The organism is Chitinophaga filiformis (assembly GCF_023100805.1).
Classification (GTDB): domain Bacteria; phylum Bacteroidota; class Bacteroidia; order Chitinophagales; family Chitinophagaceae; genus Chitinophaga; species Chitinophaga filiformis_B.
In genome coordinates, this window is the sequence record NZ_CP095855.1 from 4,194,873 (window position 1) to 4,310,215 (window position 115,343).

Annotated in this window: 62 protein-coding genes (2 of these 62 cut by a window edge); 40 read left to right on the forward strand and 22 right to left on the reverse strand. The window is 48.7% G+C overall.

Going from position 1 to position 115,343, the window contains the following annotated elements; all coding sequences use genetic code 11:
• The 11 genes from MYF79_RS16780 to MYF79_RS16825 form a co-directional block, all read left to right on the forward strand.
• Positions 1-458 carry the end of a glycoside hydrolase family 35 protein gene (locus MYF79_RS16780; RefSeq protein ID WP_247808807.1) on the forward strand. 1,369 nt of this gene lie to the left of the window's left edge, so only the last 458 of its 1,827 coding nucleotides appear in the window; the start codon falls outside the window, past its left edge; its stop codon occupies positions 456-458.
• A 301-nt stretch (positions 459-759) separates the two neighbouring features.
• The gene (locus tag MYF79_RS16785) at positions 760-969 is read left to right on the forward strand and encodes a hypothetical protein (protein WP_247808808.1); all 210 of its coding nucleotides are present in this window, start codon (positions 760-762) and stop codon (positions 967-969) included.
• 116 nt (positions 970-1,085) lie between these two features.
• The gene (locus MYF79_RS16790) at positions 1,086-1,484 is read left to right on the forward strand and encodes an HYC_CC_PP family protein (protein ID WP_247808809.1); all 399 of its coding nucleotides are present in this window, start codon (positions 1,086-1,088) and stop codon (positions 1,482-1,484) included.
• 190 nt (positions 1,485-1,674) lie between these two features.
• Positions 1,675-2,964: an efflux RND transporter permease subunit gene (locus MYF79_RS32430; RefSeq protein ID WP_262922333.1), complete on the forward strand. Its 1,290-nt coding sequence runs from the start codon at positions 1,675-1,677 to the stop codon at positions 2,962-2,964.
• 1 nt (position 2,965) lies between these two features.
• The gene (locus MYF79_RS32435; protein ID WP_262922334.1) at positions 2,966-4,900 is read left to right on the forward strand and encodes an efflux RND transporter permease subunit; all 1,935 of its coding nucleotides are present in this window, start codon (positions 2,966-2,968) and stop codon (positions 4,898-4,900) included.
• A complete protein-coding gene (locus MYF79_RS16800; protein ID WP_247808810.1) occupies positions 4,884-6,137 on the forward strand; it encodes a TolC family protein in 1,254 nt (417 codons plus the stop codon). The genes MYF79_RS32435 and MYF79_RS16800 overlap by 17 nt, the downstream gene beginning before the upstream one ends.
• Entirely contained in the window at positions 6,115-7,428 is a 1,314-nt protein-coding gene (locus MYF79_RS16805) for an efflux RND transporter periplasmic adaptor subunit (protein ID WP_247808811.1), read from the forward strand. The genes MYF79_RS16800 and MYF79_RS16805 overlap by 23 nt, the downstream gene beginning before the upstream one ends.
• Positions 7,429-7,438: 10 nt before the next feature.
• Positions 7,439-8,647 carry an efflux RND transporter periplasmic adaptor subunit gene (locus tag MYF79_RS16810; RefSeq protein WP_247808812.1) on the forward strand — a complete coding sequence of 403 codons (1,209 nt, stop codon included), beginning with the start codon at positions 7,439-7,441 and terminating at the stop codon, positions 8,645-8,647.
• 94 nt (positions 8,648-8,741) lie between these two features.
• Positions 8,742-9,302, forward strand: coding sequence for a DUF3347 domain-containing protein (locus tag MYF79_RS16815; RefSeq protein WP_247808813.1), 561 nt, complete (start codon positions 8,742-8,744; stop codon positions 9,300-9,302).
• A gap of 44 nt (positions 9,303-9,346) precedes the next feature.
• Positions 9,347-11,440 (forward strand): copper-translocating P-type ATPase, encoded by a 2,094-nt coding sequence (locus MYF79_RS16820; protein ID WP_247808814.1) that lies wholly within the window; start codon positions 9,347-9,349, stop codon positions 11,438-11,440.
• Positions 11,441-12,006: 566 nt separating this feature from the next.
• The gene (locus MYF79_RS16825) at positions 12,007-12,555 is read left to right on the forward strand and encodes a hypothetical protein (RefSeq protein WP_247808815.1); all 549 of its coding nucleotides are present in this window, start codon (positions 12,007-12,009) and stop codon (positions 12,553-12,555) included.
• A 254-nt stretch (positions 12,556-12,809) separates the two neighbouring features.
• Here MYF79_RS16825 and MYF79_RS16830 read toward each other — a convergent pair whose 3' ends face one another.
• Positions 12,810-13,979, reverse strand: coding sequence for a hypothetical protein (locus MYF79_RS16830; RefSeq protein ID WP_247808816.1), 1,170 nt, complete (start codon positions 13,977-13,979; stop codon positions 12,810-12,812).
• A gap of 718 nt (positions 13,980-14,697) precedes the next feature.
• Between MYF79_RS16830 and MYF79_RS32510 the strand changes: the two genes are divergently transcribed.
• Entirely contained in the window at positions 14,698-15,165 is a 468-nt protein-coding gene (locus tag MYF79_RS32510; protein WP_410688242.1) for an SH3 domain-containing protein, read from the forward strand.
• A gap of 346 nt (positions 15,166-15,511) precedes the next feature.
• Here the strand turns inward: MYF79_RS32510 and MYF79_RS16835 are convergent, their stop codons facing one another.
• Positions 15,512-16,273, reverse strand: coding sequence for a hypothetical protein (locus MYF79_RS16835; RefSeq protein WP_247808817.1), 762 nt, complete (start codon positions 16,271-16,273; stop codon positions 15,512-15,514).
• Between the two features lie 213 nt (positions 16,274-16,486).
• Positions 16,487-17,137, reverse strand: coding sequence for a response regulator transcription factor (locus MYF79_RS16840; protein WP_247808818.1), 651 nt, complete (start codon positions 17,135-17,137; stop codon positions 16,487-16,489).
• Positions 17,138-17,795: 658 nt separating this feature from the next.
• Here MYF79_RS16840 and MYF79_RS16845 point away from each other — a divergent pair.
• The 12 genes from MYF79_RS16845 to MYF79_RS16900 are packed head-to-tail and all read left to right on the forward strand — an operon-like array spanning position 17,796 to position 55,563.
• Positions 17,796-18,695, forward strand: coding sequence for a prohibitin family protein (locus MYF79_RS16845; protein ID WP_247808819.1), 900 nt, complete (start codon positions 17,796-17,798; stop codon positions 18,693-18,695).
• Positions 18,696-18,724: 29 nt separating this feature from the next.
• The gene (locus MYF79_RS16850; RefSeq protein ID WP_247808820.1) at positions 18,725-19,276 is read left to right on the forward strand and encodes a YcjF family protein; all 552 of its coding nucleotides are present in this window, start codon (positions 18,725-18,727) and stop codon (positions 19,274-19,276) included.
• A 7-nt stretch (positions 19,277-19,283) separates the two neighbouring features.
• The gene (locus MYF79_RS16855; RefSeq protein ID WP_247808821.1) at positions 19,284-19,466 is read left to right on the forward strand and encodes a hypothetical protein; all 183 of its coding nucleotides are present in this window, start codon (positions 19,284-19,286) and stop codon (positions 19,464-19,466) included.
• Between the two features lie 30 nt (positions 19,467-19,496).
• A complete protein-coding gene (locus MYF79_RS16860; protein ID WP_247808822.1) occupies positions 19,497-20,243 on the forward strand; it encodes a thioesterase II family protein in 747 nt (248 codons plus the stop codon).
• A gap of 25 nt (positions 20,244-20,268) precedes the next feature.
• Positions 20,269-23,487, forward strand: coding sequence for a type I polyketide synthase (locus tag MYF79_RS16865; protein WP_247808823.1), 3,219 nt, complete (start codon positions 20,269-20,271; stop codon positions 23,485-23,487).
• Positions 23,488-23,493: 6 nt separating this feature from the next.
• Positions 23,494-28,374: an aminotransferase class III-fold pyridoxal phosphate-dependent enzyme gene (locus tag MYF79_RS16870; RefSeq protein ID WP_247808824.1), complete on the forward strand. Its 4,881-nt coding sequence runs from the start codon at positions 23,494-23,496 to the stop codon at positions 28,372-28,374.
• A gap of 7 nt (positions 28,375-28,381) precedes the next feature.
• Entirely contained in the window at positions 28,382-29,383 is a 1,002-nt protein-coding gene (locus tag MYF79_RS16875; RefSeq protein WP_247808825.1) for a TauD/TfdA family dioxygenase, read from the forward strand.
• Positions 29,383-36,723 carry a non-ribosomal peptide synthetase gene (locus MYF79_RS16880; protein ID WP_247808826.1) on the forward strand — a complete coding sequence of 2,447 codons (7,341 nt, stop codon included), beginning with the start codon at positions 29,383-29,385 and terminating at the stop codon, positions 36,721-36,723. Before MYF79_RS16875 ends, MYF79_RS16880 begins: the two co-directional genes overlap by 1 nt.
• A gap of 9 nt (positions 36,724-36,732) precedes the next feature.
• Positions 36,733-40,992, forward strand: coding sequence for an amino acid adenylation domain-containing protein (locus tag MYF79_RS16885; RefSeq protein WP_247808827.1), 4,260 nt, complete (start codon positions 36,733-36,735; stop codon positions 40,990-40,992).
• Positions 40,993-40,995: 3 nt separating this feature from the next.
• Entirely contained in the window at positions 40,996-47,094 is a 6,099-nt protein-coding gene (locus MYF79_RS16890) for a non-ribosomal peptide synthetase (RefSeq protein WP_247808828.1), read from the forward strand.
• A gap of 2 nt (positions 47,095-47,096) precedes the next feature.
• A complete protein-coding gene (locus MYF79_RS16895) occupies positions 47,097-48,914 on the forward strand; it encodes a TauD/TfdA family dioxygenase (RefSeq protein WP_247808829.1) in 1,818 nt (605 codons plus the stop codon).
• Between the two features lie 16 nt (positions 48,915-48,930).
• A complete protein-coding gene (locus MYF79_RS16900) occupies positions 48,931-55,563 on the forward strand; it encodes a non-ribosomal peptide synthetase (RefSeq protein WP_247808830.1) in 6,633 nt (2,210 codons plus the stop codon).
• Here the strand turns inward: MYF79_RS16900 and MYF79_RS16905 are convergent.
• The 3 genes from MYF79_RS16905 to MYF79_RS16915 are packed head-to-tail and all read right to left on the reverse strand — an operon-like array spanning position 55,560 to position 65,221.
• A complete protein-coding gene (locus MYF79_RS16905) occupies positions 55,560-57,305 on the reverse strand; it encodes a carbamoyltransferase (RefSeq protein WP_247808831.1) in 1,746 nt (581 codons plus the stop codon). The genes MYF79_RS16900 and MYF79_RS16905 overlap by 4 nt on opposite strands.
• Positions 57,305-63,553, reverse strand: coding sequence for a type I polyketide synthase (locus MYF79_RS16910; protein WP_247808832.1), 6,249 nt, complete (start codon positions 63,551-63,553; stop codon positions 57,305-57,307). The genes MYF79_RS16905 and MYF79_RS16910 overlap by 1 nt, the downstream gene beginning before the upstream one ends.
• A 9-nt stretch (positions 63,554-63,562) precedes the next feature.
• Positions 63,563-65,221 (reverse strand): cyclic peptide export ABC transporter, encoded by a 1,659-nt coding sequence (locus tag MYF79_RS16915; RefSeq protein WP_247808833.1) that lies wholly within the window; start codon positions 65,219-65,221, stop codon positions 63,563-63,565.
• Positions 65,222-65,386: 165 nt separating this feature from the next.
• On the opposite strand from MYF79_RS16915, the gene MYF79_RS16920 reads away from it, so the two are divergent.
• Entirely contained in the window at positions 65,387-66,460 is a 1,074-nt protein-coding gene (locus MYF79_RS16920) for a class I fructose-bisphosphate aldolase (RefSeq protein ID WP_247808834.1), read from the forward strand.
• 738 nt (positions 66,461-67,198) lie between these two features.
• On the opposite strand, the gene MYF79_RS16925 is transcribed toward MYF79_RS16920, so the two are convergent.
• The gene (locus MYF79_RS16925; RefSeq protein WP_247808835.1) at positions 67,199-67,564 is read right to left on the reverse strand and encodes a DUF4242 domain-containing protein; all 366 of its coding nucleotides are present in this window, start codon (positions 67,562-67,564) and stop codon (positions 67,199-67,201) included.
• 86 nt (positions 67,565-67,650) lie between these two features.
• Between MYF79_RS16925 and MYF79_RS16930 the strand changes: the two genes are divergently transcribed.
• From MYF79_RS16930 to MYF79_RS16960, 7 genes are all read left to right on the forward strand, one after another.
• Positions 67,651-68,952: a glycoside hydrolase family 2 TIM barrel-domain containing protein gene (locus tag MYF79_RS16930; protein ID WP_247808836.1), complete on the forward strand. Its 1,302-nt coding sequence runs from the start codon at positions 67,651-67,653 to the stop codon at positions 68,950-68,952.
• A gap of 61 nt (positions 68,953-69,013) precedes the next feature.
• Entirely contained in the window at positions 69,014-72,730 is a 3,717-nt protein-coding gene (locus tag MYF79_RS16935) for a glycosyltransferase (protein WP_247808837.1), read from the forward strand.
• 165 nt (positions 72,731-72,895) lie between these two features.
• Positions 72,896-75,937 carry an AsmA-like C-terminal region-containing protein gene (locus MYF79_RS16940; protein WP_247808838.1) on the forward strand — a complete coding sequence of 1,014 codons (3,042 nt, stop codon included), beginning with the start codon at positions 72,896-72,898 and terminating at the stop codon, positions 75,935-75,937.
• Between the two features lie 163 nt (positions 75,938-76,100).
• A complete protein-coding gene (locus MYF79_RS16945) occupies positions 76,101-76,526 on the forward strand; it encodes a hypothetical protein (RefSeq protein WP_247808839.1) in 426 nt (141 codons plus the stop codon).
• Complete coding sequence (locus tag MYF79_RS16950; RefSeq protein ID WP_247808840.1) at positions 76,527-77,246, forward strand: ATP-grasp domain-containing protein; 720 nt, start codon at positions 76,527-76,529, stop codon at positions 77,244-77,246. It begins immediately after the preceding gene.
• A 514-nt stretch (positions 77,247-77,760) separates the two neighbouring features.
• Complete coding sequence (locus tag MYF79_RS16955; RefSeq protein ID WP_247808841.1) at positions 77,761-78,342, forward strand: TetR/AcrR family transcriptional regulator; 582 nt, start codon at positions 77,761-77,763, stop codon at positions 78,340-78,342.
• An 86-nt stretch (positions 78,343-78,428) separates the two neighbouring features.
• Positions 78,429-79,223, forward strand: a complete 795-nt coding sequence (locus MYF79_RS16960) for an SDR family NAD(P)-dependent oxidoreductase (RefSeq protein WP_247808842.1) — start codon at positions 78,429-78,431, stop codon at positions 79,221-79,223.
• Positions 79,224-79,289: 66 nt separating this feature from the next.
• Here MYF79_RS16960 and MYF79_RS16965 read toward each other — a convergent pair whose 3' ends face one another.
• From MYF79_RS16965 to MYF79_RS17015, 11 genes are all read right to left on the reverse strand, one after another.
• Positions 79,290-80,120, reverse strand: a complete 831-nt coding sequence (locus tag MYF79_RS16965; protein ID WP_247808843.1) for an NAD-dependent epimerase/dehydratase family protein — start codon at positions 80,118-80,120, stop codon at positions 79,290-79,292.
• A gap of 67 nt (positions 80,121-80,187) precedes the next feature.
• Positions 80,188-81,048, reverse strand: a complete 861-nt coding sequence (locus MYF79_RS16970; RefSeq protein ID WP_247808844.1) for an AraC family transcriptional regulator — start codon at positions 81,046-81,048, stop codon at positions 80,188-80,190.
• A 7-nt stretch (positions 81,049-81,055) separates the two neighbouring features.
• A complete protein-coding gene (locus MYF79_RS16975) occupies positions 81,056-81,964 on the reverse strand; it encodes a helix-turn-helix domain-containing protein (RefSeq protein ID WP_247808845.1) in 909 nt (302 codons plus the stop codon).
• Between the two features lie 408 nt (positions 81,965-82,372).
• Positions 82,373-83,161 carry an SDR family NAD(P)-dependent oxidoreductase gene (locus tag MYF79_RS16980; protein ID WP_247808846.1) on the reverse strand — a complete coding sequence of 263 codons (789 nt, stop codon included), beginning with the start codon at positions 83,159-83,161 and terminating at the stop codon, positions 82,373-82,375.
• A gap of 245 nt (positions 83,162-83,406) precedes the next feature.
• Positions 83,407-85,053 carry a sodium:solute symporter gene (locus MYF79_RS16985; protein ID WP_247808847.1) on the reverse strand — a complete coding sequence of 549 codons (1,647 nt, stop codon included), beginning with the start codon at positions 85,051-85,053 and terminating at the stop codon, positions 83,407-83,409.
• An 11-nt stretch (positions 85,054-85,064) separates the two neighbouring features.
• A complete protein-coding gene (locus MYF79_RS16990) occupies positions 85,065-86,288 on the reverse strand; it encodes an enolase C-terminal domain-like protein (protein ID WP_247808848.1) in 1,224 nt (407 codons plus the stop codon).
• 5 nt (positions 86,289-86,293) lie between these two features.
• Positions 86,294-88,615, reverse strand: coding sequence for a glycosyl hydrolase family 95 catalytic domain-containing protein (locus MYF79_RS16995; protein WP_410688250.1), 2,322 nt, complete (start codon positions 88,613-88,615; stop codon positions 86,294-86,296).
• 30 nt (positions 88,616-88,645) lie between these two features.
• Positions 88,646-89,866 carry a DUF4998 domain-containing protein gene (locus tag MYF79_RS17000; RefSeq protein WP_247808849.1) on the reverse strand — a complete coding sequence of 407 codons (1,221 nt, stop codon included), beginning with the start codon at positions 89,864-89,866 and terminating at the stop codon, positions 88,646-88,648.
• A gap of 22 nt (positions 89,867-89,888) precedes the next feature.
• Positions 89,889-91,148 (reverse strand): DUF4959 domain-containing protein, encoded by a 1,260-nt coding sequence (locus MYF79_RS17005; RefSeq protein WP_247808850.1) that lies wholly within the window; start codon positions 91,146-91,148, stop codon positions 89,889-89,891.
• Positions 91,149-91,183: 35 nt separating this feature from the next.
• Positions 91,184-93,106, reverse strand: coding sequence for a RagB/SusD family nutrient uptake outer membrane protein (locus MYF79_RS17010; protein ID WP_247808851.1), 1,923 nt, complete (start codon positions 93,104-93,106; stop codon positions 91,184-91,186).
• Between the two features lie 24 nt (positions 93,107-93,130).
• Complete coding sequence (locus MYF79_RS17015) at positions 93,131-96,373, reverse strand: SusC/RagA family TonB-linked outer membrane protein (protein ID WP_247808852.1); 3,243 nt, start codon at positions 96,371-96,373, stop codon at positions 93,131-93,133.
• Between the two features lie 288 nt (positions 96,374-96,661).
• Here MYF79_RS17015 and MYF79_RS17020 point away from each other — a divergent pair, with 288 nt between their 5' ends.
• From MYF79_RS17020 to MYF79_RS17035, 4 genes are all read left to right on the forward strand, one after another.
• A complete protein-coding gene (locus MYF79_RS17020; protein ID WP_247808853.1) occupies positions 96,662-97,564 on the forward strand; it encodes an AraC family transcriptional regulator in 903 nt (300 codons plus the stop codon).
• Between the two features lie 510 nt (positions 97,565-98,074).
• Complete coding sequence (locus tag MYF79_RS17025; protein ID WP_247808854.1) at positions 98,075-98,398, forward strand: S24 family peptidase; 324 nt, start codon at positions 98,075-98,077, stop codon at positions 98,396-98,398.
• Between the two features lie 282 nt (positions 98,399-98,680).
• Positions 98,681-99,124, forward strand: a complete 444-nt coding sequence (locus MYF79_RS17030) for a MauE/DoxX family redox-associated membrane protein (RefSeq protein ID WP_247808855.1) — start codon at positions 98,681-98,683, stop codon at positions 99,122-99,124.
• Positions 99,125-100,296: 1,172 nt separating this feature from the next.
• Positions 100,297-100,545, forward strand: coding sequence for a hypothetical protein (locus MYF79_RS17035; RefSeq protein ID WP_199656489.1), 249 nt, complete (start codon positions 100,297-100,299; stop codon positions 100,543-100,545).
• Positions 100,546-100,621: 76 nt separating this feature from the next.
• On the opposite strand, the gene MYF79_RS17040 is transcribed toward MYF79_RS17035, so the two are convergent.
• Both MYF79_RS17040 and MYF79_RS17045 read right to left on the reverse strand, forming a co-directional pair.
• Positions 100,622-102,001, reverse strand: coding sequence for a RagB/SusD family nutrient uptake outer membrane protein (locus MYF79_RS17040; RefSeq protein WP_247808856.1), 1,380 nt, complete (start codon positions 101,999-102,001; stop codon positions 100,622-100,624).
• 48 nt (positions 102,002-102,049) lie between these two features.
• Positions 102,050-105,391 (reverse strand): SusC/RagA family TonB-linked outer membrane protein, encoded by a 3,342-nt coding sequence (locus MYF79_RS17045; protein WP_247808857.1) that lies wholly within the window; start codon positions 105,389-105,391, stop codon positions 102,050-102,052.
• Between the two features lie 387 nt (positions 105,392-105,778).
• Between MYF79_RS17045 and MYF79_RS17050 the strand changes: the two genes are divergently transcribed.
• Together MYF79_RS17050 and MYF79_RS17055 are read left to right on the forward strand one after the other, a co-directional pair.
• Positions 105,779-106,390, forward strand: coding sequence for an RNA polymerase sigma factor (locus MYF79_RS17050; RefSeq protein WP_247808858.1), 612 nt, complete (start codon positions 105,779-105,781; stop codon positions 106,388-106,390).
• A gap of 10 nt (positions 106,391-106,400) precedes the next feature.
• Positions 106,401-107,531: a FecR family protein gene (locus MYF79_RS17055; RefSeq protein ID WP_247808859.1), complete on the forward strand. Its 1,131-nt coding sequence runs from the start codon at positions 106,401-106,403 to the stop codon at positions 107,529-107,531.
• 870 nt (positions 107,532-108,401) lie between these two features.
• On the opposite strand, the gene MYF79_RS17060 is transcribed toward MYF79_RS17055, so the two are convergent.
• Entirely contained in the window at positions 108,402-109,187 is a 786-nt protein-coding gene (locus tag MYF79_RS17060; protein WP_247808860.1) for an alpha/beta fold hydrolase, read from the reverse strand.
• A gap of 333 nt (positions 109,188-109,520) precedes the next feature.
• Here MYF79_RS17060 and MYF79_RS17065 point away from each other — a divergent pair, with 333 nt between their 5' ends.
• Entirely contained in the window at positions 109,521-110,423 is a 903-nt protein-coding gene (locus tag MYF79_RS17065; protein WP_247808861.1) for an SDR family oxidoreductase, read from the forward strand.
• Between the two features lie 248 nt (positions 110,424-110,671).
• Here MYF79_RS17065 and MYF79_RS17070 read toward each other — a convergent pair whose 3' ends face one another.
• Positions 110,672-112,150, reverse strand: a complete 1,479-nt coding sequence (locus MYF79_RS17070; RefSeq protein ID WP_247808862.1) for a carboxylesterase/lipase family protein — start codon at positions 112,148-112,150, stop codon at positions 110,672-110,674.
• 815 nt (positions 112,151-112,965) lie between these two features.
• Here MYF79_RS17070 and MYF79_RS17075 point away from each other — a divergent pair.
• Positions 112,966-115,343, forward strand: partial view of a SusC/RagA family TonB-linked outer membrane protein gene (locus tag MYF79_RS17075; RefSeq protein WP_247808863.1) — the 5' portion only. 775 nt of this gene lie beyond the right edge of the window; only the first 2,378 of its 3,153 coding nucleotides appear in the window; the start codon lies at positions 112,966-112,968; the stop codon falls past the right edge of the window.

The following is a 115,343-nucleotide window of genomic DNA, read 5'->3' on the forward strand; positions in this document are numbered from 1 at the left end:
GAAAAGTGAAACTGGACCTGCTGGTAGAGAACCTGGGGCGTATCAACTTTGGTCCTTATCTGCTGACAAATAAAAAAGGAATTACAGAAGAGGTGCTGTGGGCCGGTAAAGCAGTCCGGAACTGGAAGATTTACAAATTGCCATTTGACAGGCTGCCGGCAGTAAAGGCACAAAAGCAACTTGCAGGTACAAATGCACCGGTATTGAAAGAGGGTACATTTGTATTGGACAAGCCCGGAGATACATACCTGGACATGAGCAACTGGGGTAAAGGCGCTGTATGGATCAATGGACATCATCTCGGCAGATACTGGGAAGTAGGTCCGCAGCAGACGATATATGTTCCGGCGGAATGGCTCCGTAAAGGCACAAACAATATTGCTGTGATGGAATTGATCAAGCCGGAAATGAACAAATTATCGGGAATTACACATCCGGTACTGGATGTGCTGAAATAAAATTAAAACAAGAAGAAGATTGTCACGTGAAGGGACTTAATAACAGGGGGGAATATAGAACAGTGGACTGGTTTTTTTTATGTGTATCAGCAGACTTTTAATAGCGATAGCTATTTAATTTATTGGATTTTACGTGGAAACGACCGGGGCTTCATTTTTGAAGCCCTTCGTGTTTTATAAAGGCAGCAGGAACAGCGGCGTTGCCCCGTCGTTTTGGGGCATTAGGGCTAAGAATAGGTTTTTGCCCGTATTTACAGTATCTTGTACCACATTCCACACTATAACTCCCAAAAACAGCGATATGTCAAAATACAAAGACGTTGAAGTAACCGTTACTAAAAAGCATCCGGAAACCGGCGAACCCGCTTCCTCAGGTCATTCTTTCATTGTCGGAGTACTGGGGAAAAAGAAAGGTTTTTACGAAATAGAGACCGAGCAATTGAACAGGCTGAAAAATGAAGACCTGCAGATAGCATTATTTAAGCTGATACATCCCCAGACACATCACTAGATGGGGGGCCTCTTAATTAAGACCTGACCATAATATCTCGTTTTTTAATAATAATATAAACCCCGGCGAAAATTATATAACAAATTCTCGGGGATTACGGCTATTTTTGCCCTTGGATGAAGAAGCTATTTACACTCATACTGGCCATTCTTTACATGGGGTCGTCTACCGGCGCTACCTTCCACATGCATTATTGCATGGGAAAACTGGTAGAAGTGAAACTGTGGCATAAAGAAGGGCAGAAGTGCAGTAAATGCGGTGCTGAACCTACATCCGCATGTGCTAAGAAGTGCTGTAAGGACGAGCATAAAACAGTAAAACTGGAAAAAGACCAGAAAGCTGTTGAAAACATCTTCTCTGTTATCCAGGCGCCTGCTATTGCCAGCCCGCTTACCTATGCAGAGCAGCCGGAAACGCATGTAGTTTCCCTGCTGGAAGAATTCCCGGTCAGCAACGCGCCGCCGCGAAGCAACAAAGTACATACACATATATTGAACTGCACATTCCGCATCTGATACCCCATCGGGCGTACAATTCTTATCTCCTTATTCGTACGCCATCATCTCCACTATTAATTATCTGATCATCAGGCGTATTGCCAGGCTGTTATCATGCCTTGCATTAACATCTGTCAGATAAACGTTCTTATTAATTGATTGTCAGCGTATGCCCTTATCCTGCGCATATGCTTCGAAAAGCACCTGTATGGTACATAGAATAATCGAATGGTCTTTACGCAACCGTTTCATCGTGTTATTGATGGCAGCGGGCATATTTGCCTGGGGGATCTTTGCTGTTAAAAAGAACCCGATAGATGCCATCCCCGATCTCTCGGAAAACCAGGTGATTGTATTTACGGAATGGATGGGTCGTGGCCCTCAGCTCATAGAAGACCAGGTTACTTATCCGCTGGTTACAAACCTGCAGGGATTGCCGCGTATCAAATACGTTCGCGGTACTTCCATGTTTGGTATGAGCTTTATCTACGTGATATTCAACGATGATGTCGATATCTACTGGGCGAGGGAAAGAGTGCTGGAAAGACTAAGTACCGTTACCCGCACCCTGCCCAATGGTGTAACGCCACAGCTGGGTCCCGACGGTACCGGCGTCGGGCATATACTATGGTATACACTTGACGCGCCTGATATGGACCTCGGAGAACAGCGCGCGTTGCAGGACTGGTATGTGAAATTCGCTTTGCAGAACGTTGAGGGCGTTAGTGAGATCGCTTCTTTCGGTGGATTCCAGAAACAATACCAGATCACGGTAGATCCTAATAAACTGTTATACTACCGCTTGTCGGTAGCAGATGTGATCAACGCCGTGCGCACGAACAACAATGAATCGGGCGGTCGTAAGTTTGAACTAAGTGATATTGGCTACATCATCAAAACATCCGGCTATTTAAAATCGGTAGCTGAAATAGAGAATATTCCTGTCAAAACCCAGAACAGCATTCCCATCAGGGTAGCAGACGTAGCGGCAGTACAGATGACAGGCGAAACACGCCTGGGCATATTCGATCAGGATGGCCAGGGTGAACGTGTTGGTGGTATTGTCGTAATGCGCTACGGGGAGAATGCCGACGCTGTTATCGATAAGGTAAAAGAGAAAATGAAGGAAGTAGCCAAAGGCTTTCCCCAGGGTGTAAAGTTCGACATCGTATACGACAGGGGCGCCCTGATAAAGGAATCAGTAGATTCTATCAAACGAACACTCATCGAAGAAATGATCGTAGTATCGGTAGTGGTGATCATCTTCCTTTTCCACTGGCGCAGCGCACTAAGCATCATCATACAGATTCCCATTACACTGGCAGCCAGTTTCATCCTGCTGAATGCCTTCGGTATTTCTTCCAATATCATGTCACTGACAGGCATAGCCCTGGCTATCGGGGTGATAGTGGACAATGGGATCATTATGAGTGAGAACGCTTACAAACACCTGGCTGAGAGATACGCAGGGTGGCAGGAACAACAAAAAAGTAAATAACATGAACTGGCTCAAAAATAAATTGAAAAGACCACCGGAATGGATCACGGAGGAAGAACGCTTAAAGGTGATCGAACAGTCGAGCAAACAGGTGTCGCGCGGGGTGTTCTTTGCCACTATCATCATTATCACTTCCTTCTTACCTGTCTTTATGCTGAGAGGACAGGAAGGTAAACTCTTCCATCCGCTGGCATATACAAAGACATTTATCATGATCGTGGATGCACTGCTGGTGATCACACTGGCGCCGGTACTCATCTCTTTTTTCATGAAGGGGAAATTCCGGCCGGACCATGATAACCCGGTGAACAGGGTATTGGAGCGCGTATATGAGCCCATCATCAATGGGGTATTGAAATGGCGTAAAACGACGATCGCTGTCAATGTGATCGCGCTCGTGATCACCATCCCCTTATTGAAAAGCCTGGGCAGCGAATTTATGCCTCCGCTGGACGAGCAAAGCATTCTCTTTATGCCGGTTACACTGCCTGATATTTCTAATGCCGAAGCGAAACGCATCCTGCAGGTGCAGGATCGGATCATCAGATCCGTACCGGAAGTTGACAAGGTATTGGGCAAGGCAGGCCGTGCCAGTACGGCTACCGACAATTCTCCCATCAGTATGATAGAAACCATCATCATGCTGAAGCCGAAATCGCAATGGCGAAAAGGGAAGACGAAGAAAGACATCATCAATGAACTGGACGCTAAACTGCAGATACCCGGTGTTGTGAACGGATGGACTCAACCCATCATTAACCGTATCAATATGCTGGCAACCGGTATCAGGACGGACGTAGGTGTGAAGATATACGGACAGCAGCTGGATTCTATTGCACAGGTATCAGAACGTGTGAAGAGGGCGCTGGAAGGAACACCGGGTATTATGGACCTGTATGTAGAACCTGTTACCGGTGGAAAATACCTCAGTATTGATGTGAGAAGAGCCGATCTGGCCCGTTATGGCCTTAGTGTGGACGATGTAAATCAGACAGTAGAAACAGCCCTGGGAGGTGCTCCTGTGGGCAACACAATAGAAGGCCGGCAGCGGTTTTCGATCAGTGTACGCCTGGCACAGGATTACCGTAACAGTGTGGAACGCATAAAACGTATTCCCCTGATGTCTCCCGCTATGGGAGAAGTGCCTTTATCGTCTGTAGCAGATATAAAGTTCACCGATGGTCCTCCGATGATCACTTCTGAAAATGCCATGCTGCGCGGTGCCGTATTGTTCAATGTACGTGGCCGTGACCTGGGTAGTACAGTAAAGGAAGCCATTCATAAAATGAGCCAGGCCAAAGGGATATTGCCTGCCGGTTATTACCTGGAATGGAGCGGACAATACGAGAACCTCATCCGCGGGCAACAGACGCTGATGTGGATCGCACCGATTGTGCTGCTGATCATATTCTTCTCCCTCTATTTCGCTTTCAAGTCACTCAGGGAAGCTTTCCTGAGCCTGATCACCGTGCCCTTTGCGTTGATCGGCGGCGCCTATATGATCTATTTCTGGGGCGTGAACCTTTCTGTGGCGGTAGCGGTGGGTTTTATCGCCCTGTTTGGTATAGCAGTGGAAACCGGTATCGTGATGGTGATCTACCTCAATGATGCCATGCAGCAACTGGTGAAGGCGAAAGGTAATTCTTCGCAGACCATCACGAAGGAAGATCTCCGGCAACATGTGATATACGGCGCTGCCAAGCGCCTGCGCCCTAAGCTGATGACAGTATGTGTATCGCTGTTTGGCCTGGTACCTGTATTGTGGGCTACAGGCGTAGGCACAGATGTGATGAAACCGATCGTGCTGCCGATGATCGGCGGGGTGTTGACCTCTTCCACACATATACTGCTGGTAACACCGCTGATCTTCTTAATGTCGAAAGAATATGAATTACGCAAGTACGGAAAATTAGAGATCCATGAAGTACATCACTAAATATATTGTATGGATGCTGCTATGCTTCCCTGTCGGTATATCTGCACAGGTGGCGCCGGTATTAACGCTGGATAGTATCATACAAAGGGTTGACAGGAACAATGTATTGCTGCAATCTTACGGACTAAAGGCCGAAAGCTATAAATACAGCGCAGACGCTGCCACCGCCTGGATGGCGCCAATGGTAGGATTGGGTACGTTCATGACGCCGTATCCCGGTCAGCAGGTGATGGATGAAAGAGACAAAGGAAATATTATGCTGCAATTGGAGCAGGATATTCCCAATCCGGCGAAACTGAACGCAAAGAAGCGCTACATCGCTTCGCAGGGCAATATTGAACTGGCAACAAGAGATATCACCCTGAACGACTTTAAAGCCCGCGCCAAGCTGCTTTATTACAGCTGGCTGATAGCACGGCAGCGTATTGCAGTGCTGCAGGAAACTGAGAAGATCATGCTGATGATGAAGAAGATTGAAGAGGTCAGGTATCCTTACAATCAGTCCCAGCTAAGCGGTGTATATCGCGCAACTGCCAAAATTGAAGACAACCGGAACATGATCCGTATGCAGGAAGGTACTATTGCCAAAGCAAGATCCTGGCTCAATAGTCTCATGAATGCACCAGGCAACGCGGCTTTTGAAATAGATACGACCTATGAACCCCGCTTTGCACCGGCCGCCTCCTACGACACCAGTAGTCTTTCTGCCGTGCGAAAAGACATCGTCAGGATGGACGCCAGCATTCATTCCATGCAACTGAATATTGAAAGCATGAAACGGGAGAAGAAGCCTGACTTCAGGATACGTTTTGATCATATGTCCCCCCTCGGAGATATGATGCCGAAAGCTTACAGTGCGATGGGCATGGTGAGCATTCCTATTGCTCCCTGGACTTCAAAGATGTATAGATCCGGTATAAAGGCTATGCAATACAATGTCCAGGCAATGGAAAAGGAAAGGTCTGCAATGCTGCAGGAAACGCAGGGCATGTTGTACGGTATGCAGTACGAGATACAGACGATGCAGCAACGTATTGCCACCATGGAACAGAAGGTGATACCTGCTTTGCAGCAAACACTGGATGCCAATTTCCTGAACTACCAGGAAAACAAACTGGCGCTGAGCAATGTGATCGATTCCTGGGAAGCGCTCACCATGATGCAGTCCGGCGTACTCGACGAAAAATTAAAACTCTACGAAATGATAGTGGATTATGAGAAACAGCTATATCGTTAGTATCATATTGGGCATATCTTTTATCCTGTCAGGTATGGCAGCCTGTAAAAATAAGACAGGTAAAGAAACGCATGCCGGTCACAGGCAGCACCAGCTGTACACTTGTCCTATGCACCCGCAGATAGTGAAAGATCAACCCGGACAATGCCCCATATGTGGTATGGACCTGGTGCTGAAAGATGCCAACAAAGAACTGGTTGTCGACAGTAGCATTGCGCGCATGACGAAGCCGGTAAATAAACACATAATTGCCAGTATTCCTGCCATCGTGGCTGAAAGCGGTACGCGGATCTATTCTTCTGAAGTGAATGGTGTTATCACTTACGATACCCGGCATCAGACCAGTATTGCCAGTAGGGTAAGCGGGCGCGTGGAAAGGTTATTGATCAAATATAATTATCAGCCGGTAAGGAAAGGACAATTGATCATGGAGATCTATTCGCCTGATCTCGCCGCTGCACAAAGGGAACTATTATATGTAGCCCGGACTGGTCAGGAGATGTTACCCGCTGCCAAACAACGCCTGCAGCTATTGGGCATGCAACCTGCACAGATCGCACAGGTATTGCGATCAGGCAACATACTATATCGTGTGCCGGTATATAGTAACAGCGACGGATATATCCTGGAAAGATCTGCTCAGCCACAGGTAGCTGCTCCGGCAGCTACAACGAATGCCATTGCCCCGGCTGGTGATGGTATGGGTGCTATGCAGAGCGGTGGGGCTACACAGGCTGTAGCATCTCCTGTTCCGGCAACTTCACCGGTATTGCTTCGGGAGGGCCAGTATGTAAATGCCGGTCAGTCTTTGTTCACCATCTATCAGTCTTCCGGGCTGGTGGCAGAGTTTGCTTTTCCGCCGCAGCTGGCCGCCCGGATAAAGAAGGGACAGAAACTCCTGTTTTACCCCGGTAACGACCTGAAGGCTATGCAGACGGGTAATATTGGCCTTGTAGAGCCGGTGTTCCGTAATGGGCAGAGCTTCACACAGGCCAGGGTGTACCTGCAGGACAATCATTTGCAGGTGGGGACCTTGCTCACTGCCAATATTCCGCTGATGTATACAGATGGCTGGTGGCTGCCGAAGAAAGCAGTATGGCGATTGGGCAACAGGGCTGTTGTATTTAAAAAGCAACAGGATGTATATGTACCTGTTGAAATAACAATAGCTGCGGAAACAAAAGACATGATACAGGTAACGACGAATATCGGTGACTGGAAAGTGGCAGCCAACGCAGCTTACCTGGTGGACAGTGAAAGCTTCATAGAAATAAACAAGAACATCCAATAGCGAGCGATATATGGAAAGAAAAAGATTCATTAAAACAGTTACAGTCCTTGCACTCATGTCAGCCCTGTTCCTGACGGCCTGTAAGGAAGCCGCTCAGCAGAAGAAGGCCCAGGTGCAGCAGCAGACGTATACCTGTCCCATGCATCCGCAGATAGTACAGAACAAACCCGGTACCTGCCCTATTTGTGGTATGGACCTGGTGCTTTTCGATAAAAGTAATAAAGAGGCATCCCTCACACTGGGAGAAAGCCAGATACAGCTCGCCAATATCACCATGATGACCGTTGGCAGTGCTGCTTTATCTGACTATAAACAATTGAACGGGCGACTGGCAACTGATCCTGAACAAACAGCCGTGATCTCCAGCAGGGTGCAGGGACGTATAGAGAGCCTGTTCATAAAAGAAACCGGTGTGAAAGTTACTAAAGGGCAGCCCTTATACCGGATCTACTCCGAACAACTGGCATCGCTCCAACAGGAATACCTGCTGGCAGCCGCACAGGCAAAACATTTCCCGGACGATGCCCGCTTTCAGCAGATAGAAAAGGCGGCAAGACAAAAGCTGGTGCTATATGATCAGTCAGACCGCCAGATCAATCAGTTGCTGCAGGCTGGTAAAGCAGATCCTTATGTAACCTATCCTGCCAGTGTAAGCGGAGTGGTGGCGGAACTATCTGTGTCGGAAGGGCAGTATGTATCGGAAGGCAGCGCTGTAATGCGGCTGGAAGGATACAATCAGTTATGGGTAGAGGCAGATGTTTATCCCGCAGAAGCAGCGGCTGTTCGTGTGGGGCAATCGGTAAAGGTAGTTGTAGCCGGTTGGGAAAACGAGCCTCAAACCATGACTATCGCGTTCATCAACCCCGTGTTACAGAGTGGTAGTCAGCTGATGCAGATCAGGGGAACGGTAGCTAATCCCGACAGCCGCTGGCAACCCGGGTTACAGGCGAATATCGTCCTTCCGGTAAAAAGCAGTGACGCGGCATTAAGCCTGCCTGTAAATGCCGTGATCAGGGATGGTAAAGGCGCACATGTCTGGATTGAAACCGCGAGGGGAAAGTTTGAGCCCCGTAAGGTGGAAACAGGCATGGAGAACTTTGATGTGGTAGAGATCACCGGCGGACTGGAAGACGGAGATAAAGTAGTAGTCTCGGGCGCTTATCTCCTGTATTCAGAGTTTGTGCTGAAGAAAGGAGCAAACCCGCTGGCGGGTTTGTAGCACCTGTGTTCAGTACCCGGCGGAATATGTCCGGAGATCTGTAAAAAAACAATATTAAACAACAACATTAATCCATTCAATTAAATCAACACTAATGAAACAGTTAGTCAGAGCGGCAGTACCTGTATTGACAGTTATTTTATTCGCAGCATGTAATGATCAGGGAGCAAAGAGTGAAAATGCAACAGACACAGCGGCGCTTGAAGTGCACGACCACAGCAGTATGGCCGACAGTAATGCAGCAGCTGCTATACAACTCAAAGATGATAAGCTGAATGCCGTATACCAGCATTATGTACACCTGACCACGGCCCTCATCAATGGCGATGAAGCGGAAGCCAAGATTGCCGGCAACGCTATTGAAACAGGCGCTGCTGCAGTAGCTGAGGGTAAAGCCCTGGGTGCAGCAGCCGCTAAGATCACTGCTGCAGGAGATATTGAAGCGCAAAGAACGGCTTACGCAGATCTCAGCAACAACTTCATTTCGCTGGTGAAGAAGTCAGGTCTGAACAGCGGCGCCCTGTATGTTGATTTTTGCCCGATGGCCATGAACGATAAAGGCGCTTACTGGTTAAGTGCCAATAAAGAAGTAAAGAACCCTTATTTCGGAGAAAAGATGATGACCTGCGGAGAAGTAAAGGAAACGATCGAATAAGTAGCGGCTATCATTGAATTCCTGTCACTTTAAAAACCCATAGTATGGAACACAAGCATGAACATCACGAACACCGGCATGAGCCGCATCACCAGGAAGCGGCCCATCAACACGATCATAACAGTAATGAACATATGCATATGTCAGGCCAGGGGCATGAACATCATAAGGAACATGACAGCAGTGGAGGACATGATGAGCATGCGGGGCACCATACTATGGACTTTCTCAAACGTTTCTGGCTATGTATTGCAATAACGGTCCCGGTGCTGCTGTTGTCGCATATGGTCCAGATGTGGCTGGGGATAGCCATCTCCTTCCCGGGCGATAACTATCTGCTCCTGGCTTTGAGCAGCTTTATTTATTGCTACGGTGGATGGCCTTTCCTGGTAGGTATGGTACGGGAACTGAAATGGAAGAATCCTGGGATGATGACCCTGGTGGCCGTGGCTATCAGTACTGCTTACATTTACAGTGTAGCGGTGGTATTCGGTCTCCGTGGTATGGATTTCTTCTGGGAACTGGCCACACTGATTGATATCATGCTGTTGGGGCATTGGCTGGAAATGAAATCGCAGATGGCTGCTTCCAGGGCCCTGGAGTCGCTGGTGGAACTCTTACCCGCTATTGTGCATGTAGAACGTAATGGGCAGGTAACAGATATTCCGCTGAAAGACCTGCAGCAAAACGATATCATTCTCGTTAAACCCGGCGAGAAAATACCTGCAGACGGCGTGATCCTGGATGGTAGCTCTAATGTGAACGAGAGTATGCTGACAGGCGAAAGTGTGCCCGTTAGAAAGGGGGAAGACGCCAAAGTGATCGGCGGCGCGGTGAACGGAGATGGCGCCTTAAAGGTGCAGGTAACAGGTACGGGTGGCGACAGCTACCTGAATAAGGTGATCAACCTGGTACAGTCGGCACAGGGGGCTAAATCCAATACGCAGAACCTGGCAAATAAAGTAGCGAAGTGGCTGACTATCATCTCCATCAGCGTAGGTATTATCACCTTTATTGTATGGCTGGCCAAAGGCAATGAACTCTCCTTTGCGCTGGAACGGATGGTGACCGTCATGGTGACCTCCTGCCCGCATGCGCTGGGCGTAGCTATCCCCCTGGTCGTAGCCATCTCCACTTCATTATCAGCTACACATGGGCTGCTGATCCGTAACCGGACAGCCTTTGAGAATGCCCGGAAACTGACCACCATTATCTTCGATAAAACGGGCACACTCACCAGGGGAGCGCACGAAGTGCAGCAGGTCATTCCCCTGAGCGACAAGTTTTCTGCAGATGATATTCTCCGGTACGCCGCAGCGGTGCAGCAGAATTCTGAGCACCATATTGCGCATGGCGTTATGAAAAAGCTGAAAGAGCGTCATCTGGAATTGTGGGCATCCACCGGATTCACATATATGCAGGGAATGGGCGTTAGCGGTACCGTAAATGGCCGAAAGGTGATCGCGGCTGGTCCTAACTACTTCCGGCAGGAAAACAGGCAAATTCCCGCCATTCCTGCTGAAATTGATCAATCGACTGATACGGTGAACTTTTTATTGATTGACGATACCCCTGCAGGTATCATTACCCTGGCCGATAGCATCCGTGAAACCGCGGCAGAAGCCATTGCCGACCTGAAAACCATGAATATCCGCTCCTTCCTGCTAACGGGCGACAATGAACAGGTAGCCGCCGCCGTAGCCGGAAAACTGAAAATGGACGGCTATCTCGCTAATGTGCTGCCGCATGAAAAGCAAAGCAAGGTGAAAGAGTTCCAGGACAAAGGGGAGATCGTGGCCATGACGGGGGATGGCGTCAACGATGCTCCCGCACTTGCCCAGGCCGACGTGGGTATCGCCATCGGTTCAGGTACCGATGTAGCGGCTGAAACAGCAGACATTATCCTGGTCAACTCCGATCCTAAGGACGTGGTGCAGATGATCGCCTTCGGCCGGGCTACCTACCGGAAAATGGTCCAGAACCTGCTATGGGCTGTTGGTTACAACGTTATTGCCATTCCGCTGGCGGCGGGGATACTCTATCCGGCGTTTATGCTTAGCCCTGCAATGGGTGCTGTGCTGATGAGCCTGAGCACGATTGTCGTTGCTATCAACGCCAAATTGCTGAGGGTGAAATGATCCGCTTATTTCGGGATGTAAAAACCAATATGTCAAAGAACTTTGGTTGCAATGCAATGTTAGGAAAGATTTCAACCGGGGTTTAAGGAATGTGCACAAGGCGCAAAATCATGTGCATGAGACGCAAAAATGAGGGGACGAACTGCAGGAATGTGGGTTTCAGGATGGCGGAAGAGGTGTAGTTACACTTTGCGAAATTCAGGTATAATTTCCGCTTCGGGGGGACCTGAGGTATAGCGGAGGTTCGGTGGAGGATAAGGCTAGGTCGGCGAACCTTTAGCGAATCAAGGCGCTGGTTTCGGCGTTTTTCTGTGCATTATTTGCTATTAGCGCTAAGTAGCCCGGTTTCAGTATGGGATCGCTGGCTGTAGTTCTTCGAAGCTGCGTGCTATCAGGCCTTAGGAATCGTGCGGGCTGTTGAATATCTATGAAACCCCTGTCAATCGTGCGAACATGCTTCGAACAACTAAGGCCAGCGATTCCCATCTGAAACCGTTGCTACTTAACAGCGACTATTGGAATTCTCGGATATACGTTATCTTTAACGTCAAGAAAAAAGTATATCTATGTCTGTTAAGAAAGTTTTCATGCTGGCGCTTTTTACCTGCCAGATACTTACATCCTGTAATCTGACAAGCCCTGAAAGGTATTTTGACGTAACCGTATTAAACTGTAATTCGATCACCGGCATTTCGGGTGACGGCCTGATGAACGAGCTGGAATCTCCGTCTGTAAAGCTCAAAGAAGGCAGCAAGAGCGATGTCGTGCCTATGACCAGAAAGGAGACTATTGATCTGAAAATATCTGTCATAGAAGACAATCTGAAAAAACTGAGGGGACTGACAGAGACGGCGGAGACAAAAGAAATGATTCAAACCTCGACGTCTTTACATGAATATGTACTGGCTATCTATAAAAATGAATACAGTGAACTTGCGAAGATGTATGATGAGGGTGCTCCTCAGGAGCAGATACAGGCAAAAGGAAAGGCTATTCATGATAAGTACAATACCAGGTTTGAAGAATTATTTGGCAAACTCACGATGCTTGGTAAGTCTTATGCAGAAAAGCATAATATATCTGTGAGATGGGGCTTTGGTTCTTCTGCTAACTAAAAGCATTTTGTAGGTGGAGCGCTGTGCCGGTTAATTTTATTTATTGTCATTGAACAGCATATTGGTAACGACAATAAAAGGACGAGCTGCTTTAAACAAATGAAAACCGCAAGCGCCATGCGTTTGCGGTTTTTTTATGTCGATTCATTAATTGTTGCTGAGGAGATCTCATTTAATATTTGAAAAGCTTCTTCATCGTCGGGCGGCGGCAAATCAACTGACTGGTTCCAGTTTTGCCAATATCGTTGCTAAAATTAGAATTTTAAAGGTATCTGTGCGGAAAGTAGTATTCTAAAATTGTTGACAGCGTAATTTTCATCACCCATATTTTGGATGTTCTTCCAGCTGCAGATCAGCCCGACAGAAAAGTCTTCAACTAGCTTTTTCCGGCTTACAATATGGCAGTTTTTAATGTTATTGTCGTTGCATATAAGGACGGGGTTTTCATCTACATTAGTATCCCAATGACGTTTTGAAAAATAGATGCCTGCCGTTCCATGCAACATATGTTTGCTGGAAAAGGCACCGGCTGAATTTGCGGTTATTCCTAACGATACATTTGTCAAACTGAAAGGGCTTAACAAGGGGACAAAGACCGCTCCACGAAATACTGGTCCGACAAAGCTTTTGAAATTGCCTTTCCGCCCCTCTACCTTATCGTCTATGTGGGCAAATGCACCGGTGTGGGAATAGTAGGTTCCCGGTTCCAGGGTAATTTCATCCAAAGTTTGATAATTATTTAGTTTTCCTATTCCTGCACCTATAGACCAAAGCATTCTTTCCCTGATGTATTTGGGTACGTATAATGAATTAAAAACCCCATTCCAACTCAATAAGAGCTCAAAAGCTGTTTCATGCTTCTTCTCATATGTGGAGTCTGATGAGAAAAGAGGTAAGGAAGACTGTGATAAGCTGCCCGTAACATTGAACCAGCTTTGCCGGGTTGAAGAGACTTTATCAGAGACAGTTCCGTCGTTATTTAATAGAAACCATTTTGATCCCAACTGTCCGAAAGTATATTTTAGTTCACCGGAGTAAACATAGGCAGCCTGTCCGGGTTTGAATATGGTGAAGGAGCCGTTCGGCGCATCCGCATTGATTTTTAGACCAAAATTGTTTCCGATTCCTTTTGTGAAATTGAATTTATCGTCACCAAAAGTAAATCCAATATTGTCGAAGTTTGCGGTAGCCATCCCTGTATTGGCAATGATTGATGGAATATATTGCTTTGAGAGTTCCATTAATGCATCGTTTGTAAGTCTTGCTTTAGCATTCTTTCCGGATTCTGTTAGTGCTGTTGGAGCAGCATGGCCAACGCCACCGCTATTAAATTGATCTCTGACGTCTTTTTCTTCACTTGTTTGCGCAATAGCGTTTCCGTAGATGAAGCATAATATGCTCATCATCAAGGGGAGCTTTTTCATATGGGGTGTGTTTTATTTCGTTGTTATTTATCAAATCCACTATACATCTCGTCAAACAAACAATCGATAAGCAAATATGCTGTAATTATGGGCGTTACTCAATACCAACTGGTTTGTATTTTGAGAACAACTGTTCTGACTCGAACAATTTAGCTTGAATGTATAGGGATTTTTCCCCTTTTTTCATCGTTCGAATCTATAAGCCGGTATTTAAACTTATTTTAGCACTGAGATATCCCCTTCGCATGGAATATTAATAAAACTAAGAGAACCTCATGAAGAAAATTTTACTCCTTATTATCAGTTGCTATTTCTGCAATAGCGCCGCATATGGTTAAACCGGGACAAAAACAGAGTAAAAGCCAGGCAGATTGGACGTGTTCACCAACAAATCAGGCAGACTTATAAAGAAATAAATACCAGCGTCAGCTTATTCAAATTTTGTCAGGTGCGGATGCTGTATTGAATGCAGCGCCCGGGACCAACACGCAAACTGTCTACAAAAGCAGCGACGGATTTCTGGCCGGTTGTTACAGAAACAAGAAGGAATGGTGTCTGTTTTTAAAACGACCAATGTCGTGATGACAGCTCCTTCCCTGGTGTAGATCTGACGACTTAAGCAAACTGATATCTATGTTATCTGATGTTAGGACGAAACTCTAGGTCCCCAGGAGAACGGAATAACTGTAGCTTTTTTTTATGTTAATCAAAGCAATTTATGACTATCCGGATATTGTTTTTTTTTGCCTTGTTTCTGCTCAGGGATGCTGATTCAACCCGAGAGAATTCCTTCGCTGGCCGATGCGTAGGTGCAACAAATTGTACCGCATGTACTTCCTGCCGCTATTGTAAGCATTGTAACAGTGGGGGCCGTTGCGGTGTTTGCGGCGGTGGTGAAAGCAGGGAAACGGTCCGTTCTTATCCCAATGTGCCCGCAACGAGATCCAGCGCGGGCAAGCATGGTAGTAACGTACTGCAATACTTTGTCAATACAAGATGGATCAATGTACGGTCGGGGCCAGGTACGGACTTTATTATTATTGACAGGATCGATAATCTCACTCCTGTAGCTGTTGGATTGACACATAATGGCTGGTGTCAAATTTTTTACTTCAAGGAGAGTTACAGGAATGGCTACATTCTTCGGAAGTATCTTTCTCCCCGGGTATCTATAGAACACAAATGATTTAACAACGGCACCCGGGATTGTTGAACCTTAATTGAAGGATAATTAACTAGAAAATGACAAAGGCTGAATTTCTGCTTAAGGTGCCAGATATAATCAATCACACGGCGCATGGATATGGGGAGTTAGAGATCGTGAGTGATAAGATGGGAGAAAAATGCGTATGTTATCGGCATAAAGATAGTACCGCTAGTGGTGGCAACTTTGCCCCTACATGGAATGAGCTATATGGTAAAGTTATGAGATACCTGAGAGATGGAGGCTATATTGAGCCATAGCCTTTCCCTCCAATCGCCATTGTTCCAATTCAGAATTAGGTCGACAACAAGGGCTAGGTTAAATCTATTCATCTCTCCAACACATACCCATCCTCAAATTGTAAATCCTCCCCGTAATCCTTCAATTTTCCAACTGTCTTTTTAGTGGAGACAATAAAAAGTTTACCGTCCCGTATCACACCTTTGGTTATCCGATAGACCATTTCAGTTTTAGGCCTTTCAATGAACACAACATTGATGTTGTTTGGAATGTCACGTTTCCTGATGTTGACGGCGTTGTTTGTTGTCAGATATTCACGTCGTTTTGTGGAGTCATTCAATTGGTAGTCTATTTGGATAGAGGCGAGTTTATCATAGTTTGGGATATTCCTGAATGGGATTTCCAATGTATTTCCTGCACTGAATGTAAAATCTCCCGGGACATCCTTTAATTTAGCATCGTAGTCGTATATATAAGTGATCCGTATCTGTTTGTTGTGCAGGCGGTGGCCTTCATCTGTGCGGAAATCCAGACGGAAGGACCGCCGCTTATTTTGGGCATAGGTGGCTGTTACATCATCCTGGGAAATCTCGTACTCGTCCGAGAAATAGAACGTATCCTTATCTTTTTTCCAGGTGCCCTTGAATTCACGCCATAAAAAGCAACTTGTACCTGGTCTGCTCCAGAATTCAAATGTTGCATCTGGTGATAATTTGATATCATGGATCTTGTTGGAGTAAAAAGTCCCGACTTCCAGCTTTATCGCCTCACCATGATTCGTGTAGAATAACGCTTTATCTTGCGCTAAAGCATTTAATGCGAAAAGTAGGGATACGATCAGCAGTCTCATCGTGTGATCTTTAACTAAGTTTTGAAACCAGATGAACGAGATATTCTTTCTCGTCTATATAAACAGGTAAATTTACTATTTCTTTGTATATATCCGTTCTCGATAGATGTCGGCTGATAACCAGGTACTTTTTGTGACAACACCCCGACCATGCAATTAATTTCGGGAATGCAGATGCAGGGGATGCAGCTCGTTGCACCCCCTGCGTCCGCATCAATGATAATAAATCTTAAACAACTCCGTCTTCGTCTTAATATCCAGCTTAAGAAAAATATTCTTCATATGATATTGAATTGTATTTAAACTCAGATGTAACCCCGCAGCGATCTCTTTATAAGACATACCTTCCAGCACCATATCTATGATCTCCTGTTCCTTCCTGGTCAGTTTCTCGCGCGACGCTGGTTTGTCGCTCCTGTTACGGAAAAGCATATACCTGAATATCTGCTGGCTCATGGCAGGCTGTCCGTACTCAAGCATATAGATCATTTTATGTTCCATACTGTTGAAGTTATCGGTCTTCATGAGATAGCCATCAGCTCCCTGGTCAAATGCCTGCTGGATGATATGTTTATTCTCTTCTTTGGTAAGTAATACTACCAGCATTTCAGGTTTGAGTTCCTTAAACTCTTTTATTTCATCCAGTCCTTCCGCATCTGCAGCCTGTGTGCTGAGCAGGAGAAGATCGGGGCTGAGGGTAGGATGATTGTACAGGATCCTGAATGCATTCGAGGAGCTGTTGGTGTTGAAGCAAGTGGAAAAATGGCTGTTTTGAGAGATGTGGAAAATAAGGTCGTCACTGAATTGAACATCTTCTTCAATGATACCGATCTGGTACTTGCGGTTCAGGTGAATTGATAACATTGGTTTTTTGGATTTTGGTTCGTTGGGAGTTAAATAAAACTGTATTTAATTGGGCGAAGAGATTAGAAACAACAGAAACATTCACACAATTGATTCCTGGAAAAATAGGGAGCGAGGTTAGCTAGTCTGACCTTTCTCAAAATGAATGAGCATGAAATTAACAACTTTTAAACGAAATGTGGTGTCTTTAACCCGAATACCTATAAAAGTAAGTATTGCCGTAATAAGATATTCATAGACTACACTTTTATGTGGTAAATAATAGCAATAATAGCACGAATTTTATTTAAACGAATATCAGTAAAATTTAGATAAAACAAAGCAATGAAATATCACCACTCATCTGCAAGCCACAATTTACCTGTTGAGTATGATAGATCCTTATTTCCTTAAAGAGTAGCCGCTTGGCTGCGTTCATTGTTTTGGGAACATTAAAAGATAACATCCGGAGCATCGCGGTATGTGCTGTGGTGGCCATTTCACTATACATGTGTGTGTGCATGTGTCGGGAAACAGAATCATAAAGCGTATTGATAATATGATAAAACCCATTAATGACTAGAAATGAAAACATCTATTTGTTCCCTTCACTTTCCGTCAGTCATTTACATGTATTTCATTGGCTAACCAGTTTAAATAGTCTTGCAGAGGGCAGGTTATGAAAAGATTTTTTACCCCCGCAGAACGGAATGAAATTTTAAGAAGAGCGGCTATCGTAGTACTGGTGCTCCTTTTTTTTATTGTGTTTTTTCATAAACGGATCTTCATAGTGATCAAGTCAGGTGAGGCCGGTGTTTTATACACGGTGACGAACGGTACCGATATTAAGCACACATATGGAGAGGGGCTGCATGTCATTAGTCCGTTCAATACAATGACCATTTACGATGTCAGGACACAAAAGCTCACGTTCAGTCAGTCAATCATAAGCAAGAATGGCCTTAAGATCGATGTACACTACGCTGTTTTATTCAAGCCGGACCGTAATTTCCTTCCCCTGTTGCATCAGCAGGTAGGGGTGGATTATAAGAACACGCTGATTGCGCCTTGTATACAATCCAAGATCAGGAAGGATATAGGTTCACTGACGCCGGAAGATATCTATATGACGGAAAGGAGTGTGATGGAGAAAAATGAAATAGACAGTCTTCGGAAGATCCTGGTCAACAATAAAATTCAGATAGAAGGATATTTCATTTCAAGCGTTGTGCTGCCGGACTCAGTGAATAAGGCTATCACGGCTGTGTACAGCAGGCAGCAACAGAGCGAGGAGTATAATTACAAGCTGGCGGTGGAAAGGAAGGAGCGTCAGCGTAAGATCATAGAAGCCCAGGGTATAAGAGATTTCAGTACGATCCTGAATGTGTCGCCTGCACAGTGGAGAGCGCTGGACGTGACGCAGAAACTGGCCATGTCGCCAAACTCGAAGATGATCATCATGGGTAACAATGCAAGCGGGCTTCCGATCATCATGGGCGACCAGTTTACAACGGTACCCGGCAGTACAGCCGCGAAACCGAACCAGAACCCGCCAGACAGAAGGGGGTTACAACGATAATCTATTTTTCATTAGTAAATAAAATTAACATGGCAGAAAATCAACAAGTTGAAGTTGCCACCGCTGAGAAAGCAGATGCGCGGGCAATTATCAAAAAACATGTACTTATTTCTATGGGTGTGGGCGCAGTTCCTATCCCAATGGTGGATGTAGCCGCTGTTACCGGTGTGCAGCTCTCCATGATCAGCAAGCTGGCCAAGGCACATGGTGTACAGTTTGCCGAAGATCTGGGTAAATCCCTGCTCGCATCACTGGCTGGTGGTGTAGGCAGCAAAGCATTGGTAACAGGTTTCCTCGGAAGCGCGATCAAGGCTATTCCCGTTGTAGGATCTGCCATTGGCGCAGTTACATTCCCTGCATTTGCCGGTGCTACCACCTACGCTGTAGGAAAGGTGTTTGACAGGCATTTTGCTGAAGGTGGTACTATGCTTGATTTCAAACCCAACGACGTAAAAGACTATTTTTCAGAAGAGCTGGATAAAGGAAAAGAGGTTGTAACCAACATCACCAAAACAGTCAGAAAGCCTTTTACAAGAGGCAGAAAAGACGCTGATCCGGATACCGAAACAGATATTAACTGATCCGATTATGTTCAGCATCTTATTTAGTCCCTTATTTATCGGCTGGATACTTCTTTCAGTGGTCTGCGGAATTGTCGGCGCCCGTTCGCGCACCGGCTTCTGGGGTTCCTTTTGTCTGGCCATCATCCTGACCCCTGTTGTGGTACTCATTGTACTTTACTTATTCCAGCCGGTAAATAAGGGCAAATAATTTTTACATACTACAAACAACATTAAAGCGATGCGTATTAGCGGCGTACAGCTTTTTATTTTCCCCCATGCGGGCGGAAGCGAGATTTCCTATGTTTCTATAGAGAAGGAACTGCTGCCTGAGACGGTGACGTCTACTATCTGTTATACGGGAAGGGGCAGGAGGATACACGAGCCGTTTCAAAAAGACATGGAGGCTATGGCAATGGACTGTATGAAAATAGTACAGCAGAAACGAAAGGAGGAACTGCCATTGGTATTCCTCGGCCATAGCCTCGGGTCTCTCATCGCTTTCGAAACGATGAACTGCATGCGGCGTCATGGTCTTGAGCTGCCCGAACTGGTATTCTTTTCCGGCAGGAAGGGGCCGGCCGCTACCGAAAAGAACAACAGGTCACTATTGTCCGATAAGGAGTTGCTGGACTGCCTGTCCCGCATGGGAGGCATCCCGGACGCTTTCCTGCAGCATCCGGATTTTCTTTCTTTCTATCTGCCGATCATCAGGAACGATCTTCGTCTGAACGACACTTATCGTTATCAGCCTCACGAAGCGTTCGATATCCCCTTCGTTGTGATGAACGGTACGGACGATGAACATGTTGGCCCGGAGCCCGCCCTTTCCTGGAAAGAACATACCAGGGCCGCCTGCTACCAGGAATGGCTGGAAGGTAACCATTTCTATTTTTCGGACGCCACAACTTTCAGCCGGACATTATCCAAATACTTCAGTATGCATTTCCCGCATTTGCAGCTGTCCCGCTTTAAAGCGTGTATTTAACCCTCCATCAATCAAATTAATTATTGTGAAAACAGCAGCCCAGTCAACATCCCAGGATGCGCTTAGCAGTTTGCAGAAGTCGTTTCTCATTATCCGGAACCTTGAAAGAAAACTGCAGGAAGAGAAGAACCGCGATCCTTTATCAGAAGAAATTGCGGTCGTGGGCATGGCCTGTCATCTGCCCGGAGGTATCCGTTCTGCGGCAGACTTCTGGGATGCATTGCTGACAGGCGAGGACCTCATCGCCGACAATGGTTTGACTGCCCGCTGGCAGGGCATGGGGCATCCCGGGGGATCTGTACATCGTGCAATGCCGCATGCGGGCCTGCTGGACGACATCACATTGTTTGATAACGAATATTTTCACATTTCTCCCGCAGAAGCAAGATACATTGATCCGCAGCAACGGCAGTTGCTGATGACGGTCGCCAATGCACTTGCCGACGCAGGTATAACTCCTGAATCGCTCAAAGGGTCCGATACCGGTGTGTTCACCGGCATCAGTGCTTTTGACTACAGCCTGCATATTATGCAGCAGGATGAAAGGTACAGGGTGGACCCTTACCTGGGGAGCGGCAACTCGCTCAGTGGCGCCAGCGGCCGGATCTCTTATTGTTACGGCTTTCATGGTCCCTGCCTGAGCATAGATACTGCCTGCTCTTCTTCACTCGTAGCACTGCACCAGGGTGCGGAAAGCCTGAAGAGAAATGAATGCGGGCTTGCCGTGGTCAGTGGCGTAAACCTGGTATTATCGCCTTATCTCCAGGCCAGCCTTACTGATGCGGGTATGTTGTCGCCCAATGGCCGTTGTAAGGCTTTTGACGATAGTGCAAATGGCTATGTGCGCTCTGAAGGTTGCCTGACCGTTATATTAAAACGCTTGTCTGATGCGGTAAAAGACGGCGACCGTATCTACGCTTGTATCAAAGGTTCTGCCGTGGCACAGGACGGCGCCAGCGGCGGACTTACAGTGCCTGATCCTGCAAGCCAGGCGAAGGTGATCCGCAATGCACTACGTGCTGCGGGGATGCAGCCTGAAGAGATCAGCTTTATTGAAGGCCATGGTACAGGTACCTCACTGGGCGATCCTGTAGAGGCGGAAGGACTAAGGCTGGTATTCGGCAGCAGGAAGGAAGGCGGGAAGTTGTTGCTGGGCTCCGTGAAAAGTAATGTGGGGCACCTGGAGGCCGCCGCCGGACTGGCAGGTTTTATGAAGGCATGCCTGAGCATCTATCACCGGCAATTGCCTCCTCACTTACATTTTCGGCAACCTAACCACCATATCGACTGGGAACATATGCCCTTCCGGATCAATAAGGAAGTATATGGATTTGATAATAATAATGCACGTATAAGCGCCGGTGTTAGCTCATTCGGTTTTACAGGTACTATTGCGCACTGCATAGTGACTGCCTGTGAAACAAGGCCTGCAGAGAGCGGAAAACAATTGCCTGCTCCTCATTTTCAGCTGAAGTCTCACTGGCTGGGAAAACTGCCGGGCAAATCGGCTGCAGGTTGTTTTAATATACAGTGGAAGCCATTGGTGGATCTGGAAGAGAAGCGAACATCACAACAATACGTATACATCGAAACCAGTGCAGGAACAGCTACTGTTATGGAACAGTTCCTGCTAAATAAAAAAAGCAGCGCATTGGCAGTCGGGCGTTTGTCCGGCTTGTATAGCCTTATTCCCCGCCCGCCTCAACACCGCCTTTGCCTGGTATATGATATCAGTGCACTGGAGGAAGCGAATGCGGAGGGCATGAGGCATGCTTATCAACAGCTACTGAACTTTTTGCAAACTGTACAAGAGCTTGACCATATACCGGAAACCATACTTTTCATTACCCGTCAGGCTTTCAATGCACCAGGTACGGAGCATATTGCTGCACTGCAATACAGCCTGACTGCCTTTATAAGATCGATCTCCCTGGAAATGCGTGGCCCTGCCATGCTGGTGCTGGATATCGATAAAGAACTACCGGATCAGGGGCTCATTGACAACTATGTACAACAGTCCTATTACCGCGAAATAGCCTGCAGGAACAAGGAAGTATGGTACCCTGCGCTTGGCGTAACGGGGTTGTCGCCTGCGGCAGAGATTACCTGTGATCCTGCGGGAACTTATCTCATCACCGGCGGGAAAGGCTCTTTGGGTGCACACCTTGCCGAGTGGATGATACACAGGGGCGCTGGTACGGTGATCGTTACCGGAAGGAGCGCCGGCGGCCGCGCAGGCAATGATCGTATCGTATACCGGCAGCTGGATGTAACAGACGAAAAAGCAGTCCGCGACTTTGGCGACCGGCTGCGTATGGAAAAGAAAGTACTGAAAGGCATTATACATGCAGCGGGTACCAACAGCCGTTGCCTGCAACGTAATATGTCTGCGGATGATATCATGTATGTGGCCGGGCCCAAGATCACCGGCCTGCAACACATCACAAATTGTCTCCCTTTGGAGAACCTGGACTTCCTGGTTACTTACTCTTCTATTGCGGCCGTGTGGGGCTCAGGGATGCTGTCTCATTACGCTGCCGCGAACGCCTATATGGACGCATTTGTGCTGCAACTGAGGAAGCGGGGCGTGCCTGCAAAGACGATCAACTGGGGGCCCTGGAAAGACAGCAATATGATGCTGGAGGCAGAGAACAGCGTTGACCTGCTGAAGGAATCAGGTGTGCCGCCTTTTAATGCCGGGGCAGTGCGCAGGGTATATGCTTCGCTGCTGGTAGCAGATGCTCCCCAGCTGGTATATGTATGCCTCGATAACGCCCGCTTTATTGCCATGATGGAAATGCAGGGCGCCATGGCTTTCTGGGAAAACCTGCGGCCTGCAGAGGAGGTAGTGGAAGCGCCGGCCGCAGGCAAGACAGACCTGTCGTTAATAGCAGATGATACAGAAAGAGAAGATATCATAAAACAGGAACTACTCAGGTTGCTAAAACAAGTACTGGCCATCGGGGATGATGAGCCGCTTGACCTTAGCAGGAGTTTCAGCGACATGGGCATGGACTCTATCCTGCTCGTGAAATATGTACAGTGTATCAATGTGCAATTAGGATTGAATGTGAGCACCAATATGCTGTTCAATTATCCGAGTATCGCTGCTTTGTCTGTTTATGTGAACAGTCGGTTTAAAAAGGCAGCGACACCGCCGGCTAAGACGGCGGTGAGTAGCCTCTATGAGATGAGTGACGAGGAAGTATTAAAAATGGTTAGTGAAGAAATGCAAAAATATTAATTGCCTATGGAAAGTATAGAGCTGGTAAAGAAGTTATACGAAAGACTGAAAATAGCGGAAGAACGTATAGAAACGCTGGAAAGAAAGGAGGACATGCCTGTTGCCATTGTTGGTATGTCCTGCCGCTTTCCCGGCGCAGACAATATAGCGGCATTCTGGGATAATCTGTGCAAGGGAAAGGACGCCGTGGCGGAAGTACCGCCAACACGCTGGAATGCGGCACGTTTTTATGATAAACATCCCGACGCCCCTGGCAAATCCTATTGCACGAAAGGCGCCTTCATTGATGATGTAAAAGGTTTTGACGCGGCCTTTTTCCGGATAAATCCTGCCGAAGCAAGACAGATGTCGCCGCAGCAGCGTATACTGCTGGAAACCACCTGGCAGGCGCTGGAGGCAGCCAATATCCCGCCGGGGAGCCTGAACGGTACTGATACTGCCGTCTTCCTGAGCATATCAGACGATCAGTACCGGCATCTGGCTGCGGGTGGGAACGTGAATGGCATCTCGCACTTTTCTGTGACAGGCAATGCTATCTCTACTGCCGGTGGAAGGATCGCTTATCAGCTGGGACTGACCGGCACCAACATGGTGGTAGACACTGCCTGCTCTTCTTCCCTGGTAGCGGTCGATCTGGCGGCGCGGGAACTTCGCTCCGGCAAAACCAGCCTGGCTATTGCCGGAGGCGTGAATCTTTTCCTGACACCTTTCGGGCATATTTCCCTTTCCAAAACAAGGGCCTTGTCAGAAGATGGTCGCTGTAAAGCATTTGACGCTTCCGCAGATGGATATGGCCGCGGCGAAGGATGCGGCATTGTGGTGCTGAAAAGATATGATGATGCCCTGAGGGATGGGGATCATATCATGGCGGTGATCAGGGGAACAGCGGTGAACCAGGACGGCGCCAGCAATGGAATGACGGCGCCGAACGGGCTTGCTCAGGAAAGACTTTTAAAGTCGGTGCTCACCGATGCGAATATAGATCCTCAGGATGTGTTGTATATAGAAACACATGGTACAGGTACTAAACTGGGTGATCCTATTGAGGCAGAGGCCTTACAACAGGCCTATATCACCGGAAATAAACGGAAGCATCCGCTCTATATAGGTAGTGTGAAGACCAATATTGGTCACCTGGAATCTGCTGCCGGCATTGCAGCGCTGATAAAAACTGCCTTATGCCTCTATCATAAAAAGATACCGGCCAGCCTGCATTATCGCAAGCCTAATCCTGTCATCAGCTGGCATGAACAGGTGAAAGTTGCAACGGCCCTTACTGATATGCCGCAAGCCGAAAATCGCCTGGCGGCAGTAAGTTCTTTTGGGTTTAGCGGCACGAATGTACATATGGTGCTGCAATCGGCAGGACAGGCGTATAACAGCTCCCATCCCGATGAATGTACCGTTTTATTGCTTTCTGCCCGTTCCACCGGTGCATTGAAGAAGCTCGCCGCAGCATATGTTACGTATCTCGGGAATACATCCGCCGCATTGCCTGATATTGCCTATACAGCTTTGCATTGCAGGGATCATTTTGAAGAACGCGTGGCGGTGATTGCTGAGAACAAGGCGGCTGCAGCACAATTGCTGGAATCGCTGGTAGCCGGAGGGTCTGAAAGATTATTGGTATCTCCGGGAATGCTGCATAGTCATTGTCCGCTGTTGCAGGAAGATGCACAGCAATTCCTGTTGAGCAAAAAAGAACATGTCTATTCTTTAAGCGGTACCCGCGTTCCTGTTCCTGTCTACCAGTTCGATCATGAGGAATTCTGGGTGGACGATAGCCTGTATCGCGCAGGGGAAGAGGCTTTGGAAGAAGCAATAAAGGCAGCACCTGCAGCAATATTGGAAGATGCCTCAGTGGCCTTGTACGTGGACAGGATCGTTGGGGAGATCACAGAAATGAGCGCGGGCACATTCGGTGATGAGGATGATTTCTTTGGTCTGGGCATGGACTCTATTATGATCATGCACCTGCGGGAACGCATCCTGGAAGACAAGCAGGTGAACATTGAAGTGTCCTTGTTCTACGACAAACTAAATACACCAGGTAAATTAAAAGAGTATCTGCTGGCGGCAGCACCGGGAGCGCTGCCGGTTAAAAAAGCAATAGAAGCCGCCTTTGTGCCCTATAAAGCGCCGGAGATAACGGCAGACCTGACACCAGATGGTAAGGACGCGGCCCTGCAGGCTTTGGTGGATGACGTGGTGAAAAGAAGCAGTAGCTCCAAACAACTGACGCAGCAGTATCGTCAGTACCTGGCGAATAATCGCAACATCGCAGGCTTCAAGCCACGCTGGAAAGAGATGGTATATCAACCTGTGGCGGCAAAAGCGGAAGGCGCTTATATATGGGACACAGCAGGTAACCGGTACCTGGACTTCACGATGGGATTTGGTGTACATCTGTTTGGTTACAATCCGCCTTTTGTCAATCAACCTTTACAACAGGTACTGGCAGATAAATTGTTCCTGGGGGCTTTGAGTCCGCGTGCAGGAGAACTGGCCATGCGTATCTGTAACATCACCGGCAACGAACGTGCCGCCTTTTATAATACGGGTACAGAAGCCGTGATGGTGGCCGTCAGGCTGGCCAGGGCAGTAACGCAGAAGAACAGGATCGTGATCTTCTCCGGCTCCTATCATGGCACCTACGATGGTATACTGGCGCGACAGGGTAAAGATATTTATGGGGAGCCGCTGGCGCCTGGTGTAAGTGCATCTGTCAGCCAGGATGTGCTGGTATTACGGTATGGCAACGAGGAAGACCTGGAAGTGATAGCAGGTATGGCGGGAGAAATTGCCGCTGTACTGGTAGAGCCTGTACAGAGCCGCAGGCCTGATTTCTTCCCGGAACAATTCCTGCAGCAGTTGTCGGGCATCACTACGCAGCATAACATCGCGCTGATATTTGATGAGGTAATATCCGGCTTCAGGTTCGCGATCAATGGCATCCGCGCCTTTACAAAAGTGAGGCCGGACATCTCGGTATATGGTAAGATCATAGGCGGTGGCATACCCATCGGCGTTGTAGCCGGCAACAGGCGTTTCCTCGACGCCGTGGATGGTGGTAGCTGGTCTTACGGCGACCAGTCGCATCCTACCGTGATGAATACTTTTGTAGCCGGCACCTTCTGCCATCATCCACTGGCAATGGAAGCAGGCATTCATGTATTGGACCAGCTGGAAGCGAACCCTGACATCTACCGGCAACTGGAACAAACAACCAGCGGCATCTGCGATGAACTGAACACCTTCTTCAAAAGCAGGCATCTCCCTGTGAGCATGGTACATTTTGGATCGCTGTTCCGCTTTGTGCTGAAAGGCAATTACGAACTGTTGTTCTATAAACTACTGGCCAAAGGTATCTACATCTGGGAAGGCAGGAACTGTTATGTATCCACAGCACATACCGCTGCCGACATCCGCTACCTGGTGGATGCAGTAAAGGAGAGCTGCATGGAGCTCCTGGAGGAAGAGCTGATCACGGCAACGGAAGAACAAGCGTTGCCCGACATAAAACTCTCTGCTGCTCAGCAGAACATCTGGTGGGCATGGCAACTGCAACCGAAATCGGCCTTATTTAATCTGTCAGAAACCATGCTGATCGAAGGCGGCTTTCTGCCGGATAAATTTGAGGCAGCCTGCAACCTGCTCACGCAAAGGCACGAAATATTACGCGCCGTCTTTTACGAAAAGGACGGTATACCCTGGCAGGGAACCGCTCAGGAGCGCCCATTTAAGCTGACCTGGATAACGCTGCCGGAAGATGATAGTGCCGCAGAGCAGTTGTTGCTGCAAAATAACCAGGAGCCGTTCAGTCCCGGCAATGAATGGTTATGGCGGGTAGTGATCAATGAAAGGAAAGAAGGGGCATATCTGGTAGCTATTACCGTACATCATATCGTTTGTGATGGATGGTCCATGGAAATACTTTTTAATGAGCTGATAGACCTGTACAATGCGTTGATGAAGGGCGAGCCGGTTAAAGGCGCTGCGTCTTTGCAATACCGGCACTATGTGCAGGAAGAGCAGGAAAGCGTACAGGATGAATCGCTGCGTGCCTTCTGGCATCAACAGGTGAAAGCGGTGAAGCCGCTGCATATTCCGGGAGCGACCACTAACGGAGAACCGGGAAATGGAGCGTTTTCATTGCTGATCAATGGCCAGCACTATGCCGGTATCAGGCAGCTGGCCACTGATCTTAACGGGAGTGTGTTCACCATCATTACGGCGGTGACCCAGTTACTGCTGCACAGCTATACAGGCGCAACAGATATTACCACCGGTACGCCTGTTACCGGCAGGAGCAAGGCGAAGTGGCATAAACTGATAGGGCATTTCCTCAATATACTGGTACTGCGTATGCAGCTGAAGAAAGAAGAAACCTTCACAGAACTGTTGCAAAGACTGAAGCTGCACCTCATGGAGATGTTCGAAAAACAGGATTACGCTTTCGAAACATTGAAGAACGAATGCTGGGACCGGCGCACTGGTGAAGAGTATCCCTTCTTTGAAATAGAGATATCGTTACAGAATTTCAGGCTCAAACGGCATCATACCTCGAGGGATTTTAGTGGTTTGTCGGTGAACACCTTGAAGGGACTGTCTGTCGACCCCAGGAAATATCCCATGGAGTTCCGCTTTGATGAAGGGCACGATGATATTGATCTGCAGATACACTATGATATGGCGCGCTATCCTGCAGCTTTGGTGAAGGAGATGCTGGACGACTGGCCCATACTATTGGAGCTGGCTTTAGCAGGCAGGGATGAGCCGCTGGCAGTACTGGCAGGCAAGCTGAAAGAATTAAGGTCAGCCAGGTCTAAACAGGCATTGCATAGCCGCCGTAGTGAGAACTTATTGAAATTGACCACAACAAAATAAACTCCTCATGCAGTTTCAGCGACAGCAATTCTCGTTAAAAGATGTAAAGCCAAAACCGGTTGATCTGGCCGGAGACCTGATTGAACGTACACCCGGCTTCCCGGTGAGGTACACACCTGCTATGGATGGCGTCTCCCTGAGATCCTGGCTGGCTGGTCACCAGGATGAGGTGACCGAAGACCTGAAAGTGTATGGCGCTATTTTGTTCAGGGGCTTTGATGTGCCGGACAGGAATGCTTTTCAGGATGTAATGGGTGCGTTTAATGAAGAGTTTCTCTCTTATAAAGATCGTTCTTCTCCACGAACAGAGGTGAAGGAGCATCTGTATACCTCTACAGAACATCCGGCAGATCAGGTCATTAACATGCATAATGAATTGTCCTACTCACATACATGGCCACTGCGGATCGCTTTTTATTGTTCGAAAGAACCGTCGGAAAAAGGTGAGACACCGGTAGCCGACGTACGAAAGGTATTACAACGCCTGCCTGAAGAGCTGGTGAATGTATTCCGCGAAAAAGGAATACTGTATCGGAGGCTGCTGCAGAAGGGCATAGGGTTGTCATGGCAGGAGGTGTTCCAGACTGAAGATCCCGCAGTGGTGGAAGCGCATTGCAAAACATATGGACAGGACTTCAGCTGGACAGGAGATGACCGGCTGGAGATCAGGTGGCACAGGCCGGCAGTCCGGACACATCCCATCACGGGAGAGGAGGTATGGTTCAATCATGGATACTTCTTTAATTTCCTGGCGCTGGCGCCTGAAATAAGGGCGGCCTTTTCCAGTAGTGATGAATTGCCTTTCAATACCTATTACGGCGATGGTGCACCTATTGAAGCCGGGTACCTGGAGCTGATCCATGCAGCTTACCAGGAGGAATGTGTCTATTTCCCATGGAAAAGAAAGGATATCCTGTTGATGGATAATATGCTGGTAGCGCACGGGCGTAATTCCTTTAAAGGTGCGCGGGAAATCAATGTAATCATGATGAAACCTATCAGACAATAATGAGGAGTTTACCCGGTGCTGTCATCCTGCCTGTTACTGAAACGCAGAAAGGATATTTTCAACAATACGTATCGCAACAACCAGTTAGCTTTTCCTGGCAGATCCATTGCGAACTGGCACAGGATGTACAGGCGCTTAAGCTGGCTTTACAGGGACTTTTTAAGGATCAGGATGCCCTCCTGACCCGCTTTGTATATCAGCCGGATATGATATATCCTTTACAGGAGATTGCAACAGCGGCAGCCGAGCATATACATATTTTCCTCGGCAAAGAGCCGGTGGATGCAGGCGCGTTTTCAGCTGATTGTAAACAGTACCTGGAGCAATTAGGTGAGCTGGTGGTTTTTGCGGCCACCCGCGACAAAGGAGCCGCGTATTATCATGCATATCTTCAGTTGTCTTTTGGCATTGCCGACTTTCACAGTATCGCTAAGTTGTGCGGCGCTATACAGGGTATCTTTTCCGGCAGGGAATATCCCGCGCCTGCCATATCCTGGTCGCAATATGTGAGTTGGCAGGCAGAGACATTAAAACAGCAGCCGGAGGAGATCGCCGACTGGTTTAAACAACAGCTGAGCAACCGTGTAAAGACAATACCTTTTTTATTTGAAAAAAAGGTGACTGCACATAAGCCTGTGTACGAAATGACTGCTGTTGTGCGGAAAGGCAAGGCATTGCAGCTGGCCGCCGAAAAGGACGGCTTGTCAGTAAGGGATTGTTGTTACGCGCTTTTCAGTGTTTTATTAAGTCATTTTACCAGCAGGGACATCGTGATGCCTGGCGTATTATTGAACGGAAGAGTGTATGATGAACTGGATAATACGGTGGGGCCCATCGACCAGCTCGTGCCTTTACCGCTGACATGGGAAGACCGATTTAATACACTGATAGACAGGATTTCCGGGTTAATGAGTGAAAGACAATCAGTCGCTGAATATTTCAGCCAGGAGTTTTTGCAGGAAAGCTCGGGTGGTACGCTGCCCTATGCAGTACAGTACATAAAATTGCCTGACGGTGTTATACATTACAGGGACTGGCAGGTGATGCTGCCAGGCGTTGCATTGCAGCTGGATATACTCGATGCGGAGGATGGACTGGCCACACGCTGGAGTTTCGATACTGCAAGGTTCAGCCGCAGTGCGGTAGAACAGGTAGACCGTGTACTACAGCGGCTGTTTGATCTGGCTGCGCATGATCCGGAACAGGTCACAGATACTGATCTGCTGGCGGATGATCTGCCTGCTGAAACAAGGCTGCCGCTAAGTGCAACGCAGGACTTTATCACCCTGTTCGGGACAGGTTGCCGGCAATACCCCGATGCACTCGCCATTGTGGAAGGCGATACAACATATACTTACAGCGAATTGGAGCGGTTTGCCAATAAGCTGGCGGCTGTCCTGATAAAGGAAAAGGGTGTACTACCCGGCGATATTGTAGCTATCAGCGCGCCGAGAAGCGCACAGGTCATCATGGCACTTATTGCCGTTATGAAGACGGGAGCTGCTTTCCTGCCGCTGGACAGGTCGCAGCCGGCTGCCAGGATACAGTCTATCCTGGACGATGCGGCGCCCGTACTGGTATTGACTGAAAGTGAAGATGACAACACCGGTTGTTCTATAACAAGCCTGTTGAAGATGGCGGATACTGTGGCAGAAGAGATAACATATCCGCAGCTGGACGGAGAGGCCCTTTGTTATGTGATCTATACCTCCGGTACAACGGGGAAGCCAAAGGGCTGTATGCTGTCGGTGAATAATCTATCGCATTACCTTCACTGGTGCGCTAAAACCTATACGAAAGATAAGACCTGCGGTAATTACCCCTGGTTTACGCCATTGTCCTTTGATCTTACTATTACCAGCATTTTCCTCCCCCTGGCAACGGGGAAAAAGGTGGTAGTGTTCCCGGAGGAAATGCAGACAGACCTGGTCCTGCAGGAATGTTTTTCCGGGAAGTATGGTGTTGATAGTATTAAGCTGACCCCTTCACATATCAGTTTGTTAAAACACCTCGGGCTGAAGCACACAGCTGTACAGGTGGCGATCGCCGGTGGGGAGCAGCTACTGGCTCCTCAGGCTGCAACGTTGTTCGGGCTGAATAAGGATATCTTATTATTCAATGAATATGGCCCTACGGAAGCTACCGTCGGGTGCATTGTAAAGTGTATCGATCCGGACGACCAGCTGATCACAATTGGCCGTCCGATAGATGGCATGGACGCCTTCATCCTCAATAATGCGGGAAAGCCGGTAATGCCCGGGCTGGCCGGTGAGCTCTTCCTGGCAGGCAGGGGTATTGCCATGGGCTATCTTAACAACCAGGTATTGACAGATGAGAAATTCGTGTTGTCGGATAATGATCGCCTGCTCTACAGAACAGGCGACCTCGCGCGGCAATTGCCCGGGGGAGAGCTGGTGTTCCTGGGAAGGATAGACCAGCAGCTGAAGATCCGCGGTTACCGTATAGAAACAGAAGAGATCATATACCATCTGCAAAATATCCCTGGCGTAAAAGCGGCACAGGTGCTGGCAGAACTGCATGGTGAGGACCCCGCACTGGCCTTGTTCTTCGAGGGGGATGCCGTCATTACAGCGGTGGCAGCATTGCTGAAAGCGCAGCTGCCGCCATATATGGTGCCGCAACATTTTTACAGGGTACGGCAAATACCACTTACCGTAAACGGGAAGGTGGATACCCAGGCGCTGTTATCCCATAGCTTAACCATCAAAGAAGATACAATACCTTATGAAGCTCCCGCCAACGAGACGGAAGCGCAGATAGCCGCTATCTGGAAGGAATTGCTGCAGGCAGACCAGGTAGGAAGGCATGACCATTTTTTTGCTGCCGGCGGACAAAGCATCAAGGCTTCGGCATTGGTAGCTCGCTTAAATAAGCATTTTAAGGCCGGATTTTCGCTGAAAGATATTTTCGACTGTCCGGTGTTGTCCGAACAGGCAACAATGGTTCTAAAGGCTAAAAAAGCCCATTTAAACGATCCTGTTGCACTTCCCTTGCAGGAGTCATATGAATTGTCCGGGCAGCAGCTCCGTATCTGGACAGAACATCATGGCGTCCGTTTCTCTACCGCCTATAACATGCCGGCCGCTTACCGTTTACAGGGTCCCTTTTCTGTACCACGTTTTGCAGGCGCCTTTGAAAAGGTGATTGAACGTTTTGAATCATTACGTACAACCTTTGTTTGCGGAGAGGATGGTATACCCCGGCAGGTGATCCACGGCAATACGAAGTTTGTCTGCCACTATGAGGAAGGTCCTGTTGATATTGAAGCCGTATGCCGGCAGCATGCGCAGCTGCATATCCCGCTGGATACGCTGCCCCTGTACAGGGTGGCGCTGTATAAGCTGGCGGAGGAAGAATGGCTGCTGTTGATCAACCTGCATCATATCATTGCCGATGGTTTGTCGGAAGAGATCCTGCTGGAGCATTTGCTGCAGGAATATGATCAGCCGGAGGGGAATGCCGGTTCTGCCGGTTTGCAGTATAAAGAGTATGCCGCATGGCAGAACAGCCAGCAACGGGATAGGGCAGCCCGTGATTACTGGTTGCAGCAATTTAAAGATCCTTTGCCTGCAGGGGCGCTGACTGTTCCTGTCAATGGCGCAGGACGGCAGCGTGATGTAGCAGGTACTTACAGCATCACATTGGGAAAGGTGTTGTCCGCTAAGATATTAGCCTTCTCAAAGGAAAGAAAGATCACTGTCTTTTCTTTATTGCTGTCGATCGTAGATATGTTGTTATACCGCTACGGTGGAGGTAATGACAGGGTGCTCGCCATACCGGTGGACAATCGCCTGCATGAAGCGTTTCTGCAGCAGGTGGGATTTTTCCTGAATACGCTGTTGTTGAGAAATGAAATGGATCCCAAGGCTTCTTTTTATCAGCTGACAGATAGCTGGAGCCGTCAACTGGTAGACGGTCTCCAACATCAGCAATACCCTTACGAATTACTGGCGAAGGAACTGGCAGGGATACACGGCGTTTCGGGCGATAGCCTCTTCCATGTGCTGGTGAACTTCCAGGAACGGCAGCAGGGCGCTGTCATTGAAACGAATGGGCTGCGACTGGAAAAGCTGCCCTGTGAAGGGTATACACAGGCCAAAGTAGGCCTGGCCTTTAACTTTTCCCAACATAGGGATGAACTGGCCCTTAGCATTGACTATGACAGGAATAGCTATGAAGAGCCTTTCATCCGCCAGTTATTAAGGCATTGTCTTTTCCTGGCAGGGCAGCTGCTGGAGCACCCGGGCAAGGCGCTGGGTACAGTGAGTATGCTTTCCTCCGGTGAAGTGGCGCAATGGGCAAGTTGTGGCACAGGACCTGTTGTACATATTCCTCCTGCGCATACGATCATTTCCCGCTTCCGCGAGGTAGCGCAGCAATACCCGGATGCCACCGCTATTGTTGACCAGGGCGGGGCAGTGACTTATCGGGCATTGTTTAAAAAAGTGCTTACGATGGGCATGGGCGGTATACTGCCCGGGCAGATCGTACCTGTGCTTGCCGCCCGCAATGAACTGACCATCATAGCGATGCTGGCCATCATGCACCGGGGTGCGATATACCTGCCTATAGATGCGAAATTGCCGGAAGAGCGGGTGCTGTCCATCATCAGGGAGTGCGGCGCACAGGTAGTGCTGAATACCTCCGGACAATCGTATGAGCTGGCAGATGTCGCGGTGCTTACGCCGGTGTTTACAACCCGCGATAATCCGGCAACCTGTATTACAGGTGAGGCGCCGGCCTATATGATCTTCACTTCCGGTTCTACCGGTAAGCCCAAAGGCCTCAGCATATCACATACCGGTTTGTTAAATACCATCAGCGCCCAGGTTGAAGGCTTTGGTGTAAGCCCCGATGATCGTTGCCTGTGGTGCTCATCGCCGGGTTTTGATGCGTCCCTGTCGGAAGTATTTCTGGCCTTACTATCCGGGGCCGCTTTATATACCGCTGCTCCTGACCTTATCAATAACCAGTATGTATTCCTTGACTGGCTCGCACAGAACCGGATTTCGGTAGCCACAATTCCGCCTGCTTACCTGTCGGCATTGCCTGCTTACCTGCCGGCAACATTACGTGTGCTCATTGCCGCGGGAGAAGCATTGCCGGAAAGAACAGGACTTGCATTGGCCGGCAGGCATATGTTGTTCAATGCGTATGGTCCTTCGGAAAATGCGATCTGCACCACTTTCACCCGCATCTATCCCACTGATCACCTGATGCCGATCGGGATGCCAATGGCCAATGTAAAGGTCAGAGTACTGGATGCCGATCAGCAGCCGGTGCCTGCCGGTGTAACGGGAGAACTGCACATCACGGGGATCGGGCTGACGAAAGGATACTACAATAACGACGCAGAAACCGCATTACGTTTTTATAAAGCTGGAGAGGAGACATGGTACCGTACGGGGGACTTTGTACGTTGGCTCGACGATGGCAGACTGGCTTTTGCAGGAAGAAAGGACGAGCAGGTAAAGATCAATGGCAACCGGGTAGAGCTGGAAGATATCCGGCACTGCCTCACCGCCCACCACCTGGTGAAAGATGCCGTAGTTGTATACAGGGCATTTGAAGGGACTGCACATCCCGTACTGGTGGCATATGTGGTGACGGAAGACGCTGCCTGCGACAGCGACATGCTGATGGCGTATACCAGGAAGGTATTGCCGGCTTATATGGTGCCAGGGTTCTTTATTCCCCTGCCTTTTATACCACTTACCAGTAACGGAAAAAAAGATACCGCCCACCTGCCATCACCATTTACGCAGGGGCAGCAGGAAACAGCTGCAGCTGTATCTGAAAGTGAGGAGACGATAGCCATGTTATATGCAGGATTGCTGCATATAAACGCCGACCGGCATACGCATTTCTTTGCGGCCGGTGGAAACAGTCTGCGTGCGATCCAGCTTATTTCTGCTATCTACAAGACGGCGGGAAAATCTGTCACGCTGGGAGACCTTTACAGGCATCCGCAGGTGAAGGAACTGGCGCTGCTGCTGGACCAGAAAGCAGGCGAACTTCCTGATGAAATGTATGCAGAGGAGACTGAATGGCACTATGCTACACCTATGCAACAGCGCATATGGGCCGATATGGAAGTAAACGGCGGTGCAAAATACCTGATGAAGGGTGCTTTTGAATTGACTGGCCCGCTGGATGAAGCACGTTTCCGGAATGCGCTTTTTCATGTGCTGGAAATACATGGTATGCTGAGATGCCGTTTCCGTGTGTCAGGCGAGGGGCTACAGTATAAGCTCTTCCCTGTCCATGAAAGCCAGGTACAATATGGAGATGGCTCGGGCGTGGAAATGAACCCGGAGAAAGATCCTGTATGCCTCCTCTTTTTGCAGCAACAGGAACAGCAGCGATATGTGTTCACCTTTGTTTTGCATCATCTCATTGCCGATGCCTGGAGTATTAAGGTGCTGATCACAACCATCCTGGATCGCTACAGGGAAGCATTTGAAATTAAGGAGATCACGCCCTACAGTAAATATGCCCATAGCATCAGCCGGTTGATGCCCGTTAAAACAGACAGGGCTGCACTGGCCCGGCATTGCCTGTTAAAAGAGCGGCAGGCTGACAATACCGGAGAACGGGGCACGGGATATTTCCGGCAGATATTTCATAAATATTCAGGTGATACCATCACGGAATTATCTGCACAATACAAAGTATCTCCCTTTGCACTGATCACTGGTCTGCAGGCGCTGGCTTTTATGGATGATGCGGCACAACCGGTATTGACGGTGTTTGCACCCCTTCATGGCCGTTTTGATCCCGCATGGTATCACACGGTGGGCTTATTCATGAACGTAGTGCCATTCACCATTTACAAGCAGTTATATACGCATATATCCGACCTGATAGAACATGTACAGGCGCAGTGTACCGCTTACCTGGAACAGCCTGAAAGATATGTGGCGCAATGGGTGCCCGCCGCTGCGGAAGAAGTGGCAGGAAGAGGTGTGCTGGAAATTCATATAGATGATTTTGAAGGTCATTACCGGGATGCAGCTATAACGCCGCCCGACATCAATGTTCGTCCACTTCATACCGCTATGAGCAGGAAGTTTAGTATGGAGATACACTTTACATCAGACAGCCAGGGGCTTTCGGCCGAATGCCTGTATGATCAGCATGCCTACAGCGGGAAGTTTGTGCAGCGGGGCATAGCGCGGTTTGAGCAGATGCTGGCTGCACTCAGCACAGCGCCTTCGCAAACAATGATTGCCCTGGAACACCAATTACATAACACAGAGAAAGATACGATGCAGGCCGCACAGCAGGCCAGCATACGTAGCTTCCTGAAAAAGAACTAAGCGTTTAATATGAGTATCCATTGTATATCTCCTGTGCAGAAAAAGTACTTCAGTCTCAAGTGGGAGCAGGCATTGTTACACAGGGCTTTATTCAGGATCACGACACCTGTTATGCACGATATTGCCTGGCGCTGGCAGGAGCTGGTAAGCAGGCATGGCATACTGAGAACGGCCTGTACCTATACCAATAATGTCAGTATACCCTTCCAGGAAGTGAGGGAGGAAGATCAGACAACGATGACAGTCATTGCTGACAGGTATGAAGATGAAGCAGCTGTCATTGCTGCATGGCAGCGTATTTCGTGGCCAGATGATGTTAAAGTCAGGCTGGTGATATTTACGGATGATAAGGGGGCGCCGGTATACCTGGGTATTGCCGCACCTACCGTATGGCTGGATAGCTGGTCCCTGCGTTATCTTGCCCAGCAGCTGATCACAACGAATGCCGACCGGGAAGATCCGCTTCAATTCATTCAGTACGTGGAATGGCTGGAAAGTGTTTCCGGCGAAGATCAGGATCTTCCGCAAGACCTTGGGCAGGAGCCTGTACAAACCAGGAGAACGCTTACCTTACAGGAAGGAGCGGGGCAGGCCGTGTATACGTCCTATATCACTACCGACCTCGAAGCAGATCCCACACTGCTGCACCAGGTGGAGCAGCTGGCGATACAAAAGAATATCACGCCCGCTGATATCTGGTACGGGGCATGGACGAATGTAACTGCCAGCTATCTGAAGCAGGGTACCGGCGCCGCCGCCTATATATCATCCGGTCGTCAGTTTGATGAGTTCAAACAAATACCTGGTCCCTTTGCGAAAGGGATCTACAACAATTTCCGCAAGGAAGACGCAGAGGACCTGCTGCGACTGAAGGAAAGACGGGAGCGTTTTGACCTGTACCGTGAACAGTTTGCCGCTGATGCAGCCCATAGTGGCTGTACCTGTAGTTTTGAATACCTGGAACGGGGGCATTTCCCGGAAGAGGTATTGGCAGAGATGCCGGTATGTGTAGACAGCCTTTCCTGCCATGAGCCGTTTGTGTTGTCCTTTTTTGCAGAAGATACCGCCGGTGCAGCCAGGATCATATTGCAGGCAGACAAGCATGCGATTGCCGAAGCCTCACTGGAATGGATACGGCAGACCTTACTGGAATATGTGAGCCGCCTGGTGTCGGGAGAAGCATCAGCCAAAGGAGATATACCGCCACTGTTTGGTGCGCAGATCCCTTTTGAGTTTGTACCGGTGACAGATACCTTCATCGCCACCGCAGGCCGTTATCCGGACCATATGGCACTGGAATGGGATGGAGGGAGTATGAGCTACCAGGAGTTACTCCGGCAATCCAGGCAATTGGCCGAAGTGCTGATCGTGCAACAGGGCATTCAGCCGGGCGACAGGGTATTGATCAATATGCCCCGCACGGAGCAGTTGTTGCCGGTGATATGGGGCGTCATGTTGAGTGGCGCTACTTATATCCCGGTCGATAAACAGTATCCGGAAGCGAGGATCAGGTATATCATGCAGCAGTCTGCCGCCAGGCTGGCTATTACGGACGAAGCGGGAACAGAGAAAGGCATCTCTCCGGAGAAGTTGTTTAAAGCAGCTGCCCTTATTGACATCAGGAGGCAGCTTCCCCGCTGGCAGGCCGACCAGCCGGTGTATATACTGTATACATCGGGCACAACGGGACAGCCTAAAGGTTGTGTTATTACCATGAGCAACCTGCTGCACTATACCCGTTGGGCAGGTTACTACTATTTCTCCAATCATCCCGCAGGCAAAATGCCCCTGTTCACCCCACTGGCGTTTGACCTGACTGTTACATCCGTTTTTTGTACGCTGTTGAGAGGTGCGGTACTCTATATCTGTGCGGAGGACGCAGATGTGGGCACACATCTGCAGAATGCGTTCAGCACCATGAATGCCATTAAGCTGACACCCTCGCACATCCGCATGCTGCCACACCTGGGCATTACACATACCACGACCGATACCTGCATTGTTGGCGGAGAGGCATTGACAGCAGGCGATATCGCTATTCTGCGGGCATTACATCCTGCTATGAATATCTATAATGAATATGGCCCCACAGAGTGTACTGTTGGATGTATTGTATGGGATGTGCCAGCCTCATTTAACGATATATTGATAGGTAAACCGATCAGCAATACCAGCGCCTGCATCCTGGATGGGCAGATGCAGCCCTGTACGCCCGGCATAGAAGGCGAGATCTGGATTGGCGGAAGTACGGTAGGTGCAGGATATTTCCAGGATGAAGCAAGGACCGCTGCGCGTTTCGTAAACGGCTTGTACAAAACGGGAGATAAGGGTTACTGGCTGCCAGATGGCAATATATGTTATACCGGGCGCAATGACGACATGATCAAGTTAAGGGGCTACCGTATAGAAAGGGGCGAGATAACAACCACGATGCGTAATGTAAGGGGTGTGGAGGATGCTTTTGTTATGATACGGGAGGGTGAACTGGTCGGCTATTATGCCGGCGCTCCGGAACTGGAAGCCCTTATCAGGCTGGAGATGGAACAACAGTTGCCGGCATATATGATACCTGTCAGCCTCATTGCACTGGAACGTTTTCCTGTGAACGTCAACGGTAAACTGGATATTGCCGCATTGCCTTCTCCGGACGAAGTACGCAGCAGGGAGGAGATCGTATTGCCCCGCACACCGCAGGAAAAGATACTGGCGCAGGTGTGGGAAACTGTATTGCAGAAGGCGCCGCTTGGCGTTCATGATCACTTCCTGGGCATCGGCGGCGACTCTATAAAAGCGATACAGGTAGTGGCGAAGATGAGAGAGAAAGGCTGGCTATTGCAGGTGGGCGATATACTCCGGTTTCCTACCATCGCCCAATTGGTGAATTACCTGAAAGAAGCAGATAGCATTCCTGCAGATGAATTATCAGATGGAGGCACCATTCCACTGACGCCTTTACAGATCAAATTTTTCAGAGACAATACAGCAGACCTGCATTATTATAACCAGTCGCTGTTGTTGCAGGCCGCAGGTAAGACAGATGTTGCCGGTATGAAGGCGGCGGTCTTCCGCTTATGGCAATGCCATGCGGCCCTGCGTACTATATTCCCTTTGTCGGGGAATGAGCGCATACAGGAGGTATTGCCGGCATCACCTGCACCAGCTGGCATCTTCACCGAACAGGAAGCTTACGACCTGAAAGGGCAGACACAGTACTGGCAACAGCAGTTTGACCTGGAACGCGGTCCGCTGTTCCGCTGCATATTATTCCATGGCGAAGAGCGTGACTATGTGTTCCTGTTAGCGCATCACCTCATTGTTGATGGTGTATCATGGCGTATCATCCTGGAACAGCTGTCAGGTAAAGGCCTGCAGCAGGAAAGAGCGTCCGGGTCTTACCAGCGCTGGTCGGAGGCCTTACGGAAAAAAACGGATAGTCTTACTGTACAGGAAGTATCGCATTGGCTGAATATGGAAGCAAAGGCGGCGGAGGACTGGCAGGATCGGGCGTCCATGGAAAAGACGTTCCGGCATTTTGATCACCTGCATGAAACGTTGACGCCGGAGAGTACCCGGCAATTGCTGTCGCTGCCTTTACATACACTGAATGTAACGATTCAGGAAGTACAACTGGCTGCACTGAGCAGTGCCATCCATGCATGGAGCGGCCGGTCGGCCATTACCCTGTACCTGGAATCGCATGGCAGGAACAGTACCGGGGATGCGGCTTCCTTTGCTGATACGGTCGGCTGGTTCACAATGAAATACCCGGTAGCATTACCCTGTCTTCCCGCAGAACATACGCGCAACGCCATCCAGCAGACGATTGCCGCACTGGAGAAGGTGCCGGGCAATGGAGAAGGATACCTCTGCCTGCGTTACCTGGGAGAACTGCAGACAGACGGTGACGGCGCAGAACCCTTCATCACGTTCAACTACCTGGGACAACATGATCCGGGTGAAGACGGAGCTTTCACCATTCATCCTTTATCGCCTTTACAACAGAATGTAGGGCCTGATATTCACATGCCTTCGGCGCTTTACTTCACGCTCATCATTACAGGCGGTACGCTGCAGGTAAGTCTTTCTTATCACCGGTTGCTAATTACAACAGACGCCGCTACCGCGTTGCTGCAGAACTATATCGGCTGTCTTGAACAGTTCATTGATGCATTGGGACGAGAAGAGGACATCTTTAAAAAGAGGATAGCCGGTGCGGAATCACTTGGTCTGAATGAACAGGAATTGGAAGAGATCTTTAATTCACTTTAATATATGGGCAATATAAAAAGTATACAGATATTAACTCCGCTACAGGAGGGATTGTTGTTTCATGCCCTTGCTAATACAGACAGGCAGGCTTATTTCGAACAATACAGCTTTACCATGCCCGGCAGGATGGATGCGGACCGTTTCCGCAATAGCCTGGCAACCGTAATGCACCGTCATGACGCTTTACGACTGCGTTTTGTAGCTGATAAAGGCGTAAGGCCGGTACAGGTGATCATGGATGAAGTAAAGCCGGAACTGACATGCCATTCACTGGAAGAGGAAGACGAGGTAAAGACCTTCCTGCTGGCCGACAGGGAACGCGCTTTTGATATACTGGCGGACACTTTGTTCAGAGCGGCCATATTACATGTCGGAGACAGTTCCCGGCTGGTGATCTCTTTCCATCATATCATACTGGACGGCTGGAGTTTTGCGATTGTAATGAATGAATTGATTGCCTTGTACCAGGGAAAGACGCTTGTCAAAGACCCCGTGTCATTTACCGGGGTAACAGACTACCTGTCGCGTCAGCAGCAGGAGCAGGTAACACAATACTGGCTTGACCACCTCAATATAGAGCCGGATTTCCTGCCGGGTACACTGACAGAAGCATTCATGCAACCTTCGCTCAACATGGAGCAGGTATCTTTGCAGACTACCTTCAGCGAAGCGCTGAGCAGCCAGCTGAGGCAGGCGGCAGCTACCTTACAGGTGAGCATTAATACAATGCTGTACGGCATCTGGGGCATATTGTTGTCGCGCTATTGCCGGCGGAAGAAGGTGATAAGCGGCCTTACCGTGTCAGGAAGGGAGATAGACATTAAGCATGCCAGCGATATCGTGGGCATGTGTATCAATACCGTTCCATTTGCATTCGAGACAGCAGATGATACAGTGATAGACGACTATTTCCGCAGCATCTCCAGCCGTTTTATCAGTAGTCTGCCATACCAGTACTGCTCTGTTCCCGACATCAGGCGTAAGGCAGGCGTGGACGGAGAATTGTTTGATCATGTGGTGGCTGTAGAAGATTATCCTTATGATGAAGCGGGGTTGGCGGCCGGAAAGATCTCCGGCTCGGAAGTGTTTGACCGGACCAATTATCCCTTGTCGGTACACATCTCTGCCGGTAAACAACTCTTCTGGCGCATCTCTTTCAATGTGGACAGGTATCCGCAGGCCCTTATTCAACAGGTGCTGCATCACCTGCTTGCTATCGGCGAACAGGTAGCACAGGGTGTCGGCCAGGGTAAGCGGCTGTCCGATGTAAGAATATGGGGAGATGCGCACACTAATGAACTTATCCGCAGTTTCAATGATACAGAAGGATACTTCCCTGCCGATAAAACATTGTTGTCGTTCTACTATGAGTTGCTGGAAAAGCATTCCCCGGTGAGGATTGAAGATGAAGAGCATTGCCTGTCTATCGATGACCTCGAGGCATACAGTAACGCCGTACAACATGCCCTGGCACAGGCAGGCGTGGGAAGGGGCGATACCGTGGCAATATGTTGTAAGCGTTCCGTATGGCTGGAAGTCGCCATCATGTCGATATTGAAACGTGCAGGTACCTATGTGCCGATCGATCTGAGGATGCCCGAAGACCGTATCGCTTTTGTGCTGCAGGATGCCCATGTGAAGATCGTGCTGGGCTGGGGCGAACCTTTGATAAAGACAGATACGCCTTACATAGATATGCAGGCGGTGATACAGCAGCCGGTAAAGGACTACAGCCCGGTGATCATGCCGCTGGTGACCGATCCGGTTTATATTATCTACACTTCCGGTTCTACCGGTATGCCTAAAGGTGTAGTGGTAGAGCACAGCGCCGTGGTGAACAGGATGTACTGGATGCAGCAGGACTTTCCGTTATCAAAGGATGATTGCATCCTGCAGAAGACAAGTATCGGTTTCGATGTATCTGTATGGGAACTGTTTCACTGGTTATTCTCCGGTTGTACAACATTCTTCCTGGCGCCTGGTAAGGAAAGCGAGCCATATGAGATTGTGCGGACCATCAAAGATCATCGTGTAACGGTGACACATTTTGTGCCTTCCATGCTGGCTTTGTTCATGGAGACGGTTATTCATGAAAAACTGGTGGATGACTGTGCGGGCTTACGCCTGGTATTTGCCAGCGGGGAAGCATTGTTATATGCGGCCATGCAACAGTTCAATGAGCATATCTATAAGCATACCGGCACCATACTCGTGAACCTGTATGGGCCTACAGAAGCTACGGTCGACTGTACAGGCTTCACCTGTTCTCCCTGGAAGGAAGCATACAGGTATGTACCTATCGGTAAGCCCTTGCTGAATACAAGGGCCTATATTCTCGATGAGCACCAGGCATTGTTGCCGCCATGGATAAGCGGCGAACTGTGTATTGCCGGAACAGGGGTGGCCAGGGGGTATATCGGCAGGGAACAACTGACTGCAGAAAAGTTCCTCGCAGACCCCTTCGTGGAGCATGCGCGCATGTATAAGACGGGCGACCTCGCCATGTGGAATGATGGTGGTGAACTGATCTACCTGGGCAGGATAGATCAGCAGGTAAAGCTCAACGGCCAGCGCATAGAACCCGGCGATATTGAAGCGAAGCTGTTGCTGGTAACAGGTATCAGGGAAGCTGTGGTATTGCTCATGAAAAGGGACGACGGTGCCTCCTTCCTGTATGCATTCTACACCGGAGACGAAGTACCTGCAGCTACCATCAGGGCAACAATGACCAAACAACTGCCCGCCTATATGATCCCTTCCGGATTCAAACGCATAGATGAGATACCACGCCTGAACAGTGGCAAGATCAACCGCAAACAACTCGCTGCCTTGCTGAAGGACCAGGAGGAACGAGAACCGGTAAGGAGGCGCTTAGAGAATGACGAGACGGCCAAAAAACTACTGGAAGTATGGGCGCAGGTGATCGGCCATGAGGTAGACCCCGAAAGGGATTTCTTTGCCAACGGTGCGCATAGCCTGACAGCTGTCAGGATGATGTCTGCCATCAAACGAAATTTCGGTGTACAGATCTCCCTGCCCGATATTTTACAACATGCCACAGTGGACAAACTGTCGGCTTATATTAAAGCGGCCACTCCTTCGAAGGCTGCCACTATCAGAAGTGTGGCCGCCCCGGATACGTTGCCGCTGATGCCGTCCCAGGAAAGCATCTATGTGCTGGACAGTTTGCCGGATATAGGATTCAGCTATTATGTGCCTGCCCTGGTAAAACTGGAGCAGAAACCGGAAGAACAGGGCCTCTTACTGGCCATGGCGCTGCTGCTGGAAAGATATTCCGTACTACGTACCAGGTTCATTGAAAAAGACGGTCAGGTATTGCAGCAGATATTGCCGGTGAAGCAAGTGTATGATGCTTTTGTACGCACAGGCAGTATCCGGGCCATTGCATTGCCCCGTTTATCGCCTTTGCAGGCGTTCAATGAGCAAAGAGCTGTGATAGACATCAGCCAGGCACCTTTGTTCAGGCTGTACCTCTTACAGCATAACAATGCGTTCTATCTTCTGCTGGATGTACACCATCTTATCACAGATGAACTATCAAACACCATATTTGTGGCTGACCTGATGCGGCTGTATCAGCAGCAACCCTTGCAGGCCCCGGTGCTGCAGTATCACGATGTGACCCTGTGGTATCATCATACTTATCTGAAGGGTGAACTGTACCAGAAGGATAAGGTATGGTGGGCGAAGTACCTGGAACCAATACCTCCGATGCCGTCCCTGCCTGCAGCGAAGGTTCAGGAGGGATCCCCCTTTGAGGGAACGGTGTTCCGCCCCGTGTTGCCACCCGGTGTGGTGCAACGCATCAGGTCTTTGTCTTCAAAACTGGGCGTAACAGATTTCACGCTGATCTTCTCCGCTTTTCATATCGTCCTGTCCGGGTACACGGAAGATAACCGCCTGCTTTGCGGATTGCCTTTCTCGAACAGGATGAGTGATGAGATGCAGGACGTGACGGGCTTTATGGTGAGCACATTGCCCTTCTATGCGAAGATCGATCCTGCATCTTCATTCGGTGAATATGTACATGCTACCGGCATACAGCTGGCACAGATCATGGAGCATGCCTGGTATCCGCCTGCGCATATATTGCGCGACAAGCAATTGTCAAGATATGGCAGCAAACATCCCCTGATCAACATTCTCTTTAGCTACGTGGTAGCTGCGGAAGGTGCCTCCACCCGCGAGGGACTGGATCCTGCGGCTGAATCGGGCGCACGCTTTGACCTGAGCATTGAAATTACAGAGGTAGACAATACATTCACACTCTCCTTTATTCATGCCACTCACCTGGTAGATGCGGCATTGCCTGTACACCTGTACAATGCCTTCTGCACCCTGTTGCAGTCCAGTCCTATGTTGCAGGATCTGAGCATTGCCGGTCTGCAGACACTGACGCCCCCAATGGGAGCAAGGGCAGCAACAGCAGGTCGTACGCCGTTAACAGTCATACAGGTGCCGGCAGATGTAGAAGAAAAGGTAGCGGATATATTCAAAGAGATGTTGCAATTAAAGACGGTGTTGCCGGAAGATGATTTCTTCCTCTCCGGCGGGCAAAGCCTGCTGGCCATTAAACTGGTGAGCAGGATCAGGGAACAATTCAATATACCCATCAGTTTATTTGACGTATTCAAACATCCCCGCCTGTACGACCTGTGCATGTATGTTGCCGGACAACAGCACAGGGCCACATATATGATCCCGCATGTGGGTGAAAAAGTTTTCTACAGTGTATCGCCCTTACAACGGAGATTATGGTTCCTGCAGCAAAGGGAGCCGGATAATATTTCCTACAATATGACAACGGCTTTCAAAGTATCAACGCCGTTGAAAAGAGACATACTGGAAGCTGCATTTGAAACGCTTGTACAAAGGCATGACCAGTTAAGGGCGGCCTTCGTCTTGCAGGAGAATGGTCCGGTGGTACAGTTGACCACATTGCCAGCGCCTTCGGCATACCTTACCTTCCTCAGCGGTGAAAGGACTGTTGAGGAGATCATGGACCTGGCAAAGGTATTTAGTAATACGCCTTTCAAACTGGACCAGGCGCCTTTGTTCCGTGTGCTGATCATGGAGAACGATAGCCGGCATTTCTACATGGTGATCAACCTGCATCATATCATCGCCGATGGCTGGTCTATCGGGGTATTGCTGTCAGACCTGCTGAGCATTTACGAGGCGAAACTGGAAGGAACAGCCGCTGCACTGGCGCCAATGCCGTTACGCTATGTGGACATTGCGGAGTGGATGGCTGGGCAGTCGCAGGCCCTGATGGAAACCACTGCTGCCTACTGGCTGAAGAAGATCGGCGGCGGTGTGGAACATTCCGTATTCCCTTATGTGGCGGCCGATGAGGAGACCGATGGTATCACCCTGCATCATGTACTGCCGGAGCACCTTGTACAGAAGGTGCTACAGCTGGCGAGAAGACGGCAGGTGACCGACTTCCAGCTGTTGCTGTTCAGTTTCTCCCTGCTGCAGGCAAAGTTGTCGGGTACCCGTCATTTTGTAACAGGCACCTCTGTTTCAGGAAGAACAAATACCAGCATGGAGCCGGTGGTGGGCTTTTTTGTAAATATGATGCCGGTGGTGGTGAACCTTGACTGGCAGGCTACAGTGAGGAAAGCATTGCAGGACTTCGCTACAGGCATCAGGCAGGACATGCATCACATGGACATTTCCTTCGATGAGCTGTCAGCATTGGTAAAGAAAGAGAGTGGTATCCAATTGTCCGAATACATCAATACCCGCTTTGTATATAACGACTTCGGCACACCAGTGCATAAGCAGAGGAGCATTGAAGCAGAAGAGATAGAGGTGGTAATGGATGGCAGCAAGTTTGACCTGAGTTTCACCGTGCAGCCCTATAGAAATAGTTTGTCACTCAATGTGGAATACAAAGCAGGGAAGTATACCAAAGCAGTGATCATTTCCTATGTAAAACAATGGGAACAGTTGCTGGAACAGCTCTGTGAACAGGAAGAGGAGCCGGTAGAGGCGCTGCTGGCCCATCAATGGGATGATGCCGCTGTGAAGCTGAAAGCAAAGTCGCATGAACTATTAAAAAGCATGAAAAAGTGAATATGAAAAAACAGGACATCCTACAGTCACTGAAGCGCGTGGTGCCCCGCCCTGTACAGCAGGAAAGGCCGGTACGCCAGGAGATAATACGTGGTAATGAACAGGGTACGCCGTATGTGTTGCTGAGCGCCGGTAGTGAGGCGGCTGAACTGAAAGAATGGGTACGCGCCAATAAGACGCAGCTGGATAAGCTGTACAGGGAATACGGCGCTATTCTTTTCCGTGGATTTAGCATTGGCAATGAAGATGATTTCCAGCAGATCTGCCAGTTATATGCCACCCGTTTGCTCGATTATGCCGAGCCATCCACACCACGTACGAAGGTGGGCGATAAGGTATACACCTCTACAGAATATCCAAAGGAAAGGGCGATCCCTTTTCATAATGAACATTCCTATACAGACAGCTGGCCGGGGAAGATATGGTTTTACTGTAAGGAAAACGCCGCTACAGGCGGAGAGACGCCTATTGCCGATTCCGCCCTGGTGTACAGGTTAATGCCTGCACATATACGGGAGAAATTCGAAAGGTCGGGCGTACGTTATGTACGCACTTTTCATAAGGATATAGACCTCAGCTGGCAGAAGGTGTTTGGTACAAATGATAAAGAAGAAGTAAAGCAATACTGTGAAAAAAGAGGTATGCGCTTTCAGTGGAAAGATAAGGATGTATTGCAGACCAGTTATACGGCACAGGCAACAGCCGTACACCCTGTAACGGGGGAAAAGGTCTGGTTTAACCAGGCGCACCTGTTTAACCTGATGAACCTCGATGAAGATACGCGCTCTTCCCTGGTGAGTTTATTAGGCGAAGAGAATGTGCCCAGGAACAGCTTCCTCGGAGATGGTACAGCATTGAGCAGGGAGGATTTTGACGGTATTATGGCGGCATATGAACAGGCGGCAATTGTGTTCCCCTGGGAAAGCGGGGATGTGCTCCTGCTGGACAATATGCGCTTTGCCCATAGCAGGAAACCCTTTACGGGCAACCGGAAAGTACTGGTGGCCATGTCAGACCCTGTTGAAGGAGCGACGAATGTAGTGGGAAATACCCGGCGTAATACCGCTGCTTTCTTCACTAGGAAAGAACGGCCACAAACGGTACCATGGCTGCGTTACCGGCTGGCGGCATTGTACCGCATACTGGCGATGGAGAAACTGGATGAAGGCATTAGCGGACATATCTCCATGAAAGTACCCGGGAGAGAGGATGCTTTCTGGGTGAACCCATTCGGGCTTTTTTTCGAGGAAGTGACGCCCGATAACCTAATCACCGTAGATGGAAAGGGGAATGTACTGGAAGGGGATCACCCGGTAAATGTAGCCGGCTTCTGCATACATGCAGCCCTGCACAAGGGGCGGCCGGATACGCATTGCATTGTGCATACCCACTCGCCCAATGCCACCTTATATGCCTCCCTTGGCCGGCAGATACACCCTGTGGACCAGACGAGCTGTATGTTCTTTGAAGACCATGCACTATACGACGAATACAATGGCCCGGTGCTCTCGCTCGATGAAGGACAAAAACTGCTGGAAGCTGCCGGCAATAATCATACTTTATTGCTGCGCAACCACGGTACCCTCACCATGGCGGCAGAACTGGAAACAGCCGCCATCCTGATGATCGCGGCAGAACAATCCTGCCAGGCCAACCTGATGGCTATGCATGCAGGTACCGTTAAGCTGGTAGACCCCGACGTAGCGCGGCTTACCCGGCAGTGGATCGCTAATCCGCTGGGCCTGCAGATAGAATTTGATGCCTATATGCGGAAGGCAGAGCGTTTTTACCCCGACCTGATCCAATACAAACCGCTTTAATAAACTGACAGATACAATGAACACCGCGTTTGCTTACAGACTATCGTCCCAGCAACAATCACTGCTTCTTTCGAAGAACGATCTTTTTTATAATAAGCTGGTTTTCTCATTGCCAGGGCGTTTTACGCTGAAAGATGTGGAAGATGCTGTTGTACAGCTGCTGGACTGTTATGAAGCATTCAAACTGTCAGTTTATGAAAGCGAGCAGGGAGAATGGTTACAATCTGCCGGACAGGAGGTGATCATATCCTTCTCCGGGGAAAGGTCCCAGCCCGGAATAATGGAGCGCGTGAGCACCGGCGATCCTGTGGTGCGCGTTTTCCTGCAAGAGGGCGATAACGAAATAAACGTGGCCATACTGGCCAATCCGCTGATAGCGGACATCAGCAGCCTGTATATCGTGCAACAGCAACTCACAGATGTGCTGGACAAAGGGCTTGCACCGGAAGAGGAAATAGGCTACCTGCAATACGCAGAATGGCAACACCAGTTGCAGGAAAGTGAAGACCTGACAGAGGCCTCCGCCTTCTGGAGCGCACAATATAAAGGCGTGCAGCCGGTATTGCGTAATGAGTTGAAGTACGCCGGTCATCAGCAGGATGTTGCAACAAGCACGATGATATTGCCGCCTGACCTGGGCGGGCTTGAAGATGAGGAAAGTATCTTCTTTGCCAGCTTCCTCGATATGTTGCGCATGCTGACGGACAGTGAGTGCATTCTTGTTGGGATAGAATGCCACGGAAGAGAGTTTGACGAACTGAAAGACACGGTCGGTTTACTGAGTAAGGTATTACCCTGTACACATAAGGGTGCGGTGGCTGCTGCAGATATCCTTCATAATATGAAGGCTTTCCAGTTCTACCATGCTGCAGAACAGGTATTTGACTATCAGTTCGGCTACCTGATGCAGAACAGTACAGCTGAGGGCCTGCAATGGCTGCAGGGCCGGAAGCTGAAATGCCAGGTGATCAGCGACGACAGGGGGATAAGTGTCATATTCCTGTATCATCCGGGCTATTTCAGGATAGAGGACATACGGCAGATGCAGGAGCTGTACATCGCGCTCTTAGCTGAGCGTACGGGCAACAAGCAGCAGCTCGTTAATTTCCGCACATCTTTTGCGGAGAAAGTCTGCAGGGCGGCTGTCGAAGTGGAATGCCGCTTTGTACATATCGTGGACGCATGTAAGGCGATTGCATTACAGTTTCCGGGGCATACTGCCGTACGTAGCCTTTCGGGAAGTCTTAGCTACCAGGAACTGGACGAATATTCAGATAAGGCAGCTGCTTTGCTGACCGATCATTATGGCGTTACCGCGGGCGATTTTGTGGGTGTTATGATGCCGGAAGATCATTGGCTGCCAGTGGCTTTCCTGGCTATCATGAAAGCTGGTGCTGCCTACGTGCCCATAGACGCGGGCAACCCGCCTGCCAGGATTCAGCAGATCCTGTCAGACGCTTCGCTACGTTGCCTGCTTGTCAATGAAGAACACCCCGGTTACCCCGTACAGACTATCCGGTTCAGGAAGCTCTGGCAGCAGCAGGATGTCCTGTTTGTGCCGCCGGCATTCACCGGCAACGAAACAGCCTGCATGATCTATACATCCGGTACTACCGGTGCGCCCAAAGGCGTGATGGTGAGTGGTAACAACCTGTTGAACTACACGGACTGGCTGCGGCAGACATTTCAGATCACGGAGCAGGACCAGAGTATTTTACAGGCATCTTATGCCTATGACCTGGGTTATACAAGTCTCTGGGGATGCCTGAGCACCGGTGCTGCTGTCCATATCATCCCTGCAGAGAAAAGACAGGATGCTGACTGGCTGATCGCTTACATCGGGGAGCAAAAGATCAGCTTCCTGAAACTGACGCCTTCTGTCTGTTATTTAATGTTGCAGGCGGAAAATGTCGCTTTGTTAAGCGATTCCTCCTTACGCCTGGTATTTTCCGGTGGCGAGAAAATAGATATAGGCGGTATACAGCGTTTTGCGGCGCTAAAACCGGATATACAGTTTGTGAACCACTATGGTCCAACAGAAACTACTATCGGTACTTTATATCAGCCTGTCAGTCTGCCTGATTTTGCAGCTAAACCAGTAATAGGAAAACCGGTCAGCGGTAATGAAGTGTTTATTGTCAACGAAGCTGGCGCGTTTTGTGTACCGGGCGAAAAAGGGGAGATACTGATAGCCGGTAAAGGTGTGACAAAAGGATATTATGACCGCGATGAACTGAACAGCGAAAAGTTCCGGGAGATAGTACTGAATGGCAGAACCCTGCGTGTGTACCACTCCGGCGACATTGGTTGCTGGATGGGAGATGGCACGGTCTGGCTGGAAGGAAGAAAGGACAACCAGGTGAAGATCCATGGTCATAGGGTAGAGCTGGGAGAGATCAGGAAGGCATTGCAATTCCCCGGAGTGAACGAAGTCTACCTCCACCTGATGCCGTCCCGTTCATTCGGAGAAGAGCTGGTATGTTATTATCTGTCTGATGATGCAATAGACCAGGCGGCCTGGCGTAAAGCGCTGTTGAAAGTGCTGCCTGAATATATGATCCCTGCCTTTTTTATCAGGCTGGATAAACTGCCCCTTACGGCCAACGGCAAAGTGGATGAGAGCCGGTTCCCGGATCCCTATCAGCACCTGGATCAGCAACCTGCAGATGATAGCCGGCTGACGGCAACGGAACGTATCATTGCAGGGATATGGTCGGAAGTGCTGGGGCTTCATATCCATGCAGGCAGCGATTTCTTTGCTTCCGGTGGCGATTCTATCAAGGCGATCCAGATAGTAGCGAAGCTGAACAAAAAAGGGCTGCATTGCCAGTTGCCGGATATATTCAATTACACCACCGTAAGCGCATTGGCGGCCCACTTACGGCCTGGAAAACCCGTGGCTGGCCATTACCGCCTGCTGCCTATGCAGGAAGCTATGTATTATCACTACAAGGTATTTCCCGCATCTGCCGCCAATTACATCATCAGGCATTTCCACATCAGTGGAGCGTTTCAGCCGGAACTGATGAAGCAGGCAATTGACGATGCCATACAGCAATTTGATATCTTACGCCTCCGCTTCTTTACAGGCGAAGACCACTATTTCTATTGTACCGTCAGCGACGATAAAACGTCATATGTAGAGATCACGGAAGGCGATGATGTAGCCGCTACCAAAAAGCAATGGCTGCAGGAAGGATTTGACCTCTCGGCCGGCCCGGTGATGAAAGTGAAAATATTCCTGCAGCCTGGTGGGGCGCAACTGTTGCTGGCATACCATCATATCATCATGGACGGCTGGTGTTTCCAGCTGATCATACAGCAGATAATGGCCTGTTATGAGGCCTTGTGTATGGGGCGCGTGCATACCTGGAGAAAATCTACTTCATTTACGAAATATCTTGAATGGATACAGGGAAAGGACCTGGCGGCTTCCCGCACATTCTGGGGCCATTACCTGCAGGGATATGACACGCTGGCAACAATCCCTGCTACCGGTGCTGCAGATGATGCCTATGATGCAGGAGAGTATGCACTCACCCTGTCTGCCGGACTAACCGCACAGATAGGCGCCCTCTGCGCGAAATTAAAACTGACACCCAGCACCTTCATGCAGGTGGCCTGGGGTATTTTATTAGGCAATTACAACAATACGACAGATGTTGTATTTGGCATCACCGTGTCGGGCAGGCCATATGAAATGGAGGGCTTTGAGGATCTGCTGGGTCTCTTTATCAATACACTTCCTGTCCGCATTCGCTGGGAGGGACATAGCATTGCATCCCTGCTGGAGCTTACAAGGAATTACCTGTTCGATATCCAGCAGCATCAATATCTTTCCCTGGCAGAAATACAGAGTTGCTCTGCACTGAAGAAAGACCTGCTGGACCATGTGCTGATATTTGAAAATTACCCGTTGAGTAACATGGAGAGATCCATGGCCAATACAAATATTTCGGTAGTTTCAGAGAGCGGTGCTGCGCAGGTGGGGTATCCGCTGGCGGTAGTGGTGTACCCCGGTACATCTTCCATTGTCAATTTCATGTACAACAGGAACAGGTATACGGATGAGGCTATTGCAAAAATGGGCGACTGTCTTGTGCAGGTATTGCAGCACATGGTAGATGATCCGGGTAAAAGGATAACTGAGGTGGACATTGTTCCTGAACAGGAAAGACTGGCCCTGCTGAAAGCGGGAGAACCCTATGGCAGTTATGATCCTGCAGTGAACATCGTAACAGCCATTGAAGCGGTGACGCTTGCCTGTCCGCAGAAGATAGCACTGGAAGACGGCCATCAGTCCGTTTCCTATGCCGATATGCATTTGCAGGTGCAGCGGGTAGCCGGATGGCTGATCAACAAACACAACATCCGTAAGGGCGACCATGTGCTGATCTGTCTCCCTCCCTCAGTGGAATTGATTATCGCCATGCTGGCGGTCCTGAAGGCCGGCGCAACTTATGTTCCTGTAGATGTTGAATATCCGGAAGACAGGAAAATATTTATTGCAGTGGATAGTGAGGCGAAAGCGATGATCAGCAACCGTGCATTTTCAAATGCATTGAGCGGAGTGCCGCTTATCCTGATGGAGGACGTACCGCCTGTTGTACTGGCGGTAAAGATGCCGGTCATCAGTGGTGATGACATCGCCTATATGATCTATACTTCAGGTTCGACGGGTAAGCCCAAGGGCTGCCAGGTGAAGCATAGCAATCTGCAACACCTTTTCCTGCAGCAGGAACCCTGGTTGGAATTCTCTTCTGCAGACAAATGGATCATGGCTCATTCCGCCGCATTTGATTTTTCTGTGTGGGAAATGTACGGGGCCCTGGTGAATGGAGGGTCACTCTATATCCCTGACCGTCACCAGGTAAGGGATGCAGGTCTGTTCTGCCGCCTGCTGGAAGAAAAAGGCATCACTATCCTGAACCAGACGCCTTCATCATTCTATGGCCTGCTGGACCTTATACAGCCCGGCGACCTGCGTATGGTGATATTTGGCGGCGATGTGCTGGATTTTACAAAGCTCCGTAAATGGCTGGACATCCCGGGACATGAACAGGTGGCTTTGTATAACCTGTACGGTATAACGGAGACAACGGTACATGTTACCTGGCACCAGGTTACAGAGGAGGAGATATTAAATGCAAAAGGAAGTTCCTACATCGGTGCGCCATTGCCGGGCGCCTCGGTATATATCATGAACAGGCAACTCCAATTATGCCCCGAGGGCGTTTTCGGAGAGATCTGCGTAGGAGGGGACGGTGTATCGGCCGGGTATTACAACAATCGTGCGCTGACAGATCAGAAGTTCATCAGCCATCACCTCAACGATGAAGGGAAACTGTACCGGAGCGGAGATACCGGCCGCTGGCTGCCGGGTGGTGTGCTGGAGTTCGGGGGCAGGATAGACGACCAGGTCAAGGTACGTGGCTACCGTATAGAACCAGGGGAGATCGTCAGCCGTTTACAGGAACATCCTGCCGTCAGGCAGGCCTGCGTGATCCCTGTGAATGTAACAGGCGCCACATCGCTGGCCGCCTACATTGTATTTACAGGAGAGCCGCTGCCAGTAAAGGAGCTTCGTGCATTTCTGGCTTTGACACTTCCCGCTCATTTTATTCCGCAGTATTTTATTCCGGTTGCTGTATTGCCATTGACAGCCAATGGTAAAGTGGACAAGCGTAAGCTGCCTGCACCGACTGTCACTGCTGCAGTTGCGGAGAGTGATGATGAGATAGAACAATACCTCATATGGCTATGGAGCAGGGAACTGGGACAGCCTGTTTCGCCGCAGGATAACTTTTTTGAATGTGGTGGGCACAGCCTGGTGTCTTTCCGCATTATCAGCGCTGTACAGGCGAAATTCAATGTAAAGCTGCCCGTGATACAGTTGTATCATGACCCCGTGTTGAAAGACTTTGCAGCCTGCATCCGGCAATATATGGCGGGTATGGATCAGCAGGTGGAGGCAGACTATGTGGTATTGAAAGAGGGGCCTGCGGATAAGACATTGTTCTTCTTCCCGCCTGCAGTTGGTTATGCCATAGGTTTCGGTAAACTGGCGGAACTGCTGGAAGGCTACCGGGTCATCGGTATCAACTTTATAGAAGAAGATACCATTGCAAAGATGGCGGCCATCGTGCAGCAACTACAGGCTACGGGACCGCTTGTCTTCTGTGGATTCTCTGCCGGGGGAAGCCTGGGTTACCATGTAGCGCAGGCGCTGGAAAAAGCCGGAAGAAGTGTAAAGGCGCTGGTGTTCCTCGATTCAAGACGTTTCCTGGCAGCCGAACCATTGGAAGAAGCGATGATCAGGCAGATCGCTGCAGATTACCTGGACGATCCGAGAGCAAAAGCGGTGATCAGTTCTCCGGAAATGGCAGATGTAATGCGTCGCCGTATTGAGGCTTCTACCAGGTTTATACATCAGCTGGAAGACAGGGGTATGGTAGATGCCGATATCTTTTATATCAGCTCAGAAGAGAACAGCAACAATGCGGATCGCTGGTCTGCATGGGAGGCGGTGACGAAAGGCAGGGTAGTAGTGTATAAAGGGAAAGGTCCCCATGTATCCATGCTTGACCGAGAACACCTGTCGCAAAACTTGCAGGTATACACGGAGATCCTTCATGAAATATTCCCTTAGCTTTGTTTCTCTATCATATAGTCATTCACTACCAGCACGTCCAGGCCTGTAGTGTAGAACATCCCGATGGCGTCTTCCAGTGAATGCAGGATCGGTTTCCCCATTATATTCAAACTGGTATTGAGTACAATGGGGATGCCTGTAATATCGTAGAACGATTTGATCAGTTTATAGTAAGAAGCATTCCATTCCTTTTTTACTGTTTGTAGTCGCCCGGTATGATTGGCATGAACTACCGCGGGCACTTTACTCTTCACTTCCTTCCTGAAAATGAGCGTGCGCTCCATATAGGGTGTCTCCTCATAGTTCTCAAAATAAGTGTCGCCAAACTCATGTAAGATAGACGGCGCAAAGGGGCGGAATTCTTCCCGGAATTTCACCATGGAATTGATCTTGTTCTTCATGTCCTGGGGCCTTGGATCGGCCAGGATGCTGCGGTTGCCCAGCGAGCGCGGACCGAATTCTGCTCTTCCCTGTACCCAGGCCACCAGTTTTCCCTCGGCCAGTTTGGCCGCTGTTTCCTTATGTATGCTGAGTGGCAGGTGGCGGATATTGCTGACCTTTCCCAATTGCAGCATGCGTTTGATGGCTTCTTCCTGGATGGAGGAACCCAGGTATGGCGTGAAGAAGGATCTGCTGCCCAGTTTGAGGGCGGGATTGTCTTCTTTCAGGGCCAGCATGGCAGCGCCGATGGAATTGCCGTCGTCTGCCGGGGCGGAAGGAACGAATAGTTTACTGAAACCAGTGGTGGAGGTCACCGTTCCGTTAAAGGAGGAATTCAATCCACAGCCACCACCAATGACGAGATTAGGAGAGAGCTTCAGCGCTTCCACATCTTTCAGCATAGCCGTGGTGAGTTCCGCAAAACAGGTCTGTCCTGTATAGGCCAGGTCGGCCGCCGTCCAGGGGTCGCTGTCGGGCGTCCTTTTAAATGCTTCCAGCTCCTTCAGTATCGCGATGATCCGTTCTACAGGAGGATAATGCAGTCGCAGGTTTTCATAGCGGCACAACTCCTTAATGAGCTGATATGCCCCGGGGATGATCTTACCATAAGGCGCCAATCCCATTACTTTCCATTCTTCACCTGTGAACCAGTCAAAGCCGCAGAGGGTAGTGATCATTTCATACAGCCAGCCCAGGCTTTGCGGTCCTTTGTGCAGCCGGACTTCCTTCAGTTTGTCATCCGCATAATGGTAAATGGAAATAGAGCCGCCTTCTCCATATCCGTCTATAACAGCACAGGCGGCATTTTCGTAGGGGCTGGTATAACAGGCATAAGCTGCATGGGCCAGGTGGTGGGAATAGCTCCGGAAGCTTACCCGGCTTTCAGGGAAGTGTTGCTGTAAGGCCAGTAAGATGCCGGTGCCTGCATTCTTCTGGTACTGGTGCTGCAGTTTGAGGATGGTGTAAATGGATGCTTTGGAAAAGATATACCGGGAAGGTAACTGCAGCAGGGGATTCGTCAGGCTTTTCTCCGAAAAGAATCCCAGTCTTTCCAGCCTGTCAAGGAACTGCAGGTAATCCTGGCTCCAGGAAGTAGCCACAACAAATGAAGCGCCTTTCTTACAGTACTTTTTCAGTGTCCGGCCAATGTCAAAATTGTCTGCAGGGCAGCTCAGGCCCCGTTTGTATTGCAATTTCCTTTCTGTCGCTTCTGCGAACAGGACCTCTCCCTGACTGTTCATGATGGCAATAGAAGAGTCGTGGAATGTATTTGAAAGACCGATGTAGTATGTTTCCATTACACTTTATATTCATTTAGGATGTTTGCGATTTCGTCGTCAGAGATCAGGCTGATCTCAGCGATCAGCAGTTCTTCCGGATCCGGGGCAGTTTTATGGCTTGCTGAAAAAAGGCAGCGGGACAATGCCGTGATAGTCGGATACTGGAAGAAGTGGGATATGGGAATGGGAATACCGGTGACGGCCACCAGCTTATTTTTGAGTGTGTTGAGCATCATGGAATCAAAGCCTGTTTCAAAATAGGGCCTGTCTGTTACCAGCGTTTCATCGGGCGCCAGTCCCAATACATCTTTGGCAAGTCCTTTCACCAGTTCCAGCATGCTTTCTTCATCTTCGGGCAATACAGCCGTTTTCAGGGTAGCATCTTCTTCTGATGGGGTCTTATACCATCCGGTAGGGAGATAAGGTTGTAACCAGCCTGGAAATGCCTGTCCGGGGGTAATATGTAAAGCGGCATACACCGCGCCGTTTGCATTGAGCAGTGATTCCATCAGCCTGATGCCTTCCCCGCTTTCAAAAGGCCGTACGCCCAACTCTTCAAAGCGGGCGGCCAGGGCTGCCGCCATACCGGAATGCTTCCAGGGCCCCCAGCAAATGCTGATACACGGTAGCTGTTGCGCTTTGCGCAGCTGGGCCAGTGTATTCAGCAGGTAGTTGGCAGCGCCATAATTCGTTTGTCCGGCGTTGCCCGTCAGGGATACGGTGGAGGAGAACAATACAAAGAAGTCCGGCTGCCATTGCTGACTTAACCGATGCAGTTCCCAGGCATGCTGCACTTTGCCTTCAAATATGGAAGCAAAGCTTTCCGCAGTATGCGATACCAGCAGTTTATCGTTGATGGCGCCGGCGGTGTGAATGATGCCTTTGATGCTGGCAATACCAGCAGCGGCCAGGTGTTGTTGTAAAGATCCACCGGTGTTCATCCTGAGATAGGTAATGCGGCAGCCCTGCTGTTCCCATTGGGAGGAGAGCGTCTCTCTTAAAGGCCCTCTGCCGGTGATCACAATATGCCGGGCGCCTTTCTGTATCAGCCATTGCACGACCAGCGTTCCCAGGCTGCCAAAGCCGCCGGTCACGAGGTAGGTACTGTCTGGCCGAATGGACAGGGATTTTGTTTTTTGAATGAGAGGCTGCTCTTCCAGGACAGGCATGAACCACTGGCCATCCCTGATCACAAATTGTAATCCGGAAGAAGGCAGCTGTTGGCTGAGCAGCGCCAGCGCGGGATCATATTCGCTGGCGCTGACATCTGCAATTTGCAATGCTACATGTTCAAGTTCGTGTTTCAGGGAAATAAAGAATCCCCACAGCATACTGCTCTGCAGGTTGGCAACTGCATGATGCTGGTGTACATTGTTGGTGACAATGATAAATCTTTCACAGGAAGCCAGCCGGATCTTCGCGGTCAGCGCCACAATATGTAAGAGCTCCTGCTGGTCAATACTGGAGGTGCCTGCATCAAAAAGGTTAGCGATATAACAGATCGTCATATTCTGACCTAATTCAGGTATTGCGCTGATATGAGCAATGGCTGCGGCTTTGCCGGCGGGGCGCAGTTGTTGCTGCCATCGTTTGGCCACTTCCTGCTGCTGATCATAGACGATCAGGTGTATGTCGGCGGCTGGCGCAGCTGCAGGTTCGATCTTCTTATATACAAGTTCAGGAATAGTATTGTCAATGACAGCTGTATGGGCAATTTGTTTGCCTTGTCCTGCTACAAACAGCGGCATCCAGTATTTCCTTCGCTGGAAGGGATATGGCGCCATTGCCAGGTGCTGCAGCTGATAGCCGCTTTCCCCTTGTTTCCAGTCTACCTGTATGCCATTTCTTTGCAGGATAGCAAGGCTTTCCAGGAACTGCGCAAGGGCAGATCTGCCTCTTCTTAAGGAAGGAATGGCTTCCATGGAGGGCAGCTGCAGATTGCTGACCATGTTGGTCAACACTGGTTGGGGGCCTAATTCCAGGCATATCGTACAGCCTGATTGTTGTAAGGCATGTATAGAATCGTTATACCGCACGGCCTGTAACATATGTTTCGACCAGTAGGCAGGGTCTTGCTGCTGCGCTTCTGTCAGCACAAGCCCGGTAATATTGGAAATGATGGGAATTGCTGCCTGACCTTTCCTGATCTTTGCGCTTGTCTGCATCAACGCTGCCGCTGCGGGTTCCATTAAAGGAGAATGGAATGCATGCGAGACATTCAGCGGTGAAGCGGAAACATCCCCCGGGTTGTTCTTTAATAATTGCAACTGGTCCGCCTTTCCCGATACAACGGTTTGCTGTGGCGCATTCACACAGGCGATATACAGGTCCAGTCCGAGACTTGTTATCAGTTCCCTGGCTTTTGATTCTGAAACATTCAGCGACATCATGCCGGTGCCTGCGGGCAGTTCCTGCATCAGCCTGGCCCTGTCGCTGATCAGCATAATGGCGTCTTCCGGCGTGAGTGACCCCGCTACCACTGCCGCGGTGAACTCTCCTATGCTGTGCCCCATTACGATGGCCGGAGTGACGCCGAAACTCCTGTACAATACAGACAGCGCATAAGACAGGCAGAAGAGGGCTGGCTGGGTAAAGCGTGTCTGATCGATCTTCTTATCAGGGTCTTCTTTGAAAATTATATCTGACAATGAGCTGCCGTTATTATACTTCGCATACAACTGACTGCATTCATCTATGGCCTGGCGGAAGACGGGATAATATTCATAGAGCTCTTTTCCCATGCCGGTGTATTGCGAGCCCTGTCCGGTGAACTGGAAACCGATGGTATGTTTGAGCTGTTTACAGTATACCGCCTGTTCTTCGGTGAACTTAGCCAGGGATGCCACAAGGCTTTCCTTACTGTTTGCTATACAGTGCCAGTGATAAGGCAGCAGGTTATTCCTCCTGTTGATGTTGTACGTAATGTCGCCGATGGCGTCTGTTGTGGCGGATGCATAACGCTGCAGCTCATGTACCATTTCCTTCAGTGCGGGAATGGAATGGGCGGATAGTGTACAGGCATAACAACCTTTATCGGGTGATATATACCTGTTAAATGCAGGCGCTTCGATGATGGCATGTGCATTCGTGCCACTGAAACCAAATGAACTGATACCGGCAAGCCTTCTTTTATCTGCAGGCCAGCTGACTGGTTTGTCTACGACTTTTATTTTAGCTGTTTCCCATGGAACCAGCGGATTGGGATTATGAAAATGGAGATTGGCGGGGATCTGCTGGTGACGGAAAGATAAAAGTATCTTTATTAGTCCGGCGATACCGGCGGCAGATTCGAGATGGCCTATATTGGATTTGAGGCTACCGGTTAATAATGCCTGTTGCCTGTTGGTGGTATGGTAAGCCTGTTGTAGTGCTTCCAGCTCCAGCGGATCGCCGAGGGAGGTGCCGGTGCCATGTGCCTCCACGTAATCTACTTCTTCCGGTGCAATACCTGCCATCTGGATGGCTTTGCCCAGCAACCGCTGTTGGGCCAGTCCGTTAGGCGCCGTGAGGCCGTTGCTTTTTCCATCCTGGTTAATGGCGGAACTGCGTATAACGCCCAGTATAGCATCTCCGTTCTCTATGGCGCTGGCCAATGGTTTCAAAACAATGAGGGCGCAACCTTCTCCGCGGCCATAACCATCTGCGGCAGCGTCAAAGGTCTTACACCTGCCATCGGGCGATAAAGCCTGTATCCTTGTCAGTGCTACCGTTGGTTCAGGGGCCAGCATGAGGTTGACGCCACCGGCAATAGCCATGGAGCAGTCGCCCGACTGCAAACTCTTACATGCATAATGAATAGCTACCAGTGAGGAAGAGCAGGCGGTATTGATCACCATTGCCGGGCCGCCCAGATCAAAGAAATAGGACAGCCTGCCCGCCGCTGTACTGGTGATGGTTCCTGTCAGGGAATAGGGATCAATCGCTTCCATGTCGTCAGAACAGATATGCGCCCGCATATAGTCGCTGTGGCTCAGCCCGAGGAACACACCGGTATCTGTGTGCCGGATGGCCGGAAGCGGATAGCCTGCATCCTGCAGGGCAAGGAAAGCCGTTTCCAGCAGCATGCGTTGCTGCGGGTCCAGGGCAGCTGCTTCTTTTGGTGAAATGCCAAAGAAACCCGCATCAAACAGTTCGGGGTGATCTACAAAACTACCTGCGGCAAATGCCTTGTTGCCATCCGGCATCTGCCACCTTTCTACCGGTACGGCAGTCACCGGGTCGATACCTTTGATCAGCAGTTCCCACAACTTTTCCGGATCATTGGCACCGCCCGGGAACTTGCCAGCCATACCAATAATGGCTACCGGCCCGAATGCCGCCTGCGGGCTTACAACATGTTTTTCCTGTTGTTTTACCGTGGCCAGGTGTTCTGCCAGCCGGTGAATGGTTGGATATTCAAATACGACGGTAGGGCTTAAATTCAATTGTGTGATATGATTGATCCTGTTGATCAGTTCCGTGCCTTTCAGGGAGTCGAATCCCAGATCGGTGAGCGGTACATCTGTCTGTATATCGGCAATGCCAAATAAGGTGGCAATTTCCTGCTGTATCAGTTGTATGTAGGTGCCATATTGTGATATTTTATTTTCAGCGGGCGCTCTCCCGGAAAGATATTCCGCTGCCAGTTTTCTTCTTTGCAGTTTACCACTGGTTGTTTTCGGCATGCGGCTTACCGGCACTACTGCCTTCACTACAAGGCCAAAATGTTTCATGATGGCCTTCCTGACCTGTTCTGCAATAGGGCCGAACTGTTGTTCAGCGCCCCTGTACTGCACGAAGATGATCAGTTCTTCACCATTATCGTTATCAGGGACGGAGGCTGCCGCTGTTTTGGTGAGCGCGAAGAGTTTCCCGTCTTCCGCTTCCAGCACTCGTTCCAGGTCGTAGGGATAATAGTTCAGGCCATTGATGATGATCATCTCTTTCTCACGGCCTGCGATATACAAATTGCCTTCATGAATAAAACCGGTGTCCCCGGTTTTCAGCCAGCCGTCTGCAGTGAAGGTGTCCTTATCATCCAGCTGATAATAACCGGGGGTAATGCTCCGCCCTTTTAACTGGATGTTACCTGTTCTGCCCTCTTCGAGTGGCTGGTCGCGCTTATCCACGATCCTGAGCTCCACATATTGGGATGCCTGCCCGCAGGATACCAGCGTAATAGCCTGTGGCGATCCTTCGGGTACGAATTCAACAGTCCCTTCCTGTTGCAGGCTTAACCTGTTCACGGTAAGGGTTATGACCGGCGTACAGGAGGGATGGAAAGAGGCCATTAAGGTGGCTTCTGCCATACCATAAGCAGGCAGCATCACCTCACTGCTGATATTGTATGGTTTGAGTGCTGTAATGAATTGTGTTATGAGGGGATAGGAGATACTTTCAGCGCCGTTGTAGATGGATCGCAGGCAACTGAGGTCCCACATTACTTCCTGCTTTTTACTTTCAAAGTCCTGCAGGAAATATTTGTAACCAAAGTTCGGGGAATAACCGATATTCCCCCGGTGCTGATCTACTTTGTGCATCCATATCATAGGATGCCTGATGAACAGTGCGGTGGGGATCAGTACAAGGTTGAATCCCACGAGTAGGGACTTCAACAGGCAACCCACCAGACCCATATCGTGCGTAAGCGGTAGCCATGATACACCGGTTTCTCCGGTCTTCATGTCGGCGCTTTTTGCAATGGCAGCTACATTGCTCAGCACATTCATATGGGTGATCATGATGCCCTTGGGTAGCCCCGTAGAACCGGAAGAGAATTGCAAATAGGCAACATCATGAGGTGAGCCGGCATGGCTGATATCAGCGGGCTTAATATCTGCTGTCCACTGTATTATAAAGGGTTGAATATCCTGCCACCATTGTGCGTCGCTGCCAGTAAAGAACTGTTCCAGCCTTGAGCGGCTTTCATTGTCTGCAAAGAGGAAAGGGCGCTTCATGATGCGCCATGCGTTCCGGATCTTCTGTTTATGCTCGTCCTGCGTACCGGTGGCCAGCGGTACGGCAATAATACCTCCCAGTATACACGCGAGAAAAGCAATGACGAATTTCTTATTATCGTCTGTCTGTATCAGTAATTCATCTCCTTTGCTGACGCCATGCTGCGTAAAATGCCCCAGCAGGCCTTTGGCAGCATGGATCAGTTGCTCATGGGTCAGGGTATCTTCTTCAGCGATCCCTTTAACGAAAATGATCTTTCTTTCTGCAAGGTCTGTACGATTGAGAAGGGCGGTATGTATGTCCGGGAATTGAATAAAGGGCTGCTGCATAATAGTGCGTTATTGAGAGATGATCTTACCATATTCCATTTCTATCACCCTGTCGAACTGTTCGGTGTACTTGTCATCGTGAGAAACCATGATGATAGTTTTCCCTTTCAGACGGAAGGAGGGTAGTATTTCAGTATAGAAGAATTTCTTGAAACCGGGGTCCTGGTCGGCCGTCACCTCATCAAGTATCATAATAGGCTTATCTTCCAGCAATGTGCAGATCAGCGCCAGTCTTTTACGCTGGCCGGTAGACAATCTTACATTGCTGAAGTTCGTTCCGTTGAAATGTGTTTTATGAGATAGTCCCATCAGGTTGATGTACTCATTCACCTTATCGGCATTGAGGTTGGGAATGCCGTATATTTTTGGGAACAAATGGAAATCGGTAAAGATGGTGGAGAACCAGAACCTGTAATCCTCCTTGTTGAAGTTCCGGAGCTCTGTTCCGTTCACCAGGATACGGCCGGATGCCGGATGATAGAGATTGGTCAGTACTTTCAGGAAGGTTGACTTTCCACTTCCGTTGCCACCGATGATGCAGTTAAGCGATCCTTTTTTCAATGTGAAGTTGATGGGGCCTAAAGTGAAGGAAGACTGCCTGTCTTCGTCCATATAATCGTATACCACGTTCTCCAGTTTTATCTCTTCAAATGGTGGCAGTGGCGGATAGGACTTAGGCGTCTCGTTTTCAGCGAAAGCGGAGATCTTCCTTTCCAGGTGATCGATGTTCTGTGTAGCCTGGATAGCCTTGGCAAACAGGGGAATGGTGGTAACGATATTTTCAAGGGGCCCTATCACAAACAGGATAGAGGCGGTAAGGCGGGTAAGCGTACCGGTATATAGTGTCTGGAACTGCGGGAGCAGGAAAATGATAGACGCCAGCAGGAGGTAAAAGACCATTTCGGAGAACATATATCCTACGGCGAAACGTAGTCCGCTGCTGGTCTTGACTTCCTTCCCGTAGTCGGCCGTCTTTTTCACGTCGGCAAACAGCTGCTCATTTTTCAGGTGGTTGATCTTTATTTCCTTAAAGCCTTCAATGAGGTTTTCGATATGATCATAAAAGGCAGATTCATTTTTGTTGGCTGCCCTCAGTTCCTGGTTGATCTCATTTTGTCTCCGGAGGAAGTAGGAGATGGCCACTACCAGGATCAGAATGGTGGCAATAAAGGCAGTGAGTGACAGGAAGCCAATATAGATGAGCGCGAAGGTCACCAGTACCAGGGCCTGGAAAGCATTGATGATGACGGCGGCCGATTGTGAAATGAAATTGGTGTCGTTGGATACACGTGTGAAGATCTCATCTTTACCGATGGACTCCATGGGCGACAGTTCACAGTGTCTTAATTTCTCCAGTATACGGAGACGGAGGCTATATACTGCGTTTTCTACGATCGTAACAGATTTCCGGAGGATATATCTTTTGGTAATATAAAACACGGTCAGTGCGATGGCAAAGAGCAGGAGGTATTTCACCTGTACCTCACCTTCGCCGGCCGAATTGGCGGCGGCATTCAGGACGGATAGTAATACAGCGTTGACAATGCCGGATAGTACAGTATAGAAGACAATGGTTCGTTTGGGTATATCTGAATGTTGAAGAACCATTTTGAGGTATAGCTTATATCCAACTGGCCGGGCTGTGTCTTTGTTGTTCTGGTCGGGCATGTGTTTTTTAATAAGCGCTAATTTACAATCGGGGTGATGAACCCTTGCCACATATTCCTGTAGTCTTTAGCGGGTAACAGGTAGCGGGGTGTCAGAATTTTTATTTAGCTTCGTTTTCCTCAACAGCATATACCAGTTACGGTCATTCATATTAAATAAAATACCATGACTTTAGATCAACTGAACAGTATATTAGGTGATGAAGCCAGGGATTTACTGGAACATACATGTACGAAGGTCCCCAAAGCGCAATTGCATCTTCCGTCCCCGGCTTTCCTCGACGATCACTTTACCTTTTCCAACAGAAATCCGCAGACCCTGCGAAGCCTGGCGCAACTGTATAATAAGGGGCGGCTGGCAGGCACCGGTTATGTATCTATCCTGCCCATAGACCAGGGCATTGAACATAGTGCAGGCGCGTCTTTTGCACCTAACCCGATGTACTTCGACCCGGAGAATATAGTCCGGCTTGCTATCGAGGGTGGCTGTAATGCGGTAGCCACCACTTTCGGCGGACTGGCATTAATGTCCCGCCGTTATGCGCATAAAATACCTTTCATTGTCAAGATCAATCATAATGAACTGTTGTCTTACCCCAACACCTATGATCAAACGATGTTTGGTTCTGTAAGAGATGCCTGGAACCTTGGCGCCGTAGCGGTAGGGGCCACGATCTACTTTGGTTCGGCAGAGTCGCGGCGGCAGATCGTGGAAGTGTCGAAAGCCTTTGAAGAAGCGCATGAGCTGGGGATGGCCACCATCCTGTGGTGTTACCTGCGGAATGATGCCTTTAAATCGGGCGGAAAGGACTATCATGTGGCAGCAGATCTTACAGGGCAGGCCAATCACCTCGGCGTAACCCTGCAGGCAGATATTATCAAACAGAAACTGCCGGAGATCAATGGCGGCTATAAAGCGCTGAATTTGGGCAGCAGTTCTTACGGCAAACTGGATGAAAGGATGTATACAGGGCTGACCACCGAACATCCCATTGACTGGTGCAGGTACCAGGTATTGAATTGCTACAGCGGTCGCATCGGGTTGATCAATTCCGGCGGCGCTTCTTCGGGTGCAGGCGACCTGAAAGAAGCGGTACGTACAGCGGTGATCAATAAAAGGGCTGGCGGCATGGGGCTCATCTCCGGAAGAAAAGCCTTTCAACGGCCTTTTGAAGAAGGCGTGCAGCTGTTGCAGGCTATCCAGGACGTGTATCTTTCGCCGGACATTGCTATCGCTTAAAAGGGGGACCGGGTTAAACATATCGACGTAAGCATAATCTTTAAATATTATCGCCGCTTTGTATGTGTGTTGGTGAATGTCGGGATCTGTTCGATACATATTCGTTCCGATAAGCTTTGAGATGGCTTTATCCTACGTTCATCTTACGTTTAAGACGTGGAATCAACGTAGCATAAAGCTTTCTCAAAGCTTATCGGAACGAATCTCATAGCCATGCCTGTTAAGTATGATGGAAAGTTACATTACCCTTACAGGTGGGAAAGAGGGCATCCTGCCCGTAAAAACAGGAAAAAGGATTTTAGCGTCATTTTATAGTGTTTTAAAGACTGCTTTATGAGGCGTTTTCCGGCTCTTATGAGCCAATTTCCGGCTCTCGTATAGTTTTTTTTGAGGTCCTTTGAATTCCTTCCTAATATTGTGTCATGAACCGCAAACAAAGGAGCTGCACCTGCAACAGGAGAGAGCTGCCTCCCGTTACCTCCGGCGTTTGTGATTGTAGTAAAGCTGATCTTTTACCTGAAAAATTTAAATGCGATGAAACAAATAAAACAAAATAAAATGATGGTGGATAAGCAGGGTGATTGTGTTTGTAATTCCTGACATTGCCACACGGACGGAAAAAGATGTACGTTCCGGAAAACACGGCAGGATAACAATACAATGCGGTGAAGCTAATAAATCATCACCTGCAGGACAAAGAATGCCCTGCATGAATATGAATGATATCTGACAGCTCTTTTATTCAGCTGTCGTAGGATCAATGACGGCAGAAACCGCCTTCACGGAGTTGGCAGGAAAACCGCCCTTCCTGGCATGTTCGCGGATCATGTCTTCATTAGGGGCGATGTAAACGCAATAGATCTTATCGCCTGTTACATAACTGTGTACCCATTGTATTTCCGGACCCATATTACGCAATACGTCGCATGAAGTCTGCGATACTCCTTTTAATTGTTCGGCACTTAGCTGCCCTGCCCCCGGGATCTCCCGTTCGATTACATACTTTGGCATGGTGTAGAGATTTAACTGATAACAATCCGGCGCGAACTTTGGTTCTTCTTTCAGGATAATAATACCTGCGCGGTATTGTCCTGCCTGGTACATATAGCTGTGTTACATTGATGGTATATTGACCGAATCGTGTTATATTTATAAGAGTGCTAAACGTTTGAGATAAACTTGCAAACCGAATGACTGCTGGCTGTCTCCGTGTATATGTTTCAACCCTGTGCCTTGTCTTTCTACTTTCCTGCAACTGCAATAAAGCTGTTGCTCCTTCCAGGAAAGTGTGGGTAGCCCGGGAGAATGGTAAATATGTGCTGTACAGGAATGGCGTTCCTTTTGTAGTAAGGGGAGGATCGGGATATACGCATATGGATAAACTGAGGTCCATAGGCGGCAATACCATCCGCACCTGGGATACTACTGATCTGGAAGCTATTCTCGATGAGGCAGCGACTAATAACCTGGCCGTTATTGCCGGTTTCTATGTTCCTGAAAGTAAATACCTGGATTATTTCTATCGCAATCAGCAGAAAGTGGATAGCCAGTATGCTGCTTTTCAGCAGCTGGTACGGCGTTACCGTTCGCATCCTGCACTGCTGATGTGGTGCCTGGGGAATGAAGTGGATTTCCCCTTCAAAGCAAAGTATAATAAATTCTACGATGAATACAACCGCCTGCTGGATATGATACATACAGAAGATCCCGATCATCCTGTTACGACTGCCATGGTCAACTACCAGTTGAGGAATGTGATGAATATCCGTCTCAAGATACCGGGCCTGGATATACTCTCTTTTAATACCTTCGGCGATCTGAAACAGCTGGAGAGTAACCTTAGCACTTTCAGCTGGTTGTGGAATGGTCCCTTCCTGATAACGGAATGGGGTATATTTTCCCCGGAGGAATCAAAACGTACAGCATGGGGTGTTCCCATAGAACTTAACAGTACAAAGAAGGCATGGGTTTACCGTGATTTTCATACAAAATATCTTCCTGTCAATAATCCCCGTTTCCTGGGAGCACTCACCTTTTACTGGGGTTTTAAGGAAGAAGTGACACCTACCTGGTACAGCATTATTGACGAAAATGGTGCTGCTACCGAAATAGTTGGCGATATGCAGTCCCTGTGGATGAATACTGCGCCCCTGCATAAGGCGCCGGCGCTGGAAGAGCTGCTGATGAACGGGAAAAAGGCAGCTGATGATATTTTAGTGCGGCCAGGTACCTTACAAACCGCCGAAATTAAATTGCAGCTGCCTGCAGCGAAGGGTTTGCGGATCGTCTGGAAGATACTGGATGAGGATTTTAATTCCGAAAGTTCAGACCTGCCTATAGAACGCAAGGTGGACATCAGCCCTTGTGATAGTTTCCGGGTTAATTTCCGGGCGCCTGAAAAAGAAGGCCCTTACCGGATCTATTCCTGGATTTATGATGAATATGGAAATGTGGCGACAGCCAATATACCTTTTTACGTAGTAGGGACATAATATGGGAACACGGCAGCGCGTTTCTCCGCCATCGAAAAAAGAATTATTTATTCTCCGGTTTATGATCATTACCGGAGTGATTAGCATGTGCGTGCTGTTGTATTGTCTTTTTAACTTCGCTAATATCGGGAACCGTCCGCTGTACTGGTTGCTGATGATAGCTGTTATTTTCTCCTGCCTGAAGGTACTGCATGAATGGTATCACTATTTCTGCATCACTGTTCCCGAGCGACCTGCGTCCACATCACTACCTACGGTAGATATCCTGACAACATTCTGCGAAGGCGAGCCTTATGAGATGGTCATTAAAACGCTTGAGGCCATGCAGGCGGTCACCTATCCGCATACCAGCTATCTATGTGATGAAGCGAACGATCCTTTCCTCAAAGAAGAATGCCAGCGTTTAGGGGTACGTCATATTACCAGGAACAACCGCATAGATGCCAAGGCCGGTAATATCAATAACGCTTTGCAATATGCCACAGGGGAACTTTGTGTGGTGATGGACCCTGACCATGTGCCGGCGCCTGAATTCCTGGACAGGGTGGTACCCTTCTTTGAAAATCCGCAGATAGGGTTTGTACAGATCGTGCAGGCATACAGCAATATCGGCGATAATATCATTGCCAAAGGGGCTGCGCAACAAACCTTCCAGTTCTATGGCCCCATGATGATGACCATGCATCGTTATGGTACGGTACAGGCTATCGGCGCTAACTGTACCTTCCGCAGAAGTGCGCTGGACAGCATCGGCGGACATGCAGCCGGACTTGCGGAAGACATGCATACGGCTATGCAGCTCCATGCAAAAGGTTGGAGATCGGTATATGTGCCCGAGGTGCTGACCCTGGGACTGGTCCCCTCCACGCTTTCTGCCTACTATAAGCAACAACTTAAATGGTCGAGGGGAAGTCTGGAGCTATTGGTCAGCACCTATCCCAGGCTGTTCAGGAAATTTACCTGGCGGCAGAAACTTCATTATGGCATCCTGCCGTTTCACTATTTCACTGGTATCATCTTCCTGATCAACTTCCTGGTGCCGGTATTGTCGCTATGTCTTGGGGTAATCCCTTTTCAATTTGACCTGCTTTCATTCAGTATGCTCGGTTTTCCCTTTGTCTGCATTATCCTGTTCATCCGGCTTTTTGTACAACGCTGGGTCATGGCGGAAGATGAGAGCGGGTTTCATGTGGTCGGGGGATTGCTGCTGATAGGTACCTGGTGGATCTACCTATTGGGCCTGGTATATACTGTGATCCGTAAAAAAGTGCCTTATATCCCAACCCCTAAAGACGATAAAGATGTCACCAGCTGGAAACTGCTCATTCCCAATGCGGCTGTTTTATTGATTTCGGCGGCAGCCATCGTATATGGTTTATGGAGAGACTGGAACCCCTTTTCGGGGTTCATGGCGGGCATCGCTTTTCTGAACTGCCTGATCATGCTGTTCAATATTGTGGCGGGTTTCTGGAAAGGGCGTATGACGAAGACCTTACCGGTGACTTTTAAAGAGTTCTTCTACCACTACTATTATGTGCTGAAGGTCAGGTTCTGGAAGATACGCCATAGCGGATACGTCATCATAAGAAGGCTGGCGCTTGTGTTGACACTGACCGTGTGTGGAATCACCGTTTTGTTCTTTTACGAGGACAGGAAACCGCCCGCCAGTTATGCAGGCAGACCGGTGACCAGGGAATCCGTTTTTCTGACGGGTATTTTCAGTCCTGCGAATGCCTCCGGCCTGACATCTATAGAAGAAGTGAACCGCTACAACAATATGGCGAATACCCGTTTCGACATTGTATCCTGCTACATTCCATGGGGTGATGCTTCGCGCTGCTACCTGCAGGACACGCTCATGAACGCCATATACCAGACAGACGCGGTGCCGATGATCACCTGGGAGCCATGGGCGGGTTTGTTCAATGTTTCCCGTAAGGACACATCCCTGATGAAGGAACGGAAAATGATGTTGCATATCAGCCAGGGCTATTTTGATGACTACCTGCAAAAATTTGCGGAGCAGGTAAGGGGCCTGCAGCGGCCTGTTTTCATCCGGTTTGGCCATGAACCTGACAATCCTGCCTATCCCTGGTCGGGTAGCGGATTGAATACAGCAGCGGAATATGTGCAGGCATGGCGGTATGTGCATGATTACTTCAGCCGTGCGGGCGCTCACAATGTGATATGGGTATGGAATCCCTGGAAGCCGGCCGCTGTGGAACAATATTATCCGGGTGACGGATATGTGGACTGGCTGGGCCTGACCATATTGAATTACGGCAGTATGCATCCTGACGGGCAATGGTATAGTTTTAACCAGCTTTATTCGCCTTATCATCAAAAACAGCTTTTTCGCAGCGGTTTGCCGGTCATGATAGCAGAACTGGGTTCCCTGAAAAAGGAGGGTGAGCAGGAACGGTGGTTACAGGAAGCATTTGCAGATATGAAGAACCGTTTCCCGGAAATAAAGGCTGCTGTACTTTTTAACAGCAGCTATGATGCGAATACCCTTAGTAAAAAAGATACTTCGGTGCTGGACTGGCAATTATCGGCGCCAGTGCCTTCATTGCAGGCTATGCACAGGTTACAGAAGAATGATAACGATATTGCCTGTCCGCTGCCCGCGCTTGCCGCCGTTCCCGCCAGCCATAGTAATGAGTACCCGATGGCCGGCATCAGGGGTGTTATCTATTCCAAAGCTATTCCCTGGTTCAGGAGCCGGCATACTTTAACACGCAGGGAAGTAGAGAAGGACCTGAAAGATATGCAAGGCCTGGGCATTAACACCATCAGGAGATATGGGCCGGGTGTTTATGATCATAATATCCTTGTTGTGGCAAAAGAAACGGGCATGAAAGTGCAGTATGCTTTCTGGATGCCTGATGAAGATCGTAGCATTCCGCCAGGGCAGCGTCGGCAGGATTTTATGGAATCGGTGATGGCCACGGTGAGGAAAAGAAAAGAGGAGAAATGCATTATTGGATGGCATCTTTCCAATAATGCCTGGCGCAGGCTGCAGCAAATGTATGTAAAGCCTGCATTATTACGCCACCAGGATGAGTACATGCACTGGTTGCGGGAACTGGTGCGGCAGATCAAAGCGGTAGATCCCGGCAGGCCCGTAACGCTGGACGTACCCCTGGATGAGCAGGTGGCGGCTACCCTGCAAACCTTCGCTTCGGCTATACCGGAAATATCCTCTCTGGGACTGGCTGCACCGGACGACACCACGAAAATTGCCCTGCCTGAGACAGACATCCCCTGGTTTGCGAGTGAGATCGGCGCAGAACAATATATCAGCTCGGGTACACCGAAACCCATATTTATCAATTGCTGGCAGGACCTTCAGAACAGGAACGGGGTCACCTTTAACGGTCTGCTGGATCATCAGCGGCATTATAAACCCGCCTACCGGCAGCTGGCAAGCCATTGGCATATAAAAACAGGCGGTCCTCAGCTGCCGGCGGTGAAGATCCTGCGTCCTGCCCGGATAACATATCCGGGAACTGTTTTATCCTATCATGCCCTTGTCTGGGATAAAAGGGAATGGCAGTTGAAGTCTCCCGGCCATGAAAAGCTACACTTTGAATGGTTCCTCTGCAAAACGGATGGCTGGGGTCATGCCATCTATATGCACCCGATTGGTATAGGGCCGGCCATTGATGTGACCATACCTGAGTCGCCCGAGCTTTACAGGCTGTACCTGATGGTCAGCAAAGACGGTTATGCCGTCAATGCCAGCGCCCCGCTTAATACACCCTTCAGAAAAGAGTAGTGATACTGCTTATCCTTCGCATGTTATTTTTTAAACATTTGTAGATTCTCTATCTTTGCGCCGCTGGTGGAATGCAAATAAACGATCCTATACCTTATGCTTAGTGCTACTATGAAGAGAACCGCGTGGCGGACCATGAAAATTGTTTCAATAACCGCAGGGGGAATGTTGCTGATACTTTTTCTGCTGCCGCTCCTGTTTCCTGCGGCTGTGTCGAACAGAATAAAGACCTGGGCTAATCATAACATCACTGGCGAGATCAATTTTTCAAAAGCGAGATTGTCCTTTTTTAATCATTTTCCCACCTTAACCTTAACGCTGTACGATTTCAGCCTGAAGGGATCCGCTCCTTTCGAGCAGGATACACTCATATCTGCAGAAGAGGTGGCGTTGGGCGTAAACCTGGGCAGTATTTTTTCAAAGGCTACCAGCGTAGATAAGATCTACCTTACGAAGGGGAATATACACGTATTGGTGGATACTGAAGGCCGGCCGAATTATAACGTTTACCAGGCGGCCACACCTCCACGCAGGCAGGCCGACAGCGGGAGTGTATCGCTAAAGATAGAACGGATACAGCTGGAACACTGCAGGATCATCTACAATGATAAATCCCTGACCCTGCAGATAAGAGCAAAAGAGGTGAATTATACCGGAAAAGGAGACCTGGACAAATCGCAGTTCGACCTGTACTCACACGTCAGCATTGCCTCGTTTGACCTGGCCTATGGCGGTATACCTTATATACAGTCAAAGAAACTGGACGGTAAGCTGATTACCAGGATCAATACCAGGTCGCTGAACTTCATTTTCGAACGGAATGATCTGAAGATCAACCAGCTGCCAATGAAGCTGAACGGGGCATTCAGTTTCCTGAAGAACGGCTATAAAATGGATTTTAAGCTTAGCTCAGGAGAATCGACCCTGGAAGCGCTTTTCAGTGCATTGCCGGCGAAATACACTGCCTGGATGGAGCATACTGATATCAAAGGCTTTGCAGAAGTAAATGCCTCGTTAACAGGCAAGTATATCGCGAAGACTAACAAGATGCCTGATCTTACCTTCAGTATGAAAGTGAGGAACGGAGAAATTGCCAGTTCCGGAGCGCCCTATGCTATTGAGGGCCTGCGCCTGGATTTCCGTACCCGCTTACCGGAAATGAACCCTGACAAGTTCACTATTAACGTCGATTCCGCCTTTTTTAAACTGGACAAAGGATATTTCAGCTCAGATATCAAAGTAACGGGACTGGCTAAACCGGACATCCATGCAAAGATGAGTGCAGACCTGGATATGGAGAAGTGGGGAAAGGCTATGGGCTGGGATGCTTTCGACCTGAAAGGGCGTTTTCAGGCCGATCTGCAGGCCGATGGCAGGTACATCGGGTATACCGTGAACAATGGACCGGGGCATGAATCGGACCTGGTTATCAGCAGTATACCGGTATTTGATTTCAAGTCTACCCTCAGCGATGGCTACCTGAAATTCAAAGATGTGCGGGAACCTATCCGTCATATCGGGTTTGATGTGCAGGCTGCCTGCCCGGATAATAACTATGCGAATGTGCGGGTGAACATGAGTAAGATCAATGCCGAAGTGCTGGGTAACTATATCAAAGGATATTTTCATCTGACCAATGCGCAGGAGCCGCTGGTGGACGCAAACCTGAAAGGCGTGCTGCATATGGCGGATGTAGAGAAGTTCTATCCGATGGATGGGGTAGACATGAGCGGTGACCTGAACATCAATATTTTAAGTAAAGGCATTTATCAGCCGGCGCGGAGTTTGTTCCCGGTAACCACCGCTTCCCTCAACATGAATAACGGCGTGGTGCACACGAAATATTATAAACACCCGGTTGAAAAGATCAATGTCAACGCGACGCTGACAGATACCGCCGGTAGTTTGCAGGCATTGAAGATCGACATCAAACCCGTGTCTTTCGAGTTTGAGGGGCAGACCTTTACGCTGAAAGCGGCGCTGAATAACTTCGACGATCTGCATTATAACATCCTGGCCAATGGCATCATCGATCTTGGGAAGATCTACCAGGTGCTGGGCCGGGAAGGATATGAGGCCAAAGGTTATATAAAAGCTGATCTGAACCTGCAGGGAACGAAGAGCGATGCAATGAACAGCCAGTACGACAAGCTGTTGAACAAAGGCACACTGACACTGAAGGAGGTATCAGTGAAAGCCGCCAGGTTCCCGCTGCCTTTCTTTATCAGCAATGGCGTGTTCCGTTTCGAGGAAGACAAGATGTGGTTTGACAAATTCGAGGCACGATATGGTAAGTCTGACCTCCGCCTGGATGGTCATCTGTATAACCTGATTGCCTATGCTACGCAGCCGGGCCAGCGCCTGCAGGGCGCATTTAACCTGAAAAGCAATTATATCCTGGCGGACGAGTTAATGTCCTACAACAGCGATCCGCAGATAACTGATGAACCGGGATCTTCCGGTGTAGTGGTAATACCCGACAATCTTTCGCTATCGTTGAATGCCAGTGCAGATAAGGCCAGTTTCCGCGGGATAGATATACAGCGTTTCCATGGCCAGCTGCAGGTTGATAATGGCGGTCTGCAGATGAGTAATACCGGTTTTAATATCATCGGAGCGCCTGTTGTAATGGAGGCACAGTATAACAGCCTGAATAACGAAAGCGCTAGTTTTGATTATCATATCAATGCCCGGGAGTTCGATATCAAACGCGCTTATAACGAGATCCGGCTGTTCCATGATATGGTGTCTTCTGCGTCTTCTGCCAGCGGTGTAGTGGGACTTGACTATCATGTCAGCGGCAGGTTCCGGGAAAATATGCAACTGGTATACCCCTCCCTGAAGGGAGAGGGCGTATTGTCGCTGAAGAAGATCAAACTGAAAGGATTCAAACTGTTCAATGCAGTAAGCAGTACGACAAAGAGAAATATAAAGGACCCGAACCTGTCGGAAGTGGAGATAAAATCCACTATCAGCAATAACATTATTACTATCGAGCGGACGAAGATGCGTATTGCCGGTTTCCGTCCCCGTTTCGAAGGCCAGGTGAGCTTTAACGGAAGGCTGAACCTGAAAGGACGTATAGGCTTACCGCCGCTGGGCATCTGGGGAATACCTTTCAGTGTTACCGGCACACAGACCAATCCGCATGTAAAACTGAAACGGGGCAGTGAGAAGGATTCGCTGGAGCGGGAAGCGGGGGATTGATAGCAAGAAGTTTTTCGGCAATATCTCTTGCCTGCTCAAAGGACAACATGGATTTTTTATTGAAGGCGTGAAGTTAACTTTTCTTTTTGGATAGAGAATGCGACGCAATATGTAACTTAGATAAGTCATCCCATATGTTAATCAATCAGATATCCCGGTTATTATGACACCAAATACAGCAGGAAAATACGTATGTAAGATTACACTGTATGCAGTGATTATCCTGGAGTTATTGTGGTTGTTCATAGAAACAAGGGGAGACTTTGCCAACGGTATACTTTTCTATTTACAAGCCCAGATGAACATTTATGTATGGGGCTTTTTCGCATTGTTGTTCCTTTCATCTTATTTATTGGGAAAGACAATGGGAGCGGAGCTTATTAAAGGACGCAACCCATATATTGCCGCAATTATATACGGAATGCTGGAAAGTGCAATTTTGTTGGTGTATGCGCTTATCATAGTTATCACACATGGCCAGTGGATGAATATGTTGCATACTATACCGGAGCTTGTATTAATGATGGCTATACCTGTGTTGCTTCTCTGGTTGGTGGCAGCAGCTATTCTGAAAAGTAACATGAAATAAATGACTGGAAAAAACTTCCCTATACTTCTAATACCCGAAAAGACTGATATTGAATTTGAGGATGTTTTTGCAACCTGGACCCGCGGTGGCGGCGAGATCAGGCGTCTTGGCAAATATTGGATCAGGGATGAGGAACTGTCAGACAGGAAAATTGCCATATATGGCAATCAGGCTTTCGCATTTGTATTGGCCCAGATATACGGGGTTGAATTACTTTCTCCGGATGATACCCTTATAGCAAGACTTGACGCCAAATGGACAAAAAGAAATGTGCAGTTAAGGCAGATAGGAGACGTTACGGCGACCGATTTCCCTGTCTTTATCAAGCCTGTTATTCCTAAGATATTTGTTGCAGGTGTTTTTGACACCCTGGCTGCATTTAGAGCCGTGGTACAAGGGCTGGCTGCGGATGAGCAAATTCTTGTTTCATCAGTTGTTCATCCTATAGCAGCCGAAGCAAGGGCGTTCATCATGAATGGCGAAGTAAAAGATATCGCTTTGTATGAAGGATCTGCTTCGCTGGATGAGGGACGACGGTTCCTGGCAGGCTTTCTTGGCGAGTATCAGCAGTATTTGCCAGCGGTCGTTGTTGTTGATATCGCCTATAACGAACAAACGGGCTGGTTTGTGTTAGAGTTCAATGCCTGCTGGGGCGCAGGGCTGAACAATTGCAGTGCTGAGAAGGTGATGGATTGTATAATCAATGCAACTATAAATTGAATGTTTTACCCATTCGGGATATTTGGGGCAACCCCGTGTTATCACCTGTACGAATACCCCGGGTTATCACCCGGGGCTACAAACACGTGGCTCCTGACGGAGCCGAATGCAGCGGTTCATGACACGTAATTACCAGTAGGCGGCCGCTGCCCGGGGGGGCCTGGGTTATTACCTGTACGAATACCCCGTGTTATCACCCCGGGCTACAAACACGTGGCTCCTGAGGGAGCCGAATGCAGCGGCTCATGACACGTAAATTACCAGTAGGCAGGCCGCTGCCCGGGGGGCCTGGGTTATTACCTGTACGAATACCCCGTGTTATCACCCGGGGCTACAAACACGTGGCTCCTGAGGGAGCCGAATGCAGCGGTTCATGATACGAAATTACCAGTAGGTAGGCCCCTCCCCGGAGTTGATTGGCGGGAATAAGTAAATAAATCTTCCTGTTTAATAAATTTGTCTATTTTTGTAGTGATTAATACAAAAATACTTTTCCAGAGGGAAAAACTAAGAAATGAGAGGCAGACCAACCATATTCGACAATAAAGAAGTCTTGTCCAAGGCGCAGAAAGTGTTCTGGGCCAAGGGGTTTACCGCTACGTCACTGGAAGATATTCTCCAGGCCACCGGCCTTGGTAGTGGTAGCTTTTATCATGCTTTTAAGGGAGGTAAGAAGGAACTATTCAGAAAGGCCATTCAGCAAAGGAGGGAGGCTTTTAACCAGTTCAGGGAAGAACTGGAGCACAGTAAAGCGCCTGTTGAACTGATCAAAGACTTTTTCCGCAGTATGGCAAAGGACGACAAAGAAACCCATTTATTGGGGTGTATTATCGTCAATACGGTTGTAGAAATGGCCTGCCTGGATCATGAACTGGAAGAAGAGGCTATCACAATACTCAGGGAGGTGGAGGAGTTCTTTACCGCCACCCTTAGAAAGGCGCAAAAGAATGGCACACTGAAGAACCAGACAGACCCGGAGATCCTTGGCCGTTACCTGATCACCCTCTGGAATGGTATGAACGTTACCAGGCGTATGTACCCCGATCAGCAGATCCTCAGCAAACAGATTGAAATGCAGCTGGAGATAATCAGCTGAAATTTTTTTGGCCATTTTTGTAGTGATCAATACAGAAATGATAAGGACACAACATATACCATCTTAAAACTGGAATACAGACATTTATGGATTTACAACTGCAATCAAAGACTGCCTTTGTCAGCGGATCGACACAGGGTATCGGCTTCGCTATTGCCAGCCAATTACTCGCTGAAGGAGCAAAGGTGATCATCAACGGAAGGAGCCGGGAAAAGATTGATCTGGCCCTCAGCAAACTGGAACAGGAAATACCGGGTGCGGATGTATCAGGTATTGCGGCCAACTTTGAAGATCCCCAAGAAGTAGATCAGCTGCTGAATGCATTGCCGGATATCGATATCCTGGTAAATAACGTGGGCATCTTTGAACTTCGCCCTTTTTTTGACACCAAAGACAGTGACTGGACAAAGTTCTTCGAAGTGAATGTTATGAGCGGTGTACGCCTGTCAAGAGCCTTATTACCTAAGATGCTGGAACGTAACTGGGGCCGCGTGATCTTCATCAGCAGTGAATCCGGTATCAACATTCCGGAGAACATGATCCACTACGGGATGACCAAAACGGCGATGCTTTCCATCAGTCGCGGGTTGTCACAGCTGACCAGGAACACAGGGGTTACTGTCAATACAATTATCGGCGGACCAACCTATTCCGAAGGTGTGGCGGGTGCCGTTGAGCAGATAGCCCTGGCGCAGCAAAGTAATGTGGAGGAGGTGAAGGCTGGTCTGATAAAGGCATTAAACCCGACATCCCTGTTACAGCGATTTATACAACCGGAAGAGATCGCGCACCTGGCGGTTTATCTTTCCAGCCCTCTATCCCTCGCTACCAATGGTGCTGCACTTCGTGCCGACGGCGGTGTGCTGAATACCATTCTTTAATGGCAACACATCTGTTTTCCTGGCCCCGGAGCAGCGGCTTCATTTCAGGCGAATATCAGCGCTGTATTAAAGCAGCTTTTCCTGTACTGCCTGGTAAACGGTCCTGACAGACGCCTGAAAACCCAGGCTGCGTGCAAGCGAGCCATCGCTGTGGAGATGCCATGGGTTTACCAGCGGTTCTGATGACGATGCCATGGTTGCTCCTGCAATGCCCAGTAATTCATAGATGGATGTAGGCGCCTCGTCCGAAATATTGACAATGCGGCCGTCCATTATCCCATCCAAAGCCATCATAATGGCTGTATAAATGTCGCGATGATGGACGGTGCTTATCCTCATAGCCGGATGATATTTCGCTGCAATGACGTGTTTTGGCAGGTCTTCCAGATGACCATCGCCGTCTCCGTAAACAAAGGGAAAACGCAGAATGGCCCAGTTCAGCCCACTTTCGCGTAACTCATTCTCCGCGGCAACTTTGCTGGCGGGATAAGCATGTTGCGGGTTAACAACATCATTTTCCCGGCCCGGATGCGGATTGTTGGCGCTATATACATGGCTGGTACTTGCAAACAGGAAGCGGGCGGCAGGCGCGTGGTTTTTTACTGCATCGATGAGGTTTCGCGTGCCTTCCAGGTTACTCTTCCATATCAGGTCAGTGTCCGGTGAGCGGAACACGGCCGCCAGGTGAATGATCGCTGTGACACCTTTAACGGCTTCTTTAAGCGATGCCGGATCAAACAGGTCGCCTTCCACCGCCTTCACTCCTGCAGGAACGCTTTTACCACCGCGAACCAATGCACGGCAGTTTATACCTTCAGTTACCAATCGAGGTAAAAGACGTGCACCTACCAGGCCGTTTCCACCTGTTACTAATACTGTTTCTGAGCTTGTATTCATGGCTGTTTAGCTTTATTATGGAAACAAAGCTCCTGATCGCAGGGCTAAACAGGCCGGACGAATTGATCTAATTCCCTGACAGATCCGCCAGGAACTGTGGGATGGTGTGTCCTGTGACTTTTTTAAACAGGCGGGAAAAGTATTCAGGATCATTAAAGCCCAGCTCGAAAGCCAGTTCTTTGATCGAAACATCCTTCATGTGATATAAGCGCCGCCCCGCTTCCAGGATCAGCCGCTTCGTAATGTATTCCTTGGGAGAAAGGCCGGCATGCTGTTTCACCAGCTTATAGAGTCCATTGGGATTAATGCCCAGTTTCTCCGCGATCAGTCCGACGCCGGGTTGCTCGGTCAGATGCTTTTCTACAAATGCTCTGAAATCACTATAACGGGAAAGCGTGTCCTTTGCAGGAATGGTTGCGGCGGGGAGGTAAGCCGCGTTGATTTCTGTAAGTAAACTGTTCAGGTGTGCCAGAATCAGTTCAGGGGCAGTGTCCCAATGCCTTAGCAGATCGAGAAGTATAGCAAAGATTGCCTTTACCCGCAGCGCGGCAGAAGGACTAAAACCAACTTTCTGATCATTTAGCGAATGGACAAGGAATTCATATTGTCCGGGCAGCAGGGAGAGACAAATTTCGTCAAAACCCAGCTTGACAAATTTGCCGCCCTTGCTCATACCTTCCTGTTCGTGGATTTGCTGAGGCGTAACAAAGATCAATTCATTGTCGTTCACTTCGTATTTGTGCAGATCGATTTGATGACAGCTGCGGCCTTCGAGCATGAACATAAAGAAATAATAGGGCGAGCGATGCGGAGCAACGTAAGTGGCCGCTTCTTCAGCCGTCAGGTGGCCGAATTCCGGTGAGACGATCCGCACAGGCAGCTGGCGATTTTGCCGTAAATACTGAAGAAATGGCGTAATAGTCTGCATATATTAATTAGTTAAATGCCTGCCGGAATTCCAGCGGACTTTGCCTGGTTTTAAGCTTGAAAAGCTTATTGAACGACTGTGAATGTTCGAAGCCAAGTTGGTAGGCGATCTCGCTTACCGACAATTTTGTTGTGGACAGTTTTTCCTTTGCTTTATCGATCAGTTTCTCATGAATGATCTGTTGTGTTGTCTGGCCGACAAGTTGTTTAAGCATGCTGCTTAAATATTTGGAAGACAGGTGTAGCTGATGCGCAATGTATTGCACTGTTGGCGCTCCCGTCGAAAGTAAAGCTTCATTATTTATATAGTCATTCAGGATTTCTTCTACCTGGTGTAAGATCTGATGGTTGGTGATCTTACGGGTGACGAACTGCCGCTGGTAAAAACGTTCGGCATAATTCAGCAATGTTTCCAGGTGCGAGATAATGATATCCTGGCTAAACTTATCGATATTGGAATGATACTCATTTCGTATATTTCTTATAATATCATTGATGACCATTTCTTCCTTATCGGAGAGAAACAAGGCCTCATGGGTGGAATAGCCAAAGTATTCGTATTTCCTGATCTTCCTGGCAAGGGAGGTGTTCCAGAGAAAGTCCGGATGGATAAACAGCATCCAGCCTTCCAGATTTGGGGGGACGCCGTTTTCCTCGCCCCGCAGAATCTGTCCGGGAGACATAAAGGCCATTAACCCTTCATCGAAATCATACTTTTGCTGGCCGTATATGAGATTGTCACAACCTTTTTTCATAGATATGACGTACATGTCAAACACAACGGCATCAATATCGTGATCATTTCTAAAGCCTTTCAGGTCAACAATGCTGATCAGCGGATGATGTGGCTTAGGCAAGCCCATCAGACGGTGAATTTCCGTGATAGATTTTATCCGGTATGGCGTAGCATTTTGCATAAGGCAAGTTAATTTAATTTTTGAACGAATGTCTCAGCCGCATCATTATTACGTTGCGATTTAGAGATGGGTAAGCTGTTTAGATCTTTCGAACTCCCTGTGTCCGGATTTTATGAGTTGGATGAGCATCATCCTGCTCAGGTGCTGTTCTTTTGTCCCTTTCTTTTGATGTTTTGATACAGCAAAAGTCAGCCGATTTCACTAAACGGGTATATCCAAAAGTCGCAGGATTGTAGTAAAAAGTAAGACGTAGCGGGGAGATTGAAGAAGTAGCAACAGCAAGAGGGCGTCTTATTTAAGGGAGACGCCCTCCTTGTTTTATCAGGACATGATGATTGTCGAACGTTTCATCTGCCTGTTGGCGTTCGTATGTACTTTCGGCAGAGGGGGGAGCGCTCAAATGCTTTCCTAGACTGTTTCAGTTGCCTGCAGCAAGGCCCTGTATCCCAGTTCTGCACCTCCGCTGACATGCATCACATGCCCCGTGATGAAACGTGCTTTATCAGAAGCCAGGAAAACACAGGCATCAGCTATCACATCTCCTTCGGGACAGTAACCCAAAGGATGGATGGCATTCATATACTGCTCGATACCCTGTCCATTGTTCTGATGCTGGCCCCATTCCCGCAGCATAGGTGTCCATACGCCGGCAGGTGCTACTGCATTCACACGGATCTGAAAGGGCGCATAATCCAAGGCCATGGACTTTGTTAAAGAATTTACAGCTCCCTTGCTGGCAGTATAGGCAGCATGGTTTTCCTGACCGATCTCTCCCACAAGGCTGCTGGTATTGATGATACATCCTTTGCTCTGTTTCAGGGCTTCAATGCCATATCGTGTGGTCAGGTAAATGCTTTTAAGATTGACGTTCATCACATCGTCCCATTCGGCCTCTGTGGTTTCATGGAGAGGGCTTGAAGGATGTGCAATGCCCGCATTATTGTGGATGACGTCTATTCTGCCATATTTTTCCAATGTTTGCTGAACAGCGCGTTCAACATCTGCTGGTACCGCAACATCGGCCAGGATGGCGGAGTGTGATGATCCCAATGCGGCAATGGCGGTGGCCAGCGAGACGGGATCATTCGACAGGATCACTACTATAGCCCCGGCTTCTGCATATTTTAAGGCACATTCAAATCCAATACCCCTGGATCCTCCAGTCAGCAATATTATTTTACCGGTCAAAAGTTGCATGCTTAGTTATTTTGTTCTTGAGTGATGTGTTTTTGAAATGATGTACAGCAGGATCATTATCAGCAACGCTGCTGAAAGGATTTCCTGCCATTAAATGATCCTTATCGCGATCATATATTGTGAAACCATTATCAGCAATCCTGTTGCTATAAGGGTTTCTGTCTCTGAACGATTTCTATGGAATCATATACCTTATGGTCATTAGCGCTGTAGTAATGTTAGCAGGTCTTTTTCCTGAAAGTTGACTATTTGAAAATGACATATAGTACGATCATCACCAACAGTAACAATGCTGATAAGACCTTATAATTCCCCAATCCATTCCAGCCCTTATCCTGCAATGGTTCCAGCGGCGATTTCCAGTACAGCGCCCCGCTTATTGTGGTATGCTGCATAGGATACAACAGGGAGAAGGAAACCTGGATAATGCAACAGGCCACAAAAAGATAAAAGGCCATCATCAGGAAAGGGATCTCTTTCAGGAAAGTATACGGGTATATCTTGTTGATGGCGTACACCAGTGCGCCCAGGGTCGAGCCGGCCAGTAGTGTGATCTGTGCTGCCCTGGCGGATGCTTTCTTCCAGAAAATACCCAGCAGGAACACACAGGTAATGGGCGGTGCAATATGTGAGATGATATCATTCACACCATTGAAAAGGCTGCTGTAGTTGTTCAGTAAGGGCAGGAGCAGGATAGACAACACAAGGGCGATGCCTGCAGATACGCGTCCCATACGCACCAGTTCCTGCTCACTGGCTGAAGGCTTGAAGCGCTTGTACAGGTCAAAGCTTACCAGTGTTGAAATGGAGTTCAATGCACCCGATACCTGGCTCATTAATCCGGATAGTAAGGCTGCTACTATGATGCCTGCCAGGCCGGTCGGCACCAGCTGGGTGATCATCAGTGTGTAGATACCTTTGCTATTTACAGCCGCATTGCCGGAAGCATCGACATATTGAATGGCGCTGATATCCAGTAATCCCTTTTGCGCCAGGGTGCCTGCCAGTAATCCCGGCAATATAAAGATGAACACCGGCAGTATTTTGATAAAACCGCAGAACAATGTCCCTGTTCTGGCGTGGTTCTCGTCTTTTGCACCCAGTATCCGCTGTACGATGGTCTGATCGGCGCACCAATACCAGATGCCCAGTACCGGATAACCCAGGAATACCGCATACCAGGGCAGCTGACTGCCATCGCCGGAAGGACGCAACATCTTCAGTTTATGTAATTCCTGGTGCTCCTGCAAAGTTGCCGTCATCGCATTCCATCCGCCCATTTTATGGAGGCAGATCACCGTGATGATCACGGCGCCGCTTACGAGCACTACTGTCTGGATACTCTCGGTCACTACCACTGCACGCAGTCCGCCGATAATAGTATACACAGCCGTAATTGCCGCAATAACAGTAACGCTGGTATACATGTCAATACCTAACAGTGTTTCCAGCACAATGCCACCTGTAAGCAAGGAAAATGCAATGTGAACGGTAATGGCAGAGATGATCGAGATGAATGTCAGCCAGTCCCTGCATGCCCGGTTGTAGCGCCTCTCCAGGAAATCGGGTAAGGTGCTGACGCCGCTACGGATATAGAAAGGCGCAAAGAATAAGGCCAGCAGGATGAGTGTAAAGGCGGCCATCCATTCAAAATTGCCACTGAGCAGTCCTTCGTCAAATCCGCTTTGCGCCAGGCTAACCAGGTGCAGGCAGGAGATATTGGTGGCAAATAAGGCCATGCCGATCATCGGCCAGCGTAAGGATTTGCCGGCCAGGAAATAATCATTGGAGGCGCTGCCCGCTTTCATCTTTTTCAGACCTGCCCAGAGCCCTATACTTACAATGATCAGTATGTACACGATGCTGATGATGATGTCCGGCGTTTTTATCATAGGAACTTTTATTAGATGATAAGATCACAGCTGCTGCCTGCCTCCTGGGGTGTTTGATAAACGCCTTCCCGGATCCTGACGGGATGCCTGAAATGTTGCTGCAGATGTGGTATATGCTCGAGGAACAGCGCTTCATGTCCTAAGGCAATATGATTGAAGAGCACAAGATGCTGATGGAGCTGTCCCATATCGCCCACATGCGGCACTACGGGAACACCGAATTTGCGGCACAGGAGACTGATGGTGATAAATTCACTCACTCCGCCCACGCGAACCGCGTCTACCTGGATAAAACCTGCGCATTTCGTCTGCAGGTAGTTTTTGAAGATGATACGGTTCGGCACATGCTCTCCCAGTGCCAGTTTCAGGGGGGCAATTGCGGTGGCGAGTTTTTGGTGGGCCAGTACATCGTCAGGATGGGTAGGCTCTTCTATCCAGTATGGGTTCATCTGCTGCAGTTTACTGCAGATCTGTAATGCCTGTGGTAATGTCCACTGCTGATTGGCATCCAGCATGATCCTGGCTGCGTCTCCCGCCGCCTCCCTGACAAGGTTCGCCCGGCGGATGTCCCGCTCAGGATCGGCAGATCCTACTTTCAGTTTCATGGCGGTAAAACCTTCCGCCATGGCTTTTTTTACATTCTCTTTTACTTTATCGTCTGAGTAATTGAACCAGCCGATAGAGGTATCGTAACCCGGATAGCCCTTTGCCGTGATCTGCTGGCGGAGCTCTTTGTCTGCGCTGCCGGCTTTGATCAATGCCAGTGCCTCTTCTCTTGTTAGCTCGTCTTCCAGGTAGGAGAGATCGAGGGTGTTCAGCAAGGCTTCGGGCGACAGATCGATCAGCAGTTTCCAGAGGGGCACGCCTCTTTTCCTGGCCCAGAGGTCGTAACAGGCATTTGTCACAGATGCCAGTCCCAGGTGTACCACACCTTTGTGTGGTCCCAGCCAGCGGAATTGCTGTTCGTTGGAGAACTGATAAAAGAGGGCCCCGAAGCTGGCCATCACTTCTTCTATGTCTTTCCCTTTCAGCTGCGCGGCGTAGAAATCAGCCGCTTTGCAAACCAGGTCATTGCCTTCTCCAAGCGTAAAGGCCAGGCCTGTACCTGTAAGGCCGCTGTCGTCGTGTAACTGTGTGACGGCATAGGAATAGACCGGGTCGCGGTGTATGGCATCACTGCCGGCTCCCTGTCCTAAAGGATAGCGGACGTCTTTCGTAGATGTATGTTGTATCATGCAGATCAGATTTTAGTGGCAGTGACCTCTTTCATCACGCCGTTGATTTTTACTTTGACTTTACGCGGAGTTGGAGAAGTGATCCTGTAGCTGGTCACTTTACCATCTTTCCATGCAAAGTCCACCGTGAAGTTTCCCCGTGCTTTTAAGCCCTTTACAGCCCCTTCCGCCTTCCATTGATCAGGTACAGCCGGCAGCAGGTTAATAAAGCCTGCATGGCTCTGTAACAGCATTTCTGCAATGCCTGCGGTTGCCCCGAAATTGCCATCTATCTGGAAAGGAGGTCCGGCCGATAACATATTCTGGTATACTCCTCCGCCTGCACCATAGTTGATGTCTGTTCTGACAGTAGGTTTCAGCAGTTCTCTGAACAGTTTGAAAGAGCGGTTGCCGTCCTGCAATCTTGCCCAGAATAAGAGTTTATAAGCGATGGTCCAGCTGGGGCCATCGTCGCCTCTTACTTCCAGTGTTTTCTTTGCAGCTGCCGCGAGATCAGGCGTATGCTCCGCAGTGATCAGCGATGCTGGGTACAGTCCCCACAAGTGGGAGATATGCCGGTGCTGCGGCTCGGTCTCTTTGTAATCTTCCAGCCATTCCATGATCCTGCCGTCTTTGGCGATCACACCGGGAGGAGGCAACAGGGCTATCTTTTGCTGCAGCTCTTTTCTGAATGCACTGTCCTTTCCTAATGTAAGCGATGCTGTAATGACGTTATTGAACAGGTCGCGGACGATCTGGTTATCAATGGTGGCGCCGATACAGATACTGGCATGTTTCCCATTGGGCAGATAGAATGCGTTTTCCGGAGAAGATGAGGGCGACATTACCAGCCAGCCTGTCTTTTCGTCTTTGATCACCAGGCTGTTGTAGAACATGGCAGATTCCTTTATTACTGGATAAATATCAGCCAGATACTGCTTGTCGTTAGTGAACGCATAGTGCTCCCACAGGTTATTGCATAACCATCCGGAGCCGGATTTCGTGGCGCCCCAGGAAGCGCTTTCACCTGGTTCTGTAAAGCCCCATACATTGGTGATGACATGTGCGACCCAGCCGGGTGCATTATAATAAGCCCTTGCGCTTCTTCTGCCGGGTTCCACTAATCCTTTTACCAGCGCTGCCAGGGGCAGGTTAAGTTCAGAGAGATTGGACACCTCTGCCGGCCAGTGGTTCATCTGTACATTGACGTCGAGGTGATAGTCGCCATTCCAGGGTGTCTGTACCTGGTTTGCCCAGAGGCCCTGTAAGTTCGGTGGCAGCAATCCGGGTCTGGTACTGGATATCAGCAGGTAACGGCCGAACTGGTAAAAGAGTACCGGCAGTTCATTGTCGGCCGCCGCATTGTTGTAGAAAGCTGCCAGGCGCTGATCTGTTGTTAATGTGCGGGCGCTGCTTTTTCCCAGGCTGAGCTGCACCCGGTTAAACAATTTGCTGTAGTTGCTGATATGCTGTTTCCGCTGGATGGCATAACTTTTTTTCATAGCAGCAGCCAGGGTCTGACTGATCTTCTTTCTGAAGTCAGGATTGCGGAAATCCGTTCCGGCGGCTACATACAAGATAATCTCCGAAGCATTCCTGATCACCAGGGTATTGCCTTCCGTACTAATGGCGCCATCTTTGGAACTGGCCTTGACAGTGGCCTGGTATTGCATGCCTTTGCCATCGGTGCCGTTATCCAGCTGGCCATATAGTTCCAGCGCATTGCCGATAGTTCGCGAGGATGATCTTTCCGGGCGGCTCATCGTTACACGGCAATTAAGTTTCCCAGGCTGATCGGCCGTTAAATGGATCATTCCCAGGTCATCTCCATAGCTGGTAAAGTATTCGCGACGATAAGTAACGCCATCTGCCTTGTAACTGCAGATGGCCATGGCCTGTTCCAGCGAAAGCGTTCTCTCATACTGTTCAGGTGTACTGTTGCCCGCACCTTCAAACTGTATCTGCAATTCTCCCAATACCTGGTAACAGCCAAAAGGTACACTGCCAGAGCCCTTGCCGGTACAGATGAAGTCTTTGTCCATCAGGGCCTGTGCTTCATCATTCCGGCCCTCTTTCAGCAACTGCCTGATGCGGGGCAGTTGCTTATAAGCTTCATAATTGTTGGCATCCTGCGGCGCGCCCGACCAGAGCGTGATATCGTTCAGCACGATCTTCTCTGCGGCAATGCCGCCATCGGGCATCATACCTAAACGGCCATTACCCAGCGGCAGGGTTTCCTCCCATACCTTTGCCGGTTTGTCATACTTTAATTCCAATACGTGGCTTTGCGCCGTGCTGTAGGCTGCCGGTAAAGCCGCGACGATAATTGTGATAATACTTCTGCTCAAAAACATCATTAGACCTGTAACTTGTGATAACTATTCTTTGTTCCAGAACGTGAGTTCGGACATATTTACATAATTGTTCTCTCCATTGGCATTGTGCAACACCCTGATCCGGATATAACGTACCGGCGGCGGATTGCTGATCAGCGATGTTTTATAGGGCGCATTGCCGTTGTCGGTCCTGATCACTTCCTTCAGCAATGTCCAACCTTTTGCCTGCATAGCCGCTTTCCAGCCGCCGTCACGGGAATCCAGCTCCGGAACCGCATTTGTGATATCTGCAATACCCCATACTTCAAACTGGTCGGGGTTGTTACAACAATCCCTGCCCGTTTCTTCTATCTGGCCAAGGTTATTGTATACTTTGCCCATATCAAAGCTGAGCACTCTGGGCATTCCACTGTTGCCGTCACTATGGAAGATGTTCGGATATCCCTGCGGACCAACAGATCCGTCCCACAGCTTACTCACCCGTGTATCAGACTGATAGATACCCATATCGCCATAAAGGTTTAATTCAGTGAAGAGGCTTTTGTCGCACACTACCTGTCTGAAGATAGTCGGAAATGTATCATTCTGCAAGGTGTAGAAAGTATCCAAAGCATCCCTTACGGGGATATAGGACGACTTGTACAACACCGGAGTGCCGAACTTATAGTCTGTCAGTGTGAGCGAGTCTTCATCCGGTGCCAGTGAGCGCTGTACCTGTTCTCCGCTCTTTTTTGTGTATTGCAGCGCAGTGTTAATATTGATCGTATCGGGTGTAGAGAAGCGGATGATGACGGAACTGTCTTCCAGGATGGTATAAGGATTTTCCGGGTTACTCAGCCTGTTGTTGAGCGTTGCGGTGTACACATTACCATATACTCTTGCATTACTGATCTCTGTGGCCACAGATCTGTTGCCTTTGGCATCATAGGAGTATATCACAAAGGAGTACACATATTCCGACAGGCCGGATATTGTACACCTGACAGTATCGCCGGTATTGTGCGTGGTGGAATTGACAGTAAGGGAGTCTGCCTTGTTGTTCCAGTACACGGTATACTTCACAACACTGGGGTCAGGGCTGGGCTGCCAGATCAGTTGCAGGCGATTCTTGCCTGGCAATACTTTAGCATTGGCTATAGTGCCCGGATACACCAGTTCTTCTCCACCGAGGAAGTCGCGGTAATCAGTAGGCTTTTTACTACAGGCCAGCAATACGAGCAAGCAGGCCAGCACATATATTCTGTTTGTATGATAGCGTTTCATTTTTCTGCCGTTTAAGGTGTTATTATCTCGGATCTCCCCAGAAGGTCAGCTCAGTCACGTTAAAAAAGTTGTTAGTCTGCGCCATATTGGAAAGGCATTCGAAGCGCATGTACCTTACCTTCGGCAGGTTCAGCGGAAAATTATAGCTGAAGCCCGCATTCCAGAATGCCAGGTCTGCATTAGTATACTGTGGGTTCGGTAATCTGGAAGGTTTGCCCGGTGCATCGAACACACCGAGGTTGATCCAGCCATTAGGCGTCTGGCCACCGACAGGAGGCAGGTTGTGCTCGTCCGGCATGGTCTCGTCTACCGGCTGATCTTCTCTTCCCCACAACACCCATCGCTGTGGCGCTCCTGCCTGCCATAACCAGTTGCCACTACCATCTATTCCCCTGTTCCATATAGTATAGCGGCTTAACCTGGCGGCCTTGCCCATGTCAAATGTGATCACTGCGGGCCATACCAATGGCTGGATGGGTTGTTCTGTATGATAGCCGGGAGATTGCGCGGTGCCGTTCCACAGGTATTGGATCACCCATCCAAAGCCTGTTCTGGCGTCCGTTCCCAGGGGATAGGCCTGGAACAGGGACTTGTCCATCTGGGCTTCAAAGACAGGCGTAATGGTAGAGAGCAGCGTGTCAGAGATATTTCCCCACTGGTCTGTAACATATACCCCGAATTGATGAGGGATGGTATCATAGCCCCGGAGACTGAACGTAATGGTGTCTTCGTTGGTATAATTCTGTGCGATGATCTGGTACTTATTCGTAGCGTCGGGCGCTATGGTAATGATACCCAGGTTTGCTTTTGTCTTATTGAGGCAGGTGATGTTCACGCCACCAAAATCCTGTTGCATGGTCACCGTCGGGCGGGTGAGCAGGTAAGGAGGCGTATCAGGATGTACCGTTACCTTTACAGGCTCTGACGATACCTGTGCACGGCTTACTGTACGCAGCACCACTTCATAGTCCTGGCTCTTGGCAAAACCACTTACCGTAATGCTGTCGGAGTAATAGGAGGACTTTGACTGCCTGCTGGTATTGTCATTGATCTTGTACTCTGCCTGCACATAGAGGATATTTGAGGAGTTAGGCAATTTATAAGTGATATATGCTCCCCCGTTGAAATTCACCACTTTTACGTCAGTGACCGGCCCGGGCTGTGTCATATCGGTGGACACTATTTCATTGTAGCCATCCAGTCTTTTGCAGGACAGCGGTACTGCTGCCATAACGATCAGCAGTAATAAAAGTTGATGTATATGATGTTTGCTGTATTTCATACGTGATAATTAATATGGTAGATGGCTCGGCTGTCTTACCAGTAAAGCGTTTGCACCAGGTTAGGGTTGGTTAAAAGATCGTAGTCCTGTATGGGATACAGGTAGTTCTTCAGGCCAAAGGCTGTCTGCTGTGCGATCCTGATCTGGTAATAACCCTCGGTTGTTCTGTTAAATACATTCCATCCCAGCAGGGGAGTGCTCAACACATTCTGGAGCTCTTTCCATCTGCGCAGGTCCCAGCCCGCCTGTCCCTCGAAAGCAGTTTCAATCCTTCTTTCCTGGTGAATGATAGCCCTTAATCCATCTTTCGAATTGCATTTATTAGGATTGTTGGAATATTGTGACCAGGATGCTACTACTCCCTGGAGACCGGCTCTTTCCCTTACCTTGTCGATCCACATATATACTTCTGCACCAGGGCCATTTACTTCATTCAGGCATTCTGCATACAGCAGCCATAGCCCCGTGAGGCGCATGAAAGGCCATGAGTAGTTCTGTTGTACACTGTTTTGTCCGAAGGTAGTTTGATAAGGCACCAGTTTTTTAGCCCAGTAACCTGTTGCGTTGTAACGCAGCTGGTCGGGCGGTGCAGCAAAGCCATTCACGGCGTTCACGTAATTAGGATTGTTGTCGTCCAGGTTACCCGATCCGAACCATACGCTGCCATCAAAAGCAACATCGGCATAGTAACGCGGTTCCCTGTCGAAGTTGCCCTTCACCGTGGTATATCCTTTTTTGATGTAGTAGGCATGTGTATCATCGCCCGCCTGCAGCTTATAGCGGTTCTTATAGTCCCAGAACCTGTCTTCATTGATAGGTACACCATTGCTGCTGTAAAACAATTCAGATTGCCCGATAGGTACAGAAAAATTGGAATACACAGCAAACACATTGGCGGCGGCTTCTGCGGTGACGCGTGGTGAGGCCATATACTGCCATCCGAACTGTGGATTGAGGGTCCATACCTGCTCAGTATTCCAGCTGTCTACAAAGGCGCCCTGTATGGTGAGCAGTCTGCGGGTAGCATCTGACATATGTACCACACCTCCGGATATCCGCAGCTGATAAAGATCTGCGCCTGCAGCGGTAGCAGCGTCAATCGCCTCCTTACAGGCATTCATTGCGCGTACCCATTTTGTATCGTCATATTCAGCAGGGAAAAGTCTTGTGCCATCGTTCCGTTTCATGGAAGCATAGTCGGGATTGCCGTTAAACAAAGGGCTGGCCTGTGTTACGAGTACTTCCGCCTTTACTGCTTTTGCAATCGTGCCGCTGATGCGTCCCTGTTCTGCAGCCAGGTTCTGGATCACAGGCGGCAGGTCCGCAATGGCTTCATCCAGTAGACGTACCACATAGTTAAAGCAGGAGTCTACAGGTTGCTGTTTGATCCTTACCTGATCAATGGAAGCATTCACCGGGAGGTTCGCATCCACGATAGGGATAGGACCATACATCCTGATCAGCCAATAGTGGAAGTATGCTTTGAGGAATTTAGCTTCCGCATTCCACCTTTTGCGCTGGAATTCCGGCAGGTCGAGTGCGATGTGAGAGTTCTCAAGGAAGATGTTACATTTCCTGATAGCCTGCCACATGTTCAGGCCCATGTTATAACCATCCCAGTAGTTCAGCAGCGGGTTAGCGCTGTTCTGCAAACCGCGGATGATACTGAAGCCGGCATCGCCGCCTCCACCGCCAAGCGTGGTCTGGTCCTGCAATGGATAAGGGAACATTATTTCGCCGGAGGTAGTGAAGCCTGCGTTCCTGCGCACATCTGCCATGGCTTGCAGTGTGGCATAGCAACCGAATAAATAGGCCTGTGTTTCATTGGCATTGGCAAAAGCACTTTCCAATGTGGCAACGTCGTCGGGTACGACGTCCAGGTATTTTTTACAGGAAGGCTGTATTAATATAGCGATGCAGGCGATTGCACAAAGTAGTTGTTTTGTAATGGATCTCATCAGTAATCGTTTACGTTACTTGCATTAAAAATTGACGTTCGCTCCGAAGTTGAGCACCTTCTGAATCGGATAGCTGAATCCCTGGCCGGCCTGCTCAGGATCCCAGAGCTTGAAATGGCTGAAGGTGAACAGGTTCAATCCACTGAAGTACACACGCATACTGGAAATGTACATGCGTTTGGCGAGCGACTTAGGCAGGGTATAACCTACTTCAACTGATTTCAGTCGCATAAAGCTGCCGTCTCTCAGCCACCAGGTGCTCTGTTGCTGGTTGTTCAGGATGTCGGTGGTAGACAGACGAGGCCATAGTGCATAGAGGTGCTGGTTCTCTTCAGACCAGTGGTCGTCGGCATAAGCCTTCAGGATCTGCGCATTGTTTACAAATGGCGCCGTACCATATTTCCCCCAGTACCTGTCGTCCTGTGAAGTGGCGTTAATGAAAAATGATTCCCTGGCCAGCCCCTGGAAGAAGGCATTCAGGTCAAAGTTTTTATATCCCATGGAGAAGCCGAATCCATAGATGATCTGCGGTGTAGTAGGAAGGCCGATAGGCACCTGGTCGTCCTGGTTGATGATACCGTCTTTGTTAACGTCCCTGTATTTGATATCTCCGCCGATCGGTAATGGAGAAGAGCCGAACAACTGTGTAGGAGAGTTGGCAGCTTCCTTATCATCTACAAACAATCTTTCCGCGATATAACCGAAAGGCTGGTTGATCGGTCTGCCTTTCTGAAAACGATAGCTGTATTTATATTCCGGTTCTTCAAAACGGCCATAATGGTTGGAAGTAACGGTGAGGTTGCCTAACACGGAGGCCCACAGGGTCTTTGAAATGTTCTGTTTATAGTTGATGTTCAGATCCAGTCCTTTTGCATAGGCAGTACCTACGTTGGATTTAACAACCGCTTCGAGGCCATTTGTAACAGGGATGTATCCGCGTTGCTGCAGGATGTTGTACCTGTATTCATGGTAGATCTCTGCAGTGATGTTCAGCTGGTGCAGTATGGTGACCTCTGCCGCCAGGTTGGTCTTACGGGCAGTTTCCCATGTTACGCCAGGGTTGGGATAGTTCTGGATGGTGGTACCATACATCTTCACGCTGTTGTTGGTGCCAAATACAGCGGAGGGGCCATTCACATCATCGGGTGTGACGTTGGACAGATAGTAGAAGCGTGTATTGTCGATATTGTCATTTCCAACAAGACCATAGCTACCTCTCAGTTTCAGCCTGGTAACAATGCTGGCAATATCGCCTTTCCAGAATTTCTCGTTAGATATCACCCAGCCTGCGCCAATGGTGGGAAAGAAGCCCCAGCGGTATTGTGTGGAGAAGCGTTCGGAACCATTGTATCCGAAGTTGAACTCCAGGAAATATTTGCTGGCAAATGAATAGGTAGCTCTGCCTGCCAGTCCGAGGTTGCGGTAGGGCAGTGAATACTGCAGGGATGGCAATTGGGTGTTCGGATCATTGGCGTCAGCGTTCAGTTTTTGCTGGCGTGTACCAATGAGGGCAGCGCTGATATTGTGCTTGCCAAAGGTCCTGGCATAATCCAGGCTTCCCTGCAGGTAAAGGAATGTGTTCACATTCTTGTTGCCGGGATAATAGCTGAGGAATTCCTGTGCGCTTCCCGGTTGATTATTCAGCCAGTTGAGCGTATAGGTATTGCTGGCCTGGTCATAGCTTCCAACATCGTAATAGAAAGGTTTATATGCCCTTTTTAAATCGAAGTAGGCGTAGCGGTTAGTACTGAACAGGCCGTGGAATGCCAGCCCTTCGGTAACGAAGTTCAGGTTCTGGTTCACTTCAAACTGGGCCGACAGTTTCGACTCGGAAAATGATTTATACCCGTACATCAGTGCTGCATATGGATTGCTTTGCAGTCCGCCGGTAGTACTAAGCGAGTTACCGAAAAGAATATGTTTGGTCAGCAGGTTAGCGCTGTCTGCAGGGAAATAAGCAGGGAAGGCTACAGGGCTGGTATGGAGCGCCCTGTCGTACATATCGCTGGCAAAACCTGACTGGTCGTCGGTGATAGGCCCTGTATATTCATTGAAATTTCCCCAGAGGCGTACAACTGCTTCTGTGGTTTTGGTGAGTTTAACGTTTACGTTGGAGCGTAACTGGTAGTTTTCAAACTTCATGGAGGAATTGAAGTTATTGACAGGATTGACCTGTAAGATGCCATTGTCCCTGTCGTAAGACCCTGCTATATAATACCTGGCAGCTTCTGTACCACCCTGTACGCTGAAGTTGGCGCGTTGCGTAGTGGTTTGGTCTTTAAACAGTGTCGACATCCAGTCAACAGCAGGATATACATAAGGATTGCTGCCGGGCGCCTTATTCATAGTAGCCTGAGTGTTGATGATCTGGTTGGGCGTATACTGAGGTGTAGCCAGCGGATTGCGGGTGGTCAGCGCCTCATTGTACAGTTTCATGTACGTAACAGGATCTGCCAGTTTTACGGTTTGTGTAGGTTTGGAGATGGAGCGTTCATAGCGGAAGCTCATACGGGCCTTGCCGGTCTTACCTTCCTTGGTAGTGACCAATATAACGCCGTTAGCGCCACGGGCGCCATACAGGGCGGCAGCGCTGGCATCTTTCAGAATGGAGAAGGAAGCAATGTCATCTACCTGTAAGCGGGCCAGGTCATTAGCGCTCAGCTCAACGTTGTCTACCAGTATCAGCGGACTGGCGCTGTAGCCGAAGGTAGTCACACCGCGGATGAAGAAGGATGAATTGTCCAGTCCCGGCTGACCGCCACGCTGGAAGGACACCATGCCGGCAATCTGGCCGGCCATGGCATTGGTAAGATTGCTGGAGGGGATCTTGAGGGCCGCAGGATCAATACTCGTAACAGATCCTACTACGGCCTCTTTCCTTTGTTTTCTTCCATAAGCCACCACTACCACTTCTTCGGCGCTGAAGGTGGCGGGCCGCATTACCAGGTTGATCACCTTTGTGTTGGGCGTAATGGAAATAAATTGTTGTTCAAAGCCCACAAACGAAAACCTGAGCAGGGTACCCGGCTCTACGTCAAGCACGAACTTTCCGTTTGCGTTAGTGGATGTTGCGACGTTCTTCTTGTTTTCAGCTACAATGTTCACCCCTTCAAGTTTAGCACCGGAGGAATCTGTCACTGTTCCCGTAACGGTTAGTTTTTCAGTCTGTTGCGCTGCAGCATTGTAGGTAAGGAACGTGGATAGCAGAAAAAGAAGGCATGCGGATTTTAAGGCCCTTAGCCTGTACGTGGAGAGGTATTCTGGCATAAACCAAGATTTAGGAAGATAGTGTGAATAAAACTATTTCAACATGGAATTGCGGGCAAAACTATCTTATGGAAGATGTAATGAAAATGGAACATTCATTTATTTTGATGGATTATTCTACGATTTTGGACAAAATACTAAATTTGGATCCGGCCGGATTTTGATGAAGTCAAGATTGTATTGGGCTGTGGTAATTTAGTATGAATCACGTTATTGGTCCGTAAAATAGTCCAACCTGTGCCGTATTAAAATAGTATTGGGCTAAGTTAATTTAATATCTGCCACGTTATGAGAACGGTAAAACGAAAAGATGGTTTCGAGGGAGAACGCATGATCAGCCTTCCGGAAACTGTCTGGAAAAACGCCATTAAAGCCAACCCGGTAATTGGTCAGTTGTACATCACCCACATCGGTTATTTTCCCAGAGCGGCTTATCATTACCGCGAGCGAAAGCATGGTTGCCAGGACAACATCCTGTTGTACTGCATAAAAGGAAAAGGCTGGTATACTGTGAATGACAGGCATTTTGAGATGGTGGCCAACCAGTTTGTGATCATACCTGCAACGAAGGCCTGCCTGCGTTACGGATCGGACGATGAAAATCCATGGACCATCTATTGGGTGCATTTCAGCGGAAAGGATATAGATAATTTCAACCGCGGATTCAATATTGGTCTGCTGGATGGCCCGCAAAATATCCATTCCAATGAGACAGGTATCCAGTTATGGGACCTTATGTATCAGACCCTGAATATGGGATTTGGTAAAGACAACCTGGGGAAGGCGAATTTATGCCTGTATCATTTCATCTCTTCTTTCCTGTACCCGGAGAAGGAACGGCGGCGGGAGAATGAGGCGAAGGACAGGATAGATGGTACGATAAAATATATGCAGCAGCATTTGTCTGCAGTGCTGACTGTGGAAGATCTGGCGCAGCAATGCGAGCTGTCGCCCTCTCACTTTTCTACGCTGTTCAAGAAAGCAACGGGTATGTCGCCGTTGAACTATTTTATTCATCTGAAGTTGCAGGAGGCCTGTTTGCTGCTATATACTACGGATATGAAGATCAAGGATGTAGCGGCGGCCATTGGCTATGACGATCCCTATCATTTTTCCCGTTTGTTTAAGAAAACGATGCATATTTCTCCGGAGCAGTATCGTGGGATGAGAAGGAAGGAGCATATACAGTGACTGTATGCCGGGGGCCTGACTGACTGTAAAGTTAATCCTGGAATTTACAATCAGCTGTAAAGTTAGTCCTGAAGTTCCGCGCAAGAACTGTAAAGTTTTTTTGTATCAAACCGGCAAAAAGGCGGCAAAAAGTTACAGGACCAGGTAACAAAAACCAGGGCTTGACATTCGGTAGAGGTTCGCTCAAGGTAGCCTCATCCTCCCTTAATCTTCCGTTCCGCAACGGAAGATTAAGGGAGGATGAGGCTACCTTGAGCGAATCTCCACTAGCGGAAATAGCTTTGTCTTACAGGGGAAGCGCCGCCCCTTTTTTTAAATGTTCCGAAAAGCGGCTTTTAAGGCTGTATAATGCCATAATATGGATTAGAGCACCAGTTAATGTGCTATCGGTGTATTGGGCTAAAATATCGCCTCCAAAGACGTTTTTTTAAGAACATGTTTTTCCTGGCAGGCAGGGGCAGGGTTAGTAATGTTATATTTCGTTATTTTTGCATTCAATTTTTTAACAAGATGAATAAATACGAAAGACTGAAAACCGAACTGCAGACTGCGGGGACGGGAAGAATGAAAGCCTTTGGGAGCTCGATGTTACCCATTTTGAAAAGCGGAAGCCTGCTTACCTTCGAAAAAGCAACGGAATATGAGATTGGCGATATTGTATTCTGCAAGGTGAGAGGCCGTTACATTGATGCGCATAAGATCGTGAAGAGGGATACCAACAAGGGGTTTCTGATAGCGAATAATCATGGCTTTGAGAACGGATGGACCAAGATCATTTTCGGCCGTGTAGTAACCGGAGAATTTGATAACAGGATCATTTACAAGAGAGGTTGATCAGCGTATACCCCAATTGCCCCGGGCCCCTTCGCGTTGTTTGCGCAGAGAAATAAAGGCCCCGGGTTCTCAAAAAAGTAGTTGCCCCAACCATCATCAGCGCCTATACTTAAACCTGCTAAACCCGCCTCAAACCTGCCTTATCAGTTAAGAGCAGCGTAATAAGTTCCTGAAAAAAGGTCGCCCTAATTAACATAGGATTAACGAAGTTGTAATAAAAAGAAATTACCTTGGTTATCTGCTTGAGATCCCGTAGAACGGGGGGTACTAAAAAAAATGTTTATGCAAACAGGAAGCATAAAAACCAGGAATACTATTCTCCTGATCTGTTACTTTTTGTTCACAAGTATGTTTATCTATGCCGCTGTATCCAAACTGATGAATTACCGGATATTTATTCTTCAGATGGATCGTCAGCCATTCCCGGATAAGTATACGCACTTACTGGTATGGAGTGTGCTTTCATCTGAGATCCTGGCGGCCGTCATGATGATGACCCTTTCCCTGAGGAGGATAGGGTTGTTCTTTGCTACGGGACTAATGGTATGTTTTACTATTTACATCATCCTTGTAAAATTGAACTACTATGGTGTGATACCCTGTAGTTGTGGCGGGGTAATAGCGCGTTTTTCATGGACGCAACACCTCATCTTTAATCTCATTTTTGTCGCTATCGGCATTGTTGGTATTTACCTGGAACAACAATTCAGAAGAAAGATGGCATAGTTACTATCATAGGAAACATTTTTACGTTGCTTACGTTTATACATAACATATTACAGAACAGCAAACGCTTACGTACGGGGATAATCGAGACAAAATCACTTTCTGAACGCGGGACATAAGGGATAGTTTATTGCATTGAGAGTAAAACGCTTTCTGCCAGACAGGGAGGCTGAGTGGGCAATCTCCTGATCTTTATTTATTAAAGATAATACTGCTTAAAATGAACGTGTCGCAGGCATGAGGGTAATTTCATGCCTTATAACGGGGGAATCATGCCTAAAGGGCGAATCGTGTCTTAAAGGGGAGTTATGCCTTAAAGAGAATGTCATGTTTTAATGGAGGAGCCGAGCTTAAAAAGGATGTCAGGCCTTAATGGGGGCGTCTTGCCTTAAAAGCGAAGTTGCGGTCTTAAAAAAGGCTGTCAGGCCTTGATGGGAATGTCATGCCTTAAAGACAAGCTATGGTTAGAAAAGGATGTTATGCCTTAGTGGGAGCGGCATGTCTGTAACGGAAAAGTTCTCGTCAAAAAAAGGCTGTTACGGCCTAATGGGAATGTCATGCCTTAAAGACAAGCTGTGGTCAGAAAAGGATGTTATGCCTTAATGGGAGCGGCATGTCTTTAATGGAAAGTTGTCGTCAAAAAAAGGCTGTCAGGCCTTAATGGGAATGTCATGCCTTGCAGACAAGCTGTGGTCAGAAAAGGATGTTATGCCTTAGTGGGAGCGGCATGTCTTTAATGGAAAGTTGTCGTCAAAAAAAGGCTGTCAGCCTTGATGGATAGTCGTAGTCTTTAAAAAGATAGTTACGGCTTAAGGGGAATGCCATGCCTTAAAAGATAAGCTGTGGTCAAAAAAAGGATGTTATGCCTTAATGGGAGTGGCATGCCTTTAACGAAAAAGTTGTGGCCTTAAAAAGGACCCACACCTTAATGGGGAAAGTATGCTTTAAGCGAGAAGTTGTGGTCTGAGAAAAGGAGGTTACACTTTGATGAGAAAGGCCTGTCTTAAAGGGGAAGTCGTGATTTTATTGAAAGCATCACGCCTTAACGGGAATGGCATGCCTTAAAGGGAGCAGCCCTCATAGTAGTAGTGCAAAATGTATTTCTGACAATTTCAAAATAACGACCAATCAAATCAATCACCTCAATTACTCAATTATTAATTAGCATTCGTATGAAAAAGATCAAACTTCTATTCGCAGCCCTCGCCGCTGTAGCAGGAACAAGCGGCGCTATCGCATCCAATCTTCCTTCTTCCTCTTCTGCAGACGTGTTACATAACTGGATCAACTGGGACAATCAGCTTGTGCTGGTAAATGCGACGAAGGAACAGGCGCAAACGCTTTGTTCGGGCACATTCAATATCTGTCTTCGTGCTCAGGATAACACGAGCATCTATACAAACGGAGACGTTACGTATTAAGATCGCGAAAGCGCAACAGCACCAGGTAGACAGTTACCTGGTGCTGTCTTATACTGCCTGTAGCTGCATCTTTGGGTTAGTATCCTTCATTTTGTCCGAGTGCGGGATTTAAGGCTCTTTGTGATTGCGGTATGGGCCATAATTCCTTTGTTGCTTTCCAGTCAGATCTAATTGTCTGCATGGTTTCAGAGGCTTTGCCCATCCGGCGGAGATCTAACCATCTATGCCCGCATTCTGTAAAAAGTTCAACTCTTCGTTCTCTCTCTATTTTTTCGGATAGTTCGGCAGCAGATATGCCCGGATCCGTGGTCTGTATTAAGGGAAGGCCTGCGCGCTGGCGTATGGCATCAAGGTCTGCGATGGCCCCGGGCAATGAATTAAGGTGCACGCGGCACTCTGCCCGAATCAGCAGGATCTCGGCAAGGCGGAATATCATGTTATATTCCAGCGGTTTTGAGTTAACGATGAAGTCAGCCCTTCGCTTATACTTAAACGGATAGTAGTAGGTGATACCGTTGACGACCTTCGTGGCTACCCACGCTTTCCAGCGCTTGTCATTTATTTCAAACGCGGCTCTGAGGTATGTCGTCAGGGCAAAAGACGGCCTGGCCGCTTCCACTGGAATAAATGTATTGCCTTCCATGGTATTGTAGCCTACAAGAACAGGTTGTATCTGTAATATGGTTTCAACACTGTTAGCGAGAAAGACTTCCTCCGGAGCTGCCGTCAGCTGATACCGGCCCGTGTTGATGATTTCAGAGGCTTCTTTCTCTGCCGCCTGCCATTGCTGCTCATAGAGGTAAAACCGGGCCAGCAGCGCAGCGACTGTACTTTTATTGGCCCTTACCCTTTCATTCGTAGGGTAGGCATCTGAAAGTAATTCCTTTGCAGTAAGCAGATCTGTAAGGATCATCTTCCTGATAGCTTCTTTTGGTGTTCTGGGCATGTTTTCGTTGACCCTGTAGTCTGTTACCGTAATGAGTGGCACCTCTCCGAATAGCTGCAACAGCTGGAAGTAAATGAATGCTCTCAGAAACCGGCATTCTCCGCTTAGCTGGTTTTTGGTGGCATCAGAAATGCCCGTGCTCTTATCCAATTTTTCCAGGCAGGTATTGATCTGGTAGACGAAACGATAACTGTTGCTCCAGAAGTTGCTTTCTATGACCGTATTGCCGGTTGAAATAGTACTATTGTTAAATTCCTGGACGGAAGCAGTTGATCCGGTATAGAAAGCTTCGTCTCCATATAATGATGTGTAAAAGGTGATGGCCGCCATAAACACATTGGAGGAGCCGGCGATGTTGGAATAGATACCCAGGACGGCAGCTTCGGCTGTTTCTTTATTTTTGAACAGGTCATCTCCTACGGCTTTGTTAGTCGGATTGTCGACATTCAGTAAGTTACAACTGAACAAAAGACAGCAGCTAATTGCTGTCAGATAAAATTGCTTTTTCATTTTGTGGTTAATAAACGTATTGTGCATATAGTATTGTTTCATTCGTCTCTATTGTAAAGAAACCCTGATCCCTCCTGTAACGGTTCTGAGCGTAGGCAGACTAAGGATATCCGCCGTTTCGGGGTCGCCTTGCTTATACCTGCTGATCGTGAAGAGATTCTGGGCATTACAGAAGATGGTTAGTTGTACCGGTGTTTTATCTTTATGCTTGCATATATCCAGTGAATAGGAAATGGCAACATTCCGGCATTTCAGAAAGCTTCCGTCGGCGTATGCTTCTTCGGATTTAATGATTTCATTTTTGATAGCATAGACTGGTCCGGTCGGCCTCGTTGAATATTTCGGATATCTCGCTATATCGCCTTTTTGCCGCCAACGATCAAGTACCAGGTCGGACTGGTTAAACATGGTTCCCGGAAAGAAGTTATTGATGTAAGTTCTGTAGAGATAATTAGGGATCAGCTGCTTTCTGAATTCGGCGGCTAAGGAAAAACTGAGCCCCTTATATTGTAAATTCAGCTGGATGCCGCCGTGATACAAAGGGTCAAGGTTCCCGATCACTTTATAGTCGGTTGCGGTGTAATGACCATTACCGTCTGCATCTGCGAACTTAAAAATGCCGCTATCAGGCGATACCCCCCGGGACTGTAGTCTATAGAGCACATTCAACGATTCTCCGATCACATAAGTTTCAGCATAAGATGATTTGGCCAGGTTGTTAAAACGGAGCAGTTTATTCCTGGCGATGCTGATATTAAATGCGGCATTGAGTACAAATGACTTGCTTTTAACGAGATCCCCGTTAATGGCAAATTCCCAGCCGCTGCTTTGCACCAGCGCGTCAAAATTCCTTAGTATGCTGCTAAAGCCTGTTTGCGTTGGTAAGGTATAGTATATTAACTGGTTGTCGCTCCTGTTGCGGAACCAGGCAAACGAAGTGAACAGGCGGTCTTTGAAAAACCCCAGTTCCAGTGCCGACTCGATCTTTCGGGTCCTTTCCCAGTTGTAGGCAGGGTTGTAGAGTGCGTCTGGAAACATAGTCGTCGTGTTTTGATAAGGATTACCAAGGGAAAGGGACCAGGTATCGAGGTACTTGTAATCCGCTATCTGGTCATTCCCTGTAACGCCGAGGCTTGAGCGGAGTTTTCCGAAACTAAGAAAGCGCAATGTTTTTTTAAAATAGGGTTCTTCGGAAAAGATCCAGGCTGCCCCTACGGAGCCGAAGTTACTAAAGCGGTGTTCAGGGCTGAATTTGGAGCTGCCGTCCCTTCGTCCTGAAAGATTAACGATGTACCTGTTCCTGAGCTTATAGGTGATCCTGCTGAAGACAGCGCCATATTTATACTCAAGGCGGTTCGTGAGTTTGCTGGATATCACAGGCGCACCATCGATTGAGGAAAGCAGGGCATCATTGGTATAGCCTGTTCCTACTATCGTGTAGGTATAATTACTGGTATACTGATAGGAAGCTCCTGCAAGTATGGTCAGTTCCCCGTTGTTGATATGGCGATAGTATTCTGCCTGAGGCTCTAAAAGATAGCTTTTGTAGTTATTGTTCCCGAAGGACGAAGTACCTGTAATATTATCAGTAAGATAGGGATTCTGGGATGCTATGGGGATCCTTAGATTTTCATTTGCCGTCGTGCTGTTATATCCCAGGTTGACTTTTACCTTAAGGTCCTGCAAAATGGCATATTGGGCATTTAGGTTTACAATCTGGTTTTCCTTTTCATGCACGTAGGTTTTCAGGAATTCTGCTGCCGGATTTGTAAACGGTTCGTTTCCTTCTATCCAATTGAGTTGTTTGTTCTCATCGTATAATTTAGGCGCGTTGGGAACCAGTATAATAGCCGACAGCGGATTGTTGAACATTTTATTCCTGTCTTTCCCATAGTTGCAGTATAGCCCAAGTCTGAACCTGCTGTCTGCAGATCTGTGGTTGAGCGAAAAACTAGCGGTTCCCCTGAGATAGGCCATGTCAGAAGGATGTACAGTGCCTTCCCGGTAGAAGCCGAGACTCATCATCATCTGGGTAACAGCATTGCCACCGGAGAGGTACAGGTTGGCGCGGCTGGTTGGGGCGTTGCCGCCTATCAGCCAGCGCTGCCAGTTGGTATACCGTGTTGTATCCCACGACAGTAGATCAGGGGCATAGCCCGCATCACCGGGAGTATTTGAAGGCGTGAGCCCATCGTTCCGGAGGGCTTCATGCCGGACGCTGAGGTACTGTTGTGTATTGAGTAACCTGAGCATGCTGCTGACCCGGCTGAAGCCCGTTGCATATTCCGCCCTGAGTTTTAGTTTGCCGGAGGTGCCTTTTTTCGTGGTGATATGAATAACGCCGTTCCCGCCACGACTGCCATAGATAGCAGTAGCATCGGCGTCTTTTAACACCTCAATGCTCTCTATATCCAGGGCGTTAAAGATGGAGAACAGTCCCACATTGCTGTTTGGATGGTTGGTAAGAAGGTTGATATTCTGACTACCGGCTGGCAGCGGAATACCGTCAACAACGATCAGGGGCGTATTGTTACTCAGGAAGGAGTTTTGTACCCTGAGAAGGATATCCAGCGGAGTGCCCGGCGCGCCACTGGCCTGGTGAATAGTCAGGCCGGGTACCCTGCCCTGAAGTGCCAGAAGAGGATTACTTGCAGGATATTTTTCAATATCGCCTCCGGCGATCTTCGAGATATTTCCTGTATTTAATCTTTTCGAGGTCGTGCCATAGGCGATGATCACAGTTTCATCAAGTGGACTGGTATGTTGGCGAAGTACCACAATGATATCCTTGTCAGGATCAGTAACGGAATATTCCTGCGTGTCATAACCGGTATAACTGATCTGCAGGACGGGATGAGGATCGGTGGACGAGAGGAAGAACTGTCCGTCTTCTTTGGCGCTATATCTGTTGTTGGTCTTTTTTATCAGGATGGTGGCACCGGGAAGCGGACTCCCGGAGCTGTCAAATACCTGTCCGTGTAAACGGTATGTTCTTGTCTCATTAGCGTTATTGGATGGACGCTCCTGTACCGGCATGTCGGGGACAGAAGGTGATTTGAATATAATGATGGTGCCTCCCTCTACTTTGCCGGAGAAACCTTTTTTATTGACTAAGCGATTAACGACAGCAAGTACCGGTTCGTCAACGGCACGGAAGGTATATCTCTCCTGATCATCAAGATCGTTATGCGAATAAATGAAATACAGTTTGGTCTGGGTACTGATGATATTAAATATGTCGAGTAATGTCGTGTTGTGTACAGAGAAACTCACCTTCATGGCCGCAGGAGATGGTTTATCCTGCGCAATCACGGCAGTGGAAAAGTATAAAGAGAGATGAAGTAGTAGCATGGGATATAACGTGCTGGCATGCCTCCTGGAAAGTTGCATATCTCTGGTATGAGTTTTTTATTAGAGTATCGGTAATATTCCCGTTGGGGGTAGACAATTTTTTTAGCTAAACTGAATAAATGATAGTTGTGTTTTTTGGTGTTACTTATGCTTGAAAAAAAAAGTGAATTAGTCCAAAATAGCGGTGGTAAAGCCTTTCATAACATATAAACCGGGCGCTAGTAACCGGATAATTTTATTATCATAATGATAATAGCTAATTTAGTACACTTTCTCCTGACTCGACTCTTTCATGTCAATCTTATGATAATCCCAAGACAATTTATTTGATGATCAGATTACGCGGGAATTGCGTTGTCAGCATTTTGTAATGCGAATATTAAGTCCACGGAGAATGGTAAAAACCGGAAAATCAACATATCATATATGGAACTACCAGAGAACGAATCGTTGATCAGGCAGCTAAATGAGGGCAACGAGAGGGCCTTTAACCGGCTCTTTGAGCTGTATGCCAGCGATGTCAAAGCATGTGCACTTTATTACCTCAGAAACGCGGAGGATGCGGAAGACATTGTACAGGAACTGTTTCTTGAAATATGGAGAAGAAAGGGCACCCTGAGGATCAGGGGTGACCTCAGGTCCTATCTTATTTCTGCAACGTACAATAAAAGTATAACCAAGTCCGGGAGAAACAAGCGTTACGAGCAGAAGAAACAGCAGTATTCAGAGGATATAGAACCGTACGGGGTGGAACTGTTGCCTTTTGACCGGGAAAGCGAAAGGATGGAACAGATAAAGCAGGTCTTGAAAAAGGTGCCGAAAAAGAGCCGGGAGGCGTTTGAAATGATCCATTTTCAGCAATTGAGCTATAAAGAGGCCTCTGCGAAGACAGGAGTAACGGAGGCGACCCTGAAGAGCCATGTACAGAATGCGGCGAATTTCATCCGGAAAGAACTCGGTTCGGAGAAGAAAAACAGGGGAGGCTCAAAAAAAATTTTAATTCTTTTCATCTATTTCTTATCCCAGGCTTGTCTATAATAATATAATCATGAAAAATAAGAACTTGAAAACAGAAGCCCTCATAATTGCCGAAATAACCGGATCTATCACCAGTGAAGAGCGTGAAGAGCTACAGGAGTTAATGAGAACCTCTTCCGAGGTGAGAGCACTGTCGGAGCACATGCACAGGGTCCTGGATCCGCAGATCAGTGAGATTCGTAAAATAAGGACCACTTCTGCAGAAAAGATCATTGAATTGGGGAATGCCCAGCTACATAAAAGGGGAAAGATACGCCGGATAGCAGTCGTTTCACTGGCAGCTGCCTGTATGGTAGGTACGCTTTTTACGGTGCTCTACTATTTTGGACAAAAAAGCAAACCGGAGGCCTTGTTTGCAAAGGGGCAGAGTGTATGGCTGGACCTTAACAGGAAAGTGATAGCGCTGAATGGCCAGGGTGGTGAGATAGATGCCAGCGGGTCATTTGCATATAACGGAGATGAAACATTGCAGCTTGCAGCCGTTGTTGGCGGAAATGACAGTATTAAGCTGATCGTACCCTGGGGACGGGAATATAAAATTAAACTGAATGATGGTACGCTTGTGCATATGAACTCGGGTTCCGTGCTTAGCTGGAAGCCTGGTTTCGGAAAGGGAAAGCGTGAAGTATCATTACGTGGAGAGGCCTTCCTGGAGGTGGCGGAAAATGTGCAGATGCCATTCATTGTTCGCCTGCAGAATGAGGAGGTGGTTGAGGTGCTGGGCACCAGTTTTAATGTGAAAGCTTATAATGAGACGGGTTTACAGGTGTCTTTGTTCACCGGTAATATCCACGTGAAAGGAAAGGGAGGAAGTGTAAATCTCAGACCCGGACAGGAGGCTATTTATGATAAAAAGGAACAGCTGCAGGTCCAGCCGTTCGATTCCTTACAGGTACAGAAATGGCGGGCCCGTGTGACCGATCTGCAGGATGCAGGTATAGCCGATATTAAGAAAGAGGTGATAAGGATCTATGGAGAAAATGTTGAATTTGATCCGGCCATCACCGAGAGACGGACAAGGGTTGCCATTGATCGTGAATTGCCTGCAGAGGTGTTTTTAAAACAATATGCGCTGGTAAATGGTCTCAGGTATTCGAAGGAGCAAGGTGTACATCGTTTATCGTTACCAGATGATAAGTGATGTTCAGGCTCATAACAAGATAATTTAAAAGCGCCCGGACATTAATAGTAAGGTGCTATATAATATTAAAGTTGGTTAGTTTTTATTTATCGTCCTATGAGACCCCAGATACTAATGAGTCAAGAGTTGCCCTCAAAATGACTATTGGTATGTTCCCAGATAGACAATCATTTGCACCATCCAGAACTTGTTAACCTTTTTTAGCTAGTCAAGTAGTAAGCCGGTAATTTCTTACCGGCTTTTTTTGTGTATTTCATACGTGGCTCCTGACGGAGCCGATTGTGTTTTGTTGGGTATGCGTATACGGGGTTGTTACGTCATCCGGGTTGTATTGTTGTCGCGGGTTGTATTATCACCCCGGGTTGTCACCCGGGGCTACAAACACGGGGCTCCTGACGGAGCCGATTGTGTTTTGTTGGTTGGCGTATACGGGATTGTTACGTCACCGCGGGTTGTGTCGTCACCGCGGTTGTCACCGTCACCCGGGTTGTATTATCACCGCGGATTGTATTATCACCCCGGGTTGTCACACGGGGCTACAAACACGGGGCTCCTGACGGAGCCGATTGTGTTTTGTTGGTTGCGCGTATACGGGATTGTTACGTCACCGTGGGTTGTGTCGTCACCGCGGTTGTCACCCGGGGCTACAAACACGTGGCTCCTGACGGAGCCGATTGTGTTTTGTTGGTTGCGCGTATATCGGGATTGTTACGTCACCCGGGTTGTATTATCACCGCGGGTTATATTATCACCCCGGGTTGTCACCCGGGGCTACAAACACGTGGCTCCTGGCGGAGCCGATTGTGTTTTGTTGGTGCGCATATATCCGGGTTGTGATTGTATACCTTTGGTCGTTCCCGTATTCGTAAACTAACCCTTCAGGAATTTTTCGATCATCGCCACTACCAGATCCGGTATTTTACTGTCCTTGTCCGGCGCGCAGATCTCCCCGATGTAATCACCATGTCCGCCGGGTAATATTGCCAGCTGAGCATGCGGTAATGTACGTGATAGCCTGAACGCATGTTCTGCCTTTATTGCCTCGGCATCACCATTTATTACCAGCGCCGGGACCTGGATCTTTTTGATCAGCTCATCGCTGATGTCTTTGAACCCCACCATTCTGGCTACATCCCGGTGAAACATGGCGTCCAGTCCCTTAGGGTCAGGATTGGCTTTCAGGTAAGCATCTTTCAGTGGTTGTGGCATCTGTTCAAAGGTGGCATGCTCCATACCTTCAAAGAAGCCATCCATCATGCCATCCCTTTTATAAAGGGCGGACGCAAGTATAATTTTGTTCACCAGCTCCGGATGACGGATCGCAATCTGCAGGGTTGTTGTAGCGCCGTTACTGAAGCCCATGATATCAGCTTTTTCAACATGCAGTTGTTTTAGCAGTGCCGCTACATCATCAGCATCCTGTTCGAAGCTTAATGGGCGATCGATGTCTTTCGTATGTCCATGCGCCTGTAATTCTATGGCAATGACCTGATTGGATTGAGCCAGTTCCGGCAGAATCCGGCCATAGTTTGATGCGATGGTGGAACCTCCGCCATGGATCAGTACGAGGGGCGCCCCCTTGCCATGGATCTCATAATACATGTTCAAACCATTTACTGTGGCATAACGCCCTGTCTGTTCTTGTTGTGCATTCATGCTTAAGTGTGTTACGATCAGGATGAATACAATTATCAGTGATTTAAGCCGCATTGACAAAATTGTTTGTCGCAAACTTACGGTGTGGCAGGAGATAAGAGGGGAGGCAAACAAGCCAAATCTGAGGGTAGGGCCGGCCAAACTGAACTGCCGGTACAAATAGAAGCAGTTTCTTCGTTAGTGTGTATAAGTAGTTACATGTATGACGATGCGATGCAACAATCAGGCTGGCTTTCAACCGGATAGGGGAAGGGGATATTCTGGCATTGAATTTACGGGTTATTGTCTGACAACAGGGAATGTATTTTATAAACCATTTAAACTAATCATGTCATGACAACGGAAGTAAAAGGGAAAAATACAGTCATCGTTAACCCGGTTGAACAATATCCTCAACCCGAATTTATCGAACAGGAACAGGAATTGCCAGGTTCAGAACAAAAAATGAATCCCAGACCTGACCATGGTGAGAATACCTATAAAGGAAGTGGTAAGCTAGTAGGAAGAAAGGCCATCATTACCGGTGCTGACTCCGGCATAGGAAAGGCAATCGCCATTGCATATGCCAGGGAGGGAGCGGACGTGCTCATCTCTTACCTGAGTGAGGAGGAAGATGCAAAAGAAACGGCTGCTTATGTGGAAAAGGAAGGCAGAAAGGCAATTCTCTTCCCGGGCGACATCAGCAGCGAAGAGCATTGTAAGGAAATGGTAGACAGGGCGGTACGTGAGTTCGGCGGATTGGACATCCTGGTGAACAATGCCGCTTTTCAGGTAGCACACGAGTCCCTGCAGGAGATATCCAGCGAGGAATGGGATAAGACACTCCGGGTGAATGTGACCGCCATGTTTTACCTGTGTAAAGCGGCAGAGCCTCATCTGCAACCCGGCAGCGCTGTCATCAATACGACCTCTGTCAATGCATACACTCCCAAACCGACGCTCATTCCATACACAGTAACCAAGGCGGCGATTCAGAACTTTACCGCTACCCTGGCCCAACTGTGGGGTGAAAAAGGTATCCGGGTGAATTGTGTTGCGCCGGGACCTATCTGGACGCCACTAATACCAGCCAGCTTCTCAGCTGAAGAAACAGCCAAGTTTGGTTCTCAGACACCCATGAAGCGCCCCGGTCAGCCGGCAGAACTTGCGCCTGTATATGTATTACTGGCGTCTCAGGAAGCCAGCTATATGTCAGGCGCTACAGTACCGGTGACGGGAGGAATGCCTACTATTTAAAAAAGGAAAGTGCTGACTTATTCGAATGCTTCTTAGCAGGAAGTATGCATATCCGGATAAATGAGTCAGGCGCTGTGCTGGTATTAAAATGAACAGAGGAACTTATGGAAAGACAGTAGGTAATGCAGATATCTCCACCAGCGCTTATGGTTTAATGCCTGATGAGCTTCTTATTATTTGGTAAATATGAAAGGTTATGGCTGACCGGAAAGGAACGATAAGGACCTATCTGGTCAGCCATTATTTTGTTAATGTAGTATAAATCCCATTGTTGGATGGCCCGGATCCTCGTAATCATCCATCACCCCTTCACGACTTTCTTCCGCATAGATCATGCCCCGGCGCCTGCTGTCGTATTTGTGCCAGTGCGCATGGCCTTTTATAAAATCTACCCAGTGCTGATGTATCAGCACGGCCAGGGGAAGATTACCGGGGCTACCCTGACCAGCTTCATACCATACATATTGGAGCTCTTCCGCGTGGGTAGCAGGAGCGCCTTTATTGGGCTGTTCGAAAGAATACATCCATGCCTGGTAGCCACCTGCGGCGAGTGCCTTAGCGAGCCGATAGGTATGTAACTGGTACATGTATCTGCTGAGCGTAACGATTGCCGCTGTATCCGGAGGAAGATGGTGAATGGACCGCCAGGCTTTGTAACTGTATTTGTAATTGTCACCGAACCAATCGCTCAACACCGTTGAATCCGGTGCGTATAGCCGCTTATCGGTATTCATAAAGAGTAAAGCTTCCGCCTTATTGGTGCCCAACAATACACGGACATGCTTATCAGGGTGATGCCTGATATATGCTAATGCATCCTCTTTGATAAGTATGCCATCCTGAACAGGTCCGAAATAATTAGTGCCTTTGGCGCCGCCTAATACTTTAGCCTGCGCATTAATGAGGGTGGCTGTTGGTAGTTGCAGGAGTTCCACAGGATTGGAAATACCCAATGTATCCATCAGGCGTTTACGAATGGCTTTTGCCGTGATCGTATCGCGAATGCAGTTTATCGCACCGCTTTCCAGGATCAGCTGGCTGAAGTATCCTTTTGCGGCAGCCGTTACGAGTAACGAGGAGGTCAGTTTTGCGCCGGCTGATTCCCCGATGACGGTCACGCGTGAAGCGTCTCCACCAAAAGCTTTAATATTCTCTTTGATCCATTTCAGGGCCATGATACAATCCAGCACTGCATTATTACCAGCTGTCTGATACCCCGGCACATCATTCAGGTACAAAAAGCCAAATATGCCGAGACGGTAGTTGATGGTGATGGTAATGATGCTATCGTGATGGGAAAAGGAATGCCCGTTCTGGCCTATACCACTGCCGCCGGTCATACCGCCGCCGTGTACCCATACGAGTACCGGTAATTTTTTGGCGGGTCTTAAAGCAGGTGTATATATGTTCAGCTGCAGGCAATTTTCATCACCTTTTACTGTCCTGGTATCTCCCGCATATTGCGCTGCTACAGCGCCAAATTGCGTGCAGGAAAGTGTATCCTTCCAGGGATGTACCGGCTTAGGCGCTTTAAAGCGCAGATCGCCCACAGGTGGCGCTGCAAAAGGCACGCCTTTGAAGACGAAGATGCCTTTCTCCTGTATTCCCCGGATATATCCTCCCGTTGTTTTTACAACAGGATCTTGTCCGGATACATGGGTACATCGCAATAACAGGCAGGAAATAAGGAACGTGAACACAACTCTTATGGCGGCGGAACAATTCATAGCGGAATGGTAATTGAGCGCATCAAGATAAGGATTTGAGCTGATATCTTTTCACAGACTTTCACCTGGGGCGGAAGACGGGTTACCATTTTATTTTTTGCCTGTTACATAATAAATCGTGTGACTCCCGCGTACTGAATAAAGGTGTTGTACATTCGGCTCCGCCACGTTGTTACGCTGCCATAGCGCGCGGCGATGACCTGCAAATGGATACTATCTGAGCAAGGGGGCTGTTAAGCCGCTCGTACAAACACGGCGATTGCCACGGTGGATTGATTGATGTTCGTTATTGTGCCGGGCGTCAGGAGATTCCGCTACAGCCCGCAAATACGGCGATCTGACACGGCGATTGATTGATATCGTATTGTAGCGTAAAGGGCCCCAGAGTACACCATGTTGGACTATCGTTCAGGCAGGAGTGGGAGCGATTATGAATTATTATAAAAGCATTTTAATATTTTTGTTGCAATCGATTGCCTTTTTATTACATTTGTATTGATGATATTAACGTACTGATGAAACTTATTATTCTGTAGAAGACTTTTTGTAGACGACTAAATCCCAGCGCCAAATCTAAATCGGACATTTAAATCATTCCACGTATGACAATTTCAATTCACAAAACCGTTATCAGCAGCCCCTAGAATGCAAACGTTTGCATTCCGAAAGGAATCGCTGTAATGACATGCCGGTAAAAAAAGCCGGCAGAGGCCTTTTATTGTCTAAAATGCCGGTAGATACGGCGTCAAGCCCTTATTGTCTTTAATGTCGTAGCCTACGGCACAAGCCTTTTATTGTCTTTAAATACCAACGTTATGATTAATCATTTACTCCCACGGGGACAGGGGGTGCGATGGCTCCATGCCGGAAGTATGCTACCTGTTCTCCTCCTTTCAGCAGGATCATTTACATCTGTTGCTGCTACCAATTTGCCAGGGCCTGCCACTAGTTATTTCCAGGACAGTACACAACACAGAATTATCAACGGGCGTGTTACAGATGTGAATCAGCAACCATTGCCGGGCGTCAGTGTATCGCTCCAGGGTACCTCCTCCGGTACCGTTACAAATGAAGGCGGTTATTATACCCTGCGTGTAACTGCCAGCAAGGGGACGCTCATATTTTCCTCCATGGGATTTCAGAAAAAGGAATTTCCTTTTTCCGGTCAGGCTAAATTCAACGTCGTGCTTGAATCCGATCAGAAAGCGCTGGGGGAAGTGGTTGTAGTAGGATACGGCACCCAAAAGAAAGTGAACCTGGTGGGTTCTGTTTCTGTCGTGAAGATGGATGAGAAGATCACCAGCAGGGCATTGCCTAATACCTCTTCCGCCCTGTCAGGTCTTGCACCCGGACTGGCAGTAACACAATCTTCCGGGATGGCAGGAAACAATGCAGCAAGCCTGATCATCCGCGGATTGGGTACAGTGAATAATGCCAGTCCGCTGGTAGTCGTAGACGGTATGCCCGATGTGGACATCAACCGCATCAATATGAACGATATCGAGACCATCTCCATTTTAAAAGATGCTACTTCCGCCGCTGTTTACGGTTCCAGGGCTGCGAACGGGGTGATCCTGATCACCACCAAATCGGGGAAAGGACAAAAGAAAACAACGATCAATTTTTCAGGGGGCTACAGTGTTGAAGTGCCTACCCGCTCTTACGATTTCATGGCTGACTATGCCCGGGCGTTGACCCTGCATCAGCGTGCGGCCGCAGTGAACACACTCCGCGAGTATTATACGTTTAAGGACGGTACCATAGACCAGTGGATGGCCATGAGCATGGTAGACCCCTTGCGCTTTCCCAATACAGACTGGTGGGAGGTGATCATGCGTAATGGCAGTCTTCAAAATTATAACCTCTCTGCATCAGGAGGGACAGAGAATTCCAACTTCTTCATCTCCGCAGGTATCATGAATGAAAAGGGATTGCAGATCAACAACGACTACAAACGATACAATGTCCGTTTCAATTATGATAATAAACTGCGTAAAAACATAAATGCGGGCCTGCGGTTCAATGGCAACTGGTCCAAGTACACCTATGCCCTGGCAGATGGCTACACAGATGATGATGCTTCCAATACGGCCGGCTTCGATCTGCAATACGCCATTGCGGGCATTACGCCCTACGATCCCCTGACGGGATATTATGGCGGCGTAATGGCTTACAATGAAGATCCGCAGGCATATAATCCGTATACAGTATACCAGAACATGCTGAACCGCCAGAACAGGCAGGAGGCAAATGCAATGGCATATGTGGATTGGGAACCTGTCAAAGGACTTACGGGGCGCGTGGATTATACACTGAACTATTATAACCAGTTCCGCTGGAATGCCAATATTCCCAACCGCTCCTTTAACTTTCAGACAGGCACCTTTGGCAGCCGTGTATACGTGGGCGAAAACGCCGGCGTGGGTAACTATACGAATACCGGCTATAAGACCATGCTGAACGGACGCCTGAACTATCAGCATAGCTTTGGTTCCAATCATGAGATCAGCCTGTTGGGCGTATATAGTGAGGAATTCTGGTACGACCGCTACCAGGGTACTTCCCGTAATGACAGGTTATACCCTACCTTACACGAAGTAGATGCCGCGCTGACGGATATACAGTCGACCGGAGGTAACTCCAGTACCGAAGGATTACGCTCTTATATCGGTCGTGTGAACTACACTGCTTTCGGCAAGTACCTGTTTGAAGCGGACTTCCGTTACGATGGTTCCTCCCGTTTCCTGCCGGGACATCAGTACGGCTTTTTCCCCTCTGTGGCTTTAGGATGGCGTTTTACGGAAGAGGGCTTTATCAATGCTTTCACAAAGCGTATCCTCAGTAGTGGTAAACTTCGCTTCTCTTACGGCGGTTTAGGTAACAATAGTGGAGTAGGCCGTTATGAACAACAGGGTACGCTGGCCGCAAGTAACTATATGATAGACGGTACTATCGTGAAAGGATTTGTTAACCAGAAGATGGTGAACAAGGACCTGTCATGGGAATCGACCAAGGTGCTGAATATAGGTCTGGACCTGGGTTTCTTTGACAACCGCCTGACGGCCGAACTGGATTATTATAATCGCCTGACCACGGGCATGAACCGTCCCTCCGAAATGTCTATCCTGCTGACAGGAGCATATAATGCGCCGCGCAAGAACATCGGTAACCTGCGCAACCAGGGTGTTGAGCT

What these genes read in the sequence shown, in the direction of transcription:
- MYF79_RS16785 (WP_247808808.1), top strand. Translation starts at nt 760, where the DNA reads ATGTCAAAATACAAAGACGTTGAAGTAACCGTTACTAAAAAGCATCCG.
- MYF79_RS16790 (WP_247808809.1), top strand. Translation starts at nt 1,086, where the DNA reads ATGAAGAAGCTATTTACACTCATACTGGCCATTCTTTACATGGGGTCG.
- MYF79_RS32430 (WP_262922333.1), top strand. Translation starts at nt 1,675, where the DNA reads ATGGTACATAGAATAATCGAATGGTCTTTACGCAACCGTTTCATCGTG.
- MYF79_RS32435 (WP_262922334.1), top strand. Translation starts at nt 2,966, where the DNA reads ATGAACTGGCTCAAAAATAAATTGAAAAGACCACCGGAATGGATCACG.
- MYF79_RS16800 (WP_247808810.1), top strand. Translation starts at nt 4,884, where the DNA reads ATGAAGTACATCACTAAATATATTGTATGGATGCTGCTATGCTTCCCT.
- MYF79_RS16805 (WP_247808811.1), top strand. Translation starts at nt 6,115, where the DNA reads ATGAGAAACAGCTATATCGTTAGTATCATATTGGGCATATCTTTTATC.
- MYF79_RS16810 (WP_247808812.1), top strand. Translation starts at nt 7,439, where the DNA reads ATGGAAAGAAAAAGATTCATTAAAACAGTTACAGTCCTTGCACTCATG.
- MYF79_RS16815 (WP_247808813.1), top strand. Translation starts at nt 8,742, where the DNA reads ATGAAACAGTTAGTCAGAGCGGCAGTACCTGTATTGACAGTTATTTTA.
- MYF79_RS16820 (WP_247808814.1), top strand. Translation starts at nt 9,347, where the DNA reads ATGGAACACAAGCATGAACATCACGAACACCGGCATGAGCCGCATCAC.
- MYF79_RS16825 (WP_247808815.1), top strand. Translation starts at nt 12,007, where the DNA reads ATGTCTGTTAAGAAAGTTTTCATGCTGGCGCTTTTTACCTGCCAGATA.
- MYF79_RS16830 (WP_247808816.1), bottom strand. Translation starts at nt 13,979, where the DNA reads ATGAAAAAGCTCCCCTTGATGATGAGCATATTATGCTTCATCTACGGA.
- MYF79_RS32510 (WP_410688242.1), top strand. Translation starts at nt 14,698, where the DNA reads ATGACTATCCGGATATTGTTTTTTTTTGCCTTGTTTCTGCTCAGGGAT.
- MYF79_RS16835 (WP_247808817.1), bottom strand. Translation starts at nt 16,273, where the DNA reads ATGAGACTGCTGATCGTATCCCTACTTTTCGCATTAAATGCTTTAGCG.
- MYF79_RS16840 (WP_247808818.1), bottom strand. Translation starts at nt 17,137, where the DNA reads ATGTTATCAATTCACCTGAACCGCAAGTACCAGATCGGTATCATTGAA.
- MYF79_RS16845 (WP_247808819.1), top strand. Translation starts at nt 17,796, where the DNA reads ATGAAAAGATTTTTTACCCCCGCAGAACGGAATGAAATTTTAAGAAGA.
- MYF79_RS16850 (WP_247808820.1), top strand. Translation starts at nt 18,725, where the DNA reads ATGGCAGAAAATCAACAAGTTGAAGTTGCCACCGCTGAGAAAGCAGAT.
- MYF79_RS16855 (WP_247808821.1), top strand. Translation starts at nt 19,284, where the DNA reads ATGTTCAGCATCTTATTTAGTCCCTTATTTATCGGCTGGATACTTCTT.
- MYF79_RS16860 (WP_247808822.1), top strand. Translation starts at nt 19,497, where the DNA reads ATGCGTATTAGCGGCGTACAGCTTTTTATTTTCCCCCATGCGGGCGGA.
- MYF79_RS16870 (WP_247808824.1), top strand. Translation starts at nt 23,494, where the DNA reads ATGGAAAGTATAGAGCTGGTAAAGAAGTTATACGAAAGACTGAAAATA.
- MYF79_RS16875 (WP_247808825.1), top strand. Translation starts at nt 28,382, where the DNA reads ATGCAGTTTCAGCGACAGCAATTCTCGTTAAAAGATGTAAAGCCAAAA.
- MYF79_RS16880 (WP_247808826.1), top strand. Translation starts at nt 29,383, where the DNA reads ATGAGGAGTTTACCCGGTGCTGTCATCCTGCCTGTTACTGAAACGCAG.
- MYF79_RS16885 (WP_247808827.1), top strand. Translation starts at nt 36,733, where the DNA reads ATGAGTATCCATTGTATATCTCCTGTGCAGAAAAAGTACTTCAGTCTC.
- MYF79_RS16890 (WP_247808828.1), top strand. Translation starts at nt 40,996, where the DNA reads ATGGGCAATATAAAAAGTATACAGATATTAACTCCGCTACAGGAGGGA.
- MYF79_RS16895 (WP_247808829.1), top strand. Translation starts at nt 47,097, where the DNA reads ATGAAAAAACAGGACATCCTACAGTCACTGAAGCGCGTGGTGCCCCGC.
- MYF79_RS16900 (WP_247808830.1), top strand. Translation starts at nt 48,931, where the DNA reads ATGAACACCGCGTTTGCTTACAGACTATCGTCCCAGCAACAATCACTG.
- MYF79_RS16905 (WP_247808831.1), bottom strand. Translation starts at nt 57,305, where the DNA reads ATGGAAACATACTACATCGGTCTTTCAAATACATTCCACGACTCTTCT.
- MYF79_RS16910 (WP_247808832.1), bottom strand. Translation starts at nt 63,553, where the DNA reads ATGCAGCAGCCCTTTATTCAATTCCCGGACATACATACCGCCCTTCTC.
- MYF79_RS16915 (WP_247808833.1), bottom strand. Translation starts at nt 65,221, where the DNA reads ATGCCCGACCAGAACAACAAAGACACAGCCCGGCCAGTTGGATATAAG.
- MYF79_RS16920 (WP_247808834.1), top strand. Translation starts at nt 65,387, where the DNA reads ATGACTTTAGATCAACTGAACAGTATATTAGGTGATGAAGCCAGGGAT.
- MYF79_RS16925 (WP_247808835.1), bottom strand. Translation starts at nt 67,564, where the DNA reads ATGTACCAGGCAGGACAATACCGCGCAGGTATTATTATCCTGAAAGAA.
- MYF79_RS16930 (WP_247808836.1), top strand. Translation starts at nt 67,651, where the DNA reads ATGACTGCTGGCTGTCTCCGTGTATATGTTTCAACCCTGTGCCTTGTC.
- MYF79_RS16935 (WP_247808837.1), top strand. Translation starts at nt 69,014, where the DNA reads ATGATCATTACCGGAGTGATTAGCATGTGCGTGCTGTTGTATTGTCTT.
- MYF79_RS16940 (WP_247808838.1), top strand. Translation starts at nt 72,896, where the DNA reads ATGTTGCTGATACTTTTTCTGCTGCCGCTCCTGTTTCCTGCGGCTGTG.
- MYF79_RS16945 (WP_247808839.1), top strand. Translation starts at nt 76,101, where the DNA reads ATGACACCAAATACAGCAGGAAAATACGTATGTAAGATTACACTGTAT.
- MYF79_RS16950 (WP_247808840.1), top strand. Translation starts at nt 76,527, where the DNA reads ATGACTGGAAAAAACTTCCCTATACTTCTAATACCCGAAAAGACTGAT.
- MYF79_RS16955 (WP_247808841.1), top strand. Translation starts at nt 77,761, where the DNA reads ATGAGAGGCAGACCAACCATATTCGACAATAAAGAAGTCTTGTCCAAG.
- MYF79_RS16960 (WP_247808842.1), top strand. Translation starts at nt 78,429, where the DNA reads ATGGATTTACAACTGCAATCAAAGACTGCCTTTGTCAGCGGATCGACA.
- MYF79_RS16965 (WP_247808843.1), bottom strand. Translation starts at nt 80,120, where the DNA reads ATGAATACAAGCTCAGAAACAGTATTAGTAACAGGTGGAAACGGCCTG.
- MYF79_RS16970 (WP_247808844.1), bottom strand. Translation starts at nt 81,048, where the DNA reads ATGCAGACTATTACGCCATTTCTTCAGTATTTACGGCAAAATCGCCAG.
- MYF79_RS16975 (WP_247808845.1), bottom strand. Translation starts at nt 81,964, where the DNA reads ATGCAAAATGCTACGCCATACCGGATAAAATCTATCACGGAAATTCAC.
- MYF79_RS16980 (WP_247808846.1), bottom strand. Translation starts at nt 83,161, where the DNA reads ATGCAACTTTTGACCGGTAAAATAATATTGCTGACTGGAGGATCCAGG.
- MYF79_RS16985 (WP_247808847.1), bottom strand. Translation starts at nt 85,053, where the DNA reads ATGATAAAAACGCCGGACATCATCATCAGCATCGTGTACATACTGATC.
- MYF79_RS16990 (WP_247808848.1), bottom strand. Translation starts at nt 86,288, where the DNA reads ATGATACAACATACATCTACGAAAGACGTCCGCTATCCTTTAGGACAG.
- MYF79_RS17000 (WP_247808849.1), bottom strand. Translation starts at nt 89,866, where the DNA reads ATGAAACGCTATCATACAAACAGAATATATGTGCTGGCCTGCTTGCTC.
- MYF79_RS17005 (WP_247808850.1), bottom strand. Translation starts at nt 91,148, where the DNA reads ATGAAATACAGCAAACATCATATACATCAACTTTTATTACTGCTGATC.
- MYF79_RS17010 (WP_247808851.1), bottom strand. Translation starts at nt 93,106, where the DNA reads ATGAGATCCATTACAAAACAACTACTTTGTGCAATCGCCTGCATCGCT.
- MYF79_RS17015 (WP_247808852.1), bottom strand. Translation starts at nt 96,373, where the DNA reads ATGCCAGAATACCTCTCCACGTACAGGCTAAGGGCCTTAAAATCCGCA.
- MYF79_RS17020 (WP_247808853.1), top strand. Translation starts at nt 96,662, where the DNA reads ATGAGAACGGTAAAACGAAAAGATGGTTTCGAGGGAGAACGCATGATC.
- MYF79_RS17025 (WP_247808854.1), top strand. Translation starts at nt 98,075, where the DNA reads ATGAATAAATACGAAAGACTGAAAACCGAACTGCAGACTGCGGGGACG.
- MYF79_RS17030 (WP_247808855.1), top strand. Translation starts at nt 98,681, where the DNA reads ATGCAAACAGGAAGCATAAAAACCAGGAATACTATTCTCCTGATCTGT.
- MYF79_RS17035 (WP_199656489.1), top strand. Translation starts at nt 100,297, where the DNA reads ATGAAAAAGATCAAACTTCTATTCGCAGCCCTCGCCGCTGTAGCAGGA.
- MYF79_RS17040 (WP_247808856.1), bottom strand. Translation starts at nt 102,001, where the DNA reads ATGAAAAAGCAATTTTATCTGACAGCAATTAGCTGCTGTCTTTTGTTC.
- MYF79_RS17045 (WP_247808857.1), bottom strand. Translation starts at nt 105,391, where the DNA reads ATGCAACTTTCCAGGAGGCATGCCAGCACGTTATATCCCATGCTACTA.
- MYF79_RS17050 (WP_247808858.1), top strand. Translation starts at nt 105,779, where the DNA reads ATGGAACTACCAGAGAACGAATCGTTGATCAGGCAGCTAAATGAGGGC.
- MYF79_RS17055 (WP_247808859.1), top strand. Translation starts at nt 106,401, where the DNA reads ATGAAAAATAAGAACTTGAAAACAGAAGCCCTCATAATTGCCGAAATA.
- MYF79_RS17060 (WP_247808860.1), bottom strand. Translation starts at nt 109,187, where the DNA reads ATGAATGCACAACAAGAACAGACAGGGCGTTATGCCACAGTAAATGGT.
- MYF79_RS17065 (WP_247808861.1), top strand. Translation starts at nt 109,521, where the DNA reads ATGACAACGGAAGTAAAAGGGAAAAATACAGTCATCGTTAACCCGGTT.
- MYF79_RS17070 (WP_247808862.1), bottom strand. Translation starts at nt 112,150, where the DNA reads ATGAATTGTTCCGCCGCCATAAGAGTTGTGTTCACGTTCCTTATTTCC.